Source organism: Microvirga subterranea (assembly GCF_003350535.1).
In the GTDB taxonomy this organism is placed as follows: Bacteria; Pseudomonadota; Alphaproteobacteria; order Rhizobiales; family Beijerinckiaceae; genus Microvirga; species Microvirga subterranea.
On the sequence record NZ_QQBB01000010.1, the window covers coordinates 1 to 111,775 of the forward strand.

Annotated in this window: 108 protein-coding genes, 1 pseudogene and 1 riboswitch (1 of these 110 cut by a window edge); of the genes and pseudogenes, 55 read left to right on the plus strand and 54 right to left on the minus strand. The window is 67.3% G+C overall.

The annotated features are described in order from the left end of the window. From DES45_RS20455 to DES45_RS20475, 5 genes are all read right to left on the minus strand, one after another. A partial coding sequence (locus DES45_RS20455; RefSeq protein WP_210210246.1) for a porin occupies positions 1-181 on the minus strand: 181 nt, incomplete at its 3' end. Between the two features lie 462 nt (positions 182-643). After that, positions 644-1,234 (minus strand): histidine phosphatase family protein, encoded by a 591-nt coding sequence (locus tag DES45_RS20460; protein ID WP_114772063.1) that lies wholly within the window; start codon positions 1,232-1,234, stop codon positions 644-646. A 2-nt stretch (positions 1,235-1,236) separates the two neighbouring features. After that, positions 1,237-2,061 carry an enoyl-ACP reductase FabI gene (gene fabI, locus DES45_RS20465; protein WP_114772065.1) on the minus strand — a complete coding sequence of 275 codons (825 nt, stop codon included), beginning with the start codon at positions 2,059-2,061 and terminating at the stop codon, positions 1,237-1,239. A gap of 116 nt (positions 2,062-2,177) precedes the next feature. Beyond that, positions 2,178-3,131 carry a DnaJ C-terminal domain-containing protein gene (locus DES45_RS20470; RefSeq protein ID WP_114772067.1) on the minus strand — a complete coding sequence of 318 codons (954 nt, stop codon included), beginning with the start codon at positions 3,129-3,131 and terminating at the stop codon, positions 2,178-2,180. A gap of 100 nt (positions 3,132-3,231) precedes the next feature. Further along, on the minus strand, positions 3,232-3,717 hold the full coding sequence (locus DES45_RS20475; RefSeq protein WP_245571813.1) for an RT0821/Lpp0805 family surface protein: 486 nt from the start codon (positions 3,715-3,717) through the stop codon (positions 3,232-3,234). Between the two features lie 46 nt (positions 3,718-3,763). Here DES45_RS20475 and pdxH point away from each other — a divergent pair, with 46 nt between their 5' ends. Together pdxH and DES45_RS20485 are read left to right on the plus strand one after the other, a co-directional pair. Then, positions 3,764-4,372, plus strand: a complete 609-nt coding sequence (pdxH, locus tag DES45_RS20480; RefSeq protein ID WP_114772072.1) for a pyridoxamine 5'-phosphate oxidase — start codon at positions 3,764-3,766, stop codon at positions 4,370-4,372. A gap of 187 nt (positions 4,373-4,559) precedes the next feature. Then, the gene (locus DES45_RS20485; protein ID WP_114772263.1) at positions 4,560-5,282 is read left to right on the plus strand and encodes an SDR family NAD(P)-dependent oxidoreductase; all 723 of its coding nucleotides are present in this window, start codon (positions 4,560-4,562) and stop codon (positions 5,280-5,282) included. A gap of 60 nt (positions 5,283-5,342) precedes the next feature. Here the strand turns inward: DES45_RS20485 and DES45_RS20490 are convergent, their stop codons facing one another. From DES45_RS20490 to DES45_RS20500, 3 genes are all read right to left on the minus strand, one after another. Continuing rightward, on the minus strand, positions 5,343-7,004 hold the full coding sequence (locus DES45_RS20490) for a PAS domain-containing hybrid sensor histidine kinase/response regulator (RefSeq protein WP_210271979.1): 1,662 nt from the start codon (positions 7,002-7,004) through the stop codon (positions 5,343-5,345). Positions 7,005-7,006: 2 nt separating this feature from the next. Next, a complete protein-coding gene (locus DES45_RS20495) occupies positions 7,007-7,831 on the minus strand; it encodes an alpha/beta fold hydrolase (RefSeq protein WP_114772076.1) in 825 nt (274 codons plus the stop codon). A gap of 338 nt (positions 7,832-8,169) precedes the next feature. Further along, positions 8,170-9,240 carry a citrate synthase/methylcitrate synthase gene (locus tag DES45_RS20500; protein WP_114772265.1) on the minus strand — a complete coding sequence of 357 codons (1,071 nt, stop codon included), beginning with the start codon at positions 9,238-9,240 and terminating at the stop codon, positions 8,170-8,172. Positions 9,241-9,317: 77 nt separating this feature from the next. On the opposite strand from DES45_RS20500, the gene DES45_RS20505 reads away from it, so the two are divergent. From DES45_RS20505 to DES45_RS20525, 5 genes are all read left to right on the plus strand, one after another. Then, positions 9,318-10,436 carry a citrate synthase gene (locus DES45_RS20505; RefSeq protein WP_114772078.1) on the plus strand — a complete coding sequence of 373 codons (1,119 nt, stop codon included), beginning with the start codon at positions 9,318-9,320 and terminating at the stop codon, positions 10,434-10,436. Continuing rightward, positions 10,433-10,882: an NUDIX hydrolase gene (locus DES45_RS20510; protein ID WP_114772080.1), complete on the plus strand. Its 450-nt coding sequence runs from the start codon at positions 10,433-10,435 to the stop codon at positions 10,880-10,882. The genes DES45_RS20505 and DES45_RS20510 overlap by 4 nt, the downstream gene beginning before the upstream one ends. Next, on the plus strand, positions 10,879-11,481 hold the full coding sequence (locus DES45_RS20515) for a TIGR02301 family protein (RefSeq protein WP_245571815.1): 603 nt from the start codon (positions 10,879-10,881) through the stop codon (positions 11,479-11,481). The genes DES45_RS20510 and DES45_RS20515 overlap by 4 nt, the downstream gene beginning before the upstream one ends. Positions 11,482-11,620: 139 nt before the next feature. Continuing rightward, positions 11,621-11,884 carry a hypothetical protein gene (locus tag DES45_RS20520; protein ID WP_114772082.1) on the plus strand — a complete coding sequence of 88 codons (264 nt, stop codon included), beginning with the start codon at positions 11,621-11,623 and terminating at the stop codon, positions 11,882-11,884. Positions 11,885-12,086: 202 nt separating this feature from the next. Then, on the plus strand, positions 12,087-12,398 hold the full coding sequence (locus DES45_RS20525) for a GIY-YIG nuclease family protein (RefSeq protein ID WP_114772084.1): 312 nt from the start codon (positions 12,087-12,089) through the stop codon (positions 12,396-12,398). A 366-nt stretch (positions 12,399-12,764) separates the two neighbouring features. Here the strand turns inward: DES45_RS20525 and DES45_RS20530 are convergent, their stop codons facing one another. Continuing rightward, positions 12,765-14,099 carry a dihydroorotase gene (locus DES45_RS20530; protein ID WP_114772086.1) on the minus strand — a complete coding sequence of 445 codons (1,335 nt, stop codon included), beginning with the start codon at positions 14,097-14,099 and terminating at the stop codon, positions 12,765-12,767. Positions 14,100-14,173: 74 nt separating this feature from the next. Here DES45_RS20530 and ygfZ point away from each other — a divergent pair, with 74 nt between their 5' ends. The 9 genes from ygfZ (at position 14,174) to DES45_RS20575 (ending at position 22,561) form a co-directional block, all read left to right on the plus strand. Beyond that, the gene (gene ygfZ, locus DES45_RS20535; RefSeq protein WP_114772088.1) at positions 14,174-15,064 is read left to right on the plus strand and encodes a CAF17-like 4Fe-4S cluster assembly/insertion protein YgfZ; all 891 of its coding nucleotides are present in this window, start codon (positions 14,174-14,176) and stop codon (positions 15,062-15,064) included. Between the two features lie 118 nt (positions 15,065-15,182). After that, the gene (locus tag DES45_RS20540) at positions 15,183-17,126 is read left to right on the plus strand and encodes a hybrid sensor histidine kinase/response regulator (RefSeq protein WP_170151578.1); all 1,944 of its coding nucleotides are present in this window, start codon (positions 15,183-15,185) and stop codon (positions 17,124-17,126) included. A gap of 108 nt (positions 17,127-17,234) precedes the next feature. Further along, positions 17,235-17,882, plus strand: a complete 648-nt coding sequence (locus DES45_RS20545) for an FMN-binding negative transcriptional regulator (RefSeq protein ID WP_114772092.1) — start codon at positions 17,235-17,237, stop codon at positions 17,880-17,882. A gap of 89 nt (positions 17,883-17,971) precedes the next feature. Further along, positions 17,972-18,580: a DNA-3-methyladenine glycosylase I gene (locus DES45_RS20550; RefSeq protein ID WP_114772094.1), complete on the plus strand. Its 609-nt coding sequence runs from the start codon at positions 17,972-17,974 to the stop codon at positions 18,578-18,580. Continuing rightward, positions 18,580-19,182, plus strand: a complete 603-nt coding sequence (locus DES45_RS20555; protein WP_114772096.1) for an HD domain-containing protein — start codon at positions 18,580-18,582, stop codon at positions 19,180-19,182. The genes DES45_RS20550 and DES45_RS20555 overlap by 1 nt, the downstream gene beginning before the upstream one ends. A gap of 46 nt (positions 19,183-19,228) precedes the next feature. Beyond that, the gene (locus tag DES45_RS20560) at positions 19,229-19,741 is read left to right on the plus strand and encodes a tyrosine phosphatase family protein (RefSeq protein WP_114772098.1); all 513 of its coding nucleotides are present in this window, start codon (positions 19,229-19,231) and stop codon (positions 19,739-19,741) included. Positions 19,742-19,827: 86 nt separating this feature from the next. Beyond that, complete coding sequence (locus DES45_RS20565) at positions 19,828-20,076, plus strand: exodeoxyribonuclease VII small subunit (RefSeq protein ID WP_114772100.1); 249 nt, start codon at positions 19,828-19,830, stop codon at positions 20,074-20,076. A gap of 107 nt (positions 20,077-20,183) precedes the next feature. Continuing rightward, a complete protein-coding gene (dxs, locus tag DES45_RS20570) occupies positions 20,184-22,094 on the plus strand; it encodes a 1-deoxy-D-xylulose-5-phosphate synthase (protein ID WP_114772112.1) in 1,911 nt (636 codons plus the stop codon). After that, the gene (locus DES45_RS20575) at positions 22,094-22,561 is read left to right on the plus strand and encodes a YbaK/EbsC family protein (RefSeq protein ID WP_114772114.1); all 468 of its coding nucleotides are present in this window, start codon (positions 22,094-22,096) and stop codon (positions 22,559-22,561) included. Before dxs ends, DES45_RS20575 begins: the two co-directional genes overlap by 1 nt. 12 nt (positions 22,562-22,573) lie before the next feature. Here DES45_RS20575 and DES45_RS20580 read toward each other — a convergent pair whose 3' ends face one another. After that, a complete protein-coding gene (locus DES45_RS20580) occupies positions 22,574-23,287 on the minus strand; it encodes a superoxide dismutase (RefSeq protein WP_114772116.1) in 714 nt (237 codons plus the stop codon). Positions 23,288-23,402: 115 nt separating this feature from the next. Beyond that, complete coding sequence (locus tag DES45_RS20585) at positions 23,403-23,585, minus strand: hypothetical protein (RefSeq protein ID WP_114772117.1); 183 nt, start codon at positions 23,583-23,585, stop codon at positions 23,403-23,405. A gap of 106 nt (positions 23,586-23,691) precedes the next feature. Here DES45_RS20585 and DES45_RS20590 point away from each other — a divergent pair, with 106 nt between their 5' ends. Both DES45_RS20590 and DES45_RS20595 read left to right on the plus strand, forming a co-directional pair. After that, on the plus strand, positions 23,692-24,420 hold the full coding sequence (locus tag DES45_RS20590; RefSeq protein WP_114772119.1) for a TlyA family RNA methyltransferase: 729 nt from the start codon (positions 23,692-23,694) through the stop codon (positions 24,418-24,420). Then, complete coding sequence (locus DES45_RS20595) at positions 24,413-25,663, plus strand: class I SAM-dependent RNA methyltransferase (protein ID WP_114772121.1); 1,251 nt, start codon at positions 24,413-24,415, stop codon at positions 25,661-25,663. The genes DES45_RS20590 and DES45_RS20595 overlap by 8 nt, the downstream gene beginning before the upstream one ends. Positions 25,664-25,869: 206 nt before the next feature. On the opposite strand, the gene DES45_RS20600 is transcribed toward DES45_RS20595, so the two are convergent. The 4 genes from DES45_RS20600 to DES45_RS20615 form a co-directional block, all read right to left on the minus strand. After that, on the minus strand, positions 25,870-26,619 hold the full coding sequence (locus tag DES45_RS20600; protein ID WP_114772123.1) for an SOS response-associated peptidase: 750 nt from the start codon (positions 26,617-26,619) through the stop codon (positions 25,870-25,872). A 161-nt stretch (positions 26,620-26,780) separates the two neighbouring features. After that, positions 26,781-27,776 (minus strand): magnesium transporter CorA family protein, encoded by a 996-nt coding sequence (locus DES45_RS20605; RefSeq protein WP_114772125.1) that lies wholly within the window; start codon positions 27,774-27,776, stop codon positions 26,781-26,783. A 42-nt stretch (positions 27,777-27,818) separates the two neighbouring features. Beyond that, a complete protein-coding gene (locus DES45_RS20610; protein WP_114772127.1) occupies positions 27,819-28,670 on the minus strand; it encodes an SDR family oxidoreductase in 852 nt (283 codons plus the stop codon). A 4-nt stretch (positions 28,671-28,674) separates the two neighbouring features. Then, a complete protein-coding gene (locus DES45_RS20615; protein ID WP_114772129.1) occupies positions 28,675-30,456 on the minus strand; it encodes an acyl-CoA dehydrogenase family protein in 1,782 nt (593 codons plus the stop codon). 107 nt (positions 30,457-30,563) lie between these two features. On the opposite strand from DES45_RS20615, the gene DES45_RS20620 reads away from it, so the two are divergent. Then, complete coding sequence (locus DES45_RS20620) at positions 30,564-31,553, plus strand: L-threonylcarbamoyladenylate synthase (protein ID WP_114772131.1); 990 nt, start codon at positions 30,564-30,566, stop codon at positions 31,551-31,553. An 18-nt stretch (positions 31,554-31,571) separates the two neighbouring features. Here the strand turns inward: DES45_RS20620 and wrbA are convergent, their stop codons facing one another. Beyond that, entirely contained in the window at positions 31,572-32,174 is a 603-nt protein-coding gene (gene wrbA / locus DES45_RS20625) for an NAD(P)H:quinone oxidoreductase (RefSeq protein ID WP_114772133.1), read from the minus strand. A gap of 158 nt (positions 32,175-32,332) precedes the next feature. Between wrbA and DES45_RS20630 the strand changes: the two genes are divergently transcribed. Continuing rightward, entirely contained in the window at positions 32,333-33,250 is a 918-nt protein-coding gene (locus tag DES45_RS20630) for a LysR family transcriptional regulator (RefSeq protein ID WP_114772135.1), read from the plus strand. Between the two features lie 10 nt (positions 33,251-33,260). Here DES45_RS20630 and acuI read toward each other — a convergent pair whose 3' ends face one another. From acuI to DES45_RS20650, 4 genes are all read right to left on the minus strand, one after another. Beyond that, positions 33,261-34,247, minus strand: a complete 987-nt coding sequence (acuI, locus tag DES45_RS20635) for an acrylyl-CoA reductase (NADPH) (protein WP_114772137.1) — start codon at positions 34,245-34,247, stop codon at positions 33,261-33,263. A 155-nt stretch (positions 34,248-34,402) separates the two neighbouring features. After that, entirely contained in the window at positions 34,403-35,647 is a 1,245-nt protein-coding gene (locus tag DES45_RS20640) for an MFS transporter (RefSeq protein ID WP_114772269.1), read from the minus strand. Between the two features lie 136 nt (positions 35,648-35,783). Beyond that, entirely contained in the window at positions 35,784-37,712 is a 1,929-nt protein-coding gene (locus DES45_RS20645) for a PAS domain-containing sensor histidine kinase (protein WP_245571816.1), read from the minus strand. 280 nt (positions 37,713-37,992) lie between these two features. Beyond that, positions 37,993-38,754, minus strand: a complete 762-nt coding sequence (locus DES45_RS20650) for a helix-turn-helix domain-containing protein (RefSeq protein ID WP_170151579.1) — start codon at positions 38,752-38,754, stop codon at positions 37,993-37,995. Between the two features lie 268 nt (positions 38,755-39,022). On the opposite strand from DES45_RS20650, the gene DES45_RS20655 reads away from it, so the two are divergent. Beyond that, entirely contained in the window at positions 39,023-39,757 is a 735-nt protein-coding gene (locus DES45_RS20655; protein WP_114772141.1) for a response regulator, read from the plus strand. Between the two features lie 54 nt (positions 39,758-39,811). Here DES45_RS20655 and DES45_RS20660 read toward each other — a convergent pair whose 3' ends face one another. Together DES45_RS20660 and DES45_RS20665 are read right to left on the minus strand one after the other, a co-directional pair. Continuing rightward, positions 39,812-40,264, minus strand: a complete 453-nt coding sequence (locus tag DES45_RS20660; protein WP_245571817.1) for a host attachment protein — start codon at positions 40,262-40,264, stop codon at positions 39,812-39,814. Between the two features lie 75 nt (positions 40,265-40,339). Then, positions 40,340-41,344, minus strand: coding sequence for a hypothetical protein (locus DES45_RS20665; RefSeq protein WP_245571818.1), 1,005 nt, complete (start codon positions 41,342-41,344; stop codon positions 40,340-40,342). Between the two features lie 153 nt (positions 41,345-41,497). On the opposite strand from DES45_RS20665, the gene DES45_RS20670 reads away from it, so the two are divergent. The 4 genes from DES45_RS20670 to ppsA all read left to right on the plus strand — a co-directional run bounded on the left by DES45_RS20670 (position 41,498) and on the right by ppsA (position 46,679). Then, the gene (locus DES45_RS20670; RefSeq protein ID WP_114772145.1) at positions 41,498-42,163 is read left to right on the plus strand and encodes a phosphoribosyltransferase; all 666 of its coding nucleotides are present in this window, start codon (positions 41,498-41,500) and stop codon (positions 42,161-42,163) included. A gap of 68 nt (positions 42,164-42,231) precedes the next feature. Further along, the gene (gene prs, locus DES45_RS20675; protein ID WP_114772275.1) at positions 42,232-43,719 is read left to right on the plus strand and encodes a ribose-phosphate diphosphokinase; all 1,488 of its coding nucleotides are present in this window, start codon (positions 42,232-42,234) and stop codon (positions 43,717-43,719) included. Between the two features lie 179 nt (positions 43,720-43,898). Then, the gene (locus tag DES45_RS20680; RefSeq protein ID WP_114772147.1) at positions 43,899-44,189 is read left to right on the plus strand and encodes a hypothetical protein; all 291 of its coding nucleotides are present in this window, start codon (positions 43,899-43,901) and stop codon (positions 44,187-44,189) included. A gap of 9 nt (positions 44,190-44,198) precedes the next feature. Beyond that, positions 44,199-46,679, plus strand: coding sequence for a phosphoenolpyruvate synthase (gene ppsA / locus DES45_RS20685; RefSeq protein WP_114772149.1), 2,481 nt, complete (start codon positions 44,199-44,201; stop codon positions 46,677-46,679). Here ppsA and DES45_RS20690 read toward each other — a convergent pair. Beyond that, positions 46,649-47,584 carry a 1-phosphofructokinase family hexose kinase gene (locus DES45_RS20690; protein WP_114772151.1) on the minus strand — a complete coding sequence of 312 codons (936 nt, stop codon included), beginning with the start codon at positions 47,582-47,584 and terminating at the stop codon, positions 46,649-46,651. The genes ppsA and DES45_RS20690 overlap by 31 nt on opposite strands. 239 nt (positions 47,585-47,823) lie before the next feature. Between DES45_RS20690 and DES45_RS20695 the strand changes: the two genes are divergently transcribed. The 3 genes from DES45_RS20695 to DES45_RS20705 all read left to right on the plus strand — a co-directional run bounded on the left by DES45_RS20695 (position 47,824) and on the right by DES45_RS20705 (position 50,776). Then, on the plus strand, positions 47,824-48,645 hold the full coding sequence (locus DES45_RS20695) for a universal stress protein (protein ID WP_114772153.1): 822 nt from the start codon (positions 47,824-47,826) through the stop codon (positions 48,643-48,645). 9 nt (positions 48,646-48,654) lie between these two features. Continuing rightward, positions 48,655-49,815, plus strand: coding sequence for an ABC transporter permease (locus DES45_RS20700; RefSeq protein ID WP_114772155.1), 1,161 nt, complete (start codon positions 48,655-48,657; stop codon positions 49,813-49,815). A gap of 112 nt (positions 49,816-49,927) precedes the next feature. Further along, positions 49,928-50,776, plus strand: a complete 849-nt coding sequence (locus tag DES45_RS20705) for a universal stress protein (protein ID WP_170151580.1) — start codon at positions 49,928-49,930, stop codon at positions 50,774-50,776. Positions 50,777-50,857: 81 nt separating this feature from the next. Here DES45_RS20705 and DES45_RS26370 read toward each other — a convergent pair whose 3' ends face one another. The 4 genes and pseudogenes from DES45_RS26370 to DES45_RS26380 form a co-directional block, all read right to left on the minus strand. Then, entirely contained in the window at positions 50,858-51,598 is a 741-nt protein-coding gene (locus tag DES45_RS26370) for an AMP-binding protein (protein WP_281024101.1), read from the minus strand. Continuing rightward, positions 51,595-52,431: an AMP-binding protein gene (locus tag DES45_RS26375; protein ID WP_281024102.1), complete on the minus strand. Its 837-nt coding sequence runs from the start codon at positions 52,429-52,431 to the stop codon at positions 51,595-51,597. Before DES45_RS26375 ends, DES45_RS26370 begins: the two co-directional genes overlap by 4 nt. A 220-nt stretch (positions 52,432-52,651) precedes the next feature. Beyond that, positions 52,652-52,870 (minus strand): hypothetical protein, encoded by a 219-nt coding sequence (locus tag DES45_RS25880; protein ID WP_245571819.1) that lies wholly within the window; start codon positions 52,868-52,870, stop codon positions 52,652-52,654. 187 nt (positions 52,871-53,057) lie between these two features. Further along, positions 53,058-53,480 (minus strand): annotated as a pseudogene (locus DES45_RS26380) (wax ester/triacylglycerol synthase domain-containing protein); the annotation flags it as partial. 110 nt (positions 53,481-53,590) lie between these two features. On the opposite strand from DES45_RS26380, the gene DES45_RS20720 reads away from it, so the two are divergent. After that, on the plus strand, positions 53,591-55,276 hold the full coding sequence (locus DES45_RS20720; RefSeq protein WP_114772161.1) for a GMC family oxidoreductase: 1,686 nt from the start codon (positions 53,591-53,593) through the stop codon (positions 55,274-55,276). Here the strand turns inward: DES45_RS20720 and DES45_RS20725 are convergent. From DES45_RS20725 to DES45_RS20735, 3 genes are all read right to left on the minus strand, one after another. Then, on the minus strand, positions 55,230-56,654 hold the full coding sequence (locus DES45_RS20725; protein ID WP_114772163.1) for a M10 family metallopeptidase: 1,425 nt from the start codon (positions 56,652-56,654) through the stop codon (positions 55,230-55,232). The genes DES45_RS20720 and DES45_RS20725 overlap by 47 nt on opposite strands. A gap of 89 nt (positions 56,655-56,743) precedes the next feature. Continuing rightward, positions 56,744-57,952 (minus strand): cell wall hydrolase, encoded by a 1,209-nt coding sequence (locus DES45_RS20730; protein ID WP_245571821.1) that lies wholly within the window; start codon positions 57,950-57,952, stop codon positions 56,744-56,746. A gap of 104 nt (positions 57,953-58,056) precedes the next feature. Then, positions 58,057-58,878 carry a helix-turn-helix domain-containing protein gene (locus DES45_RS20735; RefSeq protein WP_114772167.1) on the minus strand — a complete coding sequence of 274 codons (822 nt, stop codon included), beginning with the start codon at positions 58,876-58,878 and terminating at the stop codon, positions 58,057-58,059. A gap of 137 nt (positions 58,879-59,015) precedes the next feature. On the opposite strand from DES45_RS20735, the gene DES45_RS20740 reads away from it, so the two are divergent. Next, on the plus strand, positions 59,016-59,423 hold the full coding sequence (locus DES45_RS20740; protein WP_114772277.1) for a hypothetical protein: 408 nt from the start codon (positions 59,016-59,018) through the stop codon (positions 59,421-59,423). 66 nt (positions 59,424-59,489) lie between these two features. On the opposite strand, the gene DES45_RS20745 is transcribed toward DES45_RS20740, so the two are convergent. The 7 genes from DES45_RS20745 to DES45_RS20775 all read right to left on the minus strand — a co-directional run bounded on the left by DES45_RS20745 (position 59,490) and on the right by DES45_RS20775 (position 68,224). Continuing rightward, positions 59,490-59,834 carry a GFA family protein gene (locus tag DES45_RS20745; protein ID WP_114772168.1) on the minus strand — a complete coding sequence of 115 codons (345 nt, stop codon included), beginning with the start codon at positions 59,832-59,834 and terminating at the stop codon, positions 59,490-59,492. 23 nt (positions 59,835-59,857) lie between these two features. Then, positions 59,858-60,121, minus strand: a complete 264-nt coding sequence (locus tag DES45_RS20750; RefSeq protein WP_114772170.1) for a hypothetical protein — start codon at positions 60,119-60,121, stop codon at positions 59,858-59,860. Between the two features lie 10 nt (positions 60,122-60,131). Beyond that, positions 60,132-62,810, minus strand: coding sequence for a pyruvate, phosphate dikinase (gene ppdK, locus DES45_RS20755; RefSeq protein ID WP_114772172.1), 2,679 nt, complete (start codon positions 62,808-62,810; stop codon positions 60,132-60,134). Between the two features lie 344 nt (positions 62,811-63,154). Then, positions 63,155-63,805, minus strand: coding sequence for a L,D-transpeptidase (locus DES45_RS20760; protein ID WP_114772175.1), 651 nt, complete (start codon positions 63,803-63,805; stop codon positions 63,155-63,157). 99 nt (positions 63,806-63,904) lie between these two features. Continuing rightward, entirely contained in the window at positions 63,905-66,160 is a 2,256-nt protein-coding gene (gene glyS, locus DES45_RS20765; protein ID WP_114772176.1) for a glycine--tRNA ligase subunit beta, read from the minus strand. Between the two features lie 46 nt (positions 66,161-66,206). Next, on the minus strand, positions 66,207-67,148 hold the full coding sequence (locus DES45_RS20770; protein ID WP_114772178.1) for a glycine--tRNA ligase subunit alpha: 942 nt from the start codon (positions 67,146-67,148) through the stop codon (positions 66,207-66,209). A 194-nt stretch (positions 67,149-67,342) separates the two neighbouring features. Beyond that, positions 67,343-68,224 (minus strand): S49 family peptidase, encoded by an 882-nt coding sequence (locus tag DES45_RS20775; RefSeq protein ID WP_114772279.1) that lies wholly within the window; start codon positions 68,222-68,224, stop codon positions 67,343-67,345. Between the two features lie 166 nt (positions 68,225-68,390). Between DES45_RS20775 and DES45_RS20780 the strand changes: the two genes are divergently transcribed. Beyond that, positions 68,391-68,702 carry a hypothetical protein gene (locus DES45_RS20780; protein ID WP_114772180.1) on the plus strand — a complete coding sequence of 104 codons (312 nt, stop codon included), beginning with the start codon at positions 68,391-68,393 and terminating at the stop codon, positions 68,700-68,702. 46 nt (positions 68,703-68,748) lie between these two features. On the opposite strand, the gene DES45_RS20785 is transcribed toward DES45_RS20780, so the two are convergent. Further along, positions 68,749-69,489, minus strand: coding sequence for a tRNA1(Val) (adenine(37)-N6)-methyltransferase (locus DES45_RS20785; RefSeq protein WP_114772182.1), 741 nt, complete (start codon positions 69,487-69,489; stop codon positions 68,749-68,751). Continuing rightward, entirely contained in the window at positions 69,482-69,706 is a 225-nt protein-coding gene (locus DES45_RS20790; protein WP_114772184.1) for a putative signal transducing protein, read from the minus strand. The genes DES45_RS20785 and DES45_RS20790 overlap by 8 nt, the downstream gene beginning before the upstream one ends. A 116-nt stretch (positions 69,707-69,822) precedes the next feature. Here DES45_RS20790 and DES45_RS20795 point away from each other — a divergent pair, with 116 nt between their 5' ends. Further along, positions 69,823-70,842, plus strand: coding sequence for a polyprenyl synthetase family protein (locus DES45_RS20795; RefSeq protein WP_114772186.1), 1,020 nt, complete (start codon positions 69,823-69,825; stop codon positions 70,840-70,842). A gap of 271 nt (positions 70,843-71,113) precedes the next feature. Here the strand turns inward: DES45_RS20795 and DES45_RS20800 are convergent, their stop codons facing one another. Continuing rightward, the gene (locus DES45_RS20800; RefSeq protein WP_114772188.1) at positions 71,114-73,168 is read right to left on the minus strand and encodes a hypothetical protein; all 2,055 of its coding nucleotides are present in this window, start codon (positions 73,166-73,168) and stop codon (positions 71,114-71,116) included. 198 nt (positions 73,169-73,366) lie between these two features. Next, positions 73,367-75,199, minus strand: a complete 1,833-nt coding sequence (locus tag DES45_RS20805; RefSeq protein ID WP_114772191.1) for a glycoside hydrolase family 113 — start codon at positions 75,197-75,199, stop codon at positions 73,367-73,369. A 490-nt stretch (positions 75,200-75,689) separates the two neighbouring features. Here DES45_RS20805 and DES45_RS20810 point away from each other — a divergent pair, with 490 nt between their 5' ends. Then, complete coding sequence (locus tag DES45_RS20810; protein WP_114772193.1) at positions 75,690-76,499, plus strand: MetQ/NlpA family ABC transporter substrate-binding protein; 810 nt, start codon at positions 75,690-75,692, stop codon at positions 76,497-76,499. A 63-nt stretch (positions 76,500-76,562) separates the two neighbouring features. On the opposite strand, the gene DES45_RS20815 is transcribed toward DES45_RS20810, so the two are convergent. From DES45_RS20815 to DES45_RS20825, 3 genes are all read right to left on the minus strand, one after another. Beyond that, complete coding sequence (locus DES45_RS20815) at positions 76,563-77,435, minus strand: 4-(cytidine 5'-diphospho)-2-C-methyl-D-erythritol kinase (protein WP_114772195.1); 873 nt, start codon at positions 77,433-77,435, stop codon at positions 76,563-76,565. A gap of 82 nt (positions 77,436-77,517) precedes the next feature. Further along, positions 77,518-79,308 (minus strand): tetratricopeptide repeat protein, encoded by a 1,791-nt coding sequence (locus tag DES45_RS20820; protein ID WP_245571822.1) that lies wholly within the window; start codon positions 79,306-79,308, stop codon positions 77,518-77,520. Positions 79,309-79,485: 177 nt separating this feature from the next. Then, positions 79,486-81,150: an electron transfer flavoprotein-ubiquinone oxidoreductase gene (locus DES45_RS20825; RefSeq protein ID WP_114772199.1), complete on the minus strand. Its 1,665-nt coding sequence runs from the start codon at positions 81,148-81,150 to the stop codon at positions 79,486-79,488. Between the two features lie 270 nt (positions 81,151-81,420). Here DES45_RS20825 and DES45_RS20830 point away from each other — a divergent pair, with 270 nt between their 5' ends. The 5 genes from DES45_RS20830 to moaB all read left to right on the plus strand — a co-directional run bounded on the left by DES45_RS20830 (position 81,421) and on the right by moaB (position 85,183). Continuing rightward, entirely contained in the window at positions 81,421-81,987 is a 567-nt protein-coding gene (locus DES45_RS20830; RefSeq protein ID WP_114772201.1) for a methylated-DNA--[protein]-cysteine S-methyltransferase, read from the plus strand. Positions 81,988-82,056: 69 nt separating this feature from the next. Next, on the plus strand, positions 82,057-82,884 hold the full coding sequence (locus tag DES45_RS20835; protein WP_114772203.1) for a uracil-DNA glycosylase: 828 nt from the start codon (positions 82,057-82,059) through the stop codon (positions 82,882-82,884). 88 nt (positions 82,885-82,972) lie between these two features. Beyond that, positions 82,973-83,842, plus strand: coding sequence for a KPN_02809 family neutral zinc metallopeptidase (gene ypfJ / locus DES45_RS20840; protein ID WP_114772205.1), 870 nt, complete (start codon positions 82,973-82,975; stop codon positions 83,840-83,842). A gap of 108 nt (positions 83,843-83,950) precedes the next feature. Further along, on the plus strand, positions 83,951-84,541 hold the full coding sequence (locus tag DES45_RS20845) for a hypothetical protein (protein ID WP_114772207.1): 591 nt from the start codon (positions 83,951-83,953) through the stop codon (positions 84,539-84,541). Between the two features lie 93 nt (positions 84,542-84,634). Next, entirely contained in the window at positions 84,635-85,183 is a 549-nt protein-coding gene (gene moaB, locus DES45_RS20850; protein WP_114772209.1) for a molybdenum cofactor biosynthesis protein B, read from the plus strand. Positions 85,184-85,301: 118 nt separating this feature from the next. On the opposite strand, the gene DES45_RS20855 is transcribed toward moaB, so the two are convergent. Then, positions 85,302-85,805: a glycosyltransferase family 2 protein gene (locus DES45_RS20855; protein ID WP_114772211.1), complete on the minus strand. Its 504-nt coding sequence runs from the start codon at positions 85,803-85,805 to the stop codon at positions 85,302-85,304. Positions 85,806-85,920: 115 nt separating this feature from the next. Between DES45_RS20855 and DES45_RS20860 the strand changes: the two genes are divergently transcribed. The 5 genes from DES45_RS20860 (at position 85,921) to DES45_RS20880 (ending at position 92,226) form a co-directional block, all read left to right on the plus strand. After that, a complete protein-coding gene (locus DES45_RS20860) occupies positions 85,921-87,102 on the plus strand; it encodes a PA0069 family radical SAM protein (protein WP_114772213.1) in 1,182 nt (393 codons plus the stop codon). Between the two features lie 237 nt (positions 87,103-87,339). Further along, positions 87,340-87,981, plus strand: coding sequence for a ribonuclease HII (locus tag DES45_RS20865; RefSeq protein WP_114772215.1), 642 nt, complete (start codon positions 87,340-87,342; stop codon positions 87,979-87,981). A 159-nt stretch (positions 87,982-88,140) separates the two neighbouring features. Next, the gene (locus DES45_RS20870) at positions 88,141-89,334 is read left to right on the plus strand and encodes a site-specific DNA-methyltransferase (protein WP_114772217.1); all 1,194 of its coding nucleotides are present in this window, start codon (positions 88,141-88,143) and stop codon (positions 89,332-89,334) included. A 97-nt stretch (positions 89,335-89,431) separates the two neighbouring features. Beyond that, positions 89,432-90,409, plus strand: coding sequence for an ABC transporter substrate-binding protein (locus tag DES45_RS20875; RefSeq protein ID WP_114772219.1), 978 nt, complete (start codon positions 89,432-89,434; stop codon positions 90,407-90,409). Continuing rightward, positions 90,406-92,226 carry an ABC transporter permease gene (locus DES45_RS20880; RefSeq protein ID WP_114772222.1) on the plus strand — a complete coding sequence of 607 codons (1,821 nt, stop codon included), beginning with the start codon at positions 90,406-90,408 and terminating at the stop codon, positions 92,224-92,226. Before DES45_RS20875 ends, DES45_RS20880 begins: the two co-directional genes overlap by 4 nt. On the opposite strand, the gene DES45_RS20885 is transcribed toward DES45_RS20880, so the two are convergent. Together DES45_RS20885 and DES45_RS20890 are read right to left on the minus strand one after the other, a co-directional pair. Next, positions 92,208-92,753 (minus strand): P-loop nucleotide/nucleoside kinase family protein, encoded by a 546-nt coding sequence (locus DES45_RS20885; RefSeq protein WP_114772223.1) that lies wholly within the window; start codon positions 92,751-92,753, stop codon positions 92,208-92,210. The genes DES45_RS20880 and DES45_RS20885 overlap by 19 nt on opposite strands. A gap of 107 nt (positions 92,754-92,860) precedes the next feature. Then, positions 92,861-93,748 (minus strand): alpha/beta hydrolase, encoded by an 888-nt coding sequence (locus DES45_RS20890; RefSeq protein ID WP_114772225.1) that lies wholly within the window; start codon positions 93,746-93,748, stop codon positions 92,861-92,863. Between DES45_RS20890 and DES45_RS26160 the strand changes: the two genes are divergently transcribed. Together DES45_RS26160 and DES45_RS20895 are read left to right on the plus strand one after the other, a co-directional pair. After that, positions 93,747-93,872 (plus strand): hypothetical protein, encoded by a 126-nt coding sequence (locus tag DES45_RS26160; protein WP_281024103.1) that lies wholly within the window; start codon positions 93,747-93,749, stop codon positions 93,870-93,872. The genes DES45_RS20890 and DES45_RS26160 overlap by 2 nt on opposite strands. 233 nt (positions 93,873-94,105) lie before the next feature. Then, positions 94,106-95,002 carry a LysR family transcriptional regulator gene (locus tag DES45_RS20895; RefSeq protein ID WP_114772227.1) on the plus strand — a complete coding sequence of 299 codons (897 nt, stop codon included), beginning with the start codon at positions 94,106-94,108 and terminating at the stop codon, positions 95,000-95,002. Between the two features lie 6 nt (positions 95,003-95,008). Here the strand turns inward: DES45_RS20895 and mutY are convergent, their stop codons facing one another. After that, the gene (gene mutY, locus DES45_RS20900) at positions 95,009-96,121 is read right to left on the minus strand and encodes an A/G-specific adenine glycosylase (protein ID WP_114772229.1); all 1,113 of its coding nucleotides are present in this window, start codon (positions 96,119-96,121) and stop codon (positions 95,009-95,011) included. A 57-nt stretch (positions 96,122-96,178) separates the two neighbouring features. Between mutY and DES45_RS20905 the strand changes: the two genes are divergently transcribed. The 9 genes from DES45_RS20905 to DES45_RS20945 all read left to right on the plus strand — a co-directional run bounded on the left by DES45_RS20905 (position 96,179) and on the right by DES45_RS20945 (position 104,528). Beyond that, positions 96,179-96,682 (plus strand): DUF721 domain-containing protein, encoded by a 504-nt coding sequence (locus tag DES45_RS20905; RefSeq protein ID WP_114772231.1) that lies wholly within the window; start codon positions 96,179-96,181, stop codon positions 96,680-96,682. A 73-nt stretch (positions 96,683-96,755) separates the two neighbouring features. Then, positions 96,756-97,394, plus strand: a complete 639-nt coding sequence (locus DES45_RS20910; protein ID WP_114772233.1) for a DsbA family protein — start codon at positions 96,756-96,758, stop codon at positions 97,392-97,394. Between the two features lie 45 nt (positions 97,395-97,439). Next, positions 97,440-100,898: a chromosome segregation protein SMC gene (gene smc, locus DES45_RS20915; protein ID WP_114772235.1), complete on the plus strand. Its 3,459-nt coding sequence runs from the start codon at positions 97,440-97,442 to the stop codon at positions 100,896-100,898. 209 nt (positions 100,899-101,107) lie between these two features. Further along, positions 101,108-101,479: an AtpZ/AtpI family protein gene (locus DES45_RS20920; protein ID WP_114772237.1), complete on the plus strand. Its 372-nt coding sequence runs from the start codon at positions 101,108-101,110 to the stop codon at positions 101,477-101,479. Between the two features lie 56 nt (positions 101,480-101,535). Then, positions 101,536-102,264: a F0F1 ATP synthase subunit A gene (locus tag DES45_RS20925; protein ID WP_114772239.1), complete on the plus strand. Its 729-nt coding sequence runs from the start codon at positions 101,536-101,538 to the stop codon at positions 102,262-102,264. Between the two features lie 60 nt (positions 102,265-102,324). Next, positions 102,325-102,549, plus strand: a complete 225-nt coding sequence (locus DES45_RS20930; protein ID WP_036357820.1) for a F0F1 ATP synthase subunit C — start codon at positions 102,325-102,327, stop codon at positions 102,547-102,549. 216 nt (positions 102,550-102,765) lie between these two features. Beyond that, a complete protein-coding gene (locus DES45_RS20935; protein ID WP_114772241.1) occupies positions 102,766-103,314 on the plus strand; it encodes a F0F1 ATP synthase subunit B family protein in 549 nt (182 codons plus the stop codon). 15 nt (positions 103,315-103,329) lie between these two features. Further along, on the plus strand, positions 103,330-103,815 hold the full coding sequence (locus DES45_RS20940; RefSeq protein ID WP_114772243.1) for a F0F1 ATP synthase subunit B family protein: 486 nt from the start codon (positions 103,330-103,332) through the stop codon (positions 103,813-103,815). Positions 103,816-103,880: 65 nt separating this feature from the next. Continuing rightward, positions 103,881-104,528, plus strand: a complete 648-nt coding sequence (locus DES45_RS20945) for an HAD family hydrolase (protein WP_114772245.1) — start codon at positions 103,881-103,883, stop codon at positions 104,526-104,528. 105 nt (positions 104,529-104,633) lie between these two features. On the opposite strand, the gene gcvPB is transcribed toward DES45_RS20945, so the two are convergent. Genes gcvPB through gcvT form a run of 5 tightly spaced genes read right to left on the minus strand, consistent with a single transcriptional unit; the run spans position 104,634 to position 109,662 of the window. Then, complete coding sequence (gene gcvPB / locus DES45_RS20950) at positions 104,634-106,277, minus strand: aminomethyl-transferring glycine dehydrogenase subunit GcvPB (RefSeq protein WP_425374300.1); 1,644 nt, start codon at positions 106,275-106,277, stop codon at positions 104,634-104,636. After that, positions 106,277-107,617 carry an aminomethyl-transferring glycine dehydrogenase subunit GcvPA gene (gene gcvPA, locus DES45_RS20955; RefSeq protein WP_114772247.1) on the minus strand — a complete coding sequence of 447 codons (1,341 nt, stop codon included), beginning with the start codon at positions 107,615-107,617 and terminating at the stop codon, positions 106,277-106,279. Before gcvPA ends, gcvPB begins: the two co-directional genes overlap by 1 nt. 18 nt (positions 107,618-107,635) lie before the next feature. Beyond that, the gene (locus tag DES45_RS20960; RefSeq protein WP_114772249.1) at positions 107,636-108,109 is read right to left on the minus strand and encodes an OsmC family protein; all 474 of its coding nucleotides are present in this window, start codon (positions 108,107-108,109) and stop codon (positions 107,636-107,638) included. A 14-nt stretch (positions 108,110-108,123) separates the two neighbouring features. Next, positions 108,124-108,495, minus strand: coding sequence for a glycine cleavage system protein GcvH (gene gcvH / locus DES45_RS20965; protein ID WP_114772251.1), 372 nt, complete (start codon positions 108,493-108,495; stop codon positions 108,124-108,126). An 18-nt stretch (positions 108,496-108,513) separates the two neighbouring features. Beyond that, a complete protein-coding gene (gene gcvT, locus DES45_RS20970; RefSeq protein ID WP_114772253.1) occupies positions 108,514-109,662 on the minus strand; it encodes a glycine cleavage system aminomethyltransferase GcvT in 1,149 nt (382 codons plus the stop codon). A gap of 155 nt (positions 109,663-109,817) precedes the next feature. After that, positions 109,818-109,910, minus strand: a riboswitch (glycine riboswitch). Between the two features lie 170 nt (positions 109,911-110,080). On the opposite strand from gcvT, the gene DES45_RS20975 reads away from it, so the two are divergent. Further along, entirely contained in the window at positions 110,081-111,388 is a 1,308-nt protein-coding gene (locus DES45_RS20975) for a hemolysin family protein (protein ID WP_114772255.1), read from the plus strand. 25 nt (positions 111,389-111,413) lie between these two features. On the opposite strand, the gene DES45_RS20980 is transcribed toward DES45_RS20975, so the two are convergent. Further along, positions 111,414-111,775, minus strand: the 3' portion of a protein-coding gene (locus DES45_RS20980; protein ID WP_114772257.1) for a hypothetical protein. 202 nt of this gene lie beyond the right edge of the window; only the last 362 of its 564 coding nucleotides appear in the window; its start codon lies off the right edge, out of view — the gene reads right to left on this strand; the stop codon is at positions 111,414-111,416.

Sequence of the window (111,775 nt, forward strand, 5' to 3'; positions counted from 1 at the left end):
CGCCAACGCGGAGGCAGGTTTCGGTGCCGGGGATGTAGAAGAAGCCTGCACCGTAGGTGGAGCAGACGCGAACGTACTCAACAGGCGCAGCCTTCGCGACGGGAAGATCTGCTGCCTGGGCGCTCACGACAGCGGCGAGACCCGCCGCCGATCCGAGCAATAGGCCCTTCATAAGCTTCATCGTTGGTCCTCCAGACAAGTTCACACTCTTGCCGCGAAACATCGGCGCTTGGTGCGGGCGGACGGCGATGTCGCCGTTCGTCCGCGCTTTTCTCGTTCGCGGGAAGCCGCACCAACAGGCTAGTATAAGACGGCCAGAAAAGTCTGTTGCGGTGACGCAACAGGAGGACCATTTTTATTCAAGCAGATTTGTGCATCGAAAGGATTAATACATCCGAATTACGAGAAAATCTTCTCGTTAATAGGAATTTAAAAAGGGTTTGGCGAGTTTATTATTTGTGTTTTACTCCACACGTCTTCGGATTGACCTCCAAAGACATTCTAGACCCCCACTCGGCCCTGCCTGCTCCACAGGCAGGGCTTTTTGTATTTGGTCCAGCGCAGACGCGCCCACACGGGTGCGGCGCGAGATCCGGCACCGGGCCGATGAAGACCGATGAACGATGGGGATGGGGCCCGCCGATCAGACCCAGCGGTAGCTGCGCCTCTGGATGACCAGGACCTTGCCCTGCCAGATGTCGATGCTTGCGGCGTCGCGGGTGGAGACGCCGCAGGTCGCGGCCAGGAACGCGCGGGCGACGCCCCCGTGGGCGACGACGACCGTGTCGCGGGTGAGGTCGTCGAGAATGGGCCGGACGCGCGCGGTCAGCATGGCGTAGCTCTCGCCGCCGGGCGGGGCGTAGTTCCACTTGTCGCGCTCGCGGAGCGCCGCGAGCTGCGGCTCTTTCTTCCGCACTTCCTTCCAGGTCAGGCCTTCCCAGTCGCCGAAGGTCAGCTCGACGAGGCGTTCGTCGAGCCGGTAGCTTTCGGGATCGAGCCCCATGGCCGTGCGCAGGAGCGCCATGGTCTCGCGGGTGCGGGTCATCGGGCTCGCCACGTAGGCGAGGTCTTCCACATGCGGCACGAGGCCCATGAGGCGGCGCCCTGCCTCCTCGGCCTGGACGCGGCCGAGATCGTTGAGCGGAATGTCCTTCTGCCCCTGGAGACGCCCCTCGAGGTTCCAGTCCGTCTCGCCGTGGCGGATGAAGTAGATCGTGGGACGGCTGTCGCTCACGGCTATTCTTTGTCGAGCGAGAGGTCGGGAGCTTCCGGGTTCTTCATGCCGACCACGTGGTAGCCGGCGTCCACGTGCAGGATCTCGCCCGTCATGCCGCGGGACATGTCGGACACCAGATAGGCGGCCGTCTCGCCCACCTCCTCGGTGGTGACCGTGCGGCGGAGCGGCGAGTTGTACTCGTTCCACTTGAGAATGTAGCGGAAGTCGCCGATGCCGGAGGCCGCGAGCGTCTTGATCGGGCCGGCCGAGATCGCGTTGACGCGGATGTTCTTGGGGCCGAGATCCGCCGCGAGGTAGCGCACCGAGGCCTCGAGCGCCGCCTTGGCGACGCCCATGACGTTGTAGTGCGGCATCCACTTCTCGGCGCCGTAATAGGTGAGCGTGAGCAGCGAGCCGCCCTCGTTCATCAGCTTCTCGGCCCGCTGGGCGATGGCCGTGAAGGAATAGCAGGAGATCAGCAGCGACTTGGTGAAGTTGCCCTCGGAGGTCTCCACGTAGCGGCCGGTCAGCTCGTCCTTGTCCGAGAAGGCGATGCAGTGGACCACGAAGTCGAGGGAGCCCCAGAGGTTCTTCACCTCGTCGAAGACTGCATCGATGCTGGCGCCGTCCGTGACGTCGCAATGCCCAACCACCACGCCGCCGAGCTCCTTCGCCAGGGGCTCGACCCGTTTTTTAAGGGCCTCGCCCTGGTACGTGAAGGCCAGCTCAGCCCCGTGCTTGCGGGCCGCCTGCGCGATGCCCCAGGCGATCGAGCGGTTGTTCGCCACACCCATGATCAAGCCGCGCTTTCCGGACAGAATGCCGGGCGCCGTTGTCTCCGCCATGATTCACCTAAATCGTCGCTGGACACGTCAGAAAGAGGGCTTCTTTAACCGACACAGCGACGGGGGGGAAGACCTCTCGGGCCTGCCTTAGTGAATCATCCTCGCATGAGGGGATTTTATTCCGCCTTGGCCGAGCGGCGTTTGCGCGCGTAGGCGAGCAGGTCCTCGTCCACCACCTCGGGCAGCCTGATCTCCACCGTGACGAGCAGGTCGCCCGGCCCGGTCTTGCCGGGCAGGCCCTTGCCGCGCAGCCGGAAGGTGCGGCCGGAATTGGTCATGGGCGGGATGTTCATCTCGACCGCGCCGGTGAGCGTCGGCACCCGGATGGTGCCGCCGAGCACCGCCTCCTCGATCTCGATCGGCAGGCGTTGCCGCAGGTTCGAGCCTTCGGGGGTGAACCTGTCGTGCGGGGCGATCTTGATGGTGAGCAGGGCGTCACCCGGATCGATGCCGGGCGCTCCCGCGCCCAGGCCCCGCAGGCGGATCACCTGGCCGTCGGAGACACCCTTGGGGATCACCACGTCCACGTCCCGCCCGGTGGGCAGGCGCAGGCGCTTCTTGGCCTCGCCGGCCACCTCTTCGAGCGTGACCGTGAGGGTCGCGTTCACGTCCTCGCCCTTCTGGCCGCGGGGCCGGGCGCGGCTCTGCTGCCGCGCGCCCTCGCCGGCCGACCGGAAGGCCTCGCCGAAGATCTGGGAGAAAAAGTCCTCGCCCGGATCCGCGCCGGCCCCGGCGCCCCGGCTGCTGCGGCGTCCGCCGAACGGGCCGCCCGCATTGAACCCGAAGCCGAAATCCTGCGCGCCGCCGCCGCGGCCGCCGCCGAAACCCTCGAACCCTTGGAAGCGCGGCTTGCCCTCCGCGTCGATCTCGCCACGGTCGAACTGGCCGCGCTTGGTCGCATCGCCGAGGATCTCGTAGGCGGAGTTCACCTCCGCGAACTTGTCCTTGGCCTTCGGGTCGTTCGCGTTGCGGTCCGGATGGTAGGCCTTGGCGAGCTTGCGGAAGGCCTTCTTGATCTCCGCTTCGTCAGCGGTGCGGGAGACGCCGAGAACGTCGTAGGGGTTGCGCATCGAAAGTATCCATGAGCCGTCAGATTGGGCTGGCAGCCCTGTGGGCTGACGACCATATGGGAAAAGTGTTGCGTGTTTGCAACGCCTCCTTGGATGGGAGCTAGACCTTGGCTTCCCCCTTGACCGGCTTGACCTCCTGGATCGCCCAAGCGCCGCCGGAGGGGCGGCAGGCGGTGCCCTGGAGGGCCGCGGGCGAGACGCCGGTGAGATGGGCCGCGAAGCTGCGGCAGATCTGGTCGTCCTTCACGAAGGGGGCGCCCGTGGGCGTGAAGGCGCCCTTGCGCTGCGAGGCCGGGTTGTCCCACGAGACCTGGGTGCCCGGCCCCTGCGGGTCGAGAGCGACCGCGAGCGCCGCCCTGGCCCGGCGCCAATCCTCCTCGTCGAGCTCGGCCGAAAGCACGATGGGCGCCTTCGGGGCGATCGAGCCCGTCGCCACGGGCTCGGGGTCCCGCTCGTCGAGCCCGACGACCCCGAACGAGAAGCTGCAGGCGCCGGCCGCCAGGGCGATCATCCCGGCTGCCGCCACTTTCATGGCTTCGCTCGCGAAGGCGACTGATCTATAACGGCGCGCAGCGGCCCTGTTCACGCGTCGGGTCTCCCGGAACACAAAAGTCACATCTCAGGATAGAACCTTGAATCAGTTAAGAACCGGTGACTTCACCGAAGCCGACGAGCCTTTCGACCTCTTCCGCTCCTGGATGGAGGAGGCCACGGCCTCGGAACCCAACGACCCGAACGCCATCGCGCTCGCGACCGTGGACGAGACCGGCCTGCCGAACGTGCGCATGGTGCTGCTCAAGGGCTTCGACGAGGCCGGCTTCGTGTTCTACACCAACACCGAATCCAACAAGGGCCGCGAGCTTCTCGGCCAGCGCAAGGCCGCCTTCGTGATGCACTGGAAGAGCCTGCGTCGGCAGGTCCGGGTGCGGGGCGATGTCTCCATTGTGAGCGACGCCGAGGCCGACGCCTATTTCCAGAGCCGCCCGCGCGACAGCCGCATCGGCGCCTGGGCGAGCCAGCAGTCGCGCCCGCTGGAGAGCCGCTTCGCCCTCGAGAAGGCGGTCGCCCTCAACACCGCGAAATACGCCGTCGGCGAGGTGCCGCGCCCGCCCTACTGGACGGGCTTCCGCATCGCGCCGGTCTATATCGAGTTCTGGCAGGACAAGCCCTTCCGTCTCCACGACCGCGTCGCCTTCACCCGCGAGGGCGAGGGCTGGCTGAAGAACCGGCTCTATCCGTAAGGGCTCCGACCCGCGCCACATTCGAACTGTTCCGATGTAGGCGCCGGGGCGTTCCCTTGGGCGGCGTTTGTGGGTATGGGTTCTGGCTGGCGGCGGGGCGCTCCCGCGGCCGAATGCTTGCCAGCCGCCTCAACGGTCGCACATCAGGGTTCCCATGGCCTCATCGTCGAACACCTCCCGCCGCATCATGCTGCTCACCGGCGCCAGCCGCGGGATCGGGCATGCCACGGTCAAGCGCTTCTCGGCCGCCGGCTGGCGGGTCATCACCTGCTCGCGCCACGCCTTCCCGGAGAACTGCCCGTGGGAGATGGGGCCGGAGGACCACCTGCAGGTCGACCTCGCCGACGCGGAGGACACCCGCCGCGCCATCGCGGACGTGAAGGAGCGCCTCGCCGCCGAGGGCGGCGTCCTGCACGCGCTCGTCAACAACGCCGGCATCTCGCCGAAGGGGCCGGGCGGCTCGCGCCTGAACGCCCTCGACACCCGCTACGAGGACTGGGTGCACGTGTTCCAGGTGAACTTCTTCGCCTCGATCATGCTGGCCCGCGGCCTGCAGGACGAGCTGACCAGGGCCAAGGGCTCGGTGGTCAACGTGACCTCCATCGCGGGCTCGCGCGTCCACCCCTTCGCGGGCGCGGCCTACGCCACCTCTAAGGCGGCGCTGGCGTCCCTCACCCGCGAGATGGCGGCCGATTTCGGCCCGCTGGGCGTGCGCGTCAACGCGATCTCGCCCGGCGAGATCGACACCTCGATCCTGTCGCCAGGCACCGAAAAGATCGTCGAGCAGCTCCCCATGCGCCGACTCGGCACCCCCGACGAGGTCGCCAAGGCGATCTACTTCCTGTGCACCGACGCCAGCTCCTACGTGACCGGCGCGGAGCTGCACATCAACGGCGGGCAGCACGTTTAGGTTGTGAGGCGGGAGGCCGGTCCGGCAGGAGATCCGGACCCTCTCGACCCGCGGAAACCATCACGTCGAGCCATCGAGCATCTGTCTCACCTTCGCGGCGAGCTCAGCATAGGTGAAAGGCTTGCCGATCAGATGCATCCCGGGGTCGAGGCGGCCATGGTGAACGATTGCATTAGCCGTGTACCCGGTCGTGTAGAGCACCGGCACCCCCGGCTTGCGCCGCGCCACCTCCTCGGCAAGAGCCCGTCCGTTCATGCCGCCCGTGAGAACGACGTCGGTGAACAGCAGCTCGATTTCCGGATGCTGCTCCAGGATCGCCAGAGCGCCCTTCCCGTCGGCCGCCTCGAGAACCCGGTATCCAAGGTCGCGCAGCGCCTCGACCGCATAGGCGCGAAGGCTCGGTTCATCCTCGACGACCAGAATGGTCTCGCCGGAACCCCTCACCGTCGCTAGAGCCCGGGCAGCCCTCTCCACAGGCTCCTCATCGGAGCCGATCAGGCGGGGAAGGTAGATCTTGATGGTCGTGCCTTCTCCGAGTTCGCTGTAGATCCTGACGTGGCCGTTTGACTGCCGAACGAAACCGTACACTTGGCTGAGGCCAAGCCCAGTTCCCTTGCCCGCCTCCTTGGTGGTGAAGAACGGCTCGAACACCCGCTCCATCGTGGCCTTGTCCATCCCAGTGCCGGTATCAGAAACCGACACCTGCACGTACTGCCCGGGCGGCACAGGCTCGGCCAAGGCCTCCACATAGGCTTCGTCGAGGCGGGCGTTGGCCGTCTCGATCGTGAGCTTGCCTCCGCTCGGCATGGCGTCGCGGGCGTTCACCGCCAGGTTGACGATGGCGTTCTCCAGCTGGTTCGGATCCGCTTGCGTCCGCCAGAGGCCGCCGGCCAGAACCGCCTCGAGCACGACCGTCTCGCCCAACGTCCGCCGCAAGAGTTCGGACATGCCGGCCACCAGCTTGTTGGCGTCGATGGGCTTGGGATCGAGCGGCTGCCGCCGGGAGAAGGCCAGAAGCCGCTGGGTCAGGGTTGCCGCCCGGCGCGTCGCCTCCATGGCATGGTCGGTTGCTCTCTGGAGCCGCTCGTGTCCTTCGGGCAGACGGCGCTGGATGAGCTCGATGTTGCCGACGATGATCGTCAGCAGGTTGTTGAAGTCGTGCGCGATGCCGCCGGTGAGCTGGCCGACCGCCTCCATCTTCTGCGCCTGTCGCAAGGCATCCTCGGCCTTGAGACGCTCCGCCACCTCCTGGGCAACCCGCTCCTCCAGCGTCTCGTTCAGGCGCCTGAGCTCCTCGGTGGCCTGCTCGGCCTTCTGACGTGCAAGAAGCAGCTCCCTCTCGTATCTGCGTCGGTCGGTGGCGTTGAAGAGGGTGATGCGATGCACCATCGGGCGCCCGGCAGCATCCAGCTTCTGGACCGTGTTCGCCAGGACCGGCAGCTGGCGCCCGTCTGCGCAGATCAGATCGAACGCGATCTCGTTCACGAAACCCTGCATCCGTAGAAGCGGAGCAAAGTGGGTGTCGTAGAAGATCTTGCCGCCAATGCTGAGAAGCTCTTGAAAGCACTTCTGGCCGACGAGGTCCCTCCGATCCGCGCCAATCCACGTGAGAAAGGTCTGGTTGACCCGGATGATGGTGCCGTCCGGCAGCGTCGAGAGGTAACCACAGGGGGCGCTCTCATAAAGTTCCTCGGCCGTCTCGATGAGAGCGCCGGGCTCCATGCTCACCAGGCGACCGCCTTTGCTGGCGCCGGATCGCTTAGAAAGGCTTCCATGGCGGCGATCGTCTCCTCTGGCGCACTCAGGTTGGGGCAGTGCCCGGTCGCCTTCAACAGAACGAACTCGCTGTCCGGAAGGCTCTGGTGCATGTAACGCCCGACCGCCTCCGGCGCAATCACATCCTGGGAGCATTGGAGGATGAGAGCCTTCGTCGCGAGCTTAGGCAGATCCGCCCTGTTGTCGGACAGGAAGGTCACGCGGGCGAAGTGCTTGGCGACCTCGGGATCGGTGCGGCAGAAGCTGTTGGCGAGTTCTTCACCGAGTTGGGGCCGGTTCGGGTTGCCCATGATGACGGGGGCCATGGTGCTGGACCAGCCCAGATGGTTGCTGTCGAGAAAGTCGAGCAGGCCCTCGATATCCTCCTGCTTGAACCCGCCGACGTAATCGCCGTCGTCGATGTAGCGCGGAGACGGGCCGATCAGAACCAGCCGGTCGAAGCGCTCCGGCTGCCGAATGGCGGCCAGGACCCCGATCATGGCGCTGACGGAGTGCCCCACGAGGATCACGTCGTTCAGGTCCAGCTCGCGGCAGATCGCCAGCACGTCCTCCGCGTAGGCACCGAGCGAGTCGTATCGCGTCCGGTCGAAGGCCGCCGCATCGGACTGCCCATGCCCGACATGGTCGAAAAGGACGACCTTGTACCGTTCCTCGAATGCAGGGGCGATGAAGCGCCACATGTTCTGGTCGCAGCCGTATCCATGGGCGAAGAGCATGGGCTGCTCCCCGCGACCGACGACCTTGACATTGTGTCGCTGTAGAACGGCAGACATAGGTGCTCCGCGTTGTCGAGAGAGTGACGATAGAGAGGTTCGCTATGATGCGGAAGCGAACTTTGCAGTTCAGGTGAGCTACGTAGGCCCGTCGGCGCCTGTTTCAATCCGATGCATCGCTCGCGACGCACCTCGAGGCGCCGACAGAGGGGAGGCTTAGGACGAAGGCCGCGGTTCGACAGGACGAACGGCGCTCTGAATACCTTTCTCAGGATCGCCCGATTGCGCAAGGAGCCGGTCGTTCCAGGCCGCCCTATGGATTATCGCTGCATATCCGGACCCCTGTTGCAGCCATCAACGGCGTGGCGGATCCATCCTCGACGGCATCGCGAATCCCCTCACGCCGCCTCCGCCGGCCACGGCCCCACGTAGCGCGACTGCGGGCGGATGATCCTCCCGGTCTTCACCTGCTCGACCGCGTGCGCGACCCAGCCTCCCGTGCGGCCGGCACCGAACAGGGGGGTGAAGCCTTCGCGGGGGATGCCGAGGGCCTCCAGCAGGAGGGCGGTGTAGAACTCCACGTTGGTGTCGAGCCGGCGGCCGGGCTTGCGGCGCTCCAGCACCGTGAGCGCGGCCTTCTCGACCGCCTCCGCGAAGGCGATGCGGTTCTCCCGGCCTTTCAGCTTTCCGGCGGCGGCTTTGAGCACGTCGGCGCGGGGGTCGCGCACCCGGTAGATGCGGTGGCCGAAGCCCATGAGGCGCTCGCCGCGGCCGATCGCGTCGTCGAGCCAGGGCTCGGCGTTCTCCGCCAACCCGATGGCGTCGAGCATGTCGAGCACCGGGCCGGGGGCGCCGCCGTGGAGCGGGCCTTTCAGGGCGCACAGGCCCGCCACCACGGCCGAGAGGATACCGGCCTCCGTTGAGGCGACGACGCGGGCCGTGAAGGTGGAGGCGTTGAGGCCGTGGTCGAGGACCGTCACGAGATAGGTGTCAAGCCCCGCAGCCTCCCCCGCATCGGCAGAGGCATCCCGCAGCATGCGCAGCAGGTCGGCGGCGTGCCCGGCGGACGGGTCGGGCGCGACGGCCGCAAGCCCCCTCGCCCCGCGCACCGCCATGGCGGCCGCCACCGCCGCGCCGCCCACCGCCAAAGCCGCCGGGTCCTCGTCCACATCCGGCAGGCCCGACAGGAGCAGGCGCATGCCCTCCACGGGCGTGAGGCCGCCAAGCTGCGGGCCGAGCCCCGCGAGGTGGCCGAAGGCCCGCACCCGGGCGGCACCGAACCGGGCGCGCAGATCGTCGGACGATCCCGGAACCAGCCCGTCCCACAGGATCGCGACCGCCTCCTCGTAGCTCACCCGGCCGGCGAGCTCTTCCAGGTCGTGGCCGCGGATGATCAGGCGGCCCGCCTCCCCGTCCACGTGGCTCAAAGCGGTTTCGGCCGCGACGACGTCATCCAGTCCGATCTTCATGGGATGATCTCCTTTGTTGGAGATCACCATCCCGCCGGGATTGCCTTCGGGTCAATCTTGAATCAACATATCAATATATGAACGCTCCGTCCCTCGAACTCACCTCGGCGGAATCCGCCTCGGGCCGGCTCGGCATCAGCCGGGCGAGCCTCTACGCCTATGTGAGCCGCGGGCTGATCCGCTCCTTCGCGTCGCCGCACGATCCGCGCCAGCGGCTCTATGCCCTCGACGACGTCGAGGCGTTGGCGGAGCGCAAGGCCCGGTTCCGCCGCCCAACGGCGGCGGCCGCCACCGCCCTCGATTGGGGCCTGCCGGTGCTGGAGACCAGCATCACCCAGATCAAGGACGGACGCCTGTTCTACCGGGAGCGCGACGCGGTGGAGCTCGCCCGCACCGCCACCCTGGAGGAGACGGCCCTGCTCCTGATCGGCGGGCTCGACGAAGGCGCGTTCCGGCTCCCGTCCCGGCCGCCCGAAGGGCTGGCGGGTCCTGCCTTCGGGCCGCATGCCTTCGTGGCCCAGGCGGTTCGCCTCCTCTCGGCGCCGGCGCCCAAGGAGGCGCGCTCCGCCGAGGTGGCGGCGATTCTCAGGCTCGTGGCGGCGGCCGGCAGCGGGGCCGATCCGGGCGCCGTCCCCATCCACCGGCACCTCGCCTCATGCTGGAACGCGCCGCGGGCCGAGGATGCGATCCGGCGCGCCCTGGTGCTCTGCGCCGACCACGAGCTCAGCTCCTCGGCCTTCGCGGTGCGGGTCACCGCCTCGACCGGGGCCTCCCTGCGCAACGCGGTGATCGCCGGGCTCGCCGCCTTGAGCGGTCCCTACCATGGAGGCATGACCGAGCGGGCCCGGACCTTCCTCGAGGATCCGGGACGTCCGCCGGGTTTTGCCTTCCGGCACCGGCTCTATCCCGAGGGCGACCCGCGCGCCTGGGCCCTGCTTGAGGGCGTGCCGCTCCTGGCCTCCGACGCGACCACCCTGAAGGCCGTCGAGGCCGCCACGGGAGAGAAGCCCAGCATCGACGTGGCCCTCGTCATGGTCGAGCGCGCCTATGGGCTGCCCTCGGGCGCGGCCTTCGCGCTCTTCGCCATCGCCCGCACGGCCGGGTGGCTCGCCCATGCGGTCGAGCAGCGCGGCCAAGCCACGCTCATCCGCCCGCGGGCGCGCTATGTTCTGGCGCAGGAGGCGCCCACACCATGACAGGCGACCGGCTCTATCCGACCCGCCCCATCCTGGCGGCTTCCGTGGCGGTGTTCCGCGACGGGCGCGTCCTCCTGGCGGCGCGCGGCAAGCCGCCCTGGGAGGGCGTCTTCTCCCTGCCGGGCGGCGTGGTCGAGATCGGCGAGACCCTGGGCGAGGCCGCCCTGAGGGAACTTGAGGAGGAGGTCGGGGTTAAGGCCAAGCTGATCGGCCTCGTGGCCCCCGTCGAAGTGATTGAACGGGAGGCGGATGGCCGTGTAAAGCATCATCTCGTCATCGCCGCCCACGCCGCCCGCTGGGTCTCAGGCGAGCCACAGACCGGGCCGGAAGCAAAGGACATCTGTTGGGTCACGGAACGCGACATCGTCGGCCTGCCTATGACGCCGGGGCTTGCCGGGATCCTCGAGCAGGCCTTCCGGCTCGCCGCGCAGGACCCCGCCGCATGAGCCGCGCCGCGACGGCTGTCCTCGCCGCCACGGCTCTCGTCGCCTCTTTCCAGCCGCTTGCGGCTCAAGGGTTTTTCGAGCGCCTGTTCGGCCCGCCCGTCGGCCAGCCGGGAATGCCCCCGCAGCCCCAGCCGCAATACCGGCAGCAGCCCCAGTTCAGGCCGCAGCCCCAGCCTCAACCGCGGCAGCAATCCCAGCCCCAGCGGTCGCAGCCGCAGCAGCGCTCGTCGTCCCAGCCGCAGCCCCAGCAGCCGCAACAGCAGGCGGAACCCGCCCCGGCGGCGGCCGAGCCGCCGCCCGCCCCTTACGAGAAGGAGCTTCTGCGGCTCGCCGAGATCATGGGGTCCCTCGCTCTCCTGCGCCCCCTCTGCGCGGCTTCGGACGCGAACGAGTGGAGCCGGCGCATGCAGATGCTCATGGAGGCGGAGGGCACCACGCCCGGACGCAAGGAGCGCCTCGCGGGCGCCTACAACAAGGGTTACCAGGCCTTCGCCCTCACCTACCACGCCTGCACGGCCTCGGCCCAGGAGGCCTCCAACCGGTATATCCGGGAAGGCGAGTTGCTCGCCCGCAACATCGCCGGACGATATGGCGGGTGAGCCTGTGGATTATCCACATCCTTCGCGCGTTTCCCTCTCGCGTTAACCTCCTTGCAAGGTGATGCTGGCCCTAGGGCACCGCGCCAATTAAGTTCGAATCAACTGAACTCGCGCGCTGCCCCTCAAAGGGGCAAGGATCATGAACGACAACGACGTCCCTCTCACCGATCTGCCGGAACTGAGCGCCATCAAGCAGGCGGCCCTGAGCTACGTGACCGACGCTTTCGCGGAGGCCGAACTCGACGGGCTGGATGCGGACTGCATGGCGCAGGCGGCCCTGTTCGCCGCCTTCCAGGAGCTCGTCGCCACCTATGGCGAGGAAGCCGTGGCGGACTACGCCGCCGGCCTGCCGGACAAGATCCGCACGGGCGCGTTCTCGATGGCGGTGTCGCTGAAGCACTAGGCCGCCAGCTCAAGAGGCTCTCACCCTGAGGGTGGCTCACCCCCAGCCCTCATCCTGAGGAGGACCTTCAGGTCCGTCTCGAAGAGCCTGCCCTGGACTTGATCCGGGGACGAGGGCGTCTCCAGCATGCTCCGGAACCTCCCTGACGCAGCTGTGCGGCTTGTCAGGATTAGGATGCGTCGTTTGCTCCACAGGCGCAGAAATGAGTGGCTGCTGGTTCTACATTCTCCGCTGCGCCGACGGCAACTATTACGTCGGGACCAGTCGGTTGGACGATCTGCAAACGGGCGTCAGCCAACATAACCAAGGCACCTTTGGAGGCTACACGGCGAAGCGACGGCCGGTCACCCTCGTCTATCCGGCACATTTTTGGGACATCACAGACGCCATTGCCTTCGAGCGGCAGGTCAAGGGCTGGTCTCGCGCCAAGAAGGAAGCGTTGATCCGCGGAGATTTCGGTGCTCTTCCGGAACTCTCGCGGCGCAAGGCGAAACGAGAATCTCCCGTATCCTAACCTCCATCCTCATCCTGAGGAGCCGCACCAGCGGCGTCTCGAAGAACTCTTCCAGAGCGCGCCGGAGACGCCTCGTCCTTCGAGACTCTTCACTCCTCGGGGCGAAGCGATGGGAGCCTCTTTTCCTCACCCTCATCCTGAGGAGCGGCGCAGCCGCGTCTCGAAGGATGCTTCCAGCGCGCACTGGAGACGCCTCGTCCTTCGAGACGGACCTACCGGTCCTCCTCAGGATGAGGCTTTGGTAGCGTTGCTGTCTCTCCAGGTCCTCGATGGACGATCTGCCCCTGCTACTCGTATTGACTCGTCAGGTCGGCTACCGGGTCGTCCTGCAGAACGCGGCGTGGGAGGCGTGAGAACGCTGTGCGCTCAAGCCCGCAGCGTCTCCTCGAACCGCACCGTCTCGCCCAGCGAGGGCGCTTCCAGCGCGCCGTCCCACATGACCACGTTGCCGCGCACCACCGTGCCGATGGGCCAGCCGGTCACCTGCTTGCCGTCGTAAGGCGTCCAGCCGCATTTGGACGCGATCCAGCTGTTGGTGATCGTCTCGACGCGCTTCAGGTCGACGACGGTGAAATCGGCGTCGTAACCCACGGCGATCCGCCCTTTGCGGGCGATGCCGAACAGGCGCTTCGGGCCAGCACTGGTGAGGTCCACGAAGCGCTCCAGGGTCAGGCGCATGGAATTCACGTGGTCGAGCATGATCGGCACGAGGGTCTGGACGCCGGTCATGCCCGAAGGCGTGTTCGGGTAGGTCTTGTCCTTCTCCTCGCGGGTATGCGGCGCGTGGTCGGAGCCGAGCACGTCCGCGACGCCCTCGTCCAGGCCCTGCCAGATGGCGTGGCGGTGCGCCTCGTCGCGCACGGGCGGGTTCATCTGAACGTAGGTGCCGAGGCGCTCGTAGGCCTCCGGGGCCACGAGGGTGAGGTGGTGCGGCGTGACCTCGACTGAGACGAGGTCCTTGTAGTCCTTCAGGAGCGCCATCTCCTCGGCGGTGGTCACGTGGAGGACGTGGATGCGCGCGCCCGTCTCGCGGGAGATGCGCACGAGGCGCTTGGTGCAGGCGAGCGCGACCTCGGCCGAGCGCCAGACCGGGTGCGAGCTCGGATCGCCTTCGACGCGCAGGCCTTTCCGCTCGCGCAGCATCGCCTCGTCCTCGGAGTGGAAGGCCGCGCGGCGGCGGGTCTGGCGCAGGATGCGCGCCACGCCCTCGTCGTCCTCGACGAGCAGCGAGCCGGTGGACGAGCCCATGAAGACCTTGATGCCGGCGGCTCCCGGCAGGCGCTCCAGCTCCGGAATGTCGGCGATGTTCTCGTGCGTGCCGCCGACCCAGAAGGCGAAGTCGCAATGCATGCGGTGATGGCCGCGCCGCACCTTGTCGGCGAGCGCCTCGGCGCTCGTGGTCTGCGGGTCGGTGTTGGGCATCTCGAAAACGGCCGTCACGCCGCCCATGACGGCGGAGCGGGAGCCCGATTCGAGGTCCTCCTTGTGGTCGAGGCCCGGCTCGCGGAAATGCACCTGGGTGTCGATAACCCCAGGCAGGATGTGCAGGCCGCGGCAGTTGATCACACGGGCGGCGGAGGCCTGGGAGAGGTCGCCGATGCGCGCGATCGTGCCGGCGCGGATGCCGACGTCGCGCTCCACGCGTCCGTCCTGGTTCACGACGATGCCGCCTTTGAGGATCAGGTCGTAGGTCTCGGGCATGATGAACTCGTCCCTTGAGGCTGGTGCCGGATGGGCATATGTCGTGCTTTCAGTCAGAGCAACTGGAGCAGGACATGCCGTCAGCGCATTTGGCCGACCGGGGCGTCGTAAGAGTTTCCGGCGAGGACGCCAAGACATTTCTCGACGGCCTCGTCACCTGCGATCTCGACCGGGTTTCGCCGCAGGCGGCACGGCTCGGCGCCCTCCTGACCCCGCAGGGCAAGATCATGTTCGACTTCATCGTGTTCGAGGCGCCGTCCGAGATCGAAGGCGGCTACTATCTCGACGTGCTGAAGGTCCATGCGCCCGAGCTTGCGAAGCGCCTCGGCTTTTACAAGCTTCGCGCCAAGGTCGCGATCCAGGATCTCTCCGACTCCCTCGCGGTGGTGGCCGGCTGGGACGATCCGAAGCCCGCCGACGAGGCCGGACTCGTGGCGGACGATCCGCGCCTGCGGGAACTCGGCTGGCGGGCGATCGTGGCCGCCGAGGACGCGGCCGAATTCGCGTCCGTGCCGGCGGACGAGTACCACGCTCGCCGCATCGCTCTCGGCGTGCCGGAAGGCGGCCGGGACTTCCTGTTCGGGGACGCCTTCCCGCACGAGGTCCTCATGGACCAGCTCCAGGGGGTCGACTTCGACAAGGGCTGCTATGTGGGCCAGGAGGTGGTGTCGCGGATGCAGCACCGGGGCACGGCGCGCACGCGCATCGTGCCGGCGCTCTACGAGGGCGGGTTCGCGGCCGAAACCGGGGTCGAGGTCACGGCTGGCGAGAAAACCCTCGGCAAGACCGGCACCGGCGCGGGGGGCCGCGGCCTCATCATGATCCGCCTCGACAGGGCGGCCGACGCCCTTGCGGCCGGCGAGACGATCCGCGCCGGCGGCATTCCGGTCCGGCTGGAGAAGCCGACCTGGATCGGCTTTCCGTTCCCCGGCGAGACAGTCCCCGAGAGCAGCAAGGTGGGCTGAGCGGAAGCCTTGCCGGCTAAGACTGACGGAACGTAATAGATGCCGTCGCGTTGTTTTCCGTTAGGCCTTTAATCCGCGCAATAATCGCGGGAGCCCAACCCGCTTTTGGGGACCTTTAATGGACGTCGTATCAGCGTATCGCCCGCCGCCGATGAACGGAGACCTTTATCAGCTCCTCATTGCGTCGATCACCGACTACGCGATTTACATGCTCGACCCGTCCGGCATCATCACGAGCTGGAATCCCGGGGCGCAGCGTTTCAAGGGCTACAGGGACACGGAGATCCTCGGCAGCCATTTCTCCAGGTTCTACACGCCGGAGGACCGCGCGACCGACCTGCCGCGGCGGGCGCTGGAAACCGCCAGAACGGTCGGCAGGTTCGAAGGCGAAGGCTGGCGCGTGCGCAAGGACGGCACCCGCTTCTGGGCCCAGGCGATCATCGACCCGATCTGGAGCAAGGACGGACAGCTTCTCGGCTTCGCCAAGATCACCCGCGACGTCACCGAGAAGCGCAATGCCCAGCTCGCCCTGCAGGAGAGCGAGGAACGCTTCCGGCGGCTGGTTCAGGGCGTCACTGACTATGCGATCTATATGCTGGATCCGACGGGCCAGGTGACGAACTGGAACATGGGCGCGCAGCACATCAAGGGCTACCTCGCCGACGAGATCGTCGGCCAGCATTTCTCCAAGTTCTACACCCCCGAGGACCGCGCGGCGGGTCTGCCGCAGCGGGCGCTCGAGACCGCCCGGACCGCCGGCAAGTTCGAGGCGGAGGGCTGGCGCCTGCGCAAGGACGGAACCCGCTTCTGGGCCAGCGTCGTCATCGACCCGATCTATGACGATCAGAAGAACCTGATCGGCTTCGCCAAGATCACCCGGGACATCACCGAGAAGAAGAACGCCCAGGAGGCTCTCGCGCAGGCCCAGGCGGCCCTGTTCCAGTCGCAGAAGATGGAGGCGGTGGGCCAGCTCACCAGCGGCATCGCCCACGACTTCAACAACCTGCTCACCATCATCGTCAACAATCTCGACCTCCTGACCCGCAGCGCACGCGAGCCGCGCGACGTGCGCCTCATCGAGAGCGCCCACCGCGCCGCCGAGCGGGGCGCGAAGCTCACGCAGCAGCTGCTCGCCTTCTCGCGCCGGCAGCCGCTCCAGCCGAGCCTGATCAACCCGAACGCGCTGATCAGGGAGTTCGAACCCGTCCTCAGGAGGGCCTGCGGGGAGACGACCCAGATCCGGCTCTCCCTGGCGCCGGATCTCAAATCGGCCCAGATCGACGGACCGCAGTTCGAGGCGGCCCTGCTCAACCTCGTGGTCAATGCCCGCGACGCCATGCCCGAAGGCGGCGAGCTGTCGATCACGTCGAAGAACGTCACGCTCGCGGAGAAGGACTGCTCCGGACGCGGCCTGGAGCCGGGGGCCTACGTTTCGGTCGAGGTGACCGACACGGGAGAGGGAATGCTCCCGGAGACCGTTGCCCGCGCCTTCGAGCCCTTCTACACCACGAAGGAGGTCGGCAAGGGCACGGGCCTCGGGCTGAGCCAGGTCTACGGCTTCGTCACCCAGTCCGGCGGACATGTCCAGATCGACAGCGAGCCCGGCGATGGCACGACCATCACCATGCTGCTGCCGGCCCAGGACAACGGAGAGGAGTCGGAGAACGTGGCTCAGTCGGAGGAGACCGTCCGGGAGACCCGCGGAACCGTGCTGATCGTGGAGGACGAGCCGGAGGTCCTGGAAATCGCCCAGGAGATCTTCGACAGCCTCGGCTACGAGGTCCTCTCGGCGATCGACGCCGTTTCGGCCCTCGACATGCTCAAGAGCGACACCCGCATCGACATCCTGTTCTCGGACGTGGTCATGCCCCGTGGCATGAACGGAATCGAGCTCGCCAAGGAAACCCACCGGCTGCGCCCTGACGTCAAGATCCTGCTGGCCTCCGGGTACCCGGCCTCGACGCTGCCCTTCAAGGAACTGCCGGAAGGGGCCGCCTTCATCAGCAAGCCCTATCGCTGGACGGAGCTCGCCGACAAGCTCCGCAGCCTCCGGATCGGCTGAGCCGTCGCGGACCCATCGTTTCGGGTGATGTGGACGGCATCCATTTTTGATTGGCCAAGCGGGTGCGCGGGCGGCTAATCCTCTGAAGCCTTCTGCCGGGAGCCCGCGATGTACCAGCCGCCCCATTTCCGCGAGGACCGCCTCCAGGTCCAGCACGGGCTGATCCGGGCCCATCCCCTGGGCATGCTGGTGACGAACGGGAGCAGCGGCCTCGTGGCCAATCCCCTGCCCTTCGTGCTCGACGCCGCCGCCTCGCCGCTCGGGACCCTGAAGGCCCATCTGTCGCGGGCCAACGGCCAGTGGCGCGACCTCGACCCCGACCAGGAGGTGCTCACCATCTTCCAGGGCGTCGACGCCTACGTCACGCCGTCCTGGTACGAGACCAAGCGCGAAACCGGCAAGGTGGTGCCGACCTGGAACTATGCCGTGGTTCAGGCCTATGGCCGCATGACGGTGATCGATGATCCGGACTGGCTGCGGCGCCAGATCGGCGAGCTGACCGCCGCCCACGAGGCCTCCCGGCCCGAGCCCTGGGCCGTGGACGACGCCCCCGCGCCGTTCATCGCGGCGCAGATCAAGGGCATCGTCGGCATCGAAATCGAGATCACCCGGATCGAGGGCAAGTGGAAGGTCAGCCAGAACAGGCCCGAGACAGATCGCCTGGGCGTGGCGGCGGGGCTGCGGTCCATTGGGGACGATGCGGCTCACCGGATGGCCGAGATGGTCGATGCGAAGGGGGCGCTGTCGGAGAGCTGAGACGCTTGTTCTCACCTCTTCCACCGGCAGAGGTGAACAGTGCGCTGCTCCATCTTCCCGACTCCCCCGGAGCCCGCTACACGTCACTCATGACCGACGGACTGATCCTGCACCCCGACAACAAGGCCCGCTGCTGGTGGCCGGGCACCGACCCGCTCTATGTCGCCTATCACGACACGGAATGGGGCGCGCCGGAATTCGACGACCGGGCCCTGTTCGAGAAGCTGATCCTCGACGGGTTCCAGGCCGGGCTGTCCTGGATCACGATCCTGCGCAAGCGCGACAACTTCCGGCGGGCCTTCGCGGGCTTTGACCCGGCCGTGATCGCGCGCTTCGACCAGGCGCAGGTGGAAGCCCTGATGCTCGATGCGGGCATCGTGCGCAACCGCGCCAAGATCGAGAGCACGATCGCGAGCGCGCGGGCCTGGCTCGCCATCCAGGAGCGCGGCGGCTTCTCGGCCTTCCTGTGGGACTTCATCGACGGCCGCCCGGTGCAGAACAACCTGAAGACCCGCGCGGACATCCGTCCCGAGACGGAGGTGTCGCGGCGCATCTCGAAGGCCCTCAAGGCCGAAGGCTTCAACTTCTGCGGCCCAACCATCGTCCATGCGTTCATGCAGGCGGTCGGCATGGTCAACGACCACCTGACGGGATGCTTCCGCCACGCGGAATGCGCCGCCATCGCCGAGCGCCTGTGATGTCGAAGGAGCCGCGCGTCTGGCAGCGAATGCTCTCGGGCAGACGCCTCGACCTCCTGAATCCCTCCCCGCTCGACGTCGAGCTCGAGGACATTGCGCACGGGCTCGCCCGCGTGGCGCGATGGAACGGCCAGACGGTCGGGCCCTACATCTTCTCCGTGGCGCAGCACAGCCTGCTGGTCGAAGCGATCGCCGCCCATCTCGACCCGGACATGCCGCGCGCCGCAAGGCTCGCCGTGCTGCTGCACGATTCGCCCGAATACGTGATCGGCGACATTATCTCGCCGTTCAAGGCGGTCATCGGCGACGCCTACAAGGCGATCGAGGGGCGGCTCCTCGCGGCGATCCACGTGCATTTCGGCCTGAGCCCGGAGCCCTCCGCGGCGCTCAAGCGCTTCATCAAGAAGGCGGACCGGCAGGCGGCATTCCTCGAAGCCACGAAGCTCGCGGGCTTCACCCGCGAAGAGGCCCTGAAGTTCTTCGGCCGCCCGGAGCCCTTCGGCCGCGACATTCTCGCCCTGCTGGAGCCCTGGCCCATCGAGGAGGCCGAGCGCTGCTTTCAAGAGAAGATCGAGACGGTTCACGCCCGGACCTGTCCCTGAAACGACGAGAGCCGGATCCCGCCCCTCTCCCACCCGAAGGTTCTTGATGCCGACCCTGCACGTCTGCCCCCTGTCCCGCCTGCACGACACCGTCGCGACGACCGGCGCGAGCCATGTGGTCACCCTCATGGGCGTCGGGGCGAAGGTGGAGAGGCCCGCCGCGGTCGCTCCGGAACGGCACCTCGTCATCGGCATGAGCGACATCGTCGAGCCCCTCGACGGCCATACCCTGCCGGTGGGGGAGCACGTCGAGGCGCTGCTGGCCTTCGTCCGGGCCTGGGGCCGGGAAAGCCCCCTCCTGTTCCATTGCTGGGCCGGGATCAGCCGCTCGACCGCCGCCGCCTACATCTCGGCCTGCGCCCTCGTGCCGGAGCGAAGCGAGGCCGCCATCGCCCGGGCCCTGCGGGAGGCATCCCCCAGCGCGACGCCGAACGCCCGCCTCGTCGCCCTCGCGGACGACATTCTCGGGCGCGAGGGCCGGATGGTCGAGGCGATCCGGGCCATCGGCCGCGGGGCGGAGGCCATGGAGGGCACGCCCTTCACGCTTCGCCTGGCCTGAGGCGCGGCGTCCCGGGCCTACTCCAAACTTGCCAGGAGCCGCGGCAATCCGCATAACGCAGGATCAGGCAACAGCGGATCGCGGGCATGACCGACACCACTACCATCAAGACCCTCCCGTTCGAGAAGGCCTTGGCCGAGCTCGAGGAGATCGTGCGGCGCCTGGAGCGCGGCGACGTCCCGCTCGAGGATTCGATCATGATCTACGAGCGCGGCGAGGCCCTCAAGAAGCACTGCGAGCTGCTGCTGAAGAAGGCCGAGGCCCGGATCGAGAAGATCACGGTCGGGGCCGACGGCCAGGCTTCCGGAACCACTCCCCTGGACGTGGCGGAATAGCCCAGCTTTCCAAAGGGAAATGAGCCAGCCTCCCGTTTGACCAAGGCCGATCCTGACCCTATCTGCAGATCAGAAGGCCGCTTGCAGACGCATTGGCGAGAACAGTTTTGTCCACACCCCTCCTCGACACCATCAAGACCCCGGACGATCTCCGACAGCTCCCCGAAAACCAGCTCAGGCAGGTGGCGGATGAGCTGCGGCAGGAGACGATCAGCGCCGTCTCCGTCACCGGTGGGCACCTGGGCGCCGGCCTGGGGGTGGTCGAGCTGACGGTCGCGCTTCACTACGTGTTCAACACGCCCGAGGATCGGCTGATCTGGGACGTGGGACACCAGGCCTACCCGCACAAGATCCTCACCGGGCGCCGGGACCGCATCCGGACCCTGCGCCAGGGCGGCGGCCTCTCCGGCTTCACCAAGCGCGCCGAGAGCGAGTATGACCCCTTCGGGGCGGCCCATTCCTCCACGTCGATCTCGGCCGGCCTCGGCATGGCCGTGGCCCGGGACCTCGAGGGCAAGCACAACAACGTGATCGCCGTGATCGGCGACGGCGCCATGTCGGCCGGCATGGCCTACGAGGCCATGAACAACGCCGGCGCCATGCATTCGCGCCTGATCGTGATCCTCAACGACAACGACATGTCGATCGCCCCGCCCACGGGCGCCATGTCGTCCTACCTGGCGCGCCTCGTCTCCGGCGGCACCTACCGTGGCCTGCGCGAGACGGCCAAGCAGCTCGCCAGGAAGCTGCCGAAGTTCATCTACGAGAAGGCCCAGCGCGCCGAGGAGTTCGCCCGCGGCTTCTGGACCGGCGGGACGATGTTCGAGGAGCTCGGCTTCTACTATGTCGGTCCCATCGACGGCCACAACCTCGACCACCTGCTGCCGATCCTGAAGAACGTCCGCGATTCGGGAACCGGCCCGATCCTGGTCCACGTGGTGACCCAGAAGGGCAAGGGCTACGCCCCGGCGGAGGCCTCGGCCGACAAGTACCACGGCGTCGTCACCTTCGACGTGGTGACCGGCGCCCAGACCAAGGCCAAGGCCAATGCCCCGGCCTACACCAGGGTCTTCGGCGAGAGCCTGATCAAGGAGGCGCAGGCCGACGACAAGATCGTCGCCATCACGGCCGCCATGCCGACCGGCACCGGAATCGACATGTTCTCCAAGGAGTTCCCGGCCCGCACCTTCGACGTCGGCATCGCCGAGCAGCATGCGGTGACCTTCGCGGCCGGCATGGCCACGGAAGGCTACAAGCCCTTCTGCGCCATCTACTCCACCTTCCTGCAACGGGCCTACGACCAGGTCGTGCACGACGTGGCGATCCAGAACCTGCCCGTGCGCTTCGCCCTCGACCGCGCCGGCCTCGTGGGCGCCGACGGGCCGACCCATGCGGGCTCGTTCGATGTCGCCTATCTCGGCTGCCTGCCCAACATGGTGGTCATGGCCGCCGCCGACGAGGCGGAGCTCGTCCACATGGTGGCGACGGCCGCCGCCTACGACGACGGCCCAATCGCGTTCCGCTACCCGCGCGGCGAAGGCGTGGGTGTGGACATGCCCGAGAAGGGCGTGCCGCTCCCCATCGGCAAGGGCCGCATCGTCCGCGAAGGCAGCCGCATCGCGATCCTGTCGCTGGGCACGCGCCTCTCGGAGGCCCTGAAGGCCGCCGAGGAGCTGGAGGCGCGCGGCCTGTCGACCACCGTCGCCGACGCTCGCTTCGCCAAGCCTCTCGACGAGGAGCTGATCCTGCGGCTCGCCCGCGACCACGAGGTCCTGATCACCGTCGAGGAAGGCTCGGTCGGCGGCTTCGGCTCCTTCGTGCTCCAGCTCCTGTCGGACAAGGGCGCCCTCGACCGCGGCACCCTGAAGGTGCGCTCGATGATCCTGCCCGACCTCTATCTCGACCAGGACAAGCCGGAGCGCATGTACGCCCAGGCCGGCCTCGACGCGGCCGGGATCGTCACCAAGGTGTTCGAGGCGCTCGGCCAGGAGGCCGCCACGAAAAAGGCCCGGGCCTGATGAGCCTGGACTCGGTGCGCGCCTTCCTGAGCGAGAAGGCGCCGGACATCCGCATCATCGAACTCGACGTCTCCACCGCCACGGTGACGCAGGCCGCCGAGGCCCACGGGGTCGAGCCCGGGCGGATCGCCAAGACCCTGTCCCTGAAGATTGGCGAGCGCGCGATCCTCGTGGTCGCGCGGGGCGACGCCCGCCTCGACAACCGCAAGACCAAGGCTGTCTTCGGCGCGAAGCCCAAGATGCTGGACGCGGAAGCCGTCCAGGAGCTGACCGGCCATCCGGTGGGCGGCGTCTGCCCCTTCGGGCTGGCGACGCCGCTTCCGGTCTATTGCGACGTGTCCCTGCGGGCGTTCGACGAGGTGGTGCCGGCCGCCGGCGACATCCATGCCGCCGTGCGCATCGACCCGCTGCGGATGGCCGAACTGGTGAATGCCGAGTGGGTCGACATCTGCCAGGACATCCCGTGAGCGCCTGAGCGCTCAGATCGTCAGCGTTCCCGCCTTCGCGGCCGCGTAGCGCTCGCCGATCCTGTCCCAGTTCAGCACGTTCCACCACGCCTTCAGGTATTCCGGCCGGCGGTTCTGGTACTTCAGGTAATAGGCGTGCTCCCACACGTCGTTGCCCATCAGCACCCGCTGCCCGTCCATGAGGGGCGTATCCTGGTTGGGCTTCGCCACAAGCGCGAGCTTGCCCGACCGGTCGACGGTCACGAAGACCCAGCCGGAGCCGAACTGCTTCTCGCCCGCGGTGTTGAAGTCGCTCTGGAACTTCTGGAACCCGCCGAGGTCGCGCTCGATGGCGGTCTTCAGCTCGCCGGAGGGCTCGCCGCCCTGTCCGCCCATGATCTGCCAGAACATGGTGTGATTGGCGTGCCCGCCGCCGTTGTTGCGAACCGCGGTGCGGACCGATTCCGGGACCGCGTTCAGATTGGCGAGAATCTCGTGAAGGGGCGTCTTCGCCAGCTCGGCATTCTGCCCGACCGCCGCATTGAGGTTGTTCACGTAGGCGGCGTGATGCTTGCCGTGATGCAGCTCCATGGTCTGCGCATCGATATGCGGCTCGTTCTTCGACGGCGCATACGGCAGGGGATCGAGCTTGAACGGTCCCGTCTGCGCCTGCGCCCAGGCCCGGGGAATGGCGGCGCTGGTGGCGAGCAGGGCTGCTCCCGTCAAGAGATGGCGGCGGCTGATCATGGCGGCTCCTTCGGTTGGGCCCGTCGCGGGCGTCCGGACGGATGATGCCGCATCTAGGGCCCGGTTCCGGCATCTGAAGGGATTGTGATCCGCGAAGCCGCCGGAGTGCGAACGATCAGATCGGCAAGGGGCCGGCCTTCGCGGCCTTCGCCCTCGCTTCGGCAGAGGGATCGTCGGCGGCCCCGGAGACGGTCGGCACGGGCGTGATGCTCTCCGGGGCTTGCATCAGAACGCTGGTGATGGCAGCGCTGGTGGCGAGCAGAACCGCCCCGGACATGACTTCGCGTCGGTCGATCATGGCGAATGCTCCGATCCGGTGATCTGGGTCATGCATGGAAATGTAAAGGGGGCGGATCTTTGTTCCGTCCCGAGGGATGAGAACCACCTGTGATGGCGAGGATCGCATGACCCGCAAGCGCGCCGATGTCGTTCTGGTCGAACGCGGCTTCTTCACGAGCCGCGCCCGGGCCCAGGAGGCCATCGCGGCTGGGCTCGTCACCGTGAACGGCACGGTGATCCGTAAGGCTTCGGACACCGTGCCGGAGGAGGCCGTGATCACGGCCGAGCAGCCGCATCCCTACGTCTCCCGCGGCGGCGTGAAGCTGGCCGCGGCCCTCGACATCTTCCAGATCGACCCGAAGGGCCTCGTCTGCCTCGACCTCGGTGCCTCCACCGGCGGCTTCACCGAGGTTCTTCTGAAGCGGGACGCCGCGCATGTTTACGCGGTCGATGTCGGCCACGGGCAGATTCATCCCACCATCGCGGCCGATCCGCGGGTGACGAACCTGGAGGGAACGGATGCGCGCTCGCTGAGCACCGACCTGATCCCGGAGCCCATCGACCTGCTGGTCTCCGATGTGAGCTTCATCTCGCTGAAGCTCGTCCTGCCGCCCGTGATTCCGCTGCTGAAACCGCATGCCGTGATGGCGGTTCTCGTGAAGCCGCAGTTCGAGGCCGGGCGCGACAACGTGAAGAAGGGCATCGTCCGCGACGCGGCGGTGCATCGCGCCGTCTGCGAGGACATGACGGCCTTCGTCCAATCCCTCGGCTTCGAGCCGATGGGGATCGTCCCCTCGCCCATCGAGGGCGGGGACGGCAACCGGGAATTCCTTTTGGGAGCACGCCGTGGCTGAACAGGTGACCATCACGCGCCTCGGCGCCAAAGCCGACGGGATCGCGGAGAGCGGCTCCGGCCCCGTCTTCGTGCCCTACACGCTGCCCGGCGAAACGGTGACCATCGAGCGCGACGGTCAGCGTGCGCGCCTCGTGTCGGTCGATGCACCCTCGCCCGAGCGCGAGACGCCGTTCTGCCCCTATTTCGGCGAATGCGGCGGCTGCGCGACGCAGCACATGCGGCACGGCTTCTACCAGACCTGGAAACGCGACACCCTCGTCCACACGCTGCGCCAAGCGCGGATCGAGGCTCCCATCGAAGAGCTCATCGACGCCCACGGCGAGGGCCGCCGGCGGGTGACGCTACACGTGCGCTTTCCCGACCGCGCCATGCATGTGGGCTACATGGCGGCGCGCAGCCACCATGTGGTCGAGATCGAGTTCTGCCCCATCGCGGAGCCCTCTCTGAAGAGCGCCGCACCGCCGATCGCCCGCGCCATCGGCGAGCATCTGCGCGCGGCCCGCAAGCCGCTCGACATCCAGATCACCGCCGTCACGACCGGGTTCGACGTCGATGTGCGCGGCCATGGGCCGTTGAAGGACAAGGACCGCCTCGGCCTCATCGATCTTGCCGAGCGGCTCGACCTGGCGCGTCTCTCGATCCACGGCGACGTGATCGTCGAGCGCCGTCCGCCCGCGATCGTCATGGGCCGCGCCTCCGTCGTTCCGCCCGCGGGCTCCTTCCTTCAGGCGACGCGGCTCGGCGAGGAAACGCTCGTGGGCTTCGTGACGGAGGCCTGCCGCGGCGCCAAGCGCGTCGCCGACCTCTTTTCGGGCGCCGGCCCCTTCGCGCTGCGGCTGGCCGAAAAGGCGGAGGTTCATGCGGTCGAGACGGAGGCCGGAGCCATCGCGGCCCTCGACAAGGCCTTCCGCGCAACGCCGGGCCTTCGCCGCATCACGACCGAGACCCGCGACCTCTTCCGCCGTCCGCTGCTGACACTGGAGCTCAATGCCTTCGATGCGGTGGTGGTCGACCCGCCGCGGGCCGGTGCGGAGGCTCAGGCGAAGCAGCTCGCCGTCTCGAAGGTGCCGCTCGTCGTCAGCGTGTCCTGCGACGCCGCCACCTTCGCGCGCGACGCCGCGATCCTGATGGGCGCGGGCTTCCGCCTGGAGCGGGTGATCCCGGTCGACCAGTTCAAGCACAGCCCGCATCTCGAAGTGGTAGGCATCCTGCGCCGCGACGCGGCGAAGAAGCGGCGGTAAGCTCGCTGCTAAACCCTTGCAACGGATGGGCAATCCTGCGCGGGCCGGATGCCGGCGCAGAAAAACTGTGTGTGCGTGGAATAAGGCCCGCGTGTCGACCGTTATCGAACACCGGCCCACCGTAGTCTCTCCAGACCCGCTGGAGATCCCTTGACCGGTTACCTCCAGGCGCCCTGCCCCCGGGCGCCATTTTTTTGCGCGTTCTGCTAGAACAGCTTTCCCTGCTCGTCCTCGTCGGTGGAGCGGGGTTTCGCAGCCTTGCGCTTCGTCTGCTCGACGGGTTTGGCCTCCGGAGCGCTTAAGGGCTCCTGCACGCCCGGATCGTCGTTCTCGACCTTGTTGACGCGGCTCGAGACCGGCACCACGTCGAGCCAGTCTTCCGGGCACGGGCGGACGAGGCGCATCACGTCGGCGCGCTCGTCGCGCACGTCGAGCCAGGCCCCGATGTCGTCGGGAGACAGGATCACCGGCATCCGGTCGTGCACGGCCGAAAGCGTGCCGTTGGCGTCCGTGGTGACGATGGCGGCGGTGTCGATCTCGCCGCCGCTCGGGTCCGCATAGGTCTCCCACAGCCCCGCGAGCGGCATCGGCCCGCGGTTGCGCGGGCGGATGAGGAAGGGCGCCTTCTCGCGCCCGTGGCGCTGCCATTCGTAGAAGCCGTCCGCCAGGAAGATGCAGCGCCTTCGCTTCAACGCCGCCTTGAAGGTAGGCTTGGTCTGCAGCGTCTCGCCGCGCGCATTGATCACCAGCGGGAAGTCCTTCGGGTCCTTGACCCAGGACGGCAGGAAGCCCCAGCGCACCAGCATGAAGTGCCGGTCGCCCTTGTCCTCGATGACGATCGGGACCGGCTGGGTCGGGGCCACGTTGAAGCGCGGCGGGAAGTTCGGCTGCTCCGGATAGCCGTAGAACTCCCGATAGGTGTCGGGAGGCAGGGTGACGGCATAGCGCCCGCACATGGCGATCTCCTCCGCTTCTGTTGTTTCATGCTACCTCATCCTGAGGAGCGGCGAAGCTGCGTCTCGAAGGATGGTCCAGAGGGCGCTGGAAACGCCCTCGTGCTTCGAGACGCTTCGCTCCTCAGCATGAGGTCTCCGATGTCCTACCTCAGATCGTCCGGCTACAACCAGCGTTTCCAGCGAAAGAACAGATAGGGCAGCACGGCGGCCATGATCATGAGGCCGATGGCGAAAGGATAGCCGTGCTGCCATTCCAACTCCGGCATGATCTTGAAGTTCATCCCGTACATGGACGCCACGAGGGTCGGCGGGAGGAAGATCACCGACATGACCGAGAAGAGCTTGATGATGTCGTTCTGCTCGATGGTGACGAGCCCGAGCGTAGCGTCGAGCAGGAACTGCAGCTTGTTCGACAGGAACGTGGCGTGCTCCTCGATGGACTGCACGTCGCGCAGCGCCGTGCGCCACTCGGCCTGGTAGCCGTGGGCGCGCTGCGGCCGCGGCATGGAGGCCGACAGGAAGAGCAGCAGGCGCTCCACCGTCACCATGCTCTCGCGCACGTTGGAGATGAGATCGCCCTTGCGGCCGATGGATTTCAGAGCCGCCCGGAACGAGGCCGCGCGCCGTGTTCCCTGCCGCTCGTTCTCGAAGATCGTCTGGGACAGACGGTCGACGCGTGAACCGACATTGCCGAGGATCTCGGCGGCCCGGTCGATGATGGTCTCGATGAGGCCGTCAAGCACCGCCTCGGGCTGGTGACGGCAGCCGCCGGGCTTCACGGCGCGCGCCATGAACATGGAGAACGAGCGCGGCTCCCCGTAGCGTACGGTCACGAGCGCCTTCTCGGTCAGGATGAACGACACGTCGATGAGCTTCGGGGTCTCCGTATCGGACGAGCACAAGACGCGCACGGTCATGTAGCGCGCGTTGTTCTCGGTGTAGAGGATCTCCGACGGCTCGATATCGGCCATCTCCTCCTTGGTCGGGATCTCGATGTTGAGATGCCTCTCGACCAGCCGGTCCTCTTCCTTCGTGGGCTCGATCAGGTCGATCCACAGGGCATCGTCGGGAATCGGCTCGCCGGGCTGCAGCGCATAGCGGTCGAGCGAGGGCTCTGGGCGCCCCGAGCGCCCTGCCGGCCTGTGAATCAAGATCATACGCGTCGCCCCCGAAAGTCCGCCGTTGTTGTAGCAGAACTTCTATGACGAGCGTGAGAGGGGCGGCGTGTCATCCGGCACGAAGAAATCGGGCATCAGGGGCTTCGACGGATCGACCCGGTACTTCTCGAAATCCGTCACGCCCTCGCCTGAGAGGAAGACGTCGTCGATGAGGAAGTGTCCGGAAAAGCTTCCCGACGGCTTGAGGAAGACCGCATGGGCCGCATCGGCCAGGATCTCGGGCGTGCGGCTCGCCTGCACGATCTCGTCGCCGCCGAGCAGGTTCCTCACCGCGCTGGTGGCGATGGTCGTGCGCGGCCAGAGCGCATTGACGGCGATCCCTCTGCCCCGCAACTCGCCTGCAAGTCCCAGAACGCAGAGGCTCATGCCGTATTTCGCCAGGGAATAGGCGAGATGCGGCGCGAACCATTTCTCCTTCATGTCGAGCGGAGGCGAGAGCATGAGGATGTGCGGGTTCTCGGCCTTTTCCAGGTGCGGAATCGCGTATTTCGACACCATGTAGGTGCCGCGCGTGTTGATCTGGTGCATCAGGTCGAACCGCTTCATGTCGGTCTGCGGCGTCGGCGTGAGGCTGATGGCGCTGGCGTTGTTCACCACGATGTCGATGCCGCCGAAGGTTTCCACCGCCTTCGCGACGGCGCCCTTCACGGCCTCCTCGTCGCGCACGTCGACCACGAGCGGCAGGGCCCTGCCGCCCGCCGTCTCGATCTCCTCGGCGGCCGTGTAGATGGTGCCCGGCAGCTTCGGGTGCGGCTCGGCGGTCTTGGCCGCGACGACCACGTTGGCGCCGTCCTGCGCCGCGCGCAGGCCGATGGCGAGGCCGATGCCGCGGGAGGCGCCGGTGATGAAGAGCGTCTTGCCGTTGAGGGTCATGGGATCAGCTCGCCAGCGCCAGATCGGCGTCCTGCAGGAAGCTCGCACCACCCAGAACCGTGTCCTCGAGGCCCTTCGCGCCGACCGCAATATTCTCGGCGAAGAAGCGGCACAGCGCGATGCGGGCCGGATGCGCCGGATCGGTGTCGCCGCTTGCCATCAGGGCATTCGCCGCGAGCGCGCCTTCGGCGAGCGCCGCGCCTCCTTGAGCCAGCGCGAAGAGGCGAAGATACGGCGTCGCGCCCGCCAGCGCCTCGGAGGGCGCGTTGGACGAGACCGCCTTGAGGAGGAAGCTCGTCGCGCGATCCAGGCTCTCGATGGCATCGCGCAGGCGTGCCGCGGTCGCCCCGAAGGCGGGCGTTGCCTCCTTCATCAGACGCGTGACGACGGCCCGCATGGCGGCGATCTGCGCATGGACCGTCTCGCCGCCGGAGAGCGGCAGCTTGCGGGTGACGAGATCGATGGCCTGGATGCCGTTGGTGCCCTCGTAGATCGGCGCGATGCGCGCGTCGCGCAGGTGCTGGGCCGCGCCCGTTTCCTCCACGTAGCCCATGCCGCCATGGACCTGCACGCCCAGCGACGCGACTTCGACGCCGATATCGGTCGAGAAGGCCTTCGCCACCGGCGTGAGCAGGGAGGCGCGCTCATGGGCCTTCTTCCGGCTCGCCGCATCCTGTTCCAGATGGGCGCGGTCGATGGCCTCCGCGGTCATGTAGCAGATGGCGCGGGAAGCCGCCGTCAGCGCCTTCATGGTGAGCAGGTTGCGCTGCACGTCCGGGTGCGCGACGATCGGGCTCATGCCCTCGACGGCGCCCATGGGCGCGCGGCCTTGGCGCCGCTCGCTGGCGTAGCCGAGCGCCTGCTGATAGGCGCGCTCCGCGATGGCGACGCCCTGCAGGCCGACCGCGAGGCGGGCGTTGTTCATCATCGTGAACATGCAGGCAAGGCCGCGGTTCTCCTCGCCCACGAGCCAACCGACCGCGCCGCCGTGATCGCCGAAGATCATGGTGCAGGTGGGCGAGGCATGGATGCCGAGCTTGTGCTCGATCGAGTGGCAGCGCACGTCGTTGCGCGTGCCGTCCGGCAGGAACTTGGGAACGAGGAAGAGCGAGATGCCGCGGGTGCCGGCAGGCGCATCGGGCAGGCGCGCGAGCACGAGATGCACGATGTTGTCGGTGAGATCGTGCTCGCCGTAGGTGATGAAGATCTTCTGGCCAGTGATCCGGTAGGTCCCGTCACCCGCCGGCTCGGCGCGGGATCGCAGGGCCGCGAGGTCCGAGCCCGCCTGCGGCTCGGTGAGGTTCATGGTGGCGGTCCACTCGCCGGAGACGAGCTTTTCCAGATAGCGGCCCTTGAGATCGTCCGAACCGTGCTGCGCCAGCGCCTCGATGGCCCCCATGGTGAGGACGGGGCCGATGCCGAACGCCATGGAGGCCGAGTTCCACATCTCCACGCAGGCGGAGTTGAGAAGCGTCGGCAACCCCTGCCCGCCATAATCGACCGGGCCCGGCAGGGCGTTCCAGCCCGCCTCCGTCCAGGCCTTGTAGGCCTCCTTCCAGCCCGGCGCGGTGGTGATGGCGCCATCTTTCAGGACCACCCCGTGCTTGTCGCCCTCCCGGTTCAAGGGCGCGATCACGTCGTTGGCGAAGCGCCCCGCCTCCTCCAGGATCGTCTGCGCGAGATCGGCGCTGAGATCCGGATAGAGCCCATCCCGCAGGGCACGGTCGAGGCCGGCCACGTGGCGCATCGTGAAGACGATGTCGGAGACGGGCGCGCGGTAGGACATGGTGTTTCCTCTGATGGCGAATGGGTTTTGATATTGACGCGTGTCGCCCCGCAGTTAAACCCGCGAAAGCGCGCCGACCCGCGTTCGGATTGAAGGATAGTTTAGACGTGAACGATCAGCGGTCAATGGTGCAAACCAAACGCCTGACGCCCGACGCGGCCGGACTTGCCGAAGCGGCCTCAATCCTCAGGCGCGGCGGCCTCGTGGCCTTCCCGACCGAAACGGTCTACGGGCTGGGAGCCGACGCCACCAACCCGGAAGCGGTGGCCGGAATCTACGCCGCCAAGGAGCGGCCGAGCTTCAATCCCCTGATCTCCCATCTCGACAGCTTCGAGGCCGCCAAGGTTCAGGGGGTCTTCGACGAGACCGCGGAACGGCTGGCGAAGGCCTTCTGGCCGGGCCCCCTCACCCTGGTGGTGCCGGCGGCGAAGACCTGCACGGTCTCGGACCTCGCCCGCGCGGGCCTCGACAGCGTGGCCTTGAGGGTGCCGGCGCATCTGATGGCCCATGCATTGCTGGAGAAGACCGGATGCCCGGTCGCGGCCCCCTCTGCCAACCGCTCCGGCCGGATCAGCCCTACCGAGGCCGATCACGTGCTGGGGGACCTCGACGGCCGCATCGATGCGGTGATCGATGGCGGTCCGGCCATGGTCGGCGTCGAATCCACCATCGTGGCCTGTCTCGGCGGCGCTCCGCGCCTGCTGCGCCCAGGGGGCGTGCCGCGGGAAGCGATCGAGGCGCTGATCGGGTGCAGGCTGGAGGCCGGGCCCGAGGCAACGGACAATCCGGTCGCGCCGGGCATGCTCGCGTCGCACTACGCCCCGCGGGCGCAGGTGCGCCTGGATGCGGCCGAGATCAGGCCCGGCGAGGCGGCCCTGCTGTTCGGCTCCACGTCGCCCGACGGGCTTCCAGAAGCACGGGCCGTGCTGAGCTTGAGCGAAAGCGGCGACCTCATCGAGGCCGCCGCCCGTCTGTTCTCGTCCCTGAGGCAGCTCGACGCCTCCGGCGCCGACACCATCGCCGTCAGCCCGATCCCCGAGACCGGGCTGGGCGAGGCAATCAACGACCGCCTGAGACGGGCTGCGGCGGAGCGCTGAGCCGCCCCGCCCGACGTCTTACTTCGCCGTGAGCTTGCTGGCGATCTCGGCCACGTGGCGGCCCTGGTAACGGGCGCCGTCGAGCTCGACCTGGCTCGGCTGGCGCGAGCCGTCGGGGCCGGTGATCGTCGAGGCGCCGTAGGGCGAACCGCCCTTGATCTCGTCGAGGCCCATCTGGCCCGCGAAGGCATAGGGCAGGCCGACGATGATGAAGCCGAGGTGCAGCAGGACCGGGTGGAAGGTCAGGATCGTCGATTCCTGGCCGCCATGCTGGGTGCCGCTCGACGTGAAGACCGAACCGACCTTGCCGACGAGGGCGCCGCTCGCCCAGAGCGAACCGGTCTGGTCAAGGAAGTTCTTCATCTGGGCAGTCATGTTGCCGTAGCGGGTGCCGGTGCCGAAGATGACCGCATCGTACTCGGCGAGCTCTTCCGGCTTGGCGATCGGGGCTTCCTGATCGAGCTTGTAGTGGGCCTTCTGGGCCACCTCGAGCGGCACGAGTTCCGGCACGCGCTTGACGGTGACGTCGGCGCCGGCCTCGCGGGCCCCTTCGGCAACCGCATAGGCCATCTTCTCGATATGCCCCCAGGCGGAATAATACAGGACCAGAACCTTGGCCATCACGATCTCCAACAGGTGAGGTTGTCTGTGGTGCGCGAACGCATGCGGCGCCGGCACATCCGGATGTCTTCGATCACCCGATATAACCTAGGGTAAACTTTCCAATCTGCAAAACCAGTGGTACTGATGCACGGTCTTTATTGCGTGGATGCAAGACTGTGGCGAAGCAGCCTCTCGAGTGGGACGACTTCAGGCTGGTGAAGATCATCGCCGAGGCCAGCGGCCTCGCGGGAGCTGCCGAACGGCTCGGCGTCAATCACTCCACCGTCTTCCGCCGCCTCGGCCAGATGGAGGACGGGCTCGGGGTCAAGCTCTTCGAGCGCCATCGCACCGGCTACGTGCTGACGCCCGCCGGCGAGGAGATGGCGGCGCTCGCGGAGCAGATGGAGGAGAACGTCACCGCCTTCACGCGCAAGCTCGCGGGCCAGGCGGTCGCTCCGGCAGGCGAGCTGCGCGTCACCACCAACGATTCGCTGCTGATCCACCTGCTCACGCCGCTCTTCACCCGGTTTCTCGTGAGCTGCCCCGAGATGCGCCTGGACGTGGTCCTGGCCAACCAGGCCCTGAACCTGTCGAAGCGCGATGCCGACGTGGCGATCCGCGCCACCGACACGCCGCCCGAGACCCTGGTGGGGCGGCGGGTCGCGACCATCGCCTGGGCGATCTACGGCCGTGCCGCGGACTTCCCCGATCCGGGCTCCATCGACCCGTCCACCCTCGTCAACCGTCCCTGGGTGGCGCTCGGGGATAATCTCGCGACGCTCAAGGCGGCCCGCTATGTGCGCGACCGCGTGGCTCCCGAGCTGATCGCCTACCGGGTCAACACGGTGCTGGGGCTGGCGGAGGCGGTCGAGGCCGGCACCGGCATCGGGCCACTGCCCTGCTTCATCGCGGATGCGAATCCGAGCCTCGTCCGGCTGTCCGACATCAATCCGGACTTCTCCGCCGGCCTGTGGCTTCTCACGCACCCGGACCTGCGCCAGTCGGCCCGCGTGCGGGCCTTCATGGACTTCATGGCGGTCGAGATCGGCAAGCAGCGCAAGGCCATCGAGGGATACGGGCGCAAGATCGCGTGATCCCGACCGGTCAGCCGATCTCCACCACGACCCGTCCGCGAATCCTGCCTTCGACGATCTTCCGCCCAGCCTCCTGCACCTGATCGAGCGGGATGGTCGAGGTCATGGCCGCGAGCTTGCCGAGATCGAGCTCCCGGGCCAGCCGGTTCCAGGCCTCCAGGCGGAGCGGCTTCGGGGCCATGACCGAGTCGATGCCGAGCAGCGACACGCCGCGCAGGATGAAGGGCGCCACGGTGGACGGCAGGTCCATGCCGCCCGCGAGGCCGCAGGCCGCGATGGCCCCGTGGTACCGGGTCATCGATAGGACGTTGGCGAGCGTCGTCGAGCCGACGGAATCGATGCCGGCGGCCCAGCGCTCCTTGGCGAGCGGCCGGACAGGACCGTTGAGCTCGCTGCGCTCGATGATCTCCGCGGCGCCGAGCCCCTTCAGGTAATCGGCTTCCTCCGGCCTTCCGGTGGAGGCGATCACGTGCCAGCCGGCCTTGGCGAGCAGGGCGACCGCTACGGAACCGACTCCGCCGGCCGCGCCGGTCACGACGGCGGGGCCGCGGTCCGGACGAAGGCCGTGGCGTTCCAGCGCCATCAGCGCGAGCATGGCGGTGTAGCCCGCCGTTCCGATCGCCATCGCCTGCTCGGCGCTCAGGCCCGTCGGGAGCGGGATCAGCCAATCGCCCTTGACCCGCACCTTCTCGGCATAGGCGCCGAGATGCGTCTCGCCGAGGCCCCAGCCGTTGAGCACGACCGCATCGCCCGGCTTGAACTCGGGATTTGAGGACGCCTCGACCGTGCCGACGAGATCGACGCCGGGAATCATCGGGAAGCGGCGCACAACCGGGGCCTTGCCGGTGAGCGCGAGCCCGTCCTTGTAGTTGAGGGTCGAATGCGACACGCGGACGGTGACGTCGCCGTCCATCAGGTCGGCCTCGTCGAAGTCTCGCAGCTCGACGGTCTGTCCGCTCTCGTTCTTGTCGATGACGACGGCCCTGAATGCGCCCATTGATCGTTCCTCCACCATGTTGGCCCATTTGGAGCGCGGTGGAGGATCAGGGCAAGCGCGAAGGGCTCATTCCTTCGGCGAAGGCGCGTGCATCGTGCGGAAAAGTGGACACCGGTTTTCCGCAATGAACGATGCACGACTTCGAAAGATGAGGATCACTCCGCCGGCTGGAGAGACGGCGCGCGCTCGACCGGCTCTTCCTTGATCGGCAGATTGATCAGCGCCGACGCGATTCCGAGCGCGATCGAGAGCCACCACACGAAGGTGTAGTTGCCGTAGGCCTCGTAGAGCAGTCCGCCGAGCCACACGCCGAGGAAGCCGCCGACCTGATGCGAGAAGAACGCGAAGCCGTAGAGCATGGCCATGTAGCGCGTGCCGAACATCAGCATCACGAGGGACGATGTGGGCGGCACCGTTGAGAGCCAGAGCAGCCCGATGGAGACGCCGAACGCGATGGAGCTCACGGGAGAGGCCGGGATCAGGATGAAGGCCGCGATCGCCACCGAGCGGCCGAGATAGATCCAGGCGAGCAGCCAGCGCTTCGACATGCGCGTCGACAGCCAGCCGGCGGACAGCGACCCGACCGCGTTGGCGAGGCCGATGACCGCGAGGGTCCAGCCGCCGATGGCGGCCGAGAGGCCCGCATCCTTCAGGTAGGCCGGAAGATGCGCCGTGATGAAGGCGAGCTGGAAGCCGCAGGTGAAAAAGCCGAGAACCAGCAGCACGTAGGAGCGGTGCTGGAAGGCTTCCGATAGGGCCTGCCGGATCGACTGGTTCGGCGCGGGCGCCGGACCGCCCTGCGACGCGGCTCCGGCATTGGGCCGGGTCGCCAGCGTCAGGGACAGGGGCAGCACGAGCAGAACGCTCACGGCGAAGACCACGAGGGCCTGGTGCCAGCCGATGGAGGAGATGAGCACGTTGCCGATGGGCGGGAAGAGGAACTGGCCGAAGGAGCCGGCCGCGGTGCCCGCCCCGAAGGCCATGGGCCGCCACTGTTCCGGCAGGAGCTTGCCGAAGGCGCCGAGCACCAGGTTGAACGAGCAGCCCGAGAGGCCGAAGCCGATCAGGATGCCGGCCCCCAGGTGGAGCATGCCGGGGGTCGTCGCATAGGCCATGACCACGAGGCCGGCCGCATAGAGCAGCGCGCCCACGCAGAGCACCCGGAGGGCCCCGAACCGGTCCGCCACAGCGCCCGCGAAGGGCTGGCCGAGTCCCCAGAGCAGGTTCTGGAACGCGATGGCGAGGCCGAACACGTCGCGCCCCCAGCCGTATTCCGTCGTCATCGGGATCTGGAACAGGCCGGCTGAGGCCCGCGGCCCGAACGTGATGAGGGCAATCAGGCAGCCCGACAGGACGATGAGTTCCGGCGAGAAGCGGGATCGATCGGTTTGCGTGGACATGTCGAGACCCTGAACGGCAAGGGGCGGCACATTATCCTGAGTCGCGCATCACCGGAATTGAAAGTTTGTAGCCTTAAGTATGACGAACGGTGATAGGTCGTCGATCCACCCGACCACGGTGCGCCACCGCCGCGCCTCACGCCGCCCCGTCAAGGATCGTCCGGAGCGTCTGGGCAAGACTGGCGGCCGTATATGGCTTCTTCAGCCAGAACGCGCCCTTGGCGAGCCCCTGCTTCACGAGATCGGGCTCCGCATAGCCGGACGTGAACAGCACCTTGACCCCGGGCCGGTTCTCATGGACGTAGCGCGCCACGTCGGCGCCCGTGAGCCCGTTCGGCAGGATGATGTCGGTGAAGACCAGATCGATGTCGTTCCGCTCTTCGAGCACCCTCAGGGCCTGCGGACCGTCGGCGGCCTCGAGGATAGCATAGCCGAGGTCCTGCAGCCTCTTGACGGTGAGCCGGCGCACGCGGGGCTCGTCCTCGACGACGAGCACGGTCTCGCCGCGCGCCTTCAGGGCCTCGATCCCGGCCCGCTCGCCCTGAGGCGGCGCGACCGCCGGCTTGTCCTCGGCCTGCGGCAGGTAGATCCGCACCGTGGTGCCGTGGCCGGTCTCGCTGTAGATCTGGACGTGGCCGTTCGACTGCTTGACGAAGCCGTAGACCATGGAGAGGCCGAGACCGCTTCCCGCCCCGACCTCCTTGGTTGTGAAGAACGGATCGAAGGCGCGCTCCTGCACCTCCTTGGACATGCCCGTACCCGTGTCGGTGACGGCGACCACGACGTAGTGGCCCGGATGCACCTCGGAATGGAGATGGGCATAATCGGCGTCGATCACTGCCCCTGAGGCCGTGATGGTCAGCCGTCCTCCCGCCGGCATGGCGTCGCGGGCGTTGATGGCCAGGTTCAGGATCGCGCTCTGCAACTGGCTCGGATCGACGTCGACCTTGGAGAGACGAGGCTCCGATCTGGTTCGGACCTCGATGGTCTCCCCGAGCGCGCGGCGCAGGAGCGTCTCCATCTCCTGCAGCAGCTGCGCCACATCCGTGGGCTTGGGCTGCAGGGGCTGGCGCCGTCCGAATGCGAGGAGCCTTCCGGTGAGCTGGGCGCCGTGCTCCGCCGTCTCCCGCGCCTCCCTGACGAGCTCGAGCTGGCGCTCGTCCTTCAGGCGCATCTCGACCATCTCCAGATTGCCGAGGATGACGGTGAGCAGGTTGTTGAAATCGTGCGCGATGCCGCCGGTCAGCTGGCCGACCGCCTCCATCTTCTGCGCCTGCCGGAGCTCCTGCTCCAGCCGCTGTCTGGCCGTCATGTCGCGGATGAAGCCGGTGAATAGGCGGTGGCCATCCACCCTCGCCTCCCCGACAGCCAGCTCGATCGGGAAGACGCTGCCGTCCTTGCGCCGCGCGCTGACCACACGCCCCACTCCGATGATGCGCCTCTCGCCGGTGCGGAGATAACGCTCAAGATAGCCGTCATGCTCCTCGCGGTAGGGTGAAGGCATGAGCATGCTCACGTTGCGGCCGACGACCTCGCTCGCGTCGTAGCCGAACAGGATTTCAGAGGACCGGCTGAACGTCTCGATGCGGCCGCCCGCGTCGATGGTGATGAGCGCCTCGGGCGCCGTTTCGAGGATCGACCGCAGGTGCGCCTCGTTCGCCTGGGAGCGCGCCTCGCTCTGCTCGAGAGCGGTTCTCGCGGCCTGGTGTCCGACGGCCAGGGCCGCCGCCCACCACATGATCGCCAGGGACATGCCGCGATTGATGATGGTCTCGACGCTTCCATAGCCGGGGCTGAGGGGCGAGATCACGTATCCCAGAACGCTGAGGATCGTCCCCAGCACTGCAAGCCCGATGCCCGCGCGGGCCCGTGGGAGCCTGAAGGCGAGCAGGGCCGGCCCGATATAGAGGATGCCGACCGCGTACTCGGCCGGAAGCCAGAGATCGAGCACAAAAACGGTCGTGTCGAGAGCAAGGCAGGCGGCCAGAAGCTTCTTCGGTCCGGACCAGTATCGATCAAGCCAGTGCATGAGAGGATAGGCATTCGAGCTGGAGGCTTCCATCATGGGCCAAACCTCGGACGGCGGTGATGTCACGCCGAAAACCGGACCTGCGGCATGACTGTCCCGACCATGTTCGAAGGATCTTCCTGATAGGTCGAGCCTTCGTTTCTCACACGATGAATGTGCCTCCCGAAGACCTGTCGGTGAACTGATTTTTCGCAAACTCGGCGCTCTGTCTCCTCTTGGAGCGGTCCTGCGAGTTTCGCAGCCGCTCCGGCGTCGACGCAGCGTGGAGGCATGTCGGCCGTGTGCTCCGACACGTGATCGCTTGCCGTCCAAGCGTTCAGTTCGGCAGCGCAGCCTCCGGCCTTGCGGGAACGCGGATGCCGCACGGGCGGTCCTCGTCCATCTCTCCGGCCAGATCGAGGAGCGCCGCGATGCCGCGCAGGATCACCTGGTGCCGTCCTTCGAGCGCGATCAACCCTTCCCGCTTGAGTTTCGAGAACACGCGGCAGACGGTCTCGATGGTGAGTCCGAGGTAATCCGCGATGTCCAGCCTGCTCATCGGCAGCTCGACGGCGACCGGCTTGCGACGGTCCGCTCCGGTCCGCTGCGCCGCGGCCACGAGGAAGTTCGCGACCCGCTCTTCGGCGCTCAGCTGGCCGAGGACGATGATGAGGTGCTGAGCGGCGCTCATCTCCTCATACATCTTGTCCATGAGCTGCTGGCGGAGCGTCCCGGAAGAGGTCGCCGCGACCTCGATCATGCGCTTACGGCTGATCCGGCGCAGGCGGACCGGCGTCACGGCTTCGGCCGTGTAGAGATAGGGCCCCTGGAAGGACACGCCGAGCACTTCGCCGCCGAAGGTGAAGCCGATCACGGCCCGCCGCCCGTCGGGCAGGATGCGGTAGAGACGCAGGCAGCCCTCGACGACCTGAACCACGTGCGTGGAGGCGTCTCCCTCCCAGAAGACGGCTTGGCCGGCCGTAAAAGTCTCGGCCGGCTGGGCGGAGAACAGGCCTTCGAGGGTTGTCGTCTTCGGCGTGAGGCCCAAGGCAGCGAAGGGGACATGGTGGCCCGAAGGGGCGAGATGGGACGAGTACATGACGCTAGCTCCGCTCTGAACCATGCTTTCGGTCAGTAGAGCAGGCCTCTGTCACAGAAGTATCCTAGCCATGTGCGCTCTTGTGACAGCCCTGTAACGAATTGTAACAGGACCTTGGCTGGAGTAGTCTTGGTCAGCTCCGGTGGATGGGATGCCGCTCCCGTCGGCTTGACCATGTCCGCCCCAGCTGATTTTGCACGACCGGGCGAGAACTGCTTTCTCAGCGCCCGATCGCAGCGGCGGACCTGGCAGCTCTGGACCTTCGGAAATGGCGGACAAGCCTCACATTCTGATCGTCGACGACGACCACCGCATCTGCAAGATGCTCTCCGGCTACTTGTCCGAGGAAGGCTTCCGCGTGAGCGTCGCCGGGAGCGGCGCGGCCATGCGCGAGCGCCTGGCTAACGAAAGGATCGACCTGATCCTGCTGGATCTGCTCCTTCCGGGAGAGGACGGTCTCGAACTCGCACGGGAAATCCGGTCCCAATCCAATATCGGCATCATCATGGTGACGGGTCGGGCCGACATCGTCGACGCGGTCGTCGGGCTCGAGGTCGGCGCCGACGATTACATCGCGAAGCCATTCCACCTGCGCGAGGTGCTGGCGCGGATCAAGAGCGTCCTGCGGCGGCTGCAACCGGCCCATCCCGGGGAGGCCGCGACCGCTCCTCACCCGGGAACCGGGGAGACCATCCGGTTCGACGGATGGTCCCTCGATCTGGGGCGGCGGGAGCTGAAGGATCCAAGCGGCGCGCCCGTTCCGCTCACGACGGGAGAGTTCGACCTTCTCGTGACCTTCGCGCGGCATCCCGGCCGCGTTCTGAACCGGGACATGCTGATGGACCTCACGCGCGGGCGGCAATGGGAGGTGTTCGACCGCGCCATCGATGCGCAGGTGGCGCGGCTGCGGCGAAAGATCGAGCCCGAGCCAAGGAGCCCGACGCTGATCAAGTCGGTCCGCGGCGTCGGCTATCTGTTCACCGGCAGCATCGAGCGACCCTGAGCGAGCGGAACTCCCCTGCCGCAATCCGGATGTTCAGCCCGGAAGAGCGCCCCTTCACGCTCCCGGAACGAGATGCTGCTCGATCTCGTAGACCGGGTGCTTGGTCAGGTCCTTGTTGACCTCGGCCATGATCTTGCGTCGGACGGCCTCGGAGAAATGCGTGCGGAGTTCGGCCAAGGTCCGCGGCGGCGCCGCGACGACGATCGCCTTCAGGTCTCCGGTCGAGCACGCCTGGTTGACCATCTCTGCGACCTCGGCGGCGAACTTCTGCTCCGCACGTTGATGCCAGTCGGTCTGCCCGACGGCGGCGCGCTGGTCGAAGCCGAAGGTCCGGCCGGGCTTGTCGGTGCCCTGCTGGCTCGTCTGCGGATTGTCCGGCGCCTGGAGCACGCGCTCGACCTGCAGATTGGGAAAGACGTCGTCGCCCTGGTTCTTCAGGAACAGCGCCTTGCGGCCGTCGCTGACGAGCACCGTGCCGTCATGGGGAATCTTCAGTGCCTTGTTCACGGTCATGCTCCTTCCGTTCCTGGCCGTTCTAACAACGGACCGATGCGGGCTCTTTGACCCAGATCATACAGCGGCTCACAACAAGGCCTGATCGGCCAGGGCGAGATAGCGCTTCGCCTGCGGCATCCATTTGGCGGGCTCGCGGGGCACTGGATCGAGAAGGTGCGCCAAAGAGAGTCTGGCGCGCAGAACCGCATGAAGCGCCGTATATAGCCCCATCAGGTCGCAGGGGACCTTCTGGCCCATCAGGTCGGCCACGTACCGGATCAGGTCCCGCCCGATCCAGGCCGCTCCCAGGCAGGCGCATTCCATGCCCAGGAACGACAGTTCGTCGAACGGGTCCACCAGTCGCAGGTCCGGGTTGAACTCGAGGCGGTCGAAAATGACGATCGGCTCGGTGAGGCAGACATGCTCCGGCCGCAGGTCGCCGTGGCCGTCGACGACATGGCCGGAGCGCCCGCGCTCCGCAAGGCGGTCGCGGCTGCTCAGGAGGCTCGCATCGATCCGATCCAGAAGCGCCTCGACTCCGGGCTGCCCGGCGCGAAACTCGGGTCGCATCAGTACCGATCGGTTGGCTCCCATCTCGGTGGTGAAGTGCATGAAGGGCACATCGGGCCCGACGGCAGGGTGCTCGGCCGCACGGTAGAAATCCGCCAGCACGGCGGCAAGGCACACGACGTCCCCTTCGCGGACAACCCCTGCCTCAAGCCGGGCGTCGAGCATGGACTCGGCCGGCAGGCGACGCATCTCGACGAGCCAATCGACCACGTCCCCGATTCCGTCCAGAACGAGGCTTCCGGCCGACGAGCGCAGCAGCGGCCGGACGCCGAGATAGATGCCGGGAGCCAAGCGACGGTTGAGCCTGACCTCCTCCCGGCAGAAATGCTCCCGGGCCTCCAGGGTGGAGAAATCCAGGTAGGAGTGACGGACCGGCTTCTTCAGCTTGAACACCCTCTCGCCAGCCAGGAAGACGCAGGACATGTGTGTCTCTTTGACGATCACGTCGTCAGGCCCATGCGGATAGGCCGAGGCCGTGCCCAGGAAGCGAACCTTGTCGGCGAGGGACGGTTCTGCCGCCATGGCAGGCTTCGCACCCGGATCGGGATCGGAGGGGCCAAGCACCATGACGTCAGCAAAGCAGTCCATCCGGAATGGACATTGACGTGCATCAATACGCCGGGCTCACGAAACCGTCATGGTCGAACACGGCACGTCCATGGAAGCGAGCGGGCCATGTTCGACTTCGAAGACCGCGCGAATGCAGGTCGCCGCTTGGCGGTACGGCTCGCGTCGATGACGATCGCCGACCCTGTCGTTCTGGCGCTTCCGCGCGGCGGCGTGCCGGTGGGGTACGAAATCGCCACGGCCCTGGACGCTCCCCTCGATCTGCTGCTCGTCCGCAAGATCGGCCTCCCCTCCCAGCCCGAGCTTGCGGCCGCCGCCGTGATCGACGGCGAGCGGTCCGACGTGGTCCTCAACGAGGAGGTCATGGCCTGGGCCGGGCTGAGCCAGAGCGCCTTCGACGCTCTCGTGCAGAATGAGCTTCACGAGATCGAGCGGCGCCGGGCGGCCTACCTGTCGGGCAGATCCCCAGTTTCCGTCACGGGCAGGACCGTCATCGTGGTCGACGACGGCATCGCCACCGGCACGACCGTCCGGGCGGCCCTGAAGGCGCTGGCGCGGCGGGGCGCAAAGCGCCTCATCCTTGCCGTTCCCGTCGCCCCCGCCGACGAGATCGCATCGCTGCGCACGATGGTCGACGACGTGGTCTGTCTTTTGACGCCCGACGTGTTCTACGGCATCGGCGAATTCTACCGGGACTTCCACCAGCTCACGGACCGGGAAGTGGTGGACCTGCTGCACCGGGCTCCTGCTGCCGAAGGGCCCGGACCGCATTGAGAAATGTCATGGTCCGAACGCGGCAGGTCCATACCCTGTTCGGCTCTCTCGTTCCAGGCAGGCCAGCCATGACGACCTTTGCGATGACGGACCCGGCTCTCCGGCGACTGTTCGAGCGGCTCGACTTCGCTCCCCGGCCGAAGGACGAGTCCCTCGCGCACCTCATAGAGTACTGGACGAACAAGCGGAACGGCCGCGTGGCCCCGACCCTGCAGGACATGAGCGTTTCGGAGCTCGGGGACGACGCCTCGCAAGCCTTCATCCTCCGGATCGACCCGCGCGATCGGGCGCCGCTGCTCGTGTTCGGCGGAGCCGCCTTCGAAACCCTGATGGGACCCTGCGACCCGGGCGCGGACATCCTGCGTTCGCCCGCCGAGGCGCGCGGCGCCGTGAGGCTCCGCCGGCTCGTCGAGCTCGTCCGATCCCACGCTGAGCCGGTGCTGGCGGATTTCACGACGCGCGTGGCGGACGGCATGCGGCTGAGCGTCGAGATCGTGGTGGCGCCACTATCGAGCTCCGACGACCGGGTCGAGGGCCTGTTCGGCGGCATCTCGGTCCGGCATGTGGTGTCCGGGAGGCCGGCGACGGAGCACGCACGCCGGGCGGCGCCGAGGAAGGACCGGCCGCTCCTCTTCGCCATGACGTCCGCGGCCGGTCTCGGCGAGCGGATTGCGCGCCATCTGGGGCTGCCGCTGCAGGATCACGAGGAGCGCAACTTCGAGGATGGAGAGCACAAGACGCGGCCCCTCGTGGACGTTCGGGGCGGCGACGTTCATATCGTGGCGGGACTGCACGGAGGCGAAGGGCAGAGCGTCAACGACCGTCTCTGTCGGGCCCTGTTCTTCATCGGCGCCCTGAAGGATGCCGGCGCCGCGCGCGTCACCATGACGGCGCCGTATCTCTGCTATGCGCGCAAGGACCGTCGGACCAAGCCGAACGATCCCGTCACCACGCGCTATCTCGCCCAGGTTTTCGAAGCGGTTGGAACCGACCGAATCGTGACGATGGAGGTCCACAACCTTGCGGCCTTCCAGAACGCCTTCCGGTGCTCCACCACCCATATTGACGGACACCTTGCCTTCGGCCAGCCCGTGGCCCAGTGGGTCGGCCATACGCCGGTGGCGGTCGTCTCGCCGGATATCGGCGGCGCGAAACGGGCGGAGCAGTTCCGGGAAACCCTCGAGCGACTGCTGGGCCGCCCCGTTGCGAAAGCCGTGGCGGACAAGCAACGCAGCATGGGACGTGTCTCCGGCGATCTCTTCGTCGGTGACGTCTCGGGCTGCATCGCGGTGATCGTCGACGACCTCATCAGCACCGGAACCACCATGGCCCGCGTCGCGCATCAATGCCGCGACCGTGGCGCGCGCGCCGTCTGGCTCGTCGCAGCGCACGGGGTCGGCGGCATGGCATCCCTCCCGAACCTGACGCAGCCCTTCATCGATCGCATCGTGCTGACGAACACGATCCCGCAGCCGCGCGACTTCGTGGCGGCGCTGGGCGACAGGCTGACGATTCTCGATGTTTCCGGAATCCTGGCGGACGCGTTGCGCCCCTGATCGACGCGGGTCCGTGTCCGGGGCTTCCTTCCCGCACAGCGACCGGGAAGGAGCAAAAATGCGATCCTCGCGCCGTTCGCAGGGCCGCTCCGGACCGTGATCCGCGTTGCGGTAAATCAAAGCCGCCGCCATCGATCTCGTCCAGGCTTCGAGGGCCGCCGCATGCCCTGGAGAATGCGATGCGTTCCGTCGTCAGCTTCCGACCAATTCCCCTGGCGTCTCTGCACGGCGTGACCGTGGGCCGCCTCGTTTTCCTGGGCGACAGCCTGATGGCGGTTCTCGCCGAGGCGCAGCGCGGCAGCCCGGGGAGTCCCTCGGGTCCATGGCGCGTCGAGGCCGGCTTCGGTCCATGCTCCGATCCGCCGCCGGACGGCTTTGCCACGCTCCAGGAGGTGTCGGTCTGGGTGAGCCGCATGGCGGGGCCGGGCCCGGACCGCCCCGATGACGGATCCTCGACCGCAACGACCTGAGCAGAACCCATGACGACAGCCCCTCGCTTCATCAAGTTCTTTCGCGACATCGGCCTCGACGACGTGCCACTGGTCGGGGGCAAGAACGCGTCGCTCGGCGAATTGTACCGCGAGCTGACACCACAGGGCGTTCTCGTGCCCAACGGCTTTGCCGTCACGGCCGACGGATACCGCGCCGTCCTCGACCGGTCCGACCTGTGGCCGCGCCTTCACGATCTGCTCGACGGCATCGATGTCGGCGACGTCGCGGATCTGGCAAGCCGCGCCAGACGCGCCAGGGAGCTGGTCTATGCGGCTCCCCTGCCCGAGGATCTCGCCGGAGAGATCCGATCCGCATACGCGGAGCTCGTTCGCGAATACGGCTCGCAGCTGACGGTCGCGGTCCGCAGCTCCGCTACGGCGGAGGATCTGCCGACCGCGAGCTTCGCGGGGCAGCACGAGAGCTACCTGAACATCGCGGGCGAGGCGCAGTTGCTCGACGCCGTCCGCCGCTGCTTCGCCAGCCTGTTCACCGACCGGGCGATCCGCTACCGGATCGACAAGGGCTTCGACCATTTCAAGGTCTTCAACTCCGTCGGCATCATGAAGATGGTGCGGTCGGACCTCGCCTCGTCAGGGGTGATCTTCTCTATCGACACGGAGACCGGCTTTCGGGACGTCGTATTCATCACGGGGGCCTACGGGCTCGGCGAGAACGTCGTGCAGGGAACCGTCGATCCCGACGAGTTCTACGTCTTCAAGCCCACGTTCAGGCAGGGCAAGCGCGCGGTGCTGCGCCGAACGCTCGGCGCGAAGAAGATCAAGATGGCCTATGCGGAGGGAGGCGGGCGCGAACACACCCGCAACCTTCCGACCGACCGGAAGGAGCGCGAGGCCTTCTGCATCGGCGACGACGAGGTGCTGCTGCTGGCCGATCAGGCCATCAGGATCGAGGAGCACTACAGCCGCCGCGCCGGAGAGCACCGCTCCATGGACGTGGAATGGGCCAAGGACGGCCTCGACGGCAGGCTCTACATCGTTCAGGCGCGACCGGAGACGGTCGTCTCGCAGATCGACCGCACCAGGCTCGAGGAGTACCGCCTGACCGGGACCGGGCCGCTGAGGGTCGAGGGACGCGCGGTCGGCGCGAAGATCGCCTCGGGACAGGCGCGCGTCATCACGCACCAGACCGACCTCGCCGCCTTCCGGCCCGGCGAGGTTCTCGTGGCGGACACGACCTCCCCGGATTGGGGCACGGTGATGAAGACCGCCGCCGCCATCGTGACCAACCGGGGCGGGCGCACCTGCCACGCGGCCATCGTGGCGCGCGAGCTCGGCATTCCAGCCGTGGTCGGCACAGATGCCGCGACCCGCGCGATCAAGACCGGCGACGTGGTGACGATCTCCTGCGCCGAGGGCACGACCGGCCGCGTCTACGAGGGCGAGATCCCGTTCGAGGTGCAGCAGATCGACCTCGCTTCCCTTCCCCGCCCTGCCACCAAGATCATGATGAACGTGGGCGATCCCGACAGTGCCTTCGCCCTGAGCTTCCTGCCCAATGACGGGGTCGGCCTCGCGCGGATGGAATTCATCATCACGAATGCGATCAAGGTGCATCCCATGGCGCTCGTCCACCCGGAGCGCATCTCCGATGCAGCGGAGCGCGCCGAGATCGAACGCCTGACCGGAGGCTACAAGCGGCCCGCGGACTTCTTCATCGAGCGCCTGTCGGAAGGCGTCGCGACGCTTGCGGCGGCGTTCTATCCCAAACCCGTGATCGTGCGCCTCTCGGACTTCAAGACAAACGAGTATGCGAGCCTGCTCGGCGGCCGGGCCTTCGAGCCCACGGAAGCCAACCCCATGCTCGGCTTCCGGGGCGCCTCGCGCTACGCGCACCCGACCTACGAGGATGGCTTCGCGCTCGAATGCGCGGCTCTCACGCGCGCCCGCGACGACATGGGCCTCACCAACATCGTCCCGATGGTGCCGTTCTGCCGCCGCGTGGAGGAGGCCGAGCGGGTTCTCGCTGCCATGAGCCGTTTCGGCCTGACGCGACGCGAGAACGGCCTCGAGGTCTACGTCATGTGCGAGATCCCGAACAACGTCATCCTGATCGACGAATTCTCGAAGCACTTCGACGGCTTCTCCATCGGATCGAACGACCTCACCCAGCTCGTGCTCGGCGTCGACCGCGATTCCGAGATCGTGGCCTTCGACTTCGACGAGCGCGACCCGGGCGTCCTGAAGCTGATCGAGCTGGCCGTGGAGGGCGCGCGCCGCAACGGGCGCCATTCCGGGATCTGCGGGCAGGCACCCTCGGACTACCCGGAAGTGGCCGAGTACTTGGTTCGCCTCGGCATCGACTCGATCAGCCTCAACCCCGATACCGTTCTCAAGACCACCATGCGGATCCTCGACATCGAGCGCGAGATCGGACGTGACAGAACGGCGCCCGAAAAGGTCGCACGGATCGGTTCGGCTCACCCGGCGCGAAGACGCCACGCGGAATAGAGCCGCTCCACGTCCTCCCGCCGGCACAGTCCGGTGCCTGGGGTCATGAGCGTCGCGGCTCCCGCAGCCATGCCGAGATGGACCGCGTCGCGCAGATCCATCCCGCGCGCCAGCCCGAGAGTGATCGCCGCCACCATGCTGTCGCCGGCTCCAACCGCGCTGCGGATCGGCACCTCGATCGGCGCCAGGGACTCATGGGCGTCACGGGTGACCAGAACGGCTCCCTGCGAGCCGAGGGACACCACCACGACCTCGCTGACGCCATCCAGGATGAGCCCGCGCGCCGCCGCCACCTGTTCGGCCTCGGTGCGCAGCTCGCGGCCGGTGCGCTCCCGCAATTCACGGATGCTCGGCTTGAGTAGGTAGACCCCGGACTTCGTCTGCCTCAAGGCCTCGCCCGAGGTGTCGAGGACGAAGCGGACGCCGAGGCGGCGCGCCACGTCCGCGACCTTCTGGTAGAAGTCCGCCGGCACCCCCGGGGGAAGACTGCCGCTCGCCACGATGAAGCGGGCATCGGCGGCCGTCTTCGCGATGGTTTCGAGGCAGAGGTCCTGCTCGGCTTTGGACAACTCGGGACCCGGCAGGACGAACCGGTATTGCTGGCCGCTGCGCCGCTCGTCGACCGTGAAGCTTTCGCGGGTCGAGCCGGCGACCGGAATGCGCTGGTGGGGAACGCCGTCCCGATCGAGCAGGAGGTCGAGCGCATCGCCGGCCGGCCCGCCGGCCGGAAACACCGCGAGGGCATCACCGCCGAGCGTCCGCACGACCCGCGCCACATTGATGCCGCCTCCCCCGGGATCGTAGCGGGGCTGCCCGCACCGCACCTTGTCGGTCGGCACCACGGCTTCGGCGCTCGTCGCGATATCCAGGGCCGGATTCATCGTGATCGTGACAACGTCCGGCATCGGGACCAACTCCTTTCCTGGTGCGGCACGGCCTTTCGGCTCTCAATAAATGTCGCGCTCCCGGTCCGCGGCAAGGAAGGTGCCGTCTGGCGACGGGCGACCTCTTGCAGAGGACCTTGCCCGTCCGGCCGGCGAATTGAGCAAGATCAACGCCGGCATCGGGCGTTCTGCCACACTCCCGCTGGAGCCGAGGACAGAGCGTCATCGGGATTCTTCGCCCGGCTTCCTGGGAGACCCACATGGCTTTCAAGGACCTCCTCGTCCTGGCGGGCGCCAGCACGGAGCCGGCCAGCACCTATGCGCTCTGGCTCGCCGGCGCCTGCGGCGCGACGCTGACTGCGGCAGCCCCCGTGACCGAACCGTCGGTTCCGGCCTACGTGATGGCGGAGATGCCGGACGACGTGCTCGACCGGATCCGGGAGGACGCGGAAGCGGCCGCAACGGCGGCCCTGGAGGCCGTCACCGCAGCCGCGCGACGGACGGACCTGACGCTGGAGACGTTGCGCTTCAAGGCGACGCCCAACTCGGTCGGCGACGTGCTCGCCCGGGCGGCGCGCTGCTACGACCTGACGATCCTGCCGCAACCGGACCCTACTGGCGTCGATACCTCGGACATCGTCGAAGCGGTCCTTTTCGGGTCGGGGCGTCCCCTCATGATCGTGCCCTATATCCGCGCACGCCCGGATATCAGGAACGTGCTGGTCGCCTGGGATGGCGGCGAGCCGGCGGCCCGCGCCGTGTCGCATGCGCTGCCGGTTCTCGAGAAGGCGCGCCATGTCGAGATCCTCACCATCGGCGAGGATGCGGGCAGCCGGCCCTTCCTGTCGGGCCACGATCTCGCCCGTCATCTCGGGCGGCACGGAATCACGGCGGAGCCCAGGCATGTGGTGGGTGGCGACATCGGTGTCGCAGACCTCATGCTCTCGCACGCGGCCGATATCGGAGCCGATCTCATCGTGATGGGCGGCTACGGCCATTCGCGCCTGCGCGAGATCGTCCTCGGCGGTGCGACGCGCGAGATCCTGCGCTCGATGACGGTTCCCGTGCTCATGTCCCACTGAGGAGGCTGCATGTCCTCAGCCGAACTCCGCGACGTCGCTCCGGACCCGCCGCGCTGGTCCCTCGATCACGCCGGCAACGAGGCGCGCGTCGGCATGGCGGGGAACTGGACCTCGGACCAGGCGACGGCCATCGAGGCGTCCGTTGCGGATCTCGTGGCCGCCACGCGGCGGGACCGGAGCGTCGTCCTCGACCTGTCCCAGGTGGACAGGCTCGACACGGTCGGGGCCTGGCTCCTCGACCGCACGCGGCACGAGCTCGCCAAGCAAGGCTATGCGGTGACCTTCTCGGGAGCCAGCGACGAGCATCGCATCCTGCTCGAAGAGATCGACCATTACGACGTCCCGCCCCTGCATGCCGAGCCTCATGCGAGGCCGACCGACGCGCTCGTTTCGCTCGGGCACCATGTCTCGAACATCTCGAACGACCTCGTGACCGGGCTGGGCTTCCTGGGAGAATTCATGACGGCGCTTGGGCGCGTCCTGCTCAGGCCGTCGCTGTTCCGGGGAACGTCCCTCGTCTATCAGCTCGACCGGATCGCCCTCCGGGGCATCCCGATCATCGCGCTGATCTCGTTCCTGGTGGGCGGCATCATCGCCCAGCAGGGCATCTTCCAGCTTCGCCGCTTCGGATCGAGCGCCTTCGTGGTCGACCTCGTCGGCATCCTGACGCTCCGCGAGCTCGGCGCCCTTCTGACGGCGATCATGATCGCCGGCCGCTCCGGCTCGGCCATCACGGCCGAGCTCGGTTCCATGAAGATGCGCGAGGAGATCGACGCGATCCGGGTGATGGGGCTCGATCCCATGGAGGTCCTGATCATCCCGCGGCTCGTCGCCTTGATCCTCGCGCTGCCGATGCTGACCTTCCTGTCCGATATCGCGGCACTTGCCGGCGGCGGTCTCGTCGCATGGCTCTACGACGGGATGAGCCCGCAGGTCTTCATGGCGCGCCTGAAGGACGCGATCGCCCTCAACACCTTCATGGTCGGCCTGATCAAGGCTCCCTTCATGGCCCTGATCATCGGGCTCATCGCGGCAATCGAAGGCTTCGCCGTCCAGGGCTCCGCCGAGTCCCTCGGCCGCCACGTGACGTCGTCGGTGGTGAAGGCGATCTTCATGGTCATCGTCGTCGACGGCCTCTTCGCGATCTTCTTCGCGGCGATCGATTACTGAACCCATCCGGCGCCGAGTCGGGATTTGACATTGCTCAATGCCCGGGAGCGGCTCGGCGCTATCGTTCGTGCGCGGCCCGTTGGGCGACTGCGCATCAAGCTGGGGGATCACCGTGATCAAAGACGTCACTGTCCATCTGGACGGCACTTCCGCGGACGAGGAGCGCCTGCTTCACGCCGAGGCCATCGCGTCCGCCTCGCGGGCCCATCTGACGGGCCTGTTCACCAATCCCCTGCCGGATCTCGCGGCGATCACGCCCATGGACGGCGGCGCGTCCGCCGCGGGGATCATGGTGCAGCTCCAGGACGACGCCCGTCGCCAGGGAGACCTGTCGCAGCAACGTCTGGCCGAGCGCTTCTCCCGCCTCTCCGTGCCGAGCGAAATCCGCCGCCTGGAAGGAATGCCGGGACAATTGCTGCGGCTTGCGGCCTCGGAGGCGCGGTGGTCCGATATCTTCGTGGCGAGCCGCCCCTTCGACGGCGGCAGCGATGAAGCCTGGAGCGACCTGTTCGGCTCCGTCCTGTTCGAAAGCGGACGCGGCGTCTACGTGGTCCCGCCCGGCCGCCGTCCGAGCGACGCCATCCGCCGCGTTCTCGTCTGCTGGCGAGACACGCGCGAGGCCGCCCGCGCCGTAGCCGAGGCCGCGCCCTTCATCGAGAAGGCCGCCCGCACCGTCGTCCTGATCGTTGATCCGGAGTCCTCGAGCGACAACGGGCCCGGCGCCCCCGGGGCCGACATCGCCCGCCATCTCGACCGGATCGGCACATCCGTGGAGGTTCAGGTCGTCGCCGGCGAAGGCCGCGACATCAGCGACGTCATCCTCGAACAGGCGCGCCGCCTCTCCGCCGACCTGATCGTCATGGGCGCTTACGGGCATTCCCGCCTTCGCGAGTGGATCGCGGGCGGCGCGACGCGCAACATGCTCAGCACGTCCGACGTGCCGATCCTGATGGCGCACTAAGGCGTCGGGCCGAAAATCTATTCACCCCTATTGCCCGACCCAATGCTCTGCTTCAGATGCAGAGCATCGGGTTGCACGCCGCTACTGGAGCGCGCGCCGAAGAACCTTCCCGACGGGGGTCTTCGGCAGCTCGCTGCGGAACTCCACGTCCTTCGGCACCTTGTACGGCGTCAGGTGCTTGTGGCAGTGCTCGATGAGCGCCTCCGCGGTCAGGCCGGGGGCGCGCTTCACCACCACGATCTCGACCGCCTCGTCCGTCTTCGGATCCGGGCGCCCGACGGCCCCGACCTCCAGCACGCCGGGATGAAGCATGACGACATCCTCGATCTCGTTCGGGAACACCTTGAAGCCGGACACGATGATCATGTCCTTCTTGCGGTCGACGATCCGTACGAAGCCTTCCCGGTCGACCATCGCGATGTCGCCGGTCCGGAGAAAGCCGTCGCTCGTCGTGACCTTGGCGGTCTCGTCGGGCCGGTTCCAGTAGCCCTTCATCACCTGCAGGCCGCGCACGCAGAGCTCCCCCGCCTCGCCGATCGACAAGTCATTCCCGTCATCATCCCGGATGGCGATGTCCGTCGACGGGAGGGGCAGCCCGACCGATCCGTTGTATTCCTGAATGTCGAGGGGATTGATCGTCACGATCGGCGACGTTTCGGTCAGACCGTATCCTTCGATCAGCGGCCTGCCTGTCAACTGCTTCCACCGTTCGGCCACGGATCGCTGAACCGCCATGCCTCCCGCCATCGAAAACTCCATCTGGGTGAAGTCGAGCCTGGCGAAGTCGGGGTTGTTGAGGAGCGCACCGAACAGCGTGTTCACGCCGGTGATGTCGGTGAAGGGAACTTCCGCAGCTCCTTGATGAAGGCCGGGATGTCCCGCGGGTTCGGGATCAGGACGTTGCGCGCGCCGATCTTGAGGAAGACGAGGCAGTTCGCCGTCAGGGCGAAGATATGGTAGAGTGGCAGCGCCGTGACGACGATTTCCTCGCCGTCCTCGAGGAAAGACCAGAGCCAGGCGTAAGCCTGCTGAACGTTCGCGACCAGATTCCGGTGCGTGAGCATCGCGCCCTTCGGGACTCCCGTCGTGCCGCCCGTATATTGCAGGAAGGCGACGTCCTGCGGGTTCGGTGCGGCCGGCTTCCAGGGCAACCGCGCCCCCTGCTCCAGCACGGTCGATAGCGCCACCGCTTCCGGGAGATGCCAGGCGGGAACCATGCGCTTCAGATACTTCGCGGCAAAGTTCACGACCGTACGTTTCGGGAAGCCGAGCAGATCGCCGACCTGCGTCGTGATGACGTGCCGGAGCTGGGGCCTGCGGGTCACGCCTTCGAGCACATGGGCGAAGTTCTCGACGATCACGATGGCCTCCGCTCCCGAGTCGTTCAGCTGGTATTCCAGCTCCCGGGGGCTGTAGAGAGGATTGCAATTCACCACCGTGCAGCCCGCCCGCAGCGCCCTGAACATGGCGACGGGATATTGCAGCAGATTGGGCATCATGAGGGCGACGCGAGAGCCGGGCTCGAGCTTGAGAGCGCTCTGAAGAAAGGCCCCGAAGCAGCCGGACAGCCTGTCCAGCTCGTTGTAGGTGATGTCCGCTCCCATGCAGCTATAGGCCGGGAGAGGACCGAACCTGCGGACGCTGTCGTCGAACATCGCCACCAGGGAAGCATATGCATCGGGATCGATCTCCGCAGGGATCCCGCCGGATAGCGCCTCAGCCAGACTTTCTCGACGCCGCCCTCGCGGGCCTCCTTCGCGCCGGGCGCGGGCTGCTGCCGCGACGCGTCCGGAACCACAATGCCACGTCCTGCTGCATGTCCCATCTCCGTCTCCTGTCGATGCCCGTGCGCTGAGCCTCCGTTCCGGCTTCGGCTCAGAAATGGATGCCGTGCAGCAGGCGTCCGAGGACGACCTGCTCGACCGATGGCGCCTCCACGCCTTTTCCATCGGCGTCGTGGTCATCGGGGAAGGCACGGTAGATCGCGTTCGTGACGGTCTGCGCCACATGGGGTGTGAGCGTGTAGAGGGCTCCCCCCAGAATGCCGAGCTTGGTGGCGATGCGGGCCGGCCGGCGCGTGATTGCCTCGGCCACCAGATCCGCAGCCTCGTCGGCGCTCAGAGCGCGTGCATCCCTGTAGACCCTGGTCGGCGGAGATCTGCAATCCGTCCGAAATCGGGCGAAGGATGCCCTGCATCAGCCAGGACCCCGCCTCGGAGGATGGGGCGGTTCGCGTGGACGCCACGAAGGCGCCGTCCGTGATCGACATCAGTACGTTGACCAGAGCCATGCCGTCCGCAATGGCGTGATGGATGCACCCGACGACGGCAGCGCCGCCCTCGTCGTCCTCGACGATGTGGAACTGCCACAGCGGCCTGTTCGGATCGAGCGGGCTTGCGGCCTGCTCCGCCACGAAACGCTGCAGCTCGTTCTTGCCGCCCGGATTCGGGAGCCGCGTGCGCGTGACGTGGCGCGAGACATCGAGACGAGGGTCGTCGACCCAATACGGCGTGCCGGAGCGGCCCTCGACCCGTTGCCGGAAGCGGTCGAACCGCAGAAGGCGGGAGCCGATGACGCGCTCGAGGAGATCGAGATCGACGGGCGGCTCAAGCTCGAGAACGCCGATGATCTGCATGAGGTTGTTGGGCCGATCCATGCGCAGCCACGTCGTATCCACTGCAGACATGCGTTCGGCGTTTGACATTTTTCAACACGCAGTAAAGCCGCCCTGTTAGCCTGCCTAACCTGAAGCCAGGGACGGCGTTATGACCGAAATCAAACCGCGGTCGCGCCCGCTGCCCCGGGAGGTCCGTCATGGATGAGTGCGACTTCGTTGTTGTCGGCGGCGGTTCGAGCGGTTGCGTCGTCGCGAGCCGGCTGAGCGCGGACCCGGACACCACCGTGGTTCTCCTCGAGGCGGGAGGGCGCGGGACCGACTGGGTCGTCAAAACGCCGGCCGCAGGAGTCTTCATGGTGCCTTCCCGCCTGCACAACTGGGCCTTCGAAACGGCACCGCAGGCAGGACTGGACGGAAGGCGGGGCTACCAGCCGCGCGGGAAGGTGCTCGGCGGCTGCTCGGCCATCAACGCCATGGTCTATACCCGCGGGCATCGCTGGGATTACGACCACTGGGCCTCGCTCGGATGCACCGGCTGGAGCTTCGACGAGGTGCTCCCCTTCTTGAAGAAGGCGGAATGCAACGAGGAGTTCGGAGAGCCTTGGCACGGCCGTGCGGGTCCACTGCCCGTGTCGCGGTCGCGGACGGACAATCCGTTCCATTCGGTCTTCCTCAAAGCCGCAAGGCAAGCCGGCTTTCCCCTGTGCGAGGACTTCAACGTGCCCGAGCCCGAGGGCCTTGGAATCTACCAGGTCACGCAGAAGAACGGCGAACGCTGGAGCGCCGCACGCGCCTACCTGCATCCGCACATGAGCACGCGACGCAATCTTCACGTCGCGTGCGGCGCGCACGCACACCGCATCCTGTTCGAAGGAAAGCGCGCCGCGGGCGTCGAATTCGAGCAGGGCGGAGAGCGCCGCATCGTCCGCGCTCGCCGCGAGGTCATCCTGAGCGCCGGCGCCCTGCAGTCGCCGCAGATCCTCATGCTGTCCGGCATTGGCAACGCGGAGGAGATGCAGGCTCTCGACATCCCGGTCGTCGTTCATCGCCCGGGTGTCGGACAAAACCTGCAGGATCATCCGGACTTCATCTTCGGCTACAAGGCGGAAAGCCGCGACCTCCTCGGAATGTCGCTTCCGGGATTCGGCCGGCTCTCGCGCGAGGTGCTGCGCTACGTCCGCGCCCGCCGCGGCATGGTCACCACGAACTTCGCCGAGGCGGGAGGCTTCCTGAAGACGCGTCCGGAACGCGAGATCCCCGACATCCAGTTGCATTTCGTGGTGGCCATGGTGGACGATCATGCCCGGCGCCTGCACTGGGGGCATGGATTCTCATGCCATGTCTGCCTGCTTCGACCGCACAGTCGAGGCACCGTTCGGCTGCAGAGCGCCGATTCCCGCGCCGCTCCCCTGGTCGACCCGAACTTCCTCGGAGAGCCCGAGGATCTCGACGACATGGTCGAGGGCTTCAGGATCACCCGGCGCCTCATGGACGCGCCAGCCTTCGCGAGCCGCCGCATCGCCGACGTCTTCACGGCGGACATCCGAAGCGACGACGAGATCCGCGCGGTCCTGCGTCAGCGGGTCGACACGGTCTATCATCCGGTCGGCACATGCCGGATGGGAGGCGACGACGGCTCGGTGCTGGATCCGCAGCTCCGCGTACGCGGCGTCGACGCGCTGCGCATCGTCGACTGCTCCATCATGCCGACTCTCGTCGGCGGCAACACGAACGCTCCCGCCATCATGATCGGCGGGAAGGCCGCCGCGATGATCCGCTCCGACCCAGGCCGAAGCAGGGTGACCGTCGCGGCCTGGCCGCAGAACCGGGAAGTGGTCAGACCAGGAAGAAGTCGAGAGCCGTCATCTTCAGCTTCGGCTTGAGAATCGCGATCTCCACGGCGGAATGGGCCGCCCCCGACCCGTCCGCGTCATAGCTGAGAACGCCGGTCTTCCGGCTGTAGGCGAGATAATCGTTCCCGTCCTTGTGGCCTTTGAGGGAGAAGTAGGCGCTCTTGAGCGCGACGGGCTCGCTGCTGCTGCCGGCGCCGAGCTTCGTGAAGATCCGGTCGTCGAGCCAGATCGCATCGTCGGCGGCGTTGAAGTCCGTGATCCGATCCTTGTTGGTTCGCGAGTTCGGCGCGACGTCGAACACGAAGGCGTCGAGGCCCGCTCCGCCCGTGAGCACGTCGTTCCCGGCATTGCCCCTGAGAACGTCGTCTCCGGCGGATCCCTTCAGGGTATCGGCGCCGGCATTGCCCTTCAGGCGGTTTGCGGCGCCGTTGCCGATGAGCTGGTCGGCTCCTTTGCCGCCGATGGCGTTCTCGATCACGACGCCGTTGGCGATGGTGTAGCCGCCGCTCACGTCCGACTGGTGCGAGACGAAGCCGGCGGCGTTCTTTCCGGGGCTGAGGCTCGCGGCGCGAAGGTCGATCACGACGCTCTCAGCGGAGCGCGCGCCGCTGATCGTGTCGCTTCCGCCCGTGTCCCAGATGCAGGACCATCCGGTCCCCGATCCGTTGCGGGTCGGCAGATTGTAGGTATCGTGGCCGCTCGCCGCCGCGCCGTTCGGTCCGTAGAGCGCCTGCAGGGCCGCGATGTCGAAGGCGCCGAGTCCTTTCTGCGCCCCGTAGGATATGTCGTTCGGCGCCTTGTCCCAGCCGGTGTTGTAGGACATGACCGTCCAGATGCCCTGATTGAGGCCGTAGCTGCCCGTATCGAAGGACGACGTGACTCCCGGAAACCGGGTGGCGTCGCCTTGTTCGCCCCCATCCTGCGGATGAGCGAGACCCATGCTGTGGCCCAGCTCGTGAATGATGGTGTTGAAGCCGTCCCCTCCCCGACCGAGGTGTTTCCAGCTTTCCTGCGTCGGATCGAAATAGCCCCAGATCTGCCCCTTCGCGGGTGTCTCGTGGGCGCCGAGCGTGCCGTCGTACAGGCGCGTTTTCCACCAGACGATATCGGCCTCCTGGACCGTGTCGGCCCGCACGAAGACGAGGCCGCAGACCTTCGAGAAGACCGACAGGGCCGAGGTGAAGGCCTGCATCTCCTTCGTGGTCCAAGCCCGCGCCGCAGCACCGCTCCGCAGAGGCTGGTACTCGTGGTGAGGCTCGTGAATCGCCGAGGCCGCCTCGAAATCGCTGCCGCGGCCGAAATAGACCCTGATCGGCTGCGACGGGTTCCAGGCAGTGCCGCCCCAGATCAGGGAATCGACGTAGACGTTGCCGTATCCCGATCCGGGCACCGAAGTCCTGACCGTCATTGTGCCTCCTGTCACGGTTCAGTCGTGAACCGTTCTATCCGGAGGGCATCTTCCGCTCCGTGAGCGAACGCACAAGGTGATGTTCGGTCTCAGGTCTGCCCCGGGCGCAGCTTGTAGAAGATATGGCGGCCGATCACATCCATCTTCTTTAGGCGGCGCGCCCAGTAGGGACGGACGTAGTTGGCGTGGTAATGGGTCGCTCCGCCCACATCGGCCAGATAGGTCCGTCCTTCGAGAACGGCGCTCGCCACGCGTTTCGCCCGATCCCAGGAATCGGATTCGCCGATCCGCAGCGCCTTGCCTTCGCACGCGAAGGTGAACTGGCATGCGAGATGCCGGTGGCGGTTCTGATAGACGACGCCGCAGATGGAGGACGGATAGAGACCGCTCTTCACCCGGTTCAGGACCACCTGGGCGACCGCCGCCTGCCCCTCCTCGGGCTCGCTGCGCGCCTCGAAATAGACCGCTTCCGCGAGGCAGCGCTGCTCCTTGCTCAAGTTGTCGGGATCGATCAGATCGGCGTAGCGCGGCCGGTCCTCGTCATCCTTCGGAACCACGCTGTTGCCGAAGCTCCCGTTGCGATCCAGGCGCGGCGAAACGGGCGCCGCGGCGATTTCGATCGGCGTCGCGTCGACCGGCGCCGGCGTCGTGGAGGACAGGGCGATGGCGCGCCGCACGGACGGGGTCGTGGGGCTCGCTGCGGCGCCGGTCGATCCGGCGGCGGCCGCTGCCGGCGACTGGACGGAGGTCGACCGCCGCGTGGTCGTGTATTCGGGTGCGTCCCACGGCTCGAAGCTCTGCTCCGCATCCGGGCCTTCGAGCTTGCCTTCCATCAGGATCGTCGGCGGCAGGAGCCGCTCGTCCTGGCCGAAGAGCAGGCGCGCGCCCGCCTGCCCCAGCATCGGGCGCATCTCGCCCGCGCGGCGAGAGAGGGTCGAACGGGGCTCGACCAGTGGGTCGCCCTTCCGGGCGCGCTCGACGGCTGGGTAGGCGCCGGCCTGCACTTTCTTGTCGTCACGCAGGGGAGACCCCTTGGCGAAGTCGTCGGGAAGGTCGTAGCGGGGAAGCGACCTGAGGACGTCGCGGCCGAGATCCAGCTTGCCGGCCGCGGCGGTCGGGGGAATCAGCGCCCCCTCGTTGAGATAGGCGATCGCGCTGCGGGTCGCGAAGCTCACGCCCGCCTGCGGGTCGTTGCTGGCCGAAGCCGTGAAGGAGACCAGAAGACCGGCCGCCAGCGCCCACGGCGCCGTCGTCGCGCAAATCCATCTGACCCGAGAGCGACGATTGTGAATACGCACGCGACTACACCCTACCGAACCCGCCCGTGGAGCATCCCTCAGGAATGCCCCGGCTCGGTATGGTTATCGGCCCTTAAGGTTGATAGGGGGTTAAAGCGCCCTGCTCAGGCGCCCGCCTGCCGGGCCTCCGCGAGGCGGCGCAAGGCTTCCGCCGTCTCCGGATCGGCCGGAAAGAAGGCCTCGATGGCAAGCTCCGACAGGGTCACGTCCACGGGCGTGCCGAACACGGTGGTGGTGCTGAAGAGCGTCAGAATGCCGCTCTCCGACGCCAGCTTCAGGGGAACCACGACCCCGCCGTAGTCATGGGCGGGAACGGGGCCGCGCACGGCCCCGTCGGGGATCGGATAGGCCCGCAGTTCGTCCGCAAGGTCGGCGAGGACGGCATCACCGGTAACGTCGACCTGGTGCCGCAGGCGCGCGACGAGATGGTTGCGCCACTCGGTGAAGTTCACGATGCGCCGGGCGAGCCCGGCCGGGTGGATGCTCAGGCGCAGCACGTTCACGGGCGGCTTCAGGAGCGCCGGATCGACATCGCCGATCAAAGGAAACAGCGCGTCGTTGGCGGCGATCAGGGACCAGTGCCGGTCGACGGCGAGCGCCGGATAGGGATCGTGCCCCTTGAGCACCAGATCCACCGCGTGGCGGGCGCTCCGCAGGGCCGGGTCGTCGAGGGGTTTTTGCGAATAGACAGGCGCGAAGCCCGCCGAGACCATCATGATGTTGCGCTCGCGCAGAGGGATATCGAGCTGATCCGCGAGGAGAAGGAGCATCTCGCGGCTCGGATGCGAGCGGCCGGTCTCGAGGAAGCTGAGATGCCGGGTCGAGATGTCGGCCTCCAGAGCGAGGTCCATCTGGCTCATGCGCCGGCGCATGCGCCATTCGCGAATGTGGTCGCCCACGGGCTTGGTCTGGTGCGTGTTCATCATGGGCCGGACGATAGCCCGGCGCAGGACAATGTTCCATGACCTCCGAGGTAATCGACCGGCCGCCGAGGCGCGATCATCCTCTCATCACGGTCGAGGTCCGCAACCGGGCCCGACCGAGCCAAAGAGGAAACCCTGCCATGCTGACGATCATCCCCTCCCCGCTTCTCCGCCAGGCCCTTGTCGCCGATGCCGCCACCAGTGCCGCCTGCGGCCTGCTGATGACGCTTGCGGCCGGTCCCATGAGCGGCGCCCTCGGGCTGCCGGAGATGCTCCTGCGCGTCGCCGGAATCGTGCTCGTGCCCTACGCCGCCTTCATCGGATGGCTGGGCCTGCGTGAGCAGATCCAGCGGCCCGTCGCCTGGGCGGTCGTGGTCGGCAACGCGCTCTGGGCCGCCGACAGCTTCCTGCTGCTCGCAAGCGGCTGGGTCGAGCCGACCCGCGCCGGCTATGCCTTCGTGATCGCCCAGGCGCTGGCCGTGCTGATGTATGCGGAGTTCCAGTATGTGGGCCTGCGGCGCTCTGAGGTGCGTGCCGCCACGGCTTGAATGCGCGAACTCAAACGTGCGCGTCATGGCCGGCCTTGCGCCGGCCATCGACATTTCGGACGTTTCTCAGAAATTGCGCCCGTCCACCGGGACGATGGTGAGGTCGGAGAGCTCCACCTCCTCCAGGCAGCGCACGTTGATCGCCGCGGTCGCCTCGCCGGTCGGCTTCTTGCCCTCGCCGAAGGGCGCGCAGCCGCAGGTGGAGCAGAAGCGATGCTGGATCGTGTGGGTGTTGAAGGTGTAGGTGGCGAGATTGTCCTCGCCGCGCAGGATGGTGAGCGCGCCGCGCGGCACGAAGGTCAGGAGATAGCCCTTCCGGCGGCAGTGGGAGCAGTTGCATTCGATGACCTGGTCAAGCGTGCCCTCGACCTCGTAGGCCACGGCGCCGCAATGGCATGATCCCTTCAGCATCGCGCGTTCCTTTTTGCGTTCCGTCAGCCCCGGTAGGCCAGGAAGGCCGTGACGATGAGGCCTGCGCCGAGGACGCCGACGAAGCGGTCAGTCATGGTCAGCGGCTGCGTCTTGCCGTGCGCCGCCGCCTGCCCGATCGCGACGTCGAGCACCAGCGACACCGCGAGCGGCCACGCGGCGGGCGTGATCGCCGCGTGCTGCCATGAGGGGTTCTGCGCCGCGACCCATCCGATCACGACGCCGGTGACGATCATCGCGGCGATGTAGAGCAGCCTGACGTGGGACAAGACGCGGATCCTATGCCTGGCTTGCGGCCTTGCCGCCGAGCGCCGCCTGCGCGGCCGCAAGGCGCGCGATCGGCACGCGGTAGGGCGAGCACGACACGTAGTCGAGCCCGGTCTCCTCGCAGAAATGGATCGACGCCGGATCGCCGCCATGCTCGCCGCAGATGCCGAGCTTGATGCCGCTGCGGGTTTTCTTGCCGCGCTCCGCCGCGATCCTGATCAGCTCGCCCACGCCCTCCTGGTCGATAGTGACGAACGGATCCGCGGCCAGGATGCCCTTGCTCGTGTAGGAGCCGAGGAACGAGGCCGCGTCGTCGCGGGAGATGCCGAGCGCCGTCTGCGTCAGGTCGTTGGTGCCGAAGGAGAAGAACTCCGCCGATTCCGCGATGTCGGCCGCACGCAGCGCCGCGCGGGGCAGCTCGATCATGGTGCCGACCTGGTACTCCACCTTGACGCCACTTTCCTTCTGAACCGCCTCCGCCATGGCGACGATGCGCGCCTTCACGAGGTCGAGCTCCGCCTTCGTCATGACGAGCGGCACCATCACCTCCGGCACGACGGGCTTGCCCGTGGTGCGTCCGGCTTCGACCGCCGCCTCGAAGATGGCGCGGGCCTGCATCTCGGCGATCTCCGGATAGGCGACCGCGAGGCGGCAGCCGCGGAAGCCGAGCATCGGGTTGAACTCGTGCAGTTCTCGCGCCCGGTGCTTCAGCTTGTCGACGGAGGCGTTCATGGCCTTCGCCACCTCCTGCATCTCCTCCTCCGAGTGCGGCAGGAACTCGTGCAGGGGCGGATCGAGCAGGCGGATCGTGACGGGAAGCCCGCTCATGATGGTGAAGAGCTCGGCGAAGTCGGCGCGCTGCATGGGCAGCAGCTTGGCGAGCGCCGCGCGGCGCCCCGCCTCGTCGTCGGAGAGAATCATCTCGCGCACCGCGACGATGCGGTCGCCCTCGAAGAACATGTGCTCCGTGCGGCAGAGACCGATGCCCTCCGCGCCGAAGTTGCGCGCGGTCTTCGCATCGAGCGGCGTCTCCGCATTGGCGCGCACCTTCATGCGGCGCACCTTGTCGGCCCAGCCCATGAGGGTCGCGAACTCGCCCGACAGCTCCGGCTCCAGCATCTTCACCTGGCCGAGCAGCACCTGCCCGTTCGACCCGTCGATGGTGATGACGTCGCCCTTCTTGAGCGTCTGCCCGGCGACCGTGAGAGTCTGCGCCGCATAGTCCACGCGGATCGAGCCCGCACCGGACACGCAGGGTTTGCCCATGCCGCGCGCCACCACCGCCGCGTGCGAGGTCATGCCTCCGCGGGTGGTGAGAATGCCCTCGGCCGCGTGCATGCCATGGATGTCCTCCGGCGAGGTCTCGATGCGCACGAGGATGACCTTGTGGCCGGCCTTTTTGGCGGCTTCCGCATCGTCCGAATTGAACACGATCTCGCCCGACGCAGCGCCGGGAGACGCCGGCAGGCCCGAGGCCAGGATCTTTCGGTCGGCCTTCGGATCGATGGTCGGGTGGAGCAGCTGGTCGAGGGCCGCCGGCTCGACGCGGGTGACGGCCTCTTCCTGAGAGATCAGGCCCTCGGACGCCAGCTCCACGGCGATGCGCAGGGCCGCCTTGGCGGTGCGCTTGCCGTTGCGGGTCTGGAGCATCCAGAGCTTGCCCTTCTCGACCGTGAATTCCATGTCCTGCATGTCACGGTAGTGCTTCTCGAGGATGCCGTAGATGCGCACGAGCTCGGCGTAGGCTTCCGGCATCGCCTTTTCCATCGAAGGCTTGTCGGAGCCCGACGCGACGCGCGCCTTCTCGGTGATGTCCTGCGGCGTGCGGATGCCCGCCACCACGTCCTCGCCCTGAGCGTTGATGAGGAACTCGCCGTAGAGCTCCTTCTCGCCGGTGGAGGGATTGCGCGTGAAGGCGACGCCGGTGGCCGAGGTCTCGCCCATGTTGCCGAACACCATGGCCTGGACGTTCACGGCCGTGCCCCAGCTCGCCGGGATGGAGTGCAGCTCGCGGTACTTGATGGCGCGGTTGTTCATCCAGGAGCCGAACACGGCCCCGATGGCACCCCAGAGCTGCTCGTGCGGATCCTGCGGGAAAGGTTTGCCCAGCTCCTTCTCGACGATGCTCTTGTAGCGCGGGATGAGCGACTTCCAGTCCTGCGCGGTCATGTCCGTGTCGAGGCTGTAGCCCTTGCGGTCCTTGAGCTCGTCGAGGACCTCCTCGAAGTGGTGATGGTCGATGCCGAGCACCACATTGGAATACATGGTGATGAAGCGGCGGTAGGAATCGTAGGCGAAGCGCTCGTCGTTGGCGTCCTTCGCCACCGCCTCGACGGTGACGTCGTTGAGGCCGAGATTGAGCACCGTGTCCATCATGCCGGGCATGGAGGCGCGGGCGCCGGAGCGGACAGAGACGAGAAGCGGGTTTGCGGCGTCGCCGAAGGTGCGGCCCGTCAGGCCGCCCACGAATTCCAGGGCCTTCTCGACTTGGCCTTTCAGCTCCTGCGGATAGGAACGGCCGTGATCGTAATAGTAGGTGCAGACCTCGGTCGTGATGGTGAAGCCCGGGGGAACCGGCAGTCCGAGGTTGGACATCTCGGCGAGGTTGGCGCCCTTGCCGCCTAGGAGATTCTTCATCCCCGCCTCGCCCTCGGCCTTCCCATCCCCGAAGGTATAGACCCACTGCGTCATCGCTCGACCCTTTTGGCTTTACGTCCTGCGGAAGCGCAGGTGATGGCTTGAAGCATGTCGAACCAAAACGCAACCTGAACGGCCAAGGTTCCTTAGTCTAAAGGGCGCGGGGCATTCAGGGATCAAGCCCACGGTTCGCGGCTGAAGGGACGCCCCATAACCTCATCCTGAGGAGGGCCGCAGGCCCGTCTCGAAGGAGAGGCGTCTTCAGTGCTCTCCGGAGGCATCCTTCGAGACGCGGCTCCGCCGCTCCTCAGGATGAGGTGGATGCGACACGCCCCATATTCAAAAATAACAAAGGCCGGGCTTTCACCCGGCCTCCTGATCATTCCTGCGGCGTTTCGTCAGGCCCGGTAGCGGCCGTTGCGCTTCACGTAGACGGTCGCGCCGACCGGAACGCGCTCGTAGAGGTCGACGATGTCCTCGTTCAGCATGCGCACGCAGCCGGAGGAGACCTGCTCGCCGATGCTCCACGGCTCGTTCGTGCCATGGATGCGGAACAGCGTGTCGGCGCCGTTCTGGTGCAGGTAGAGAGCGCGGGCGCCGAGCGGGTTGTTGAGGCCAGCCTCCACGTAGCGCGGCAGGTCGGGCTTGATGCCGACCATGGTCTTCGTGGGCGACCAGGCGGGCCAGACGCCCTTGCGGCCGACGCTCGCGACGCCCTTCCAGGAGAAGCCCTGCTTGCCGACGCCGACGCCGTAGCGAACGGCCGTGTTGTCGGACTGGACGAGGTACAGGAGACGCTCGTCGATATCGACCACGATGGAGCCCGGCTTCTCGGGGCCGTTATAGGCCACCGTCTGACGGGCGTATTTCGCGTCCATCTTGCTGCGGTCGACGAGCGGCACGTCGTGCGGCTTGTCGGGCATCATGCCGACATACCAGCCCGCATAAGGATCGGCTTCCGCCGTGGCCTGGGGCTGGATGTTGGCGGTCTGACAGGCTGCCAGTGGCGCAATTGCGATTGCGCCGAGCAGAAGGCGTCGAATGGTCATCGGCTCTTCCAAGGACGGGTAACGGAGTTGCCCCTGCCTAACGCGAAGTAACCGTTATGGCTGTGCCTTCCCTGCAACAGCTTTGCCGGAAAAGCACCCTTATCCCTCGATGCGGGAGAAATCCGCTACCGCCCGGGTGGCGTCCCGCAACGCGTTGAGGAGCCGCAACCGGTTCTCGCGCAGGGCGGAATCTTCCGCATTCACGGTCACTTTGTCAAAGAATGCGTCGACCGGCTGGCGCAGGCGCGACAATGCGCGCATCGCGCCTTCGAAATCTTCGTTCGCCACGGCGTCCGAGGCTTCGCGGCGCGCGCTGTCGAGGGCGACGACGAGCCCCTTCTCCTCGATCTGCCCCTGCGCGTTCACGATGCCGAGATCGGGCGCCTCGTCGTAGGAGCGGCCATCCTTCTTTTCCTCGATTCGCAGAATATTCGCCGCTCGGCGGTAGCCGGCGAGAAGATTCGCGCCGTCCTCCGTGTCGAGGAACCGGCCGAGCGCCTCGACGCGGCGGACCACCATGAGAAGGTCGTCCTGGCCTTCCAGCGCGAAGACCGCATCGATGAGATCGTGCCGTGCCCCCTGGTCGCGGAGGTAGACCTTCAGGCGATCGGCGAAGAAGGAGAGGAGATCGAGGCCGCGCGAATACATGATGTGCGCGAGCGTCTCGGCATTCTGGAGCTGGCGCTGCTGGAAAATCGCCGTCAGCTCGGGCACGGTCGGGTGCTTGATAACGGACGAATACGCGCTGTGGTCGATCGCATCGACCAGTTCGCGCACCTTCAGGAACTCCTCGAACAGCGCATCGCTGGCATTGCGCGCGAAAGGCTTGGCGAGAAGCTGGATAAGCGGGAGACGCAGATCGTTCTCCAGCACCAGCCGGATCACACCCAACGCCGCGCGCCGGAGCGCGTAAGGATCCTTCGAGCCCGTCGGCTTCTCGTCGATGGCCCAGAAGCCCACCAACGTGTCGATCTTGTCGGCGAGCGCGACGGCCACTGAGACCGGGTCGGTCGGCACCCGGTCGGAGGGGCCGAGCGGCTTGTAATGCTCCTCGATGGCCGCGGCGACCGACGGGTGCTCGCCCTGGAGAGTCGCATAGTAGCGGCCCATGAGGCCCTGCAGCTCCGGGAATTCTCCCACCATCTCGGTGACGAGATCGGCCTTTGCGAGACGCGCGGCGCGCTCCGCGAGCGCGGGGTCTGCGCCCACGATCGGCGCAAGCTCCCTGGCGAGCGCCGCGATGCGCTCCACGCGCTCGTACTGCGTGCCGAGCTTCTCGTGGAACACGATGGACTTCAGCTTCTCGAGCCGGTCCTCCAGCTTCACCTTCTGGTCCGTCTCCCAGAAGAATTTGGCGTCGGAGAGGCGCGCGCGCACGACGCGCTCGTTGCCGCCCACGATGGTCCTGCCGCCGTCGGTCGCCGCAAGGTTCGACGTGAGCAGGAATCTGTTCGCGAGATTGCCGGTCTTGGGATCGCGCAACACGAAGCATTTCTGGTTCGCGCGGATCGTGGTGCGGATCACCTCCGGGGGGATGTCCAGGAAGGCTTCGTCGAACGAGCCCATGAGCACCACCGGCCACTCCACGAGGCCGGCGACCTCCTCCAACAGGCCCTCGTCCTCGACGAGCTCGAGTCCTTGGGCGAAGGCGAGATCGCGGGCGTCGTGCAGGATGATGTCCTTGCGCCGGTCGGCTTCGAGCACGACCTTCGCGCGCTCCAAGGCCGGCGCGTAGTCGTCGAAGCGCTTCACGCGGAAGGCACCCGGCGCCAGGAAGCGGTGGCCGTAGGTGACGTCGCCGGATGCGATGCCGTCCACCTCGAAGCGCACCACCTCCGGGTCCTCGGTCTCGGGCCCGAAGGTGCAGACGATGGATTGCAGCGGGCGCACCCAGCGCAAGCTGCCCGGCTCCTTCGAGGCCGCGCCCCAGCGCATGGATTTCGGCCAAGGAAAATTCTTGACGATCTGCGGCAGGATTTCGGCCAGCACGTCCGGCGTGGTGCGACCGGGCTTCTCGATGACGGCGACGTAGAACTCGCCCTTCTTCGGGTCGCTCTCGATCTTCGCCTGGTCGAGGGAGGCGAGCCCCGCCCCCTTCAGGAAGCCCTGCACCGCCGCCTCGGGCGCACCGACGCGGGGTCCTTTGCGCTCCTCGCGCACGTCCTGGCCCTTCACGGGCAGGCCGGCGATGTGGAGCGACAGGCGCCGCGGCGTCGCGAAGGCCTTTGCGCCCTCGTAGACGAAGCCGCGCTCCACGAGCGCATCGGTGACGAGCTTCTTCAGGTCCTCCGCCGCACGGCGCTGCATGCGGGCGGGGATTTCTTCGGAGAAGAGTTCGAGGAGAAGGTCGGGCATGGCGGGACTTTGAAATCGGAGATGGGAGGGTGAAGAGAGAGCGGTGCTACGCCGCCACGCCCCCGCCCTCGGTCTTGAGCCACGCGGCGCCGCAGGCCTTGGCGAGTTCGCGGACGCGCAGGATGTAGCTCTGGCGCTCGGTGACGGAGATCACGCCGCGGGCGTCGAGCAGGTTGAACATGTGGCTCGCCTTGATGCACTGGTCATAGGCCGGCAGCGCCATCAGGTGGCGCTGGTCGTTGGCGCCGGACTTGGGCTCGCCGTCGGCGAGGTACTTGCGGCAGGCGGCCTCGGCGTCGCGGAAGTGCCGGAACAGCATCTCCGTGTCGGCATATTCGAAGTTGTGCCGGGAATATTCCTGCTCGGCCTGCTGGAAGACCTGCGCATAGGTGACCTTCCGGTCGCCTTCCAGGCCGTTGAAGTTGAGGTCGTAGATCGACTCGACGCCCTGCAGGTACATGGCGAGGCGCTCGAGGCCGTAGGTCAGCTCGCCGGCCACGGGCGAGCACTCGAAGCCCGCTACCTGCTGGAAGTAGGTGAACTGCGACACCTCCATGCCGTCGCACCAGCATTCCCAGCCGAGGCCCCAGGCGCCGAGGGTCGGGCTCTCCCAGTCGTCCTCCACGAAGCGGATGTCGTGGACCGACGTGTCGATGCCGATGGCCTCCAGCGACTTCACATAGAGTTGCTGGATGTCCGGCGGGTTCGGCTTCAGGATCACCTGGAACTGGTAGTAGTGCTGGAGCCGGTTCGGGTTCTCGCCATAGCGCCCGTCCTTGGGGCGGCGGGAGGGCTGCACATAGGCCGCACGCCAGGGCTTCGGGCCCAGCGCCCGCAAGGTGGTCGCCGGGTGGAAGGTGCCTGCGCCCATCTCCATGTCGTAGGGCTGGAGGATCACGCAGCCCTGCTCGGCCCAGTAGCGCTGGAGCGTCAGGATCAGCCCCTGGAAGGAGCGCGCAGGATTCATATGCGCGGGTTCGCTCGTCATCTCGGCGTCCGGTCGTTGGAGATTCTCGTGGGAACCCTTGGGAGTTGGGGGCCCGCAAGTCAAGCGCTCGGAGGGAGCGCTTCGTTGTCGTTCCCGGCCGGAGCGCAGCGGAGGGGAAGGGAATCCACTGGCGCGGCCGGATGACGAATGGATCCCCTTCCCGGTCCTTCGGACCGCCGGGGATGACAGCGCCGCTACAGCCCCAACCTTGCCCAGGCGGCCCGCTCCTCGATGGCGCCGATCGCCTCGGCCGGGTCGATCAGGCCGATCTGGCCGGCGGAGCGGCGGCCGAGGAGCCGGGCGATGAGCGGCGGACGGGCCGGCTCGATCATGCGCATCTGGACCTTCTCGCCGAAGCGGGCCCGCAGCACCGACCGGATGTCGCCAAGCCCGTCGACGAGGCCGAGCGCCTTCGCCTCGGCGCCGACCCAGAAGGCCCCGGTGAACAGGTCCCCGTTCGCGGTGTCGAGCTTCTCCGCCCGGCGGGCCTTCACGAGATCGATGAAGACGTCGTGGATGTGGCGCTGGAGGGTCTTCAGGCGCTCTACGTCCTTCGGGTCCTCCGGCTGGAACGGGTCGAGGATGGCCTTGTTCTCGCCGGCCGTATGGACGCGCCGCTCGATGCCGAAGCGCTCGATCAGGCGGTCGAAGCCGAAGCCGGCGGAGACCACGCCGATCGAGCCGACGATGGAGGCGGGGTCGGCGAAGATCTCGTCCGCCGCGCAGGCGATCATGTAGCCGCCGGAGGCCGCCGCATCCTCCACGAAGGCAAGGACCGGAAGCTTCTTCTCCTCAGCGAGCGCCCTGATGCGGCGGTAGATCAGGTGCGACTGCGCCGCCGAGCCGCCGGGCGAGTTGATGACGAGCGCCACCGCCTTGGCGCCGGGCACCGCGAAGGCGCGCTCGAGGACCGGGGCCATGCTCGCCATGGCGAGTCCGGGCCGCAGCGGCATGACGGCCCCGATGGGGCCGGACAGGCGAACCACCGGAACGATGGCCCGTTCCGGCCGGAGCCGGCCGGGAAGAAGGAAGTGAAGGCGCTCAGGGAGCAGCGACGCGAGGGTGATCTGGCTCATGGGCTTCATGTAGTGCGCGCGGCACAGCTTCCCAAGATGAACATTCCTATAGGGAACCTGTTGGGAACCGTTCAGTTAAGGCGATCTAAACTCCGACCATCCATAACCGCCTTGTCGCTACCTTGTTTCAGGTCGCCAAACGGTCCGGAGTTGAGGAGACTATTCGATGCGCAAGCTGCTTTTCGGCCTCGTTGGATTCGCCGCCCTTGGGCTCGGCGCCTTCACGGCCGCACCCGCCGAGGCCCAACCTTACTACCCCGGCTACCGCCATGGCTGGGGCGGTCCCGCCGTGACGGTCCAGTACGGACCCCCACGCCGGTATTATGGCGAGTACCGCAGGCCCTACCGGGGCTATTACGGCCCTCGTCCGTATTATGCCCGGCCGGTCGCGGGACCGCGCTGCGTCGTCCGTCCCGGTCGGGCGATCTGGAACGGCTACCGCTGGGTCCGGCCCCCGGTGCGGGTCTGCCGCTGGTAACGGCCGATCGACAGAAATACGAGCGGGCGCCCTCCGGCGCCCGTTTTCATGTGAGGAACGCTTCCCCGCGGTGCAGCGCCTCCGCCTGAGCGGTGAAGCGGCCGTCCGGCCCGTTCAGGACGACCGGCGGCAGGACCGCCAGCGGACCGCGGCTCCCCTTGGTGCCGGAGAGGAGGAACCGGATCGCTGGCTGATCGGCGGCCGGATGGACGAAGCGCAGGGCCACGCCGCCGACGCTCCGGACCAGCAGGTTCAGGCAATCGGCCAGCCGGTCGGCCCGATGGATCATCACGAACCGCCCCTTCGGCTTGAGAAGGCCCGTGCAGGCCTTGAGCCAGGCCTCGAGCCCGCCGACCGGCAGGGCATGGGCGGCCGCCCGGCCGCGGTCGGGCGAGATCCGCGCCTGCCCCTCCTCGAGGAAGGGCGGGTTGGTCAGGACCCAGTCGGCGCTTTCGGCTGCGAGCCCGGCCCCGAGGCGCGCGGCCTTGTCCAGGACGTCGATCGCGGCAACCTCCCCTTCCACGCCGTTGGCGTGGCAGTTGCGGCGGCAGAGTTCCGCGAGGTCCGGATCCCGCTCCACGAAGACGAAGCGGGCGTTCTTCTCGCGGGCCGCCGCCATGAGCCCGACCGCGCCGGTCGAGGCCCCCACATCCACCACCACGTCGCCCGGCCCGACGGCCGCTGATGCCGCCAGGAGCACCGCGTCGGTGCCGGCCCGGTGCCCTTTGGCCGGCTGGGTCACGGCGACGCGCCCCCCGAGGAGCGAATCATCGGTGGTCTCAGCCATGCCGCAGCTCGGCCTCGAGCCCAGCCTCGCCGATGAGGCGGCGGGCCTGGTCGGCATGATCCTCGGGAACCATGATCCGTCGCGGAAAGGCCCCGATCATGCCCTCCAGGGCGCTGATGTGCATGTCGGCCACGAAAACAGGGATGTTGGCGTTCTCCAATAAGGATTGTAGGAAACCGATCAGAACGAGATCGTTGGTGCGGACGATTTCGACCATCGGTGCCGGACCCCTCCCCTTGCGTGATGCGTTTGCATTGCAGCATGGAAAGTGCCATGCCACCGTGGCTTCATATTCCTACCGGCCCTGCCGGCCGGCAACCCGGGTTTTGAGACGTGGGCGTCGTCGTACCGTTCGAAGACAAGCATCCTGAGAAGAACGCGAGCATCGAGAAGCTCGTCTCCCTTGTGGCCGCTGACATGGAACGGGTCAATGCGATGATCCTGTCCCGCACGGGCTCCGAGGTCACCATGATCCCGGAGGTGGCGAACCACCTGATCTCCTCCGGCGGCAAGCGCCTGCGCCCCATGCTGACCCTCGCGACGGCCGGCCTCTCGGGCTACGAGGGCGACGGGCACGTGAAGCTCGCCGCCTCGGTCGAATTCATGCATACGGCCACCCTGCTCCACGACGACGTGGTGGACGAGAGCGATATGCGCCGAGGCAAGATCGCGGCCCGCATCAAGTGGGGCAACGAGGCCAGCGTGCTCGTCGGCGACTTCCTGCTCGGCCAGGCCTTCCGGATGATGGTCGAGGTCGGCTCCTTACGCGCCCTCGACATCCTGTCCGCCGCCGCGACGGTGATCGCCGAGGGCGAGGTGATGCAGCTCGCCGCCGCCAAGAACACCGAGACGACGGAAGACGAGTATCTCGCGGTGATCCGCGGCAAGACGGCGGAGCTCTTCGCCGCCGCCTGCGAGGTCGGGCCCGTCATCGCCGGCCGTCCCAAGGCCGAACAGGCCGCCTGCCGCTCCTACGGCATGAATCTCGGCATCGCGTTCCAGCTCGTGGACGACGCCCTCGACTACGGCGGCAAGGCCGCGACGCTCGGCAAGAACGTGGGCGACGATTTCCGCGAGGGGAAGATCACCCTGCCCGTGGTCCTCTCATTCCGCCGCGGCACCGACGAGGAGCGGGCCTTCTGGAAGCGGGTCCTCGAACAGGGCGAGATCGACGACGCGGATCTCGAGCAGGCCATCGCCATCATGCGCCGGCACCGGGCCCTGGAGGACACGATCGAGCGCGCCCGCCACTACGGCGCTATGGCCCGCGACGCGCTCGCCCTCTTCCCCAAGAGCCCGATGAAGCAGGCCCTCCTCGACGCGGTCGATTTCTGCATCGCCCGGGCATACTGACGCCGCGCTTCTTCGGGCGCGGCAGCGTGGCTCCCTCGCCCCGCAACCGAGACGCTACCTAGCCGCGTCTCGAGCCTCGCTCCGAGGAGCGGCCGTGAGGCTGCGTCTCGAAGACCTCATCCTGAGGAGCCGCGGAAGCGGCGTCTCGAAGAATGCTCCAGCGCGCTCCGGAAACGCCCCGCTCTGGGCCCGTGGCGAACCCTTCGAGAACGCTTCGCACCGCAGCAAAGGCTGAGGGCCAGCCGTGGCGGTTTGCGGAACGGACCTCCGATCAGATGAAGAAGAAGTCGGATGCGGAGAGGGTCGTGCCCTCACCCTTCTGGAGCTTGAGGGAGGCGATCTCCACCATGGCCTTCGATCCCGACCCGTCCACGTCGAAGTAGAGCTTCTTGGTCCGGGCGTTGTAGATGAAGAAGTCGTCCTTGTCGGCGGCCTTGTCGCCCACCTTGAAGAAGCTCGCCTTCATCTTCACCGGCTTGTCGAGCGACGCCCCCTTGTTCTTCAGGTACTTGGCGATGGTCTTGTTGGTGAATGCCGCATCGTCGAACCAGATGCTGTCGTACTTCGGCCCGAAGTCGAGGATCTGGTCCTTGCTCTTGTTGGCGAGGCTCTTGTTCGGTGCTCCCTTGGCGGTGGTCAGCTTGGTGTCGAACACGAAGGCGTCGCGGCTCGCCGCACCCTTGCCGCCGGTGAGCTTGTCCTTGCCCTCGCCGCCGCCGAGCACGTCGTTGCCTTCGCCGCCAGTGAGGCTGTCGTCGTCAACGCCACCGAACAGACGATCACGGCCCAGGCCGCCGCCGAGTGTGTCGGCGCCCAGCCCGCCCCAGAACACGTCATCGCCTGTGGAGCCGGAAGTCGTCTCTCCCCTGACATCGTTGACCGCAACAACAAGGTCCTTCTCGAAGGTGTTGCCGGCCCGGTCCTTCACCTGCACCTTGATCGTGTGCGAGGTCGCCTGCTCGAAATCGAGCTTGGAGCCGTCCGCCACCAGGATCTTGTCGCCATCGAGCCTGAAGCGCCCGCCGGCATTGTCGAGAAGTGTATAGGTGAGCGCGTCGCCGGTGGTGCCGACATTGACGTCCTGCCCGGCGAGGGTGCCCACGGGCATACCGGCGGCAGCCCCCTCCTGCACCGTGCTGGCGCTGAGCGTGAGGTCGTGCGGCGCCTTCTCCGGCAGGAAGCGCTGCTGGTAGATGTCGAAGTCGCCGCTCTGCTTCGACCCCCAGGTCACCACCCAGCCACCATCGGCCAAGGCCGTGACCGAAGGAGTCTCCTTCCATCCATTGGGCGTGGTGTTGACGAGGATGTCGACAGGAGAGGCCGCGACCCCGTTGCGGTCGAACGCCTGCATGTAGATCTCGTCATTGTCGTCGTCGTCGTACGACGCCCAAACCACCACCCAACCGCCATCCGCAAGCGCCGTCACTCTTGAGGTGTATTGCACATCGGCCGTGGTGATGTTGACGAGTTGATCCGCCCCAGAGGCTGGATTGCCGTTGCGGTCGAAGCGCTGCTGAAAGATGCCACGGCCATCGCCATCCCCGGAAGACGTCCAGGTGACCACCCAACCGCCATCCGCCAGCGCCGTCACGCTCGGGCTTTCCCGGGCTCGATCAATGCTGGCGTTGACGAGGCGGCCGGTGTCAAAGACGGCATTGCCGTTGGGGTCGAACCGCTGCTGCAAGATGCCACGCACGTTGTCGTTCAGCCCATAGGATTCCCAGGTCACCACCCAGCCCCCGCCGGCCAAAGCTGTCACACTCGGGTGACCTAGGGGATAGGCGGCGTGGTTGATGATGCTGTCGGTGGTGGAAGCGGCAGCGCCGTTGCGGTCGAAGCGTTGTTGGTAGATACTGTAATCGGTGCTGCCCGGCCCGGAGGAATCCCATGTCACCACCCAGCCGCCATCGGCCAATGCGGTCACGCTCGGCGCTGACTGGGAACCGCCTATCGTGGCGTTGACGATGTTGTCGGCGGTTGAGGCCGCAGTGCCGTTGCGGTCGAAGCGCTGCTGGTAGATGTCATAATCGTTGCCGTTCCAGACCTCCCACGTCACCACCCAGCCGCCATCGGCCAGCGCCGTCGCGCTCGGTTTGGACTGACTGTCCGCAGTACCGACATTGACGATCTTGTCAGCGATCGAGGCGGCAGTGCCGTTGCGGTCGAAGCGCTGCTGGTAGATGCCCAATCCGTCGCGGCTCGCGTCGTAGGAGGCCCACGTCACCACCCAGCCGCCATCGGCCAGCGCCGTCACGCTCGGATCGCTTTGATCCTGGGCAGTCGTGACGTTGATCCGGGTTTCTGAGCCGACTTTATGGATGATCATGGTTTCTTCCGACTAATAATGTGCCTCTGGCCAAGCAAAGCATCGGCTCCTTCGGCCATCCGAGACGATCATAGCAATTACGATACTTTATTACAATACAAGTAGGATCATTCTTCGGCAGGACCAGTCTATGCCGCTTGTCGCCCCGAGATCGAAAAGGCTAGGCACCGCAACGTGATCCTCTGCGCCATGCCCCTCTCAGACGACGAAGAAGTCGGCTGCGGTGAGCTTGAGGTTCTTCGAGAGCTTGGCGATCTCCACCGCCTTGCCGGCTCCCGAGCCGTCGGCGTCGTAATACAGAATGCCGGTCTTCTTGTTGTAGACGAGGTAGTCGTTGCCGTCCTTGGCCTTGTCGGCCACCTTGAAGAACCCCTTCTTCAGCGCCCCGGGCTTTGAGGCTGAGCCCTTGCCGAGCTTCTTGAACACGGCATTGTCGAGCCAGATCGTATCGTCGGCCACCGAGTAGTCGGTGATCGTGTCGAGGTTCGTCTTCTTGTTCGGCTTCGTGTCGAACACGAACACGTCCTTGCCCACGCCACCCGTGAGCACGTCCTTGCCGAGCTTGCCCGAGAGCCTGTCGTTGCCGCCGCCGCCCACGAGCTTGTCGGCCCGATTGGTGCCGACGAGGACGAGGTCCGGCGCTGGATCAGCCACATTGCTCGATGACACGACCCCATCCGAGAACTTGAATGCCTCGACCCCGGAAACGATGTCCCGCCCGTCACCAGCGGTGCGGTTGTCGAGCACGGTAAATGAGCCATCCTGATTCTTGCTGATCGTGTAATCCGCGCGCCTGCCGCTGAAATCGGCCCGGTCCTGATCGCCCGCGCCGCCGTCGATCACATCGTTACCCTTGCCGCCCCAGAGCACGTCATTGCCGCCGGCGCCGTTCAGCGTGTCGTTGTGATAGCCGCCGTCGAGCTTGTCGACGGCCGCCGTGCCGTTCCAGACGAGGCCCGTGACGTGGGCCGGGGCCGAATAATGCTCGGTGATCGTGTTGTTGGCCGGCTTGTGCTGCGTGGTGTAGTCCGTCCACGAAACGTTGCTCTCCACCATCGGGTTGCCGAAGGAGTAATAGCTCCAGAGGAAGGCTCCCGCGAGCCACTGCCCGCCATAGTTCTCCATCACGTTGAACAAGGCCGTGTAGCAGTCGACCTGCTCCTGAGGGTCGTATGTGCCGTCGCCGCCGAACCAGCCCGGATCCTTGTTCGCGCCGTCCTTGCTGCGATAGCCGACCTCGGTGAAGATCACCTGCTTGCCGTACCGTTCGGACAGCGATTTGTAGTAGTCGACGACGGATTTGCCACCGTACAGGTCGTCACGGATCCAGGAGTCGAAATGCGGCTTGACCCAGGCGTCCACGATCTGACCGACGGTCGGGTTGTCGATCCTCGAGGACGGGATGTAGGCGTCGACGCCGATGAAGTCGACCTTGTCCCAGAACCCGACCTTGACCACCTCGTCATAGGTCGCCGCGTAGGTCACCTTGCCCGAATAGACGGCGCGCACGGCGTCGATGATCTCGGCCCATTTCTGGGTATAGGTCTTGCCGTCGCTGGTAACCTTGGTCGGGTTGGTCATGCTGACCATCTCGGTGCCGACGCAGATCATCTCGGCGCCGGCGCGCTGCGCCACCTCGGCGTATTTCACCATCATGGCCTTGTAGCTGTCGAACCAGGCTTTGGGATCGCCGGGCTCCAAGGTCGCGCGCCATTGGCGATCGTCAGTCTCCAGATGGGGCTTGAGCACGACCTTGAGGCCCCGTGCCTTGGCCACGAGAATGGATTGCTCCACCTCCGCGAACGTGTCGCTCTCGTTATCCCAGGGGTAGTTGACCTTCCAGAGGTTCTGCTTCACCACGCTGCTGAACTTGTTCTCCTGGAAGAAGTTGGGGATAATCGTGACGGTGTTGGCGCCGGTGGCGATGATCTGGCCCATGGCCACTTGGCCCGTGGCGTCGAGGATCTGCCGGCCCCAATAGGACGGCTGTGTGATGCTCTCCCACTCGAAGATCTCGCCGGAATTGCTCATGGATATGCCCCTGATGTCTCGTGACCGATTGATTGCGGCGCAGCCTAAAGGCCGATTCTTCTGAAAGATATAACATAACGCTTGTATCCCGTCCCTCATCCAGATGGCCTAGCGGCATGGGGACGCGCAGCCTCCGGACTTTCGTTCTCTAAAAAGAACATATCGGTTGACATAAAGACCTTCCGGTGCGAAACGTCTGTCGCTGTCCGGCGGCTGCGCCGACGGGGAGCCGCGGTGATTTGAGACGAGCAGCTTGCACCGCGTGATCAAACGCTAAAGCGCCACGGAGCGTACCCCGCCTCGTGGTTCACGAGGGTCGATGTGCCATGACGCGCCGTTTCCGATATCAGCCTTGACGTAAAAGCCACGGCATCGCCGAGCGGGCGGCTCTTCCGACCGCCGGCACCGATCCTCCTCCCAGACCATCCGAACCACATGTCCGGCTTCGTGTTGACGCCGGAAGACGAACCTTGCCCGAAAGACGAAAGCCATGCTTGATCTGACCCGTCGCACCCTCCTGTCCGCCTCCCTGGCGCTGACGACCGTTTTGGCGGCCGCGTTGCCGGCATCCGCCCAGCAGAAATCCATCAAGGTCGGCGTCATGTCCGGCGCCGAGGAGGAGGTCGCACAGGTCGTCAAGAAGGTGGCGACCGGCAAGGGGCTGAACGTCGAGCTCGTGCCCTTCTCCGACTACGCCCTCGTGAACGAGGCGCTGGAGCGCAAGGACCTCGACGCCAACGCCTTCCAGCACAAGCCCTATCTCGACGCGCAGATCGCGGCGCGCGGCTACAAGATCGTGCCGGTAGGCTTCACCTTCGTGCAGCCCATCGGGCTCTACGCGAAGAAGGTGAAAGGCGTGGCCGATCTGCCGAAGGGCGCGAAGATCGGCATTCCGAACGATCCGAGCAATGGCGGCCGCGCCCTCAACCTGCTGGCCCAGGAAGGCGTGATCAAGATCAAGGAGGGCAAGGGCCTGTCGCCGAGCCTCCTCGACATCGCCGAGAACCCGAAGGGCGTGCAGTTCTCCGAGCTCGACGCCGCGCAGCTGCCCCGCGCCCTGCCCGATCTCGACGCCGCCGTGATCAACACCGACCACGCGCTCAATGCCGGCCTCGACATCCGCAAGGACACGATCGCGGTGGAAAAGCGCGAGGGCAACCCTTATGCCAACTTCGTGGCGGCCCGCCAGGGCGACGAGAACCGCCCGGAGATCAAGACCTTCGTGGAATCCTACCAGTCGCCGGAAGTGGCGAAGTTCCTGGAGGAGCGCTTCAAGGGCGCGATCATTCCGGCCTGGTGAGGCACGGCCTCAGGGTTGCATCGGGCCGGGGCGCATCTGCGTCCCGGCTTTTTCATGCGATTCCTAGCGCAGGCTTGTCGCCTTCACCCACCAGCCGGGCCGCTCGCGCCGGATCCGCTTCGCGGCCTCGGCGGAAGCGGTGCAATCGCCGTAGAGGCCGAACACCGTCGCGCCCGACCCGGACATGCGCGCGAGACGGCAGCCCTCCGTCGCCTCCACAAGCCCGATCACCTCGCGGATGACGGGCTGGACCCGGCAGGCCGGCGCCTCCAGGTCGTTGCGCGCCACCTTCAGGCGGTCGAGCAGGGACGCTGGCGATGCGCCCTCCATGGCGGGATGCGGCGCTCCCGACAGAACCTGCCCCGCCTGCAATCCGAGCTCACGGAACACGGCCGGCGTCTCGACCGGCACCCGGGGATTCACCAGGACGCAGAACAGCCGCGGCAGGCCAAGCACGGGATCCAGGGCCTCGCCGACGCCACGCATCATCCTGGCCCGCGGCTCCAGGCACACGGGCACGTCCGCTCCCGTCAGGCGGGCCGCCTCGCGGACGGCCGGATGGGACAGCGGGATGTTGTTGAGGCGCGCCAGCAGCCGCAGGGCCGCAGCGGCGTCCGAGGACCCGCCGCCGATCCCGGCTGCAACCGGCAGGCGCTTCATCAGATGGAGCTCCCCGACCTTGAGGCCCTCTACCCGCTCCGCCAGGAGACGCGCCGCTTTCAGGACGAGATTATCCGCATCATTGCCCGCAAACGCGGCCGTCGGCCCGGCGATCTTCAGAGCGAGGCCCGGCCCCGGCTCGAGGCGCAGGTCGTCGCCCGTGCCGGCGAAGGCCACGAGGCTTTCGAGATCATGGTAGCCGTCCGCGCGCCGCCCGAGGACGTGCAGCGTCAAATTGATTTTGGCGGGGGCGCGGGTGGCGAGAGGCTGAGGCATGGCGCTTCCATGCCCGAGAGCGCCGACGATGGGAAGGGTATCCTCGAAGCGAAAGCCCGGCTCAGGGCCGGGCTTTTTTGGTTCAGCCGCCGCTCGCGTCGGACTTCTGCTCCGGAGCCGGTGTCGTCGATTCGGCCGCGGGCTTGGCGGCCTCGTCCAGGCCGTAGTCGATCTTGCGCAGGATCTTCACCAGATCCTCCTGCTCGGGGTTCGAGTCCTTGGCGTGGTTCCACTGGAACTTGGCCTCGAGCTGGCGCCCGACCTTCCAATAGGCGTCGCCCAGGTGGTCGTTGATGACCGGGTCGCCGGCCTTCAGCTCCACCGCCTTCTCCAGCTCCCGGACCGCATCGTCGTAGCGGCCCATGCGGTAATAGGCCCAGCCCAGCGAGTCGATGATCATGCCGTCGCGGGGGGCGAGCTCGACCGCCTTCGTGAGCATCTTGAAGGCTTCGTCGATGTTCATGTTCTGGTCGACCCAGGAATAGGCCAGGTAGTTCAGCACCTGCGCCTTGCCGGCCGGGAGCGTGTCCGGAACCAGCTCCATGGCCTTCTTCAGGTCCGCCTCGCCCTTCTCCCACTGCTTCGAGCGCTCGTAGGAGGTGCCGCGGTAGAAGTAGAGGATCCAATGGCCGCGATCGGGGGTGCCGATGAGCTCGATGGCCTTGCTGTAGACGTCGGCCGCTTCCGCGAACTGCTTGCGCGAGCGCAGCACGTTGCCGAGCGCCATCACGACCTCGACGTCGTCGGGCCGCTCCTTCATGAGGTTCTTGAGATAGACCTCGGATTCGGGGCTTCGGCCCATTAGCTCCAGGTTCTGGCCGATGGCGATGTCGGCGCTGGCGCGCACGGGAGCATCCTTCGGCACGCGGGTGAAGGCCTCGTTGGCCCGCTCGTACTGCTTCAGGCGCTCATAGACGTCGCCCAGGGTCACGAGGGCGAGCGGGTGGTCGGGGTTCAGGTCGAGGCCGAGGCGCAGATAGATGATGGCCGTGAGCTCGTCGCCCTGGCTGTTGCCGACGACGCCGAGGCCGTAGAGTAGCTCCGCCGCCCCGTCCTGGGCCGTCTTGACCATGGGCTCGTAAGGTTTGTTCTCCTCGATGGCCTTCATGGCGGCGCGCACGATGGGATGACGCGGCACGACCTCGTCGAAGCTCTTGTAGACCGCGAGCGCCTCCTGCTTGCGGCCGCGCTTGGCCAGGAAGCGGCCGTAGGCGTCGACCACCTGGAGGGTGTTGCGCTCGCCCTCATAGGCCGCCTTGAAGCGCTTGTCGGCCTCGGCGGTGTTGCCCACCACGTCGGCGATCAGGGCGGCGTGGTACTCACGGAACTGGTTGAAGGCGCGCTCGCTTTTGAGCTTGTCGACCGTCTCGAGAGCCTTCTTGCCGTCCTTGGAGCCCGCATAGGCCCAGGCCGCCAGGAGCGTGGCGGTCAGGTCGGCCCGGCGCGAGCCCGTGGCCTTCTGGAGCCGGGTGCGCACGTCGGCGTATTTCTGGTTCTTGAGGGAGCGGACGCTCAGGGCGAACTGGGCGAGGTTGTTCGACGCGTCGCGGGAGGCGAGCCGCTCGGCCGCCTTGAAGGCCTCCGGCATGGAGCCGTTGGCCAGGAACGCCACGAAGGCGCGCTCCAGAAGCTCCTGGTTGCGCGGATCCTCCTGAATCGCCTCGCGGAAGAAGGTCGTCGCCGCGGCCGTGTCGCGTGCCGAACCGGCCACGTAGGCCGCCAGGAAGTTGCCTTCCAGGCTCATGGCCGGCCGCAGGGGCTCGTTTGGTTCCGTATTGGCTGCCGCAACGGCTGGCGCAGCCAGGAGGCCGGCCATAGAAAGCAAAAGCGCGGGCAGGCCCTTGCGGACCGATGACAGTCTGTAGGTTGGCACGAAGCGGGGCTCCACTCATCGCGACATCTCAAGGGGGGGAGATGTGCGCCAAATCAGGCCGGAGAATGGCGTCTCGCCGTCGATGCGGCAAGGGGAACATTGCCGCTGGTCGAGGCCTCGTGAATAAATAAGGGCTTGAAAGCTCTCAGGGCGGCCCGGAACGGAGCCGCCCCTCCCTTACATGTTGATGTAGTTCGGACCGCCCGCGCCTTCGGGCGTGACCCAGTTGATGTTCTGGTTCGGGTCCTTGATGTCGCAGGTTTTGCAGTGCACGCAGTTCTGCGCATTGATCTGGTAGCGCGGACCGCCCTCCCCCTCGACCCATTCGTAGACGCCGGCCGGGCAGTAGCGCTGCGACGGGCCGCCATAGACGTCGTGCTCGGAGGCCTTCTGCAGGCCCATGTCCTTGACCTGAAGGTGCGGCGGCTGGTCCTCCTCATGGTTGGTGTTCGACAGGAACACCGAGGAGAGCTTGTCGAAGGTGAGCACCCCGTCCGGCTTCGGATACGTGATCGGCGTCACCTCCGAGAGCGGCAGGAGGCATTCGTGGTCGGGCTTGCCGTGCTTCATGGTGCCGAAGAACGACCAGCCGAACAGCTCCGTCATCCACATGTCGAGGCCGCCGAGCGCCACGCCGGCCGCCGTGCCGTATCTCGACCAGAGCGGCTTCACGTTGCGCACGCGCTTGAGGTCGTAGCCGATCGGCGAGGAGCGCCAGGATTCCTCGTAAGAAGCCACCTCGTCATGGGCGCGGCCCGCCTGCAGGGCCGCGAAGACGTGGTCGGCACAGAGCATGCCGGACAGGATGGCGTTGTGGCTGCCCTTGATACGCGGCACGTTCACGAAGCCGGCGGAATCGCCCACGAGGCATCCGCCGGGGAAGGACAGGCGCGGCACCGACTGCCAGCCCCCCTCCATGATGGCGCGGGCGCCGTAGCCGATGCGCTTGGCGCCCTCGAACACGTCGCGGACCATCGGGTGGGTCTTGAAGCGCTGGAACTCCTCGAACGGCGACAGGGTCGGGTTCTTGTAGTTCAGGTGCACCACGAAGCCGACCGACACGAGGTTGTCGTCGAAATGGTAGAGCCAGGAGCCGCCGCCGGCATTGTTCGGCAGGGGCCAACCCATGGAGTGGCGCACGAGGCCTGCTTGAAACTTCTCCGGCCGGACCTGCCACAGCTCCTTAATGCCGATGCCGTATTTCTGGTGGTCGCGGCCCTGATTGAGGCCGAAGCGCTCGACCATCTGCTTGGTGAGCGAGCCGCGGGCACCCTCGCCGAAGATCGTGTACTTGGCGCGCAGCTCCATGCCGCGGGTGAAGCTGGCGTTGGGCTCTCCGTCGCGGCCGATGCCCATGTCGCCGGTGGCGACGCCCACCACCTTGCCGTCCTCGACCAGGACCTCGGCCGCCGGGAAGCCCGGATAGATCTCGACGCCGAGCTCCTCGGCCTTGCGGCCGAGATAGCGGGCGACGTTGCCGAGCGAGCCCACGAAGTTGCCGTGGTTGTTCATGAGCTTGGGCATGAACACGTTGGGGAGCTTCAGGCCGCCCGCCGGCCCGAGATAGATGAACTCGTCGGCCGTGACCTGGGTGTGGAGCGGCCGGTCGGAATCCTCGCGCCACTCAGGGATGAGCCGGTCGAGGCCGATCGGGTCGATCACCGCGCCGGAGAGGATGTGCGCGCCGACCTCGGAGCCCTTCTCCACCACCACGACCGAAATGTCCGCGCCCGTCTCGGCCGCCAGCTGCTTGAGCCGGATGGCGGTGGCAAGGCCCGCAGGACCGGCGCCGACGACGACGACGTCGAACTCCATCGATTCACGGGCGGGCAGATCGGCCATGCTTTCCTCCTGATACGCGGCTCAACGCTTGAAGCGGCAGATAGTTTACATATGAACAGTCTGGCCGACTTCTCAAGTCCTCTTACCTTAGAAGCTTCCTAGCTTCATTGACGCCGGGTCGAAAGTTCTCTTTCGTCATAAGGTTATGCACAAGGTCGATCATCGCCGTCGGCCCTGACGGACATCGATCACCTCGGCGGAGAGGAGGACCACCGCGCGAAGGAGCCTGTCCCGAGTTGTTCGGCGATGCCGGGAGGACTACAAGGAAGCATGCCGGATCATCCGTCGGACCACGGAACGTTCTATACGCTGTTCGAAACTTCCATCGGGCTCTGCGGGCTCGCTTGGAACGAGCGCGGCGTGGTCGGATTCCAGCTTCCCGAGGATGGCGTTCCGAAGGTCCGTGCCCGCCTCGCCAGGCGCTTTCCGGGGATCGTCGAGGCCGCGCCGCCTCCGGCCATCCAAGCCATCGTCGCGGACGTGACCGCCCTGCTGCAGGGCGAAGCGCGCGATCTGTCCGCCGTGGCGCTGGACATGGACGGCGTGTCCGACTTCGACCGCCGCGTCTACGAGATCGCCCGCGGCATCCCGCCGGGCCGCGTGCTGACCTACGGGGAGGTTGCTGCCCGGCTCGGCATCGACAACGCCCGGGCGATCGGGCAGGCCCTCGGGCGCAACCCGTTCGCCATCATCGTGCCGTGCCACCGGGTCGTCGCGGCGGGCGGCAGGCTCGGTGGCTTCTCGGCCAATGGCGGCGCCATGATCAAGCGCCGCCTCCTTGCCATCGAAGGCGCCCGCCGCGACGAGGGCCCGACTCTCTTCGACCTGATTTCGTAAAGCCGGGATCTGCCGGGCCCTCGACAGGCCCGAGTTGTTCATCGCCCCTAGGATGCTTACATACGATCCATGCAGGATCACCCTCACGACCGCGACGCTCTCCAAGCGCTCCTCGACTTCCACGTCGAGGCGGGGGTGGACCTTGCCCTGGACGAGACGCCCCACAACCGCTTCGCCGAACCGGCCCCCGCCCCCAGCCAGCCGAAGGCGCAGGAGCCGAGGCGCCAAGCGCCCCAAGCTGCGCCCCCGCCTCCGCGCACGCTGCCCAAGATGGCGGCCGCCGCGCCCGAGGACGTGGCCACCATGGCGCGGGAACTGGCGCGCGATGCCAAGTCCCTGGAGGAGCTCGAAGGGCTCCTGCGGGAGTTCGACGGCTGTGCCCTCAAGTTCAGCGCCAAGAACCTCGCTTTCGCGGACGGCAATCCGGAAGGACGCGTCATGCTCGTGGGTGAGGCGCCCGGCGCCGACGAGGACCGGATCGGAAAGCCCTTCATGGGCCGCTCCGGCCAGCTTCTCGACCGGATGCTCGCCGCCGTCGGCCTCGACCGGTCCCAGGTTTACGTGGCCAACATCGTGCCCTGGCGCCCGCCGGGGAACCGCACGCCGACCCCGCAGGAGGTCGCGATCTGCAAGCCGTTCATCGCCCGGCAGATCGAGCTCGCCGGCCCCGAATTCCTGCTCTGCCTCGGCGGCCCGGCCGCCCAGAACCTGCTCGGCGTCAAGGATGGGATTCTTCGCACCCGCGGGCGCTGGTTCACCTACAAGACGGAGGATGGGCGCGATGTCCGCGCTCTTCCGACCCTGCATCCGGCCTATCTCCTGCGCCAGCCCCTGCAGAAGCGGCTCGGCTGGCGGGATTTCACGGCTCTTCGCCGCGCCCTCGACGGGAAGGATTGAGGCGGTCTTCCGCCCCGGGACGGAACCCGCCTATAAGGTTCAGCTTTAAGACCGTGCGGTACGTTGCGCCGCTTTTGGTAGGTGGACCATGCGCTGGGAAGACTTTCGAACCTCGTCCAATGTGGAAGACCGACGCGGCATGGGCATTCCCGGCGGCGCCGGCGGCCTCGGCATGGGCACCATCATCATCCTCGGCCTGGTCGGCTGGGCGCTGGGCATCGACCCACGCGTCCTGATCGGCGGCGCCGAGATGATCGCGGGCGGCGGCTCGGGCTACCAGCAGCAGCAGCAGGGCCGCCAGGGCACGCCCCAGGACGAGATGGGCCGCTTCGCCTCCGCGATCCTCGGCAACACCGAGGACGTGTGGAAGACCGTGCTGCCCCAGCAGACCAACCGCCAGTATGATCCGCCGAAGCTCGTGCTCTTCTCCGGCGCGACCCGCTCCGGCTGCGGCGGCGCGCAATCCGCCATGGGGCCGTTCTACTGCCCGCTCGACCAGACCATCTACATCGACCTGTCGTTCTTCCAGGAGATGCAGCAGCGCTTCCGCGCCGGCGGCGACTTCGCCTATGCCTACGTGCTCGCTCACGAGGTCGGCCACCACGTCGAGAACGAGCTCGGCATCCTGCCCCGCGTGCAGGAGCGCCAGCAGCAGGTCGGCGGCTCCGAGCGCAACCAGCTTTCCGTCCGCGTCGAGCTGATGGCCGACTGCCTCGCAGGCGTCTGGGCGCACCATTCCAACCAGCGCTGGCAGTCGCTCGAACAGGGCGACATCGAGGAGGCGATCCGGGCCGCCGAGGCCATCGGCGACGACCGCCTGCAGAAGCAGAGCCAGGGCCGCGTGATGCCCGACAGCTTCACCCACGGCTCCTCCGAGCAGCGCATGCGCTGGCTCACGACGGGCCTGAAGAGCGGACAGGTCCAGGCCTGCGACACGTTCCGGGCGGCGAGGCTTTAGTTCGGACCATTTTTGGCCGAGCGCCATCGCAAGGTCTCAGAATTCAGCCATACCGCCTGGCAGCGGCCCTGAGCTAGACTGAGGGCCGTTTGCACGTGGAGGCACGGCATGGCGGAAAATCCGGAAAGCGGCATCGGACATCGCAAGCGCCTTTGGAGGATAGCTCCCTGGACGATCTCGGCACTCACTTTGCTGCTCCCGCTGATCGCAATGCAGTTCACGGACGAAGTGGACTGGAATGCGACTGATTTCGCCGTTCTCGGCATCATGCTGACCGGCGCTTGCGGCGCCTACGAACTGGCGGCAAGCAGGAACGGAAACATCGCTTACCGGGCCGGCGTCGGCGTTGCGCTCGTGGCGGCGTTCATCCTCATTTGGATGAACCTTTCTGTCGGCATCATCGGGGCTGACGACGATCCAGCCAACCTGATGTATGGCGGAGTGCTCGCCGCCGGACTCTTCGGCGCCTTCATCGTACGCTTTCAGCCTCGCGGCATGGCGCGCGCGTTGGTCGCGACGGCGCTCGCCCAAATGGTGCCCGGCGTGGTTGCCCTGGCCGCCGGATGGGGATCCGCTGCGGAAAACTGGCCGGAGGCTATCGTGGTCCTGACCGGGTTCTTTGCTGCGCTATGGCTCATGTCGGCCTGGTTGTTTCGCAAGGCAGCACTGGGGCAGCCCCTTGCGGATGCAAAGCCGTAGGTAAGACAGACTGATCCCTCAGGCTCATCGTTGTTTCTGGAACTCGCCCCTGTGCCGCGCTAGATAACGGCTCGTTCCATCAGAGCCCATTCCATGCCCGGCATCGACCCGTCCCTCACCTTCATTCCTCTCTCCATCGCGGTGCTGACCGTCTCCGATACGCGCTCGCTGGAGGAGGACAAGTCCGGCGCGACGCTCGCCGAGCGTCTGACGAAGGCCGGGCACCGGCTCGGTGACCGGGCCATCGTGACGGACGACGTGGAAGCGATCCGGGCCAAGGTGAAGGGCTGGATCGCCGACCCCGCCATCGACGTGATCATCACCACCGGCGGCACCGGCTTCACCGGCCGCGACGTGACGCCGGAGGCCGTCGAGCCCCTGTTCGAGAAGCGCATGGACGGCTTCTCGGCCGTGTTCCACCGCATCAGCTACGACAAGATCGGCACCTCGACGATCCAGTCCCGCGCCACCGCCGGCGTGGCGGGCTCGACCTTCATCTTCGTGCTGCCGGGCTCGCCCGGCGCCTGCAAGGACGCCTGGGACGGGATCCTGGAAACCCAGCTCGATTATCGCTACCGGCCCTGCAACTTCGTCGAGATCATGCCGCGCCTCGACGAGCACCTGAAGCGCACGAAGGGCTGATCCCTTAGAGCATCGTGCGAAAAAGTGGACCCGGTTTTTCGCCAGAACGATGCTCTCATTTAGAGAGAAAGCATCGGATCGATCCCGAAAGTGCAGATCCACTTTCGGGTCCGATGCTTTAGCCGAAGGCCGGGTCGCGCTCGATCACGGCGGCGAGCCGCACGGGCCGCCGCGGCCTGACGCCGTCGAGCAGAACCCGGCGATGGACGAGGTCGCCGGCCCGAATGGTCGTTTTTCCGGCGAGACGGCACACGGCGTCGATCGCCGGCCGGAAAAATCCCGCCTGCCGATGGCGCAGCCGCGCGATCCCCCGCTCCGGCAGGCTTAAGGCGACGAAGCGGTCCAGCACCCGGATCCAACCCTCCCGGGGGATGTCCCCGTCGTCGAGGCACAGGATCCAGTCGCGCCGGGCCGCTTCGGCACCGGCCTTCCAGGAATTCTCTTCCGTCACGATCAGGGTCGCGCCGCTGGCATCGGCCACGCGGGCGACGGTGTCATCCTCCCGAGGGGCCAGGATGACGGCATCGCCGACGAGCCCCGCCGCGACGGCGGGCACGAGGGAACTCAAGGTCACGGCCAGGGCCTCGGGTCCCCGGGTGACGCGAACGAGAACGGTGATCATCTGGCAATTGTAGCCTCTCTGCGGGCCCGCGTCGCCACGAAGAAGACTTGATTTTGTTCCAGTTTTGTTCTTTGTTCCTAGTCTGTTCCCATGCTTGGATTCGTTTGAGGCCCCCATGACCGTCCGCGCCAAGGATAGCGCCCGTGATCCCGTCCGCTCCCGGCCGGCGACCCGCAGCCCGATCGAGGCGGCGGAGGCGGCCCGCCGCCGGATGGACGACCCGGCCTACCGGGTCGAGGCGGACCAGCGCCGGGGGCGCGGCGCCGTATCGAACCCGACCGGCCGCTACGAGCCGGCGCAGCGCGAGACGTTCGACGACGGCTGGGACCTTGAGGTGGACCTGCCTCCCCTGCCGACCGAGGTCATCATCGAGAAGCCGCGCACGGTCATCACGCGAAACGATTCGCCCGACATCGGCTACGACCGCTCGATCAACCCGTATCGCGGCTGCGAGCACGGCTGCTCCTACTGCTTCGCGAGGCCGACCCACGCCTATCAAGGCCTGTCCTCGGGGCTCGACTTCGAGACCAAGATCTTCGCCAAGCCCAGCGCGCCCGAATTGCTGGAGAAGGAACTGCGCGCCGCGAACTACCAGCCGGGCACGATCGCGATCGGGTCGAACACCGATCCGTATCAGCCGGTCGAACGGCGCTTCCGCATCATGCGCGGCATCCTGGAGGTGCTGAACCAGGCCAACCATCCGGTCGGCATCGTGACGAAATCGGCCCTGGTCACCCGCGACATCGACATCCTGGCCCAGATGGCCGACAAGCAGCTCGCCAAGGTGGCGATCTCGATCACCACCCTCGACCCGAAGCTCGCCCGGAAGATGGAGCCCCGCGCCGCCTCGCCGGCCAAGCGCCTCGAGACGGTGCGCAAGCTCACCGAGAACGGCATTCCGGTGACGGTGCTCGTCGCCCCCATCATTCCGGCCATCAACGACCACGAGATCGAGGCGATCCTCAAGGCCTCGGCCGAGGCCGGCGCCACGGAGGCCGGCTACGTGCTGCTGCGCCTGCCGCACGACCTCAAGGAGCTGGTGCGCGACTGGCTGGCCGAGCACTACCCCGACAAGCTCAACCACGTCTTCTCACTCCTCCAGGAGGCGCGTGGCGGCAAGGACTATGACGCCCAATGGGGGGTGCGCCAGACCGGCATCGGCCCCTATGCCTGGATGCTCGGCCGCCGCTTCGAGACCACCGCCGAGCGGCTTGGCCTGAACAAGCGCTCCCTGAAGCTGCGCACCGACCTGTTTCGCCCGCCCGCGAAGGAGACCGGGCAGCTGAGTTTGTTTTGAGACTGCTCCTAACTCTGCCCTCATCCTGAGGAGCGGCGAAGCCGCGTCTCGAAGGATGCTTCCAGCGTGCACTGGAGACGCCTCGCCGTTCGAGACGCTTCGCTCCTCAGGGTGAGGCTATGTGGGCATCAGTTCCTCGTTGCTGCTGAATGACCACGACGGCAGATCAACACCTGCGTCACTGACGAATCGCCTTGAGGGTGGAAAACAAATCGCATCCCGGCTTTCATCCGGCCCATGCCGGCACCGATTCGCACCCTCACCAAGCCGAGCCTCGGCATCGAGCGCGAGCTCGCCGCCCGCGCGGCTGGCTTCACCTGCATCGCGGGCCTCGACGAGGTCGGGCGCGGGCCGCTCGCGGGTCCCGTCGTCTCGGCCGCCGTCGTGCTCGATCTGGAGCGGGTGCCTGAAGGGCTTGCCGATTCGAAGGCGCTGACGGCCCAGAGGCGCGAGGCTCTGTTCGCCGAGATCCTCGCCACGTCGCATGTGGGAATCGCGTCGATCTCGCATGCGGAGATCGACAGCATCAACATCCGCCAGGCCTCGCTGCTGGCCATGTGCCGCGCGCTCGCGGCGCTGCCCTGCCGGCCCGACATGGCGCTCGTCGACGGCAACGATCCGCCGGACCTGCCCTGCTCCGTCGAGGCGATCGTGAAGGGCGATTCGCGAATCGCCTCCATCGCGGCAGCCTCCATCGTCGCGAAAGTGGTGCGCGACCGGCTGATGGCGCGGCTCGGAAACGCTTATCCGGCCTACGGTTTCGCGTCGAATGCCGGCTACAGCACCAAGACCCACCTCACGGTGCTGGCGAAGGAAGGCCCCTGCCCCTTCCATCGGTTGAGTTTCGCGCCCTTGAGGCAAGGGTTACTCGACCTGTAACCTTACTTAACGTCCGTTAACGTAAAAAGATCAGTATTTTCAATGGGTAGGCAGAATTTGCCGATCCAAAATAGCACGCCGATTTTTCCACTTGGAAACTTCATCTTTACCCTAACGGACCATGATCGGGACTGTCAGTTGCGTAACCGGTGATCACCCATGGGTACCTCGCGTACCGGGGCCGCCGGCGCCACCTCCCGGATCCATGTCTCGCGTACCGGGCGGTCTGCGTCGGCGCCTCGGACGGGGCTCAAAGCCCCCCTGTCCGTCCTGCAGCCTCTTCCTCTCAACGAGATCCTTCTCGGAGACTGCATCGCCAATCTCGAGAAGCTTCCGCCCGAGAGCGTGGACGTGGTCTTTGCCGACCCGCCCTACAACCTCCAGCTCGAGCAGGCGCTCACGCGCCCGGACCAGAGCCTCGTCGACGCGGTCGACGACGACTGGGACAAGTTCGCGAGCTTCGCCGACTACGACGCGTTCACCCGCGCCTGGCTCCTCGCCGTGCGCCGCGTGATGAAGAAGAACGCGACGCTGTGGGTGATCGGCTCCTACCACAACATCTTCCGCGTCGGCACCGCGCTGCAGGACCTGAACTTCTGGGTCCTCAACGACATCGTGTGGCGCAAGGCCAACCCGATGCCGAACTTCCGGGGACGCCGCTTCACCAACGCGCACGAGACCATGATCTGGGCCTCGAAGAGCGCCGAGGCGAAGAACTACACCTTCCATTACGAGGCGCTCAAAGCCGCGAACGAAGACGTTCAGATGCGCTCGGACTGGTTCATCCCCATCTGCACGGGCGAGGAGCGCCTGAAGGACGGGGCCGGCCGGAAGGTCCACCCGACCCAGAAGCCCGAGGCGCTGCTGGCGCGGGTGCTGCTCTCCTCATCCAATCCGGGCGACGTGGTGCTCGATCCCTTCTTCGGCTCCGGCACCACCGGGGCCGTGGCCAAGAAGCTCGGCCGCAACTTTATCGGCCTCGAGCGCGACCCGACCTACGCCAAGGCGGCGCGCGCGCGAATCGACGCAGTCGTGCCCCTGTCGGACGCCTCGATCGCGGCGCCGCCGGAAAAGCGCGCCGAGGTGCGCGTGCCCTTCCTGTCCCTGATCGAGAGCGGCCATGTCGCGGCCGGCGAGACCCTGGTCGACGAGCGCCGCCGCTTCCAGGCGACCGTGCGCGCCGACGGCTCCCTGGCGCTCGGGGCCATCATCGGGTCGATCCACAAGATCGGCGCTCTGACCCAGGGACTGCCCGCTTGCAACGGCTGGACCTTCTGGCACGTGGAGCGGAAAGGGAAGCTCGTCTCGATCGACGAGTTCCGCGCCAAGGTCAGAGCGACATTGACCGCTTGAGCCGATAGGCTATTTGGTGACGGTGCGAGCGCACCGTCACACCTCCGTCACCGAGCAGCGCTAGCGCGAAACCGTCATTGCCCGGAGACGAAGCCCCATGAAGCGCCTGATCCTTTCCGCCGTTCTCGCCCTCACGCCCGCTCTCGCGCTGGCGCAGGGATTGTCCGGTAACCTCGTGCTCTATACGAGCCAGCCCAACACGGACGCGCAGCAGACTGTCGACGCCTTCAAAGCGAAGCATCCGGGCGTGAACGTCACCTTCGTGCGCGACGGAACTCCGAAGATCCTCGCCAAGCTGCGGGCGGAGTTCGAGGCCGGCCAGCCCCAGGCGGATCTTCTTCTCATCGCCGACAGCGTCACCATGGAGGGCCTCAAGAAGGAGGACCGCCTGCTGGCGCACGACAAGGCGGACGTCTCCGCGTATCCAGCCGGCACGCACGACCCGCAGAAGCACTGGTTCTCCACCAAGCTGATCACCACCGGCATCGCCTACAACACCAAGGCCTCGTTCAAGCCGGCCTCCTGGGCCGACCTCACGAAGCCCGAGGCGAAGGGCCAGGTGATCATGCCGAGCCCGCTCAGCTCCGGTGCGGCGCTCATCCACGCCGCCACCCTCACGGGCAACATCGAGGGCGGCTGGGACTATTACGAAGCGCTCAAGGAGAACGGCGCCCTCGCAGGCGGCGGCAACGGCGATGTGCTCAAGAGCATCGCCGGCGGCGAGAAGCTCTACGGCGTGATCGTCGACTACATGCCGATCCGCGAGAAGGCCAAGGGCGCGCCGGTCGAGTTCGTGTTCCCGAAGGAAGGCGTCTCGGCCGTGACTGAGCCTGTCGCCATCCTGAAGACCACCAAGAATCCCGAGGCCGCCCGCGCCTTCGTGGACTTCCTGCTCTCGAAGGAGGGCCAGGAGCTCGCCCTTAAGCAGGGCTACATCGCGGCCCATCCGGCCGTCGCGCTGCCCGCCGGCTACCCGTCCCGCGATGCCATCAAGGTGATGCCGTTCGACGCCGCGCAGGCGCTCGCCGACGAGACCAAGAACAAGGCGGCCTTCGCGGACATCTTCGGCCAGTGAGACGCGACACCCGGGACAGAACGTTCTTCCAACGGGGAGGCTTCGGCCTCCTCGCGCTTCTCGCCGTCCTCACCTTCGCGTTCGACATCCTGCCGGCCGCCCGCCTGATCGGCGCGGCGCTGGCCCCGGGCGGCGCCTTCTCGCCTGACAACGCGCTTTCCGTGATCACGAGCCGCTCCGCGATCCGCGCGAGCGTCGCGACGCTGGAGACTGCGCTCCTCTCCAGCCTCCTCGCCCTCCTGATCGGCGGCGCCATGGCGTTGGTCCTCGGGCTGACGGATGCGCGAGCGCGACGCCCGGCCTCGTTCCTCTTCGTCCTGTCGATGATGATTTCGCCGCAGGTCGTGGCGCTCGCGTTCTTAAGCCTCGCGGGTCCGGCCTCGCCGCTCCTGAACGCGCTGGGCCTCGCGCCCGCGGCGGGCACGCCCAACCCCATGCTGGGGCGCGGGGGCATCATCCTGGTGCTCGGGCTCCACCATGCGCCGCTCGTCTACGTGGTCCTCAGTGCCGGCCTGCGCCGGATTCCCGGCGCCGTGATCGAGGCGGCGCGGATCGACGGCTCGAGCCCGAAGCGGATCGTGGGCACCATCGTGCTGCCGCTGCTGCGTCCCCACCTGATCGGCGCCGCACTTCTGGCCTTCGTGGCGGGTATCGGCAATTTTGGCATTCCGGCGCTGCTCGGCGCACCGGTCAACTACCTCACCCTGCCGGTCCTCATCTACCGGCGCCTCTCCAGCTTCGGGCCCGGGATCATCGGCGACGTGGCCGCGCTCGGCCTCCTCGTCGCTGCGGTGGCGGGACTTTGCGTGGCCCTGAGCCACTGGCTCACCCGCGAGGAAGCGGTGCAGCTCGAGGAGGACCGGCCCTTCGAGCCGTTCTGGCGTCTCGGCGCGGGCCGCCGGCTCGCCGAAACCGGCGTGTGGGCCGTGCTCGCGGTCGCCCTTGCCCTGCCGATGCTGTCGCTTTTGACCGCGTCCCTGGTGCCGTCCTACGGCATGGCGCTCACTCCTGTGACCGCGACCCTCGACAACTTCGTCGAAGTCCTGGTGCGGCAGGACGTGACCGTGCGGGCCTTCCGCAACTCGTTCTTCTATGCGGGCGGCGCGGCGCTCGCGCTGGCGCTGCTCTCGATCCCGCTCGCCTACGCGCTCGTGCGCCGTGCGGGCGCGGCCCGCACCATCGTGCCGGCGCTCCTCGAAATCGCTTATGTGCTGCCCGGCGTGGTGCTCGCCATCGCGTGCATCCTGCTCTTTCTCAAGCCCCTGCCGCTCGTCGGCGTGTCGCTCTACGCCACGCCCTGGATCATCGTCTTCGCCTATCTGGCCCGGTTCCTGCCGGTCGCCCTGAAGCCTGCGATGGCCGCCATGGAGCAGGTCGAGCTGGCGCAGGAGGAGGCCGCTGCCCTCGACGGCGCCAGGACCTTCCGCCGGATCGCGGACATCGTCGCCCCGTCGCTCCTGCCCGCCGCAGCGGCCGGCGGCCTGATGGCCTTCCTGCTCGCCTTCAACGAGCTCACGGTCTCGGCCCTGCTGTGGTCCGCGGGCACCGAGACCATCGGGGTCGTGCTCTACAACCTCGAGGAGGCGGGGCTCGCCGCGCAGGCCTCCGCCATCGCGGTCACGAGCGTGGTGGTGATCACCCTCGCGATGCTGGCCCTCGACCGGCTGAGCGCGCGGCTTCCCGCCGGCACGCTCCCGTGGGATTGCGCCTCGGCATCGCCCGTCGCGCGTGCGGCCGCGGCCGCCCCGATGGCGCCCTTCGTGCCGGAGAGGCTGGCGCCGGTGACGGCTCCGCACGGTCAGGTCGTGCGGGGCTGAGCGCTCCCGGCGAACTCCGCAAGGATCCGGTCGACCACCTCGTCCACCGTCAGGTCCGCGTTGTCGATCCATAAGCCGAGCCGGGGCGTCTCGTTCTTCAGGGCGGAAGTCAGGATTGTGGGTGGGAAATGAGGGCCGTAACCCGTCTTCGAGCGGGCTTCGTCCCGCTCCGCGAGGACCTCAGGCGCGGGCGCCAGCACGACGATGGCCGGCGAGAGATGGCGGAGCCGCTCGGCGACCTCCTGCAGCGCGTCGCCGATGAGGATATCCTGGTAGACGACGGAGAAACCCGCCTCGACATAGGCCTGGGCGGCATCGCATGCGAGGCGCCTGCGCAACGCGAGCTGACGCAGGGCCTCGACCGAAAGCTCCGGCCCCATCGGGGCGGCGCCGTTCACGATCATTTTGCGGAAGACGTCGCCCCGCAGGTGCACCGAGGGATCGAGCCGTCGGGCGAGGCTCTCGGCCGTCGTCGACTTGCCGGCCGCCATGGCGCCGGTGATGATGAAGGGACGGGGAGACGTCATCGGTCGCGACCATTCCTAATGATGCGGCGGCCGGCAGACCCGATGCCGCGGATGGGATGGGAAAGGGCCGCCGCAAACGGCCCTTTCGTTCTACGAGAGGATCGGCATCAGGCCGGGCATCCTCGCTCCTTGAGCCATCGCAGCAGCTCGGCATCGAAGAGCTCGCTCTCCTCGAATTGCGGCGTGTGACCGCTCTTCTCGAAGACGCGGACCGTCAGGTCGCGGAAGCGTTCCCGGTACGGCTCCCAGGTCTCGTAGGGCGCCACGAGGTAGTCGGAGCGCCCGAGCGCCAGCAGGACCGGGACGTCGAGTCCGTCGAGTCCCTTCGCGATGTCGATGTCGCGAAACACCTCGCCCCAGAGATGGTCGAAGGCCGGCATGTTCACGTGTACGCCCTCCCACAGGGGAGCCCCGTCGAAGGTGTGGTCGTACCAGCTCCGCGCGCCCATCCTGACGCAGTAGGCGACGAAGCGCTTCTCCGGCGCGGCCTCGATCTCGGCGGGAAGCAGCGCGAGATCGCGCGCGAGCCGCTCCTTCCGCTCAGGGCAGACGGATTCCTGCCAGTGCCGTTCGAGCGCCTGCATGTGCGCCGGGCTGTGGCTCGGCCCGGTGGCGATCATCACCACGTGCGAGACGTGGTCCGGATGGCGCTTGGCATATTCCAGCGCCATGTATCCGTGCCCGGAATGCCCGACGATCACGACCTTGCCGAGGCCGAGATGCCGGCGCGCGCGTTCGATGTCGTCGAGCACGAGGTCGAGCGCATAGTCGGCCACGGGCACGTCGCCGGACGCTTTCGCGAAGCCGCGATGATCGAGGAAGACGAGCCGCAGCGATTGCCGCAAGGCCGCCGAGAAGACGCGCGGGTAATAGACGGCGCTGCCGATCACGATGGCGGGCGGTCCGCTGCCCTCTACCGAATAGGCGAGCTCGAAGGCGCCCGAGCGGATCGTTCCGCGCATCGCGGCGCCGGTGGTGTTCTGAATTTGGGACATGGTTGTTCATCCGTTTGATCCGACCGAAGCCGAGGCCTCGGCCGACAAAGGCCATGACGAAGCGGCCCGGGAATCGGGCGGCCTGTCGGCGATCGTCGTGTCGGACAGCGTCGCTAACGGATGAGAGGCACGGGAATCGTCCTTCGCCAGATCGCCGCTCAGGGCGGCGCATCGCTCTTTTGCCGCAAAATCGGCCGCCTGTGAACAGGCGCGAGACCGCCACGGATGAAGAGCGCTCGCACATCTGCGCCGGGCTGCGCATTGCCCCCTCCCGCGCAAAGGTCGGGGCCATCTCAGCCTTGTGGAGCACGAGCGATCCCCCATGTCCAACGTCCCGAAAAGCTTTAGCATCGTCTCATGGCTGCTCCTTCTCTCGACCCACCCTGGCCCGCGGAGGCCGAACCGTCCTGGGACGATCTGCGGATCTTCCTGGCTGTGGTGGCTCATGGATCGATGAACGGAGCCGGCCGCTCCATGGGCCTGAGCCAGCCGACAGTCGCGCGTCGGGTCAAGGCCCTGGAGGAGACCCTCGGCGTCTCCCTGTTCCAGCGCGGCCCCAACAGCCTCGACCTGACGGAGGCCGGGCGCGCCGTGCTGGAGGCGGCCTCCCCCATGGCCGAGGCCGCGAACGCCGTTCCCAGGGTCGCCGCCGCCTACCGGCCGGATCCGTCGGCCCCGGTGCGGATCACAGCCACGGCCTCGGTGAGCCTGTTCCTGTCGCTCCACGCAGCGGAGATCCATGAGGCGGCGCAACCCGCCGAGACCGCCTACATCCCGACGCGGCGCAAGCTCGATCTCGCGGCCGGCGAGGCCGACATCGCCCTGCGCATGCGCACGCTCCCGGACGGGTCGGACGACCTCGTGGTGCGCAGGATCGGCCAGATCGCCTTCGCCATGTATGCGCGCACGCCCGATCCGCAGGCCGTCATCGCCCCGCCGGAAGACCCGACCCTCTCGCGCCAGGCCGCCTATGTGGCCGAGTTCGCGAAGGGCCGCACCATCTCGGCCCGCATCGGCGACATGCCGATCCGCTACCAGGCGGCGAGGACCGGCCTCGGCGCCGCCTTCCTGCCCTGCTGGCTCGGCGATTCGGACCCGGATCTCGTGCAGGTGACGAGGCCGCAGGGCGACCTGATCGAAGACGTCTTCCTCGTCATCCACCGCCGCAGCCGCAGCCGGGAAAGCGTCCAGCGCGTGGCGGATGCGCTCGCGACCCTGTTCAAGCGCCACCGGAAGGCGCTGGTGGGCGGCTGAAGCCGGTCAGGCATTCGCCTTCTTCGCCTTGGGCGCAGCCTTGGGGGCCGGCATGTCCCCCAGCGCATGGACCAGCACCTTCTTCATGGCGCCGGGCAGCGCCTCCTCGTGGAGCTGGTGGCGCGGGGTCCAGCGCATGTCTTCGGGGGCGGGTTCGTCCTTCGGGACTTTCGCGAGGAAGACCGTCAGCTCCAAGGGAAAATGCGTGAAGACGTGGCGGACGACGCCGGGCAGGCGCTTCCAGCGCGCCTCGATGGGCGCGTCCACCATGGCGCGGGCGGGCTCATAATCCGGCTCCCAGGCGCTGGTCGGCATCTCGACCATGCCGCCGAGGAGCCCCTGCGGCGGGCGGGTGCGCAGCAGGATGCTGTCATCGGCGCGCAGGACCACGAAGGCGGCGCCCTTGCGCAGCTGCCCCGTCTCCTTCTTCTGCTTCTTCGGGAACGTCTCCTGAAGGCCGGCGGCGCGCGCCTGGCAGGGCTGCATCCAGGGGCAGATGGCGCAGGCGGGGCGCTTGGGCGTGCAGATCGTGGCGCCCAGATCCATGACGGCTTGCGCAAAGTCGCCCGGCCGGTCCTCGGGAACGATCTCCTCGGTCAGGGCCCGGATGATGGGCTTCGCTTTGGGGAGCGGCTCCTCGACCATGAAGAGGCGGGACACGACGCGCTCCACGTTGCCGTCCACGGCGGCGGCCTTCCGGTCGAAGGCGATCGCTGCGACCGCGGCCGCCGTGTAGGCGCCGATGCCCGGGAGCTTGAGGAGCTCGGCCTCCGTTCCGGGGAAGCGTCCGTCATGGTTTTCCACAACCGCCTTCGCGCAGGCATGCAGGTTGCGGGCGCGGGAATAGTAGCCGAGGCCCGCCCAGGCCTGCATCACCGCGTCGGCCGGGGCTTCGGCCAGTGATTCGACCGTCGGGAAACGCTCCAGGAACCGCTCGTAGAAGGGTTTGACCGCCCCCACGGTCGTCTGCTGCAGCATGATCTCGGAAAGCCAGACGCGGTAAGGATCCGCGGTCTCGCCGGGCCTGGCGCGCCACGGCAGGTCGCGCCGGTGCCGGTCGTACCAGGCGAGGAGATCGTCGGAGCGAGGCTTGGTGGCGCGCAAGGCGGGCGTTAACATGTGACGTGGAATAACGAGCCCGCTTCAATATTCCAACGTGGCTTTTGGACCAACACCATGCGACAGCCGAGACACCGGCCCCGGCCCCTTGCCGAATTTCTCGACGTCTGTCTCAGTCCGAGCCTGGCGGCGCAGGGCTTCGCCACGTCGGACATCATCATGGCCTGGCGCGAGATCGTGGGCGACCGTCTCGCCGCCTTCACCCAGCCCCTGAAGATCGAGTGGAAGCGCAAGAGCCCCCATGCCGACCCGGAGGCGCGCGCCGACCCGGCGACCCTCGTGATCCGGGTCGAGGGCGCCTTCGCGCTCGAGATGCAGCACATGGCCCCGGTGGTGATCGAGCGGGTGAACGCCTATTACGGCTGGCGCTGCATCGGGAAGCTGGTGCTCAAGCAGGGGCCCGTCCGGCGACTCGAGAAGAAGAAGCCGGCGCCTCCGGTTCTTGGGCCCGAGGAGCGCCGGCGCCTCGACGGTCTCCTGGCGCCGATCGAGGAGGATGCCCTCAAGGCCGCCCTCGACCGCCTCGGGCAGGCGGTGGTCGGCTCGCGCACGAAAGCGTGACGGATCTCTCGCTTGCCACATATCCCAAGTCATTCTACCGCAGAACGACGTATCCTTACGGAGCCTTCTTCAGATGATCACCCGGCGTCAAACGCTTCAGCTTCTCGGCACCGCGGCCGCCACGGCCCTGATCGCCACGAGTTTCCCGGCCCTCGCTCAGAACGTCGCCCCGGCGGACCTCGCCACGGAAGGTCCCCTCGGGGACGTGGCCCTGGGTCCGAAGGACGCCAAGGTGACGATCATCGAATACGCCTCGCTAACCTGCTCCCACTGCGCCGCCTTCCACAAGGAGACCTGGCCCGAGCTGAAGAAGCGCTACATCGACACGGGCAAGGTTCGCTTCGTCCTGCGCGAGTTCCCGCTCGACCCCCTGGCCACGGCCGGCTTTATGCTCGCCCGCTGCGACGGCGAGAGCAAATATTACCCCATCACCGACCTGCTCTTCGACCAGCAGCGGAACTGGGCCTTCACCGACAAGCCCCTGGACGCCCTCCGGACCATGATGCGCCAGGCAGGTTTCTCACAGGAGAAATTTGATGCTTGCTTGAAGGACCAGAAACTTTATGACGCTGTGAATGCGGTGAAGAACCGGGGTATGGAGCAGTTCCGCGTGGACTCGACCCCGACCTTCTTCATCAATGGCCAACGCCACCCCGGAAACATGTCGATCGATGAGCTTGAGAAGATCATCAAGCCTCTGCTGGGAGAATAAGCTCCCCTGCCCCGCCCCGGCGGGGCGGGACGGAAAGGCGCGTCGATGAAGCTGACGCGCCTTCGCATCGCCGGGTTCAAGACCTTCGTCGAGCCCATGGACTTCCTGATCGAGCCGGGCCTGACCGGCGTGGTCGGGCCGAACGGCTGCGGCAAGTCCAACCTCGTCGAGGCCCTGCGCTGGGTCATGGGCGAGAACTCGCACAAGAACATGCGCGCCACCGGGATGGACGACGTCATCTTCTCCGGTTCGGGCAACCGCCCGGCGCGCAACTCGGCCGAGGTCCTGCTGACCATCGACAACGGCGAGCGCACGGCGCCCGCCGCCTTCAACGACTCCGACACCCTGGAGGTCTCGCGCAAGATCGAGCGCGAGGAAGGCTCGACCTACCGGGTCAACGGCAAGGAAGTCCGCGCCCGCGACGTGCAGCTCCTCTTCGCGGATGCCGCGACCGGCGCCCGCTCCCCGGCCCTGGTGCGCCAGGGCCAGATCAGCGAGATCATCTCGGCCAAGCCCCAGGCCCGCCGCCGCATCCTGGAGGACGCCGCCGGCATCGCCGGCCTCCATGCCCGCCGCCACGAGGCCGAGCTGCGCCTGAAGGCCGCCGAGGACAACCTGGTCCGCGTCGAGGACGTGCTGCGCGAGCTCGAAAGCCAGATCGAGAGCCTCAAGCGCCAGGGCCGCCAGGCCTCCCGCTACAAGAACCTGTCGTCCGAGATCCGCCGCCTCGAAGCGCTCATGTACGCGCTCGCCTTCGCAGATGCCCGCGAGCAGGCGGCCGCCGCCGAGAAGCAGGTGGCCGACAACCTCAAGGCGGTCGCGGACCTGACCGAGGAGCAGACCCGGGCCGCCACGGCCCAGGCGGTCGCCGCCCATGCGCTCCCCGGCCTGCGCCAGGAGGAAGCCGCCGCCGCGGCCGCCCTGCAGCGCCTCACCCATGCCCGCAGCGAGCTCGAATCGGAGGAGCGCCGCTCCAAGGACCGGGTGAGCGAGCTGGAGCGCCATATCGGCGACCTGAACCGGGATATCGCCCGCGAGGCGGTGCAGCGCACCGACGCCGAAGCGACGATCGAGCGCCTCAGGCAGGAGCAGGCCGAGATCGCCCTGACCACCGACGGGGCGGACGACACTCGCGCCGAGGCCCAGGAGCGCCTGACGAACGTGGAGGCGGAGCTGGCCGAGGCCGAGGCTTCTTTAAGCGCCCTCCAGGCCCAGACCTCCGACCTCAATGCCCGCCGCGCTGCCCTGGAGCGGGCCGTGCGCGAGGAGATGGAACGCGCCGCGCGCTTCGCGGCCGAGCGGGAGCGCATCGAGCGCGACATCGAGACCCTGTCCGCCTCGACCGACGATTCGCCGCCGATCGACGACCTGCGCGAAGAGGCCGCCATGGCCGAGGAGGCCGCGCAAGCCGCCGAAGAAGCCGTCATGGAAGCCCGCGAGTCGGTCGCGGCCGCCCGCGAGGCCGAGAACCGGCTCCGCCAGCCCCTCAATGAAGCCGAGCGCCAGGCCCAGCGGCTCGAGACCGAGGTCCGGACCCTCGCCAAGCTGGTCACCTCCGCGACCGGCGACCTCTGGCCTCCGGCCGTCGACCAGATCACGGTCCGGAAGGGCTACGAGACCGCCCTCGGCGCGGCCCTTGGCGACGACCTCGAGGCCTCCACCAACCCCTCTGCCCCGGCCCATTGGGCCGAGACCGGTGCCGGCGGGGACGATCCGGCCCTGCCGGAGGGCGTCCGATCGCTGGCCGACCTCTCGACCGCCCCGGCCGCGCTCCAGCGCCGCCTGCGCCAGATCGGCGTCGTCAGCAAGGAAGACGGCCTGCGCCTGCGGCACCTGCTCAGGCCCGGTCAGCGCCTGGTGTCCCAGGAGGGCGACCTGTGGCGCTGGGACGGCTTCACCACGGCGGCGGAAGCGCCCTCCCCGGCGGCCCGCCGCCTGGCCGAGAAGAACCGCCTCGGCGACCTGGAACGCGAGGCGGCCGAGGCCCGGGAGCAGGCCGAGCACCTGCGTCACGAGGCCGAGGAGGCCCTGAACACCGTCCGCGTCGCCGCGTCCCGTGAGATGCAGGCCATCGAGACCGCCCGCCAGACCCGGCAGGCGCTCGACGCCACCCGGACCCGCCTCGTCGCTGCCGAGCGCAAGGAGGCCGAGCTCGGCCAGCGCCGCTCCGCCCTCCAGGAGGCGCTCGCGCGCATCTCCGCCAGCGAGAGCGAGGCCCAGGAGCGGGCGGAATCCGCACGGGCCAACCTCGAAGACCTCGCGCCGGCGCCCGATCTGGAGAGCCGTCTGCTGGAGGAGCGCACCCGCGTGGCCGAGTTCCGCGCCGCCGCCTCCGAGGCACGCGCCGCCCTTCAGGCGCTCATGCACGAGGCGGAGCTGCGCCGCCGTCGGCAGGACGCGCTCGCGGCCGACATCCGGCTCTGGACCGAGCGCGCCGCCCGGGCCGCCAAGGCGCACGAGGACCTGGGCGAACGCCTGGAGCGGGCCCAGGACGAGCACCAGCGGCTGCTCGAAGCCCCCGACACCTACCTGCTGCGCCGCCGCTCCATTCTGTCGGAGATCGAGCAGGCCGAGGCCAAGCGCAAGGAGGCCGCCGACCGGCTGGCCGACGCGGAAACCCACCTGGCCGAGACCGACCGCGCCGCCCGCGCGGCCCTCGAAGCCCTCTCGGGTGCCCGCGAGTCGCGGGCAGGATCCCAGGCCCGCCACGAGGCGGCGGTCCAGCGCCTCGCCGAGATCACCCGCAACATCGCCGAGAACCTCGAGACTACGCCGGCCGGCCTGATCGAGATGGCCGGCCTCAAGGAGGGAGTCGAGCTGCCCTCGCAGGCGGAGATCGAGGCCAAGCTCCATTCGCTCAAGAACGACCGGGAGCGGCTGGGCGCTGTGAACCTGCGCGCCGACGAGGAGCTGGGCGAGCTCGAAGGCAAGTTCAACAGCCTGGCCGCCGAACGGGACGACCTGGTGGAGGCCATCAAGCGCCTGCGCCAGGCCATCGGCAGCCTCAACCGCGAGGGCCGCGAGCGCCTGCTCTCCGCCTTCGACGTGGTGAACGCCCATTTCAAGCGCCTCTTCACCACCCTGTTCGGCGGCGGAACGGCCGAGCTGACCCTCGTCGATTCGGACGATCCCCTCGAGGCGGGGCTCGACATCCTGGCGCGCCCGCCTGGCAAGAAGCCCCAGACCATGACCCTCCTGTCGGGCGGCGAGCAGGCCCTGACGGCGACGGCGCTGATCTTCGCCGTGTTCCTCACGAATCCCTCGCCGATCTGCGTGCTCGACGAGGTCGACGCGCCGCTCGACGACGCCAACGTGGAGCGCTACTGCGACCTTCTGGAGGAGATGGCGCGCCAGACCGAGACCCGCTTCGTGGTGATCACCCACAACCCGATCACCATGGCGCGCATGGACCGACTCTTCGGCGTCACCATGGCCGAACGGGGCGTGTCCCAGCTCGTCTCGGTCGACCTGCAGAGCGCCGAGCGCATTCTTGAGACGGTCTAAGGGTTTCAGCCGCGTCTTCGTTCCGCCTCAAAATCGTGGACGCTTTCACGCGAGGCCCGCGCAAATCGCCGAATTATCGTTACATTTCAAAGACTTGAATGTTTTCTGACGGTCCTTGACAGTAGGGACCCTCCCTCATATGTTGCGCGCGGCTTTCGGGGCCGGGCTCCCAGGACCTTTTCCCGCACTGCTGAGAAGGAGAAACGCGCATGGCGGATCCCACCAAGCAGGGCAATGGAAACGGTCGGGAACCGACCAGCTCCGACGATGCCGACCTTTCGGCGAGACTGAAATCTCTCGATGCACGGATCGACAAGGCATCCGCGCAACGACAGATCGCAGAACCGCCCGCCCGTCCGACATCGGATTCGAGCGCCCTCGGCCAAGCCTTTAGGCTTTCGGCGGAGTTCGTTTCCGGAGTGGCCGCCGGCGGAATCGTGGGTTGGCTCGTCGATCGGCTGTTCGGGTCCTCTCCTTGGGGGCTGATCATCTGTCTCATCCTCGGCTTCTGCGCCGGAATGCTCAATCTGATGCGAGCGTCCGGCGCGCTGAAAAGCGCCCGGTATGACGACAAGCGATGATCCCATTCACTTCGACAGCCGTACGGCGACAGGCAACAGGGATTTAAGAGCGGATCATGGCGAGCCCGATTGAGCAATTCCAGATCAAGCCCATCATACCTGTCCTCAACTTCACCAATTCGTCGCTGTTCATGGTCGGCGCGACCGCCCTCATCGTGGGCGGCCTGCTCTACGCGACCCGCAAGCGCGCCATGGTGCCGGGCCGCGCCCAGTCGGTCGCGGAAGGACTCCACGATTTCGTCGCCAACACGTTGACGGACGCGACCGGCAAGGAGGGGATGAAGTTCTTCCCCCTCGTGTTCTCGCTGTTCATGTTCGTGCTGACCGCGAACCTCCTGGGCATGATCCCAGGCTTCTTCACGGTCACCAGCCACATCATCGTCACCTTCGCGCTTGCGATGCTCGTGATCGGCACCGTGGTGATCTACGGCTTCCTCAAGCACGGCACCCACTTCCTCGGGCTCTTCGTGCCGTCGGGCGTTCCCGGATGGCTTCTGCCCTTCATCGTGGTGATCGAGATCATCTCGTTCCTGTCGCGCCCGATTTCGCTGTCGCTGCGTCTCTTCGCCAACATGCTGGCGGGACACATCGCGCTCAAGGTCTTCGCAGGCTTCGTGGTCAGCCTCCTGGCTGCCGGCGGCGCCCTGACGATCCTGGCTCCGCTGCCGCTTCTCATGGCGGTTGCTCTCATGGCGCTCGAGTTCCTCGTCGCCGCACTGCAGGCCTATGTCTTCACGGTCTTGACCTGCATCTACCTGAACGACGCGCTGCACCCGGGCCACTAGGTCTGCGCCGAGTTACAACACTCCCCTCCTCCCGATCACAGCTTCCTTAAGGAGATCACGATGGATCCGATAGCTTTCAAGTTCCTCGGCGCGGGCCTCGCCTGCATTGGCATGGGCCTCGCCGCCATGGGCGTCGGCAACATCTTCGGTAACTTCCTCTCCGGCGCTCTGCGCAACCCGTCGGCGGCCGACAGCCAGTTCGCTCGCGCCTTCATCGGCGCCGCGCTCGCGGAAGGTCTCGGCATCTTCTGCCTCGTCGTCGCTCTCGTTCTGCTCTTCACCTAAACCTGAGAACAGTCGATCGGGACGGCGGAGTGCCTGGCGCTTCGCCCTGCGAACCATGACGGCGGAACGACCGCCGTCATTCCTTGTTTCGAGATCCCGCGCGGACCGGACCTTCGGGCCCCGGATTTCGGAACCGACATTTTACCGGCACCTCGAGGCGAACGAACAATTCGCCGAGACTGCCCCCAAGTTCATCCGTCTTTTAGGATTGGCTCCATGGCTCAGGCTCAAACGACCCATGCTGCAACGGAAGCGCCGGGCGGCGCCCACGAAGATATCGGCTTCCCGCCCTTCGAGACGGAAACCTACGGCGGCCAGCTGCTGTGGCTCGCGATCACCTTCGCGGCCCTCTACTTCCTGCTCTCCCGCCTCGTCCTGCCGCGCCTGAGCGGCATCATCGAGACCCGCCGCGAGACCATCGCCCGCGACCTCGACGAGGCCGCCGCCATGAAGACCCGCGCCGAGGAGGCCGGCACGGCCTACGAGAAGGCTCTCGCCGAGGCCAAGGGCCAGGCCCAGCGCCTCGCGCAGGAGACCCGTTCGAAGCTCGCCGCCGAGTCCGACGCCAAGCGCAAGGCCCTCGAGGCCGATCTCGGCCAGCGCCTGGCCGAGTCCGAGACCACCATCGCGGCCAAGAAGACCGAGGCCATGAGCCATGTCCGCGCGATCGCGCAGGAGACCACGATGGCCATCGTCGAGCGTCTCTCCGGCCAGGCTCCCTCCCCGAAGGCGGTGGAAGCCGCCCTCGACCAGTCCAAGCTCTAAGATCAGGAGGCATGCATGTTCGCCAGCGCTGAATTCTGGGTCGCCGTCGCCTTCCTCATCTTCTGGGGCATCCTGTTCTATTACGGCGTCCCCGGTAAGCTCGTGACCTCCCTCGACAGCCGCGGCAAGCGCATCGCCGACGAGCTCGCCGAGGCCAAGCGCCTGCGCCAGGACGCCGAGCGGCTCCTGAAGGAGTTCGAGGCCAAGCGCGCCGCCGCCGAGCGCGAGGCCGCCGACATCGTCTCCACCGCCCGCGAGGAGGCCGAGCGCCTCGCTCAGGAGGCTCAGGAGAAGATGGCCGACTTCGTGCGCCGCCGGACCGCTTCCGCCGAGGCTCGCATCGCCCAGGCCGAGAGCCAGGCGTCCGCCGAGGTCCGCGCCGCCGCGGTCGATGCCGCGATCCGCGCCTCCGAGCGGGTGCTGCGCGAGCAGATCAGCGGCCCGACCGCCGCCTCGCTCGTCACCCAGAGCCTCGGCGACGTGCGCCGCAAGCTGCAGTGAGCGGAACCGAAACGGAACTGAAAAGGCCGCCTTCCGGGCGGCCTTTTTCGTTTGAGGAGTGAGCAATGCTTCTGATCTTCGACTGCGACGGCGTTTTGGTCGATTCCGAGCCCTTGAGCTGCCGGATCGACGCCGAGGTGCTCACGGGGCTCGGCGTCCCCTACACGGCCGAGGAGATCGCCCGCAGCTTCGTCGGCGTCAGCCAGAAGGACATGATCGCCCGCATCTCGGCCGAGCGCGGCCTGACGCTTCCGGACGATCTCGGCGACCGGATCAACCGGGCGCTCTTCGCACGCTTCGAGACCGATCTGAAGGCCATCGACGGCGTGCGTGACGCGATCCTCGCCCTCCCCTACCGGCGCTGCGTCGCCTCCTCGTCCCTGCCCCAGCGAATCGCCCTGTCGCTGCGCGTGACGGGCCTCGCGGATCTTTTCGAGAACGTCTTCAGCGCATCGGAAGTCCGCCACGGCAAGCCGGCGCCCGACCTCTTCCTCCATGCCGCGTTACGGATGGAGGCTGATCCTGCGACCTGCATCGTGATCGAGGATTCCATCGCCGGAGTCCAGGCCGCCCGCGCCGCCGGCATGCGCGTCATCGGCTTCACCGGCGGCGGCCATTGCGGGCCGGAGCATGGGGAGAGATTGCGCGAGATCGGCGCGACGACGATTGTGACTCGGATGTCCGACCTGCCGCAGGCCGTTGCGGCACTTTGATCATCGCCTCCCCATCAGGGAGGACTGCGAATTCCCTCGCTCGTTGAGAACAAAAATGGCCGGGCAAGCCCGGCCATTTCCTTTTCGCGAGTTCGTCGGACGTAATTACTCCGCGGCTTCCGCGATCGGAGCCGGCGGCGTCCACTTGAGGATCGGGTTGCGGGCCGCGCGGGTTTCGTCGAGGCGGCGACGGGGAGCGTGGTAGGGCGCGCCGGTGAAGCGTGCCGTGTCGCCCTTCTTTGCCGACATCGCGAGGTCGCGCAGGGTCGCGATGAAAAGGTCGAGGGACGTCTTCGATTCGGACTCCGTCGGCTCGATCAGCATGGCGCCGTGGACGACCAGCGGGAAGTACATGGTCATCGGGTGATAGCCCTCGTCGATCATCGCCTTCGCGAAATCGAGCGTGGTGACCCCCGTGTCCTTCAGCCAGGTATCGTCGAACAGCACCTCGTGCATGCAGGGCTTGTCGCCGAAGGGCTGCGAGAACAGGTCCGACAGCGAGGCGCGGATGTAGTTGGCGTTCAGCACCGCATCCTCCGAGGCCTGCTTCATGCCGTCCGAACCGTGCGACAGCATGTAGGACAGGGCGCGCACATACATGCCCATCTGGCCGTGGAAGGCCGTCATGCGGCCGAACGGCGACTCATCCGCATCGGCCGCGTTCTCGACCAGCGTCAGTTCACCGTCCTTCATGGTGACGAACGGCACCGGCGCGAAGGGCGCGAGGCGCGCCGAGAGCACCACCGGGCCCGAGCCCGGGCCGCCGCCGCCGTGCGGCGTCGAGAAGGTCTTGTGCAGGTTGATGTGCATGGCGTCGACGCCGAGGTCGCCGGGCTTCGCCTTGCCGACGATGGCGTTGAAGTTGGCGCCGTCGCAGTAGAAGTAGGCGCCCGCATCGTGGATCGCCTTGGCGATCTCCGCCACCTGGTTCTCGAACAGGCCGCAGGTGTTGGGGTTCGTGAGCATGATCGCGGCCACGTCCGGCCCGAGCAGCTTCTTCACGTCCTCCACATGCACCCAGCCGTCCTCGCGGGCCGGCACCGGCCTCACCACGAAGCCGATCAGCGCGGCGGTCGCCGGGTTGGTGCCGTGCGCCGAATCGGGCACGAGCACCACGTTGCGCGTCTTGCCCTCGCCCCGCGCCTCGATGGCGGCCTTGATCGCCATCATGCCGCAGAGCTCGCCGTGCGCGCCGGCCTTCGGCGAGAGCGCCACCGTGGTCATGTTGGTGAGCGTCACGAGATAGCGGCCGAGCTCGTTCATGAGCTCCAGCGCGCCCTTCACGGTCGAGACCGGCTGGAGCGGATGCACGTCCGAGAAGCCGGGCAGGCGCGCCATGCGCTCGTTGAGGCGCGCATTGTGCTTCATGGTGCACGACCCGAGCGGGAAGAGGCCCGTGTCGATGCCGTAGTTCATCTGGGACAGGCGCACGTAGTGGCGCATGGCCTCGGGCTCGGAGAGACCCGGCAGGCCGATCTCGTCCTTGCGCTCGAGCCCGCCGAGGCGCGGCTTGAAGTCCTCCGGTTCGTCGAGGTCGACGCCGGTCACGTCGTAGCGGCCGATCTCGAAGAGCAGCGGCTCGATCTGGGCCAGCGCCTTGTTGCCCGTGAAGGTCGGATGGCTGCCGGCGCCCGGGGTGGCGCGGCTGGCGTCGCCCTGAAGGCGCGCGGCCTCGTCGCCCATGCCGGCGGCGGGATCCGCCACGCCGTGGGCCTGCGGTGCGGTGGGACGTCCCTGGCGGTTCAACATCACAGAACCTCCTTCAAGGCGGCGGCAAGGGCCGCGCGATCATCATCGGTATTGACCTCGGTGGAGGCCACGAGAAGCAGATTGTCGAGGCCGGCCTTCGGCAGCAGGCGCGACACGGGCACGCCCGCGAGCACGCCCTTCTCGGCCAGCCGCTCCACGACCTCTGCCGCGGGCTTTGCGAGCTTCACGGTGAACTCGTTGAAGAAGGTCTTGTTGAGGACCTCGACGCCCTTCACTCCGCTGAGCTGGTCGGCGAGCTTCACGGCATTGGCGTGGTTGATGCGCGCAAGCCGCGTCAGGCCCGCCTGGCCAAGCAGGGTCATATGGATCGTGAAGGCGAGGCAGCACAGCCCCGAATTGGTGCAGATGTTCGAGGTCGCCTTATCGCGGCGGATGTGCTGCTCGCGGGTCGAGAGCGTGAGCACGAAGCCGCGGTTGCCGTCCGCATCCACCGTCTCGCCGCAGAGGCGTCCCGGCATCTGGCGGATGTACTTCGACTTGGTAGCGAAAAGCCCCACATAGGGGCCGCCGAAGTTCAGCGCATTGCCTATAGACTGGCCCTCGCCCACCACGATGTCGGCGCCCATGCTGCCAGGGGACTGGAGCAGGCCCAGCGACACGGCCTCCGTGAACACCGCGATGAGCAGCGCGCCGTGCTGGTGCGCCTTGTCGGCGATGGCCTTCAGGTCGCGCACGTTGCCGAACACGTCCGGCGTCTGCACGACGACGCAGGATACGCTGTCGTCGATCTGCGCGAGAATGTCCTCGGTGCCCGCCACGTCGGGCTTCATGGTGACGACCTCGTCGCTTGCCATGTCGGAGAGCGTGCGAACCACCTCGGCGTAGTGCGGATGCAGGCCGCCGGAGAGCACGGCCTTGCGGCGCTTGGTGACGCGGTGCGCCATGAGCACCGCCTCGCCCGTGCCGGTGGAGCCGTCGTACATGGAGGCGTTCGCCACATCCATGCCGGTGAGCGCCGCCACCTGGGTCTGGAACTCGAACAGGTACTGCAGCGTGCCCTGCGCGATCTCCGGCTGGTACGGCGTATAGCTCGTCAGGAACTCGGAGCGCTGGATCAGGTGATCCACCGTCGCGGGCACGTGGTGCTTGTAGGCGCCCGCGCCGACGAAGAACGGCACCGACGAGGCGGAGACGTTCCTGGCGGCCATGCGGGACAGAATGCGCTCGACCTCCAGCTCGCCCTTGCGGCGGGGAAGGTCGACCGGCTCCTTGAGGAGCATCTGCTTGGGGATGTCGGCGAAGAGATCGTCGACCGACTTGACGCCGATGCGGGCGAGCATTTCGCCGCGATCGGTGTCCGAGAGAGGAAGATAACGCATCGGTTTAATGCCTTGGGACTAATGCGACGGGATGCCCGCCACCTCGACTTCCGTCAGGACGGAATTCGCGATGAAGCATTCCTGGTGAGCCAGATGGTGCATGTCGGCGATCTGTTCGGGGGTGGGCCGCTTCTCGCCGGAGAATTCGATTGTCGGATCAAGGGTGACCTTGGACACGAAGAGCTTGCCCTTGGGGTTCTTGGTCATGACGCCGACGGCGCGGTCTTCGTAAGCATCGACCACGAACCTCTTCTTGGCCGCGATCGACAGGAAGGTGAGCATGTGGCAGCTCGACACCGCCGCCACGAAGGCCTCCTCCGGATCGACCGCGTCCTCGCGCGAGAGGGGCAAGGGCACGACGGAGGGTGACGACGACGCCGGCACCTGGACGCCGCCGTCGAAGGACCAGAGATGGCCGCGGCTGTAGCGGTTGTCGGAGAAGGTCTCTCCGTTGCGCGTCCAGCTGACCGTCGCCCGATATTCGTGTGCCATCGCCCAGTTCCCGATCAGAGGGACTTCACGAAGTCCTGGTACTGCTCCTCGGTCAGGAGACCGTCGAGCTCGCCCTGGTCGGCGAGGCGGATCTTCATGAACCAGCCGCGGCCGGCCGGGTCCTCGTTGACGGTGCCGGGAGAGGCCTCGAGGTCGCTGTTGACCTCCACCACCTCGCCGGAGACCGGCGCGTAGATCTCGCTCGCCGCCTTCACGCTTTCCACGACGGCCGCCTCGTCGCCCTTCTTGACCGTCTTGCCGATGCTCGGCAGCTCCACGAAGACGACGTCGCCGAGCTGGGACTGCGCATAGTCGGTGATGCCGACGATGCCGGCGTCGCCCTCGATGCGGATGTATTCGTGGTCCTTGGTGTAGCGGGTGGTCATGATCGTGCCCTCTGGTTGTCAGCGCTTGTAGCGGTGTGGTGCGAACGGCATGGCCGCGACCTTGGCCGGAATCGGCTTGCCGCGGACGATGAGATGGAGATCGGTGCCGGTGGCCGCGACGTCCTTCGAGACGTAGCCCATGGCCACGGGTCCGTTGACGGTGGGGCCGAAGCCACCCGAGGTGACGATGCCGACCTCGCGCCCGTCGGGCGTGGCGATGACGGCGCCCTCGCGGGCCGGAGCCCTGCCTTCGGGTTTCAGCCCGACGCGGACGCGGGCCGGACCTTCCTTGATCTCGCGCTGGACGCGGTCCGCGCCCGGGAAGCCCCCCTCCTCGCGGCGGCGCTTCTGGATCGACCAGATCAGGCCGGCCTCGATCGGCGAGGTGGTGGTGTCGATGTCGTGGCCGTAGAGGCACAGGCCCGCTTCGAGCCGCAGGGAATCACGGGCGCCGAGGCCGATGGGCTTCACCTCCGGATCGGTGAGAAGCGCCGTCCACAGGGTCGGGGCGTCGCCACCCTGGCAGGAGATCTCGAACCCGTCCTCGCCCGTGTAGCCGGAGCGGGAGACGTGGCACCAGATGCCGTCGATCTGCACGTCGGCCGACATCATGAAGGCGAGGTCGGCGACCGCCGGGGCCTTCCTGGCCAGCACCGCGGCGGCCGAGGGACCCTGGAGCGCCATGAGGCCGAGATCGTCCTTGCGCTTGAGCGTGACGCCCGCCGGCAGGCGGGCCTCGATATGGGCGTAGTCCTGCTCCTTCATGGAGGCGTTGACCACGAGATAGAGCCAGCCCTCGTGGCCGGGGGCGCCCACCCGGGTGACCATGAGGTCGTCGAGGATGCCGCCGTCGTCGGCCAGCAACTGCGAATAGCGCTGCTGGTTGGGCTTGAGGTTGAGCACGTCGGCCGGGATCAGGGCCTCGAGGGCCCGCGCCACGGTCTCGTGGCTCTTGTCATCGGCGATCAGGAAGGCCTGGCCCATATGCGAGACGTCGAACAGCCCCGCATGCTCGCGGGTCCAGTTGTGCTCGGTCAGGATGCCGGTGGGGTACTGGACCGGCATGTCGTAGCCCGCGAAGGGCACCATGCGGGCCCCGAGGGCCACATGCTCGGCATGGAGCGGGGTTTTCAGGAGCGGCTCGTCGGCGCGGACTGGCTCGGCCATGGGATCTTCCCTCAAAAGGCGCGTTTTCAACGGGCCTCCTGGCCCGCTGCTTGCGCCCCCTCTGTCCCGAGACCTGAGAGATTTCCCCTTGGTTGCCCAAAGGTTACGCCCGTCGGTGGGCGACGTTGCGAAACGTCGCCGCTTTCCAGAGTGCCAGCTCCCGCGCGGTCCTTTGGCCTGAGCGTTTCCGGGGCGGTTGCGCCTTCGGCGCCGGGCGTGGGTAGCCCGGTCTCTTCCGCGGGGATCAGCGGCTGCCCCACCTCTGAAGAGGAATCGCGATCCTGTCAACAAATCAGGCGCCGGCACGCGGAGTCTTCATGCACGAATTGACGGCACCGTCGATCCGCCCCATTTTAGCCGCTCGCTTTCACAGAAGGGGAGACAGGCGGCCTGACCGGGTCGGCAGCTCCTGACATCGTTGCTCGAACTGGCTATCGCCTTTTTTCTCATCGCCCTGAACGGCGTCTTCGCGCTTTCCGAACTGGCCATCGTGTCCGCCCGCCGCCCGCGCCTCAAGGCCATGGCCGAGCAGGGGCGCAACGGCGCCAACACGGCCCTGAGTCTCATGGAGGATTCCGGCCGCTTCCTTTCAACGGTGCAGATCGGCATCACCCTGGTGGGCATCCTGGCCGGCGCCTTCTCGGGCGCCGCCCTCGGCAGCCGGCTGACCGAGATCCTCCTGGACCAGGGCGTTCCCCAAGGGGCGGCCAATCCCCTGGGCTACGGCATCGTGATCGGCCTGATCACCTACCTGTCCATCGTGATCGGCGAGCTCGTGCCCAAGCAGCTCGCCCTGCGCCATCCGGAGGGCATCGCCTGCGCGGTGGCGCCCTTCATGCTGGTGCTGTCCAAGATCGCCGCGCCCGCCGTCTGGCTCCTGAACGCCTCGACCCGCCTCATCTTCGGGCTGTTCGGCAGCCCTTCGGACGGCGACAACACAGTGACGGAAGAAGAGATCAAGATGCTCGTCGGCGAGGCCGAGAGCGCGGGCGTGATCGAGGAAGAGGAGCGCCGCATGATCTCGGGCGTGCTGCGCCTCGGCGACAGGACCGTCCGGGGCCTCATGACGCCGCGCACCGACGTGGACTGGATCGACCTCCAGGACGACGAGGACACCACCCGCGCGCTCCTCATCGAGACGCCCCACTCGCGCCTGCCGGTGACGGAGGGCTCGTCGGACAACGTGATCGGCGTGGTGCAGTCCCGGGGCCTCCTGGCCTCGCTGCTGTCGGGCCAGCCGATGGACGTGCGCGCCCATCTCGAGCAGGCGCCCGTGATCCCCGACACACTCTACGCCCTGGACGCTCTCGCGGTCCTGCGCGACTCGGCCGTGCCGATGGCCCTCGTCCATGACGAATATGGCCATTTCGAAGGCATCGTGACTCCGGCGGACGCCCTGGAGGCGATCGTCGGCGCGTTCCGGTCCGACGGCGAGGCGCCCGATCCGGATGCCGTCCGTCGGGACGACGGATCATGGCTGCTCGCTGGCTCCATGCCGGTGGACGAAATGGCCGAGCTCCTCGGCGTCCATCTGCCCGAGAGCCGCAGCTATCATACGGTCGGCGGCCTCGTGATCAGCGAGATCCAGCACCTGCCCGAAACCGGCGAGCACGTGGACGCGCTCGGCTGGCGCTTCGAGGTGGTGGATCTCGACGGGCGCCGGATCGACAAGGTGCTCGCCATCAACCTCACGCAGCGGGCGGGCGTGACCGCCCCGCTGGCTTAAGCCTGGTCTCGGATACGCGGGCCGCTCAGCGGCCCGCGAGCGCGACCTCGATGTCGAAGGTGCTGGCATCGGCGGCCGGGACCACGATCCCCTCCTCCACGACGGCGAAGTTCGCCCCGGCCTGGCCGGCCGGGATCGACACCGCCGTGCGGCGCAGCCGGTTGGCGATGACCTTGTCGCCACGCTTCACCACGATCTTGACGGGCACGTCGAAGCGTCCCCCGCCGCCGCCCGCACCGAGCAGAGCGCGGCCTTCGACGCCGACCTTCACGAGAACGGTCCCGTCGGGCTGGCCGACGCATTCCCGGGCGAGATCCGAAATCGAGACCTGGCTCCGCAGCCCGGCGGCATCGCCAACGCGGCCGCCCGCATAGGAGCGCATGGTGG

Bases quoted from the DNA above. Each gene is read 5' to 3' on its own strand.
- fabI (WP_114772065.1), bottom strand. From the start codon at position 2,061: ATGGCGGAGACAACGGCGCCCGGCATTCTGTCCGGAAAGCGCGGCTTG.
- DES45_RS20470 (WP_114772067.1), bottom strand. From the start codon at position 3,131: ATGCGCAACCCCTACGACGTTCTCGGCGTCTCCCGCACCGCTGACGAA.
- DES45_RS20485 (WP_114772263.1), top strand. From the start codon at position 4,560: ATGCTGCTCACCGGCGCCAGCCGCGGGATCGGGCATGCCACGGTCAAG.
- DES45_RS20490 (WP_210271979.1), bottom strand. From the start codon at position 7,004: ATGGAGCCCGGCGCTCTCATCGAGACGGCCGAGGAACTTTATGAGAGC.
- DES45_RS20495 (WP_114772076.1), bottom strand. From the start codon at position 7,831: ATGTCTGCCGTTCTACAGCGACACAATGTCAAGGTCGTCGGTCGCGGG.
- DES45_RS20500 (WP_114772265.1), bottom strand. From the start codon at position 9,240: ATGAAGATCGGACTGGATGACGTCGTCGCGGCCGAAACCGCTTTGAGC.
- DES45_RS20505 (WP_114772078.1), top strand. From the start codon at position 9,318: ATGAACGCTCCGTCCCTCGAACTCACCTCGGCGGAATCCGCCTCGGGC.
- DES45_RS20510 (WP_114772080.1), top strand. From the start codon at position 10,433: ATGACAGGCGACCGGCTCTATCCGACCCGCCCCATCCTGGCGGCTTCC.
- DES45_RS20515 (WP_245571815.1), top strand. From the start codon at position 10,879: ATGAGCCGCGCCGCGACGGCTGTCCTCGCCGCCACGGCTCTCGTCGCC.
- DES45_RS20520 (WP_114772082.1), top strand. From the start codon at position 11,621: ATGAACGACAACGACGTCCCTCTCACCGATCTGCCGGAACTGAGCGCC.
- DES45_RS20525 (WP_114772084.1), top strand. From the start codon at position 12,087: ATGAGTGGCTGCTGGTTCTACATTCTCCGCTGCGCCGACGGCAACTAT.
- DES45_RS20530 (WP_114772086.1), bottom strand. From the start codon at position 14,099: ATGCCCGAGACCTACGACCTGATCCTCAAAGGCGGCATCGTCGTGAAC.
- ygfZ (WP_114772088.1), top strand. From the start codon at position 14,174: ATGCCGTCAGCGCATTTGGCCGACCGGGGCGTCGTAAGAGTTTCCGGC.
- DES45_RS20540 (WP_170151578.1), top strand. From the start codon at position 15,183: ATGGACGTCGTATCAGCGTATCGCCCGCCGCCGATGAACGGAGACCTT.
- DES45_RS20545 (WP_114772092.1), top strand. From the start codon at position 17,235: ATGTACCAGCCGCCCCATTTCCGCGAGGACCGCCTCCAGGTCCAGCAC.
- DES45_RS20550 (WP_114772094.1), top strand. From the start codon at position 17,972: ATGACCGACGGACTGATCCTGCACCCCGACAACAAGGCCCGCTGCTGG.
- DES45_RS20555 (WP_114772096.1), top strand. From the start codon at position 18,580: ATGTCGAAGGAGCCGCGCGTCTGGCAGCGAATGCTCTCGGGCAGACGC.
- DES45_RS20560 (WP_114772098.1), top strand. From the start codon at position 19,229: ATGCCGACCCTGCACGTCTGCCCCCTGTCCCGCCTGCACGACACCGTC.
- DES45_RS20565 (WP_114772100.1), top strand. From the start codon at position 19,828: ATGACCGACACCACTACCATCAAGACCCTCCCGTTCGAGAAGGCCTTG.
- DES45_RS20575 (WP_114772114.1), top strand. From the start codon at position 22,094: ATGAGCCTGGACTCGGTGCGCGCCTTCCTGAGCGAGAAGGCGCCGGAC.
- DES45_RS20580 (WP_114772116.1), bottom strand. From the start codon at position 23,287: ATGATCAGCCGCCGCCATCTCTTGACGGGAGCAGCCCTGCTCGCCACC.
- DES45_RS20585 (WP_114772117.1), bottom strand. From the start codon at position 23,585: ATGATCGACCGACGCGAAGTCATGTCCGGGGCGGTTCTGCTCGCCACC.
- DES45_RS20590 (WP_114772119.1), top strand. From the start codon at position 23,692: ATGACCCGCAAGCGCGCCGATGTCGTTCTGGTCGAACGCGGCTTCTTC.
- DES45_RS20600 (WP_114772123.1), bottom strand. From the start codon at position 26,619: ATGTGCGGGCGCTATGCCGTCACCCTGCCTCCCGACACCTATCGGGAG.
- DES45_RS20605 (WP_114772125.1), bottom strand. From the start codon at position 27,776: ATGATCTTGATTCACAGGCCGGCAGGGCGCTCGGGGCGCCCAGAGCCC.
- DES45_RS20610 (WP_114772127.1), bottom strand. From the start codon at position 28,670: ATGACCCTCAACGGCAAGACGCTCTTCATCACCGGCGCCTCCCGCGGC.
- DES45_RS20615 (WP_114772129.1), bottom strand. From the start codon at position 30,456: ATGTCCTACCGCGCGCCCGTCTCCGACATCGTCTTCACGATGCGCCAC.
- wrbA (WP_114772133.1), bottom strand. From the start codon at position 32,174: ATGGCCAAGGTTCTGGTCCTGTATTATTCCGCCTGGGGGCATATCGAG.
- acuI (WP_114772137.1), bottom strand. From the start codon at position 34,247: ATGGGCGCATTCAGGGCCGTCGTCATCGACAAGAACGAGAGCGGACAG.
- DES45_RS20640 (WP_114772269.1), bottom strand. From the start codon at position 35,647: ATGTCCACGCAAACCGATCGATCCCGCTTCTCGCCGGAACTCATCGTC.
- DES45_RS20645 (WP_245571816.1), bottom strand. From the start codon at position 37,712: ATGATGGAAGCCTCCAGCTCGAATGCCTATCCTCTCATGCACTGGCTT.
- DES45_RS20650 (WP_170151579.1), bottom strand. From the start codon at position 38,754: ATGTACTCGTCCCATCTCGCCCCTTCGGGCCACCATGTCCCCTTCGCT.
- DES45_RS20655 (WP_114772141.1), top strand. From the start codon at position 39,023: ATGGCGGACAAGCCTCACATTCTGATCGTCGACGACGACCACCGCATC.
- DES45_RS20665 (WP_245571818.1), bottom strand. From the start codon at position 41,344: ATGGCGGCAGAACCGTCCCTCGCCGACAAGGTTCGCTTCCTGGGCACG.
- DES45_RS20670 (WP_114772145.1), top strand. From the start codon at position 41,498: ATGTTCGACTTCGAAGACCGCGCGAATGCAGGTCGCCGCTTGGCGGTA.
- prs (WP_114772275.1), top strand. From the start codon at position 42,232: ATGACGACCTTTGCGATGACGGACCCGGCTCTCCGGCGACTGTTCGAG.
- DES45_RS20680 (WP_114772147.1), top strand. From the start codon at position 43,899: ATGCGTTCCGTCGTCAGCTTCCGACCAATTCCCCTGGCGTCTCTGCAC.
- ppsA (WP_114772149.1), top strand. From the start codon at position 44,199: ATGACGACAGCCCCTCGCTTCATCAAGTTCTTTCGCGACATCGGCCTC.
- DES45_RS20690 (WP_114772151.1), bottom strand. From the start codon at position 47,584: ATGCCGGACGTTGTCACGATCACGATGAATCCGGCCCTGGATATCGCG.
- DES45_RS20695 (WP_114772153.1), top strand. From the start codon at position 47,824: ATGGCTTTCAAGGACCTCCTCGTCCTGGCGGGCGCCAGCACGGAGCCG.
- DES45_RS20700 (WP_114772155.1), top strand. From the start codon at position 48,655: ATGTCCTCAGCCGAACTCCGCGACGTCGCTCCGGACCCGCCGCGCTGG.
- DES45_RS26375 (WP_281024102.1), bottom strand. From the start codon at position 52,431: ATGTTCGACGACAGCGTCCGCAGGTTCGGTCCTCTCCCGGCCTATAGC.
- DES45_RS20720 (WP_114772161.1), top strand. From the start codon at position 53,591: ATGGATGAGTGCGACTTCGTTGTTGTCGGCGGCGGTTCGAGCGGTTGC.
- DES45_RS20725 (WP_114772163.1), bottom strand. From the start codon at position 56,654: ATGACGGTCAGGACTTCGGTGCCCGGATCGGGATACGGCAACGTCTAC.
- DES45_RS20735 (WP_114772167.1), bottom strand. From the start codon at position 58,878: ATGATGAACACGCACCAGACCAAGCCCGTGGGCGACCACATTCGCGAA.
- DES45_RS20740 (WP_114772277.1), top strand. From the start codon at position 59,016: ATGCTGACGATCATCCCCTCCCCGCTTCTCCGCCAGGCCCTTGTCGCC.
- DES45_RS20745 (WP_114772168.1), bottom strand. From the start codon at position 59,834: ATGCTGAAGGGATCATGCCATTGCGGCGCCGTGGCCTACGAGGTCGAG.
- ppdK (WP_114772172.1), bottom strand. From the start codon at position 62,810: ATGACGCAGTGGGTCTATACCTTCGGGGATGGGAAGGCCGAGGGCGAG.
- DES45_RS20760 (WP_114772175.1), bottom strand. From the start codon at position 63,805: ATGACCATTCGACGCCTTCTGCTCGGCGCAATCGCAATTGCGCCACTG.
- glyS (WP_114772176.1), bottom strand. From the start codon at position 66,160: ATGCCCGACCTTCTCCTCGAACTCTTCTCCGAAGAAATCCCCGCCCGC.
- DES45_RS20770 (WP_114772178.1), bottom strand. From the start codon at position 67,148: ATGACGAGCGAACCCGCGCATATGAATCCTGCGCGCTCCTTCCAGGGG.
- DES45_RS20775 (WP_114772279.1), bottom strand. From the start codon at position 68,224: ATGAGCCAGATCACCCTCGCGTCGCTGCTCCCTGAGCGCCTTCACTTC.
- DES45_RS20780 (WP_114772180.1), top strand. From the start codon at position 68,391: ATGCGCAAGCTGCTTTTCGGCCTCGTTGGATTCGCCGCCCTTGGGCTC.
- DES45_RS20785 (WP_114772182.1), bottom strand. From the start codon at position 69,489: ATGGCTGAGACCACCGATGATTCGCTCCTCGGGGGGCGCGTCGCCGTG.
- DES45_RS20790 (WP_114772184.1), bottom strand. From the start codon at position 69,706: ATGGTCGAAATCGTCCGCACCAACGATCTCGTTCTGATCGGTTTCCTA.
- DES45_RS20800 (WP_114772188.1), bottom strand. From the start codon at position 73,168: ATGATCATCCATAAAGTCGGCTCAGAAACCCGGATCAACGTCACGACT.
- DES45_RS20805 (WP_114772191.1), bottom strand. From the start codon at position 75,199: ATGAGCAATTCCGGCGAGATCTTCGAGTGGGAGAGCATCACACAGCCG.
- DES45_RS20810 (WP_114772193.1), top strand. From the start codon at position 75,690: ATGCTTGATCTGACCCGTCGCACCCTCCTGTCCGCCTCCCTGGCGCTG.
- DES45_RS20815 (WP_114772195.1), bottom strand. From the start codon at position 77,435: ATGCCTCAGCCTCTCGCCACCCGCGCCCCCGCCAAAATCAATTTGACG.
- DES45_RS20825 (WP_114772199.1), bottom strand. From the start codon at position 81,150: ATGGCCGATCTGCCCGCCCGTGAATCGATGGAGTTCGACGTCGTCGTC.
- DES45_RS20830 (WP_114772201.1), top strand. From the start codon at position 81,421: ATGCCGGATCATCCGTCGGACCACGGAACGTTCTATACGCTGTTCGAA.
- DES45_RS20835 (WP_114772203.1), top strand. From the start codon at position 82,057: ATGCAGGATCACCCTCACGACCGCGACGCTCTCCAAGCGCTCCTCGAC.
- ypfJ (WP_114772205.1), top strand. From the start codon at position 82,973: ATGCGCTGGGAAGACTTTCGAACCTCGTCCAATGTGGAAGACCGACGC.
- DES45_RS20845 (WP_114772207.1), top strand. From the start codon at position 83,951: ATGGCGGAAAATCCGGAAAGCGGCATCGGACATCGCAAGCGCCTTTGG.
- moaB (WP_114772209.1), top strand. From the start codon at position 84,635: ATGCCCGGCATCGACCCGTCCCTCACCTTCATTCCTCTCTCCATCGCG.
- DES45_RS20855 (WP_114772211.1), bottom strand. From the start codon at position 85,805: ATGATCACCGTTCTCGTTCGCGTCACCCGGGGACCCGAGGCCCTGGCC.
- DES45_RS20860 (WP_114772213.1), top strand. From the start codon at position 85,921: ATGACCGTCCGCGCCAAGGATAGCGCCCGTGATCCCGTCCGCTCCCGG.
- DES45_RS20865 (WP_114772215.1), top strand. From the start codon at position 87,340: ATGCCGGCACCGATTCGCACCCTCACCAAGCCGAGCCTCGGCATCGAG.
- DES45_RS20870 (WP_114772217.1), top strand. From the start codon at position 88,141: ATGGGTACCTCGCGTACCGGGGCCGCCGGCGCCACCTCCCGGATCCAT.
- DES45_RS20875 (WP_114772219.1), top strand. From the start codon at position 89,432: ATGAAGCGCCTGATCCTTTCCGCCGTTCTCGCCCTCACGCCCGCTCTC.
- DES45_RS20885 (WP_114772223.1), bottom strand. From the start codon at position 92,753: ATGACGTCTCCCCGTCCCTTCATCATCACCGGCGCCATGGCGGCCGGC.
- DES45_RS26160 (WP_281024103.1), top strand. From the start codon at position 93,747: ATGGTTGTTCATCCGTTTGATCCGACCGAAGCCGAGGCCTCGGCCGAC.
- DES45_RS20890 (WP_114772225.1), bottom strand. From the start codon at position 93,748: ATGTCCCAAATTCAGAACACCACCGGCGCCGCGATGCGCGGAACGATC.
- DES45_RS20895 (WP_114772227.1), top strand. From the start codon at position 94,106: ATGGCTGCTCCTTCTCTCGACCCACCCTGGCCCGCGGAGGCCGAACCG.
- mutY (WP_114772229.1), bottom strand. From the start codon at position 96,121: ATGTTAACGCCCGCCTTGCGCGCCACCAAGCCTCGCTCCGACGATCTC.
- DES45_RS20905 (WP_114772231.1), top strand. From the start codon at position 96,179: ATGCGACAGCCGAGACACCGGCCCCGGCCCCTTGCCGAATTTCTCGAC.
- DES45_RS20910 (WP_114772233.1), top strand. From the start codon at position 96,756: ATGATCACCCGGCGTCAAACGCTTCAGCTTCTCGGCACCGCGGCCGCC.
- smc (WP_114772235.1), top strand. From the start codon at position 97,440: ATGAAGCTGACGCGCCTTCGCATCGCCGGGTTCAAGACCTTCGTCGAG.
- DES45_RS20920 (WP_114772237.1), top strand. From the start codon at position 101,108: ATGGCGGATCCCACCAAGCAGGGCAATGGAAACGGTCGGGAACCGACC.
- DES45_RS20925 (WP_114772239.1), top strand. From the start codon at position 101,536: ATGGCGAGCCCGATTGAGCAATTCCAGATCAAGCCCATCATACCTGTC.
- DES45_RS20930 (WP_036357820.1), top strand. From the start codon at position 102,325: ATGGATCCGATAGCTTTCAAGTTCCTCGGCGCGGGCCTCGCCTGCATT.
- DES45_RS20935 (WP_114772241.1), top strand. From the start codon at position 102,766: ATGGCTCAGGCTCAAACGACCCATGCTGCAACGGAAGCGCCGGGCGGC.
- DES45_RS20940 (WP_114772243.1), top strand. From the start codon at position 103,330: ATGTTCGCCAGCGCTGAATTCTGGGTCGCCGTCGCCTTCCTCATCTTC.
- DES45_RS20945 (WP_114772245.1), top strand. From the start codon at position 103,881: ATGCTTCTGATCTTCGACTGCGACGGCGTTTTGGTCGATTCCGAGCCC.
- gcvPB (WP_425374300.1), bottom strand. From the start codon at position 106,277: ATGTTGAACCGCCAGGGACGTCCCACCGCACCGCAGGCCCACGGCGTG.
- gcvPA (WP_114772247.1), bottom strand. From the start codon at position 107,617: ATGCGTTATCTTCCTCTCTCGGACACCGATCGCGGCGAAATGCTCGCC.
- DES45_RS20960 (WP_114772249.1), bottom strand. From the start codon at position 108,109: ATGGCACACGAATATCGGGCGACGGTCAGCTGGACGCGCAACGGAGAG.
- gcvH (WP_114772251.1), bottom strand. From the start codon at position 108,495: ATGACCACCCGCTACACCAAGGACCACGAATACATCCGCATCGAGGGC.
- gcvT (WP_114772253.1), bottom strand. From the start codon at position 109,662: ATGGCCGAGCCAGTCCGCGCCGACGAGCCGCTCCTGAAAACCCCGCTC.